The following is a 95,224-nucleotide window of genomic DNA, read 5'->3' on the forward strand; positions in this document are numbered from 1 at the left end:
ACACGAACGCGGCCAGAAAGCCCACGGTCAGCGAGATCCGCGCGCCCCACACCACCAGGTCCAGCACCGACCGGCCGAACGCGTCGGTGCCCAGCGGGTGGCCGGGGCCGGGCGGCTCGAACCGGCCGTTCTCGGCGCCGGTGAGGGTCAGAGCGGCCTCGTCGGTGAACAGCGGGGCCGCCACGGCGGTCAGCGCGATCAGCACCAGCACGGCCAGCCCGGCCATGCCGCCGCGGTTGCCGGCGAAGGCGCGGGCGTAACCCGCCAGCGCCCGGCGGCGGCGGGTCCACACCAGCGCGGCGCGGCTCATGTGCGCACCCGCGGGTCCAGCAGCGGATATACCAGGTCGGCCAGCAGGTTCATCACGATCACCGAGCCCGCGAAGACGACGAACAGTGCCTGCACGATGGGCAGGTCGGGCACCTGCAGCCCGGAGTAGAACAGCGAGCCCAGGCCCGGCCAGGCGAACACGGTCTCGATGAGGATCACCCCCGACACGACGCGGCCCAGGTTCAGGAAGATGAGCGTGACCGTGGGCAGCAGCGCGTTGGGCACGGCGTGGCGGCGCAGCACCAGCACGTCGCGCAGCCCTTTGGCGCGGGCGGTGGTCAGGTAGTCCGATCCCATCTCGTCCAGCAGCGACGAGCGCATGATCATCATGTACTGGGCATAGACCACGGCGACCATGGTGGCCACGGGCAGCACCATGTGGTGGGCCACGTCGAGCACGGTGTTGAACGCGCCCTCGACTCCCGGGGTGGCCATGCCGCTGGTGGGGAACAGCCCCGCACCCGAGGCCAGCAGCACGATGAGCAGCAGGCCCAGCCAGAAGGAGGGCACCGACCACAGGGTCAGCGCGACCCCGGTGTCGACCCGGTCCATCAGCGTGCCGCGGCGCCAGCCCGCGCGGGTGCCCAGCACCAGGCCCAGGGCCGCGGCGATGACGGTGCCGGTGCCCGCCAGCAGCAGGGTCGGGCCGAGCCGGTCCGCGATCAGTTCCACGACCGGCACGCGGTACTCGTAGGACATCCCGAAGTCCAGGGTGAGCATGCCCAGGCAGTAGTCGAGGAACTGCTGCGGCAGCGGCTGGTCCAGGCCGAACTCGCGGCGCATGGCCTCCAGTTGCTCGACGGAGACCTGCCGGCCCTGGGTCAGTGCCGACACCGGGTCGCCGGGCAGCACCCGGAACAGGAAGAAGCTGGTGACCATGACCGCGAACAGCGACACCAGCGCCGTGAGGACGCGCCCACCGAGGTAGCGCACCGCCGGGTGCAGCCCCGGGCGCGCGGGGCCGGCAGCGGTGCTCTCGAGCGTTTCCACGGCTTACTCGCGGTCCTCTGCGGTGGCCGCGCGGCGGCGCAGCAGGTAGACGCCCCCGCCGATCGCCACCAGCACGAGCGCGCCGAGCCCGACCAGTACCCCGGTGGGCACGGCCGCCGAGGTGTCGGGGTCGGCGGCCGGAACCGCCGAGCTGAACGACCAGTGGCCGTCCTGGCCCCAGATGTTGCCGCCGGGGTCGGGCTGGACCTGGATGTCGGAGATCTGGTCGGACCGGTACGCCTCAAGGGTGTCGGAGTAGGTCAGCACGTTGACGACGGCCTCCTCGTAGAGGATCCGCTGCATCTCCCCGACGGTCTCGGCGCGGGCCTGCGGGTCGTCGTAGGTGGCCAACTGCTTCTCGTATAGGCGGTCGTAGTCCTTGTTGCAGAAGTAGGAGTCGCTGCGCATGGTGCCGGGTTCGGTCGGCAGCGCGCCGCAGGTGTGGATGCCGAGCACGTAGTCGGGGTCGGGGTTGACCGTCCACCCCGTGAAGATGAGGTCGTACTCGCCGCTGTGCAGCGCGTCGCTGAGCACGCCGGGGTCGACGGTGCGGTTCTCGACCTCGATGCCGATGTCGGCGAGCCGCTCCACCAGCAGTTTGCCCATGGCGACGTAGTCGGGCCGGTCGTTGTGTACGTGCATGCGCAGCTTCAGCGGGTCGCCGTCGGGTGAGACGCGCACGCCGTCGTCGCCCATTTCGTAGCCGGCGTCGTCGAGCATGTCGTTGGCCGCGCCGGGGTCGAAGCTCAGCCGCTCGTCGCCTTCGGGCTGCCAGTGGTAGGTGTCGTAGCGGGCGGGGATGTAGCCGCCGGCGGGTTCGGCGTAGCCGCCGTAGACCGTCTCGACGATCTCGTTCTTGTCGATCGCCCGCACGATCGCCCGGCGCAGCACCCGGTCCTTGAGCGCGGGGTGGCCGTCGCCGAACTCGTCGCCGTCCTGGGTGCGGGCACCGGGATTGATGGTGAAGCCCTGGAACCGCTTGCCGCTGGCGGTGTTGACGGTGACGTTGTCCGTGTTCTTCAACGCGTCGGCCTGGGCGGGGGTCAGGTTGCTGACCAGGGAGACCTCGCCGGCCCGCAGCGCCTCGACCTGGGCGTCGCGTTCGGGCATGTAGCGGAACACGATCCGGTCGAACCCGGGCGGGCCGCGCCAGTAGTCCTCGTTGGCTTCGAGGGTGATCGACCGGTTGGGCTGGTACCCGGTGATGGTGAAAGGGCCGCTGCCGACGATCGGGAAGTCCTCGTCGTTGTTGAACGCGGCGAAGTCCTCGACTTCCGACCAGATGTGTTTGGGCAGGATGGGGACGTCCAGCGCCCGCATGGTGGCCTGCGGGTGTTCCAGCTCGATGCGCAGCGTGTTCCGGTCGACGGCGGTGGCGCTCTCGAAGTTGGCGACGAAGTTGCCGTTGGCGGTGGCGGCGCCCTCGTCCTCCATCATCGTGGTGAAGGTCCAGGCGGCGTCCTCGGCGGTCACCGGTTCGCCGTCGCTCCAGGTGGCGTTCTCGCGGATGGTGAAGGTCCAGGTGCGGCCGCCGTCGGAGGCCTCGGGGAGTTCGGCCAGCCCGGGGATGGCCTCGTTGGTCTCGGCGTCGTAGTTGGTGAGGTAGTCGTAGGCGAGCCGGTGGATGCTGGTGCTGATGAGCCGCTGGGCCAGGAAGGGGCTGAGCGAGTCGACCGGCTGGGACACCGCCACGGTGAGGGTGTCGCCGCCGTTGCCGGAGCCGGCTGCGGCGGCAGGGGCGGCGGTCAGCGCGGGGGCGGCGGCCAGCACCGCCGCGGTGGTGGCGGCGGCGGTGGTGCGCAGGACCTTCGGGGGCTGCGCGCGTTCGGGGTGCCGCTTGTTCGGCCGCGCCTGCCCGGTGTCCGGGGGGTTCGTCTTCTTCGGCGCACCGGCGGGCGGCCGGGCAGGATCCTGCTGTCGGGCCATACTGGTCAACCCCTCAAGTTGCACGGTGCGGGAGAGGACGGACGATCAGGGACCATGACGCATAGAACAGTTGGTTGTTTACCAGTATGTACAGAATTGCGTCAACGATTTACACCGCGGGTGTCACGCACGGTTCACGATTCTCTGCTTTCCTTGGTCCCGCGGCCGGAGGGCACCCAGGAGGGCACCGGCTGAGCGGTGCCCGCCCGGGCCGGCGGTTCCCGGTGCCTGCCGTGTTCCCGCGTTAGAGTCGCGCCGAAACCCGGGCGGATTCGCTTGGAATACCGGCAACCGCTACGGTTCCGCCCATGATGGGGCACTCGCACGCGTTGAGCGGCATATGCGGTTGGATGGCGGTCGTTCCGTTCCTGGACGGGCGGGACTTTTTCGGCATCGTCCAATTCGACCTCGGCCCCGGAGAGATCGTCGCGGGCTCCCTGGTCTGCGCGGGTGCCGCGCTCATCCCCGACCTCGACGCCAAAAGCTCGACCATCACCAACACCTACGGGATGTTCACCCGCGGGCTGAGCGTGATGTTCAACCAACTGTTCGGCGGGCACCGCAACGGCACCCACTCGCTGCTGTTCGCGCTGCTGATGGGCGTGATGACGCAGGCGCTGGCGCTGTGGTCGGAACTGGCGGTGCAGATCTTCGTGTTCCTGCTGCTGGGCATCGCCTTCAACGGGCTCGGGTTCGGCAGCGACAAGAGCCGCCTGGTGTCGGAGGTGATCAACGCCATGGGCACCGCCGCGGTCACACTCGCCCTGTTCACCTCAGGGGTCAACTACACCTGGATCGGCGTGGCGGTGGTGTTCGGTTGCCTGCTGCACTTCATCGGCGACATGGCCACCGAACTGGGCGTGCCGCTGCTGTGGCCGGTCACCAAGTACCGCGTCGGGCAGAACATCGGCTTCACCACCGACAGCAAGGTCGAGCGCAACGTCGTCGTGCCCGCGATGACGATCGCGATCGTGCTGCTGGCGCTCTACCTGTTCCCGTGGCCGGAAATGCTGCCGCAGGCCTGAGGCGCGGCGCAGCGCGGTGGCGGGCGCGCCGGACACCGCCGCCGCGACAGCCGTATCGGCCCCAACTAAAGTGGCGCAGGTGACTCGCACCACGGAATCCCTAACGCCGGAACTCTACGACTACCTGGTCGCCCACGGCGCCCCCGTCGACCCGGTGCTGGCCGACCTCGCCGAGGAGACCGCCCGGCTCTACCCCGACCTGACGCCGATGCAGATCGGGCCGGAGCAGGGCACGTTCATGACACTGCTCGCGCGGATCAGCGGCGCCCGCGACGCCGTCGAAGTCGGCACGTTCACCGGCTACTCCGCCATCTGCACGGCCCGCGGCCTGCCCGGCGACGGCACGCTGCTGGCCCTGGACATCAGCGAAGAGTGGACCGCACTCGCGCGGCGGTACTGGGAGCGCGCCGGACTCGCGCACAAGATGGACCTGCGCATCGGCCCGGCCCTGGAATCGCTGCGCGCGCTGCCCGGCGGCACCCGCTTCGATCTCGCCTTCATCGACGCCGACAAGGACGGCTACATCGGCTACTGGGAGGAACTGGTGCCGCGGATGCGCCCCGGCGGGGTGCTGCTGGTCGACAACACGCTCTCCCACGGACGCGTCATCGACCCCGCCGAGACCTCCGCGCCGGTGCAGGGCATCCGCGACTTCAACGACCACGCGCTGGCCGACGACCGCGTCGAACTCGTGCTGCTGCCGGTGGGCGACGGGCTCACCATGGCCCGCAAACGCGACTGACCCCGGCGGGTTTTCCGGGCCCGGCCTGCCGCCGGCCCCGGCGGCGCTGCGCCGCTGCGGGCGGCGGCAGGCCGGCGGACCGCCGCGCTGCACGCCCGCAGGTGCCCCCGGATATCCACAGGTGCGCACCGAGCCGCTGCGGGGACGGACCATCCTCCAGTACTCTGCCGGAACATGCGCCTCTTGCACACCTCCGACTGGCATCTGGGACGCTCCTTCCACCGCGAGAACCTGATCGACGCCCAGGCGGTGTTCATCGACCACCTCATCGACACCATCCGCGCCGAACGGATCGATGTCGTCGCGGTCGCCGGCGACCTCTACGACCGCGCCCTTCCCCCGGTCGAGGCCGTGCGGCTGTTCGGCGAAGCCCTGCGCCGCATCCGCGACACCGGCGCGCGGGCCGTCCTTATCAGCGGCAACCACGACTCCATGGCCCGCCTCGGCTACGCCACCGACCTCATCGACGCCTCCGGCATCCACCTGCGCTCGTCGCTTGAAACCGTCGGATCGCCGGTGCTGCTCGACGATTCCCACGGCCCGGTCGCCTTCTACGGCATCCCCTACCTCGAACCCGAGATCGCCCGTCCGCACTGGGGGCTGCAGCGGCGCGGCCACACCGCGGTGCTGGGCCACGCGATGGACCTCGTGCGCGCCGACCTCGCCCAACGCCCCGCCGGCACCCGCTCGGTGGTGCTCTCCCACGCCTTCGTCAGCGGCGGCGAACCCTCCGACAGCGAACGCGACATCTCCGTGGGCGGTGCCGCCAACGTGCCGGCCTCCGTCTTCGCGGGCACCGACTACACCGCGCTGGGCCACCTGCACGGCCGCCAGACCATGGCCGAAACCGTGCGCTACTCCGGCTCGCCGCTGGCCTACTCCTTCTCTGAGGAACACCAGGTCAAAGGCTGCTGGATTCTCGACCTCGGCCCCTCGGGCATCGCGGCGGCGGAATTCGCCCCGGCGCCGGTGCCGCGGCCGGTCGCCCGCATCAGCGGCCGCATCGACGACCTGCTCAGCGGCGAACACTGGGAGCGCTACACCGGCCACTGGCTGCAGGTCACCCTGACCGACCCGCTGCGGCCCGCGTTCCCCATGGACCGGCTGCGCGAACGGTTCCCGCACACCCTCGTCCTCGACTTCGCGCCCGAGGACCGCCCCGCCGCCGACCACCGCACCTGGGCGCAGCGCACCGCCGACCGCTCCGATCCCGACCTCGTCCTCGACTTCGTCGACTGGGCGCGCGGCGCACCCGCCACCGGCGAGGAACGCGACCTGGTCGCCGGCGCGTTCGAGGACATCCGCCTCGGGGAGGCCGCCCGCTGATGCGCCTGCACACCCTTACCGCCCAAGCCTTCGGCCCCTTCGCCGCCAGCCAGACCGTCGACTTCGACCGGTTGGGCGACGGCGGCCTCTTCCTCATCCACGGCCCCACCGGCGCCGGCAAGACCTCGGTGCTCGACGCCGTCTGCTTCGCGCTGTACGGCAGGGTGGCCGGGGCGCGCGAGGCCGCGCGCTCGCCGCGCAGCAACCACGCCGCCCCCGGCGTCGCCCCCGAGGTCACCCTCGAACTCACCGTGCGCGGGCGCCGCCTGCACTTCACCCGCCGGCCCGCCTGGCAGCGGCCCAAGAAACGCGGCAGCGGAACGACCGAGGAAAAGGCCAAGGTCGTCGTCACCGAACTCGTCGAGGGCTCGTGGCGCGGGCTGACCAACCGGCCCGACGAAGCCGGGCAGATCGTCGACGACCTGCTGGGGCTGTCCCTGGCCCAGTTCTGCCAGATCGTGCTGCTGCCGCAGGGCGATTTCGCCCGTTTTTTGCGCGCAGACGCCAAGGAACGGCGCGCCGGCCTGGAGCGCATCTTCGCCACCGGGGTGTTCACCCGCGTCGAGGACTGGTTGGCCGACCGCGCACGCAACCTGGGCCAGGCCGCCGGGCGCGCCGAGTCCGAGGTCGGCCGCACCGCCGACCTCATCGCCGAGGTCGGCCGGTGCCCCCGCCCCGATACCGACCTTGACGAGCTGGCGCCGTGGGCCGCCGAACTCGCATCGGTCGCCGCCGGCACGGCCGACGGCGCGGCGCACGCGGCCGCCGCGGCGATACGCGAACGCGACACGGCGCGCAGCGCGCTCGAGGACGCCCGCGAGCTGGAACGGCGCCTGCAGCGCCGCGCCGATGCGCTGCGCCGCGAGAGCGAACTCGCCGATGAGGCGCCGCGCCGCGCGGCTCTGCAGGCCGAACTCGACTCCGCCGAACGCGCGGCCGGCGTCATCCCGCTGCTGCGCACCGCCGAGCACCGGCGCACCCAATTGGAGAAAGCCGAACTTGCGGCGGCCGAGCGGTTGGGGCTGGTGCGCGAGCTGGTACCCGGGCCCGGCGGCGCAACAGGGCCGGCCGGTGCGGGCACCAGCGGCGCAGGGACCGCGGCCGGTACCGCCGACGCCGGCGGTACCGGCGAGCGCGGTCCGCTGTCGGCCGCCGAACGCGCGCGCCGTGACGAAATCGCCCGCCTGGAGCACCTCCGCGGCGACTCCGATCACCTGCAGACCGTGCGGGCGGACATTGCCCGCATCGACACCGAGACCACCGAAACCGAACATGCCCTCGCAGCGGCCCGCAGCGACACCGCCGACCTGCCCGACCAGCGTGTCCGGGTCGCCGCCGAGCTCGAACAGGCCCGCGCCCGCACCGGCCCCCGCGAGAACGCCGAGGCCGCCGCCGAACTCGCCCGCACCCGGCTGGAACACGCGCAGGCCGTGCGCCGGTACACCGGCGAACTCGAAGCCGCACAAGAGCGCCTGCGCGCCCGGACCGACACCCACCAGGCGGCCCGCGACCGGCTGCTCGACATCCGCCGGTCCCGTATCGACGGCATGGCCGCCGAGCTGGCCGAGCGGTTGGCCGCGGGCGAACCGTGCCCGGTGTGCGGGGCACCCGAACACCCCTCCCCCGCAATCGGCGCCGCCGACCGCCCTTCGGCCGACGACGAAGAGCGGGCCGCCAAGGCCGCCGAGGCCGCCGGCGACGACCGCGGCGCCGCTGAGAACACGGTCGCGTCGCTGCAGGAGCGCCTGGCCGCTGCACGCGAAACCAGCGGCGGGCTGGGCGAATCCGAAGCCGCCGACCTGCTCGCCCAGCGGCGCGCCGAACTCCAACGCCTCGACACCGCGGCGGCCGAGGCCGAGCACCTCGGCGGCCGGTTGGCGCGCATCGACGCGGCGCTGGAGCAGGCGCGCACCGACGAGGCCGAGCTGAACCGGCGCCTCGCCGAACTCGCCGAGCGCCGCGCCGCCCGCACCGCCGAATCCGACCGGCTGGAACACCGGCTCGCCGAGGCCGCCGGCTCCGACCCGGATCTGGCCGCGCGCATCGGCCGGCTGGGCGACGAGGCCGACCTGCTCAAGGCGGCTGTGCAGGCGCTCGACGACCGTTCCGCCGCGGCCGGCGAGCTCCGCAGCGCCGAACACGAGGCGCGCAGCGCGGTGGCCGAGGCCGGGTTCACCGGCGCGCACCACGCGCGCGCCGCCGAACGCGGCGACGACGAGCGCCGCGGGCTGCGCGAACGCATCCGCGCCCACGACGACGAAGCCGCGGCGGTGCGCGCGGTGCTGGACGATCCCGAACTCGCCGCGGTGGGTGCCGGCCCCGCTCCGGACATCGCCGGGCTTGCCGCGGCGGCGGATTCGGCCGCTGGGGCGGCCGAGCATGCGGTGCGGTGGCGCGACCTGTTCGCGGGCCAGGCCCGGCGGCTGGCCGAGCTCCGGGCCGAACTCGACCGCCGGCTCGCCGATTCCCGGCCGGCGCGGCACCGGCACAGTGTCGCCGACGGCCTGGCGCGGCTGGCGGCGGGCACCTCCGCCGACAACCGCGAGAACGTCCGGCTTTCGGCGTATGTGCTGGCCGCGCGCCTGGAACAGGTGGTGGCCGCGGCCAACGACAGGCTGGCGACCATGGCGGGCTCGCGCTACGAACTCCGCCACACCGTCGACAAGGCCGCCGGCGACCGCTCGCGTTCCGGCGGCGGGCTCGGGCTGCGCGTGCTGGATGCGTGGACCGGCCAGGAACGCGACCCCGCCACCCTGTCCGGCGGCGAAACCTTCGTGGTTTCACTGGCCCTGGCCCTGGGCCTGGGCGACATCGCCGCCCAGGAGGCCGGGGGCGGCGACATCAACACCCTCTTCATCGACGAAGGCTTCGGCACCCTGGACGAAGACACCCTTGAGGAGGTTCTGGAGGTCCTCGACTCCCTGCGCAACGGCGGGCGCGCCGTGGGAGTGGTCAGCCACGTGTCCGATCTCCGCACCCGCATCACCACCCGCCTGCAGGTCATCAAGACCCCCACGGGCTCCCGCCTGCAGCAGACGGGGTGATGGCGGCCGGGGTGCCGGTTCGCGCGGGCCGGAACCGGCGACCGGGTGCGCGGGTGTCCGTGTGTCCGTGAACGTTCGGCGAAGTTCAGCGCAGCACCCGGCAATAACTACACGAAAGCCACCCCCGGCGCCCGGCCCGCCCGGCACCTCGCCCCGACAGGCGTTTCAGACGATCTCCAGCGGTTCGGCCCGGTCGGGCGGGGGAAACGCCGCGTCCAGGGCCGCCAGTTCCTCCGCGGTCAGGCGGATGTCCAGCGCCGCCGCGTTCTGGTGGACGTGGTCGGGGTCGGCGGCCTTGGGGATGGCGACGACGTCGCCGTCGCGCACGGTCCAGGCCAGGGCCACCTGCGCGGGCAGGATGCCGCGCTCCTTCGCGATGCCGCCCACGGTCGGATCGTCCAGAATCGTGCTGCGCAGACCGCCGGCCTGGGCCAGCGGCGCGTATGCCATCACGGGAAGCCCCGGTGCGGTGTCGCGGCACCACGGGAGCAGGTCGTACTCGATGCCGCGCGCGCCCAGGTGGTACATGACCTGGTTCGTGACACAGGCGCGGCCCGAGGGCACGTGCCAGAGGCGCTCCATCGCCCGGGTGTCGAAGTTGGACACACCCCAATGGCGGATCTTGCCCTCGTCGCGCAGCTCCCGCAGCACCGCCGCGGTCTCCGACAGCGGCACCGGGCCCTGCCAATGCAGCAGGTACACGTCGATGATGTCGGTGCCCAGCCGGGTGAGGCTCCTCTCACAGGCGGCTTTGGCGCCGCGCCGGCCGGCGTTGCTCGGGTAGACCTTGGAGACGAGGACGACCTCCTCGCGGCGACCGGCGACCGCTGCACCGACCACTTGTTCGGCGCCGCCTTCGCCATACATCTCAGCGGTATCGATGAGGGTCATTCCCGCGTCGATGCCGGCGCGCAGCGCACGCACCTCTGCGGCGCGCCGGTCCTGGCGTTCACCCATGCCCCAGGTGCCCTGCCCGATCGCCGGTACCCGAATCGAAGGGCCCAGCGCGATACCGCCTCGGCCACGTTCCATGTCCCGTACTCCCTGCACTCGGTTCCGCCGGCCGCCCAGGGGCGGTCGCAACGGTCTTTGGGAATCCTTGTCCCGTTCGGCCGCGGCCGCGCGCCAGCGGCGGCTCAGCACCGGCGGATCGCCGCTCCCGCCGCCGCGGCGGGCCGTCCGGGCGCCGTAAGCTGACGCTCAAAATCGATATTTAACGATTGCTTATCGGAAAGGCGCATAACGAGCGACATGTTCCCTTCGACGGCCCCCGCCCCCGGTCCCGGGCTGCTTCCTGGGCACAATCCGCGGGTACTGCGGTACCCGGCCAATTCGCTGCTGCTGGTGGGCGGTGTTCCCGGCGCAGGTAAAAGCACGCTGATCAACCGCTTGTTCGCGCTCGACGGCACCGAGCCGCACACGGTGCAAAGACCCGGCGGTGTCCGGGTGATCGACTCCCAGCAGTCGCGCAACCGCCTGACCCGGCGACTGCGCGCTTTCCCCTACCCCGCTTGGCGCTGGGTGATGCATTGCCTGCATTACCTGCGCATCTTCAGTGCGCTGCGTGCCGGCGACGGCCCGGTGGTGGTCCACGAGAGCGCGACCCGCCAGCCGGTGCGCCGGCTGCTGGGCTGGTACTGCCGCCGCCGCGGCTACGAGGTCCATCTGCTGCTGATCGACGTCGGCCCCGAAGCGGCGCTGCGCGGCCAGATCGAACGGGGACGCCGGATCGCACCCCGCAGCCACCGCCGGCACATGCAGCGCTGGCCGCGGTTGCTGGTCGACTGCGCAGCGGGGGCGGGCGCCGTGGTGCCGGGAGCACGCTCCCTGGTGCTGATGGAACGGGCCGAGGTGGCCGGCCTGGCCGAGATCCGGTTCACAACCGGCTCCGCAGGCCCGGCGGGCGGCGGGGCCGCACCGGCGGCGGTGCCATAATGAGCGGGTGAACTCGCTGGTCAACATCGCAGTGTTCGGGATCGCGGGCGCCGTCATGCTGGCGGCCCTGATCGGGCTCCTCCTCGCCGCCGCCGGGCGTTCCGCAGTGCTGCCCAAGGGCGTGCTCGGCGCCGCCTGCACAGCGGTGCTGCTGGCGGTCCCGGCACTGGCAGCGGTCCGGACCCTGGGCGGCGACCCGGCCGCGGGGGCGGGCCAGGCTTTCCTGGTCGCCTCGGCGGCAACGCTCGTGGTCTATGCCGCAGGCGCCGCCATGCTGCCGCTCGTGGCCAGGCGAGCGGCAGCCGGCCGCGGAGCCGCGGTGCCGAACGGGCTGCTGACACCCGCCGCTGCGGGCGGCGGCCTGCTGGTCTGCGCGGCCCTGGGCGCCGCGGGCACCGGAATCGCGCTACTGCTGGGCGGCTGAGTCCGAGCGCCCGGGTTCCCGGGCGCATGGGTTCCCGGGCGCCCAGGCAAAGCCGCCGCCCGAGCGCGCGCCCCGCTAGACCGCTTCGCCGGCGGCCTCGCGCACCACCGGGATCACCTCGCCCAGCGGATCGCGCGAGGGCCCGTGCGTGGTGATGTAGGAAAACCCGAACTCCTCGCGGTTGGCGATCAGTTCGGCGGCGATTTCGGTGGCGGTGCCGACCAGCATGTAGGGGCTCTGCAGCACCTGCTGCGCGGTGTCCAGCCCGCTCCCCGAATAGGTCGCGGCCAGTTCGGCTGCGCTCTTCTCGGCGTCGTCGGTGAGCACCACCGCCTGCACGAGCAGGTTGAACTCCAGCGCGTCGGCGCGCGAGCCCGCCTGTTGGCGCACGAAGTCGACCCGGCGCCGGGTCTCGTCGGCGTCGGCGACGCGGAAGGTCCCCATTCGGGCGCCCTTGATCTGGGTGAGGCCGGCGAACCCGACGATGTCGGCGTGGCGCGCCGCCAGATCGAGCCCGCGTTCGCCGTGCGCGCCGATCAGCAGCGGCGGACGAGGGACTTGGTGCGGCAGCGGCTGCTGGCCGTCCTCGGCGAAGAGCCGGTCGAGTTCGCCGATGCTCTGTTCCAGCCGGTCGGTGCGCTCGGGATGGGAGCGCCACGGGAGCCCGGCGGACTCGAACTCGGACTTCATGTGCCCGGCGCCCAGCCCGAGTTCCAGCCGCCCGGCGGACAGCCGGTCGACGGTGGCGGCCTCGCGCGCCAGCAGGGCCGGGTTCCAGAATTCGTTGTTGAGTACGAGCGTGCCCAGCCGGAGCCGCGAGGTCACCGCGGCCGCTGCGGCCAGCAGGGCGAAGGGCGAGGCGGCCCCCAGGTGGTCGGGCACCTGGATCGAGTCGTAGCCCGATTCCTCGGCGTCGCGGCACACCTGCGCCCAGCGATCGATCTCCCCTTGGCGGCTGCTGAAGCCGAACCGGAATTTCCTCATGGACCCGAGCCAATCTGAATCGGCCCCGCGGCGCCACCCCGCAGCGCAAGCCGGCGCCGGGTTCCGCTGATGGCGGATCCCTCTGGACGCGGGCCCGCCGGGTCTCTAACGCCGGTCGGCGGCCCGGAACCGCCCCGCGGGCCGCTAACCGCCGCCTGCCGGGGCGGCCCGCTGCTTGCCGCCGCCCCTCAAGCCTCCGGCTCAAGCCTCCGGCGGACGCCCGTTGGAGCGCCGTTCCAGATCGGCCAGGTAGGCGTTGTAGGCGTCCATGTCGGCGTCGTCGGAGCCGTCGCGCCGGCTGTGGCGCTCGCGGCGGCGCTCGGTGCGTTCCTCGTCGCGCGCCCACTGCCGCACCAGGGCGAGCATTACCAGGCCGGTGGGGATCTCGCCGACCGCCCAGGCGATCCCGCCGCCGGTGTACTGGTCGGCGCTTTGGCCCTCGAGCCAGGGCACCTGGAACTGCCCGTAGTACTCCATGGCCAGCGGCGCCGTCTGCATCATGATCGTGATGCCGAAGAACGCGTGCACGCCCATCACCGCCAGCAGCAGCACGATGCGCAGCAGGTAGGGCAGTTTGCGCGGCCCCGGGTCCACACCCACGATGATCCAGTAGTAGAGGAACCCCGTGAGCAGGAAGTGGACGTTCATGAACAGGTGCCCGCTGTGGTCGTTCATCAGCGCCGGGAACAGCGGCGAGAAGTACAGCGCGTAGGGGCTGAGGACGAACAGCGGGGTGGCCACGGCCGGATGGGTGGCAACCTTGGCGAACCCGCTGTTGATGAACGCGGTAAGCCACTCGCGCGGGCCGCGGTCGCCGCGCCTGCGGGCGGGGTGCAGGGCGCGCAGCGCCAGGGTGACCGGGGCGCCCAGCACCAGCAGGATCGGCACGAGCATGGACAGCACCATGTGCTGGATCATGTGCGTGCTGAACAGCACCATCGAATAGGTCGCCACCCCGCTGAGCAGCACGGCCGCCAGCACGAGCAGGCCCGCGGCCCAGGCCAGCGTGCGGCCCCAGGGCCAGCGGTCGCCGCGGCGCAGCAGGCGGACCACGCCCGCGGCGTATCCGCCGCCCAGCACCGCGACCACCAGGATGAAAAACAGGTCGGGCCGCCAGAGCGTCAGCAGGGTATGGGCGCTGATCGGCGGCGGCATGGGGAACCCGAGGATCGCCTCGGCCGGATCGGCCGTGCCCTGCTGCTCCGGGGGCGGCGTGCGGCCCAGTGCCGCCGCGATGCCCATGGTGGCCGACATGACGGCGATCTCGACCCCCGCCAGGCGGGCGAACAGCCGCCGCCCGCCGACCGCTGCGATGCGCGGGATCGTGCGGCGCCGGTGCGCCCAGCCGATGGCGCCCAGTGCGATGAACAGGGCCGCCTTCACCAGGATCAGCAGCCCGTAGGAGGTGGTGTAGAGGTCGGCGACCGTGTAGAGGCGGCTGGCGGCGCTGGCGACACCGCCCACACCGACGCCGATGTAGGCCCACAGCGCCATGCGGCTGAACCGCTCGGCGGCCACGGGGGCGTCGTCGGCTCCGGCGCGCAGCCCGTGGAAGGTCACCGCGGCGAGCCCGCCCACCCACACCGACACCGCCAGCACGTGCAGTGCCAGCCCGGTGATGGCCAGTTCGTGGCTGCCTGCCGAGGCGGAGTGCCCGGTCAGCGCGGGCGGGACCAACCCGGCCACGGCGAGGGTCAGGGGGGCGAACGCGCCGGCGGCGGTGTCGGTGGTGCGGCACAGCAGCGCTGCGGCGCAGGCGAGCAGGATCACTATGAGCAGCCCGATGCCCTGGGCCACTGAGACGGCGTAGCGGGTGAGCTGGTCGCCGACGACCTCTGCGGGAGGCAGCCCCGAGACGTCGGAGAGTTGGAAGACGAGCACTGCCGCGGCGGCGCCCGCCCACACCAGCGCCGGCCAGGTGGCGGCGCGCACGTAGCCGAGCGCCTGCGGCCCCAGGGCGGCGCCCTTGCGCAGCGGCAGCAGGAACAGGGCCAGCACCAGCAGCCCGGTGGTCAGGGCGGCGGCGATGTCGCGCACCGCGGTGGCGCTCGGCAGGCCCCAGCGGGTGACCGGGCCGGCGTCGGGCAGGCCCGGGATGGCGCGGGCGGTGACCGCTCCCCCGGTGACCAGGGAGACGATGAGGGCGATGGAGCACGAGGCGAGGGCGGCGACGGCGATGATCGCGGCGGTGTCGGCGCCGGGAGCGCGGGCGGGTGCGCCGCTGTGCGGTGCGCCCTTGTCGCGCGGCGGGTCGCTGTCGCGGACTCCGGGGGAACTCACGCGGGCCGCTCCGTGGGGTCAGGGGTCGCTACTGGTGGTTGCGGTGGCCGATGACCGCAGCGGCGGCGGCCGCGCCGACCGGGAGCCCGGCCACGCCCCACATCCAGGGCGCTATCCAGCCGGCCGCATCACCGATGAGGAGTACGGCAACGTCCACGCGATCACCACCACGAACCGGTCCAAATCTACTACACGGTGTCGGAGACGATGCCCAGCGGTGAACCCGCAGGACACGAACGCCGTCCGCCTCCGCCGCCGGCCCGCCAAACGCGGCCCGCCGGGGCCGGGCGGTGGCCCGCGGGCCTGCCGCCCGGAAACGGCTGTCTTTCGGCTCCCTATCGCACCACTGTAAATACCCCCCGAAAAGCCGACCATTCCATCGGAAAAACGTCCGGATGACCGGCATCGGACCGCACCGCAGGTGCCCGTTCAGCGCTGAAGCCCCCTGCACGCTGCCGATCGCGGTACGGTCGGGCAATCGATCAGCGCAGCGCCGACCGCACCGCAATGCACCGCTACCCCACCGCACCGCACCGCGGCAAGTGGGCCGCACGCCCGACGAATGCAGGCAGTTATCAGCGACTACCAGCGATTCCCGGCGATTACCGCATTTCGCTCGAATATCGTCAGCGAACCACGAAGGGGATTCCGATGCCCCAGATCGACACCGTCGTCCGCTCGCGGCAGGTCGTCACCCCCGGCGGCGTGGTGCCCGCGTCCGTCGGCCTGCGCGCGGGCCGCATAACCGCCATCGGCGACTACCGGGCCCCCTGTGCCGCCCGGCGGGACGTCGACCTGGGCGAAACCGCGCTGCTGCCCGGCGGCATCGACATCGACGTGGCCGTGCAGGCGCCCGGCCAGGGCCTGCGGGACGGCTACTCCGCCGCCACGGCCGCCGCTGTGCGCGGCGGCGTCACCACCGTCGTCGCCTCGGGTCCGGCCCGCCCTGCGATCACCGGCGAAGCCGGCCTGCGCGCCCACCTGGCCGCAGCCGCCGACACCGCCGCCCACGTCTTCTTCCTCGGCAACATCACCGCTGACAGCACACCGGCCGACCTGGCCGAACTGCGCGCGGCCGGGGCGGTGGGCTTCCACTGCTCGCTGGCCGGCGACTCGCCTGCCGGCGGCGCCGGCGGGCACCGGATCGACGATGTCCGGCTGCGCAAGGCGATGGTGGAACTGGCCGCCATGGACGCCCCGTTGGTCGTGCACGCCGAGGACGCGCGGGAACTGTCGGTGCCGCAGGGCCCGGGGCTGTCTGCGCTGCTGGCCGCTCGCCCGGCGCTGGCCGAGCGCCGCGGCATGGAACGGGTCATCGCGGCGGCGCGCATGGCCGGCGGACGCGTGCTGGTCGCGCCGTTCACCGCGGCCGAGTGCGCCGCCGTCTTGGCCGGGGCGCGCGCCATGGGCGTCGGTGTCAGCGCCCAGACCTGCCCGCACTACCTCTGCCTGCCCGTCGAGCAGGTGCCCGACGACTCCGCCGCGCACGCCTGCCTGCCGCCGCTGCGCAGCGGCGCCAACCGCAACGCGCTGTGGAGCGTGCTGCTGGACCGCAGCGACGACCCCGCCATCACCCAGGTGGGCTCGGGGCACCGGCCGGGCACCGGCGCCGCCGGGATCGCCTGGACCCTGCCCGCGCTGTGGACCGCCGCCCGCCGTCGCGGCTGCGGTCTGGCCGACCTGGCGCGGTGGACCTCCGCGGCGGCGGCGGAGCTGCTGGGTATGGACCGCAAGGGCCGCATCGCCCCGGGCTGCGACGCCGACCTGGTGGCCTTCGATCCCGCTGCCGGGCAGAGCGTTCCGGCCGCCGACCCCGGCCCCTATGCCGGGCGCATGCTCGCGGGGCGCGTGGTGGGCACCTGGGTCTCCGGCGCGGGCGCGTTCGGCGCGGCGGCCGAGCCGGCGCCTGCGGCACGGACCGACCCTGCCGGTCCCGCCGGTCCCGCCAACCCGGCCGCCGCGGGCGGCCGGCTGGACCCCGCCGCCTCGAACTGAGGCGGTGCGGGCCGCTTGCCAACACCGGACCGCCCGCGCAGCCGCCCCGCCGGTTACACCTTGTAAACATGCCATGAAAACGGCAGTCATGGTGGAGATGGCGGGGTGCGGGCGGGCACGTCAAAGTGAAGATGTATCAAAGAAGATGCAAGGAGGGGTCCCGTGCGCGTCGGCGTGCCGAGCGAAGTCAAGAACCACGAGTACCGGGTGGCCATCACCCCTGCCGGTGTCCACGAACTGGTCACGCGCGGCCATTCCGTCGCCGTGCAGAGCGGGGCGGGCCGCGGATCCTCCATCGCGGACGACGAGTTCACCGCGGCGGGGGCCGACATTCTCGGCTCCGCCGACGAAGTATGGGGCGAGAGCGAACTGGTCCTGAAGGTCAAGGAGCCGGTGGCCGAGGAGTACCCCCGCATGCGGCCCGGCCAGACCCTGTTCACCTACCTGCACCTGGCCGCCTCCCGCGAGTGCACCGACGCCCTGCTGGAGCGCGGCGTCACCGGTATCGCCTACGAGACCGTGCAGGCCCCCGACGGTTCGCTGCCGCTGCTGGCGCCGATGTCGGAGGTCGCCGGGCGGCTCGCGCCGCAGGTGGGCGCGTTCACGCTGCAACGGCCCAGCGGCGGGCGCGGCCGGCTGATGGGCGGTGTGCCGGGGGTGAGCCCGGCACGGGTCACGGTGATCGGCGCCGGGGTCTCCGGGCTGAACGCCACCCGCATCGCCGTGGGCATGGGCGCCGACGTCACACTGCTCGACCTGAACGTCGCCAAGCTGCGCTACGCCGACGACATGTACCAGGGCCGGGTGCGCACCGTGGTCTCCAACGCCTTCGAGCTTGAGAGCGCGGTGCTGGAATCGGACCTGGTGATCGGCGCGGTGCTGATCCCCGGGGCCAAGGCACCCAAGCTGATCTCCAACGAGCTGGTGGCGCGGATGCGTCCGGGCGCGGTGCTGGTCGACATCGCCATCGACCAAGGCGGCTGCTTCGCCGACTCCCGCCCGACCACCCATGACGACCCGACCTTCGCCGTGCACGACACCGTGTTCTACTGCGTGGCGAACATGCCCGGGGCGGTGCCCAATACCTCCACCCACGCCCTGACCAAGGACACGCTGCGCTACGCGGTGGCGCTGGCCGGCAAGGGGTGGCGGCGGGCGCTGGCCGACGACCCGGTGCTGGCGCAGGGCCTGAACACCCACGACGGCGCGATTACCAACGAGGGCGTGGCCGAGGCGCACGGGCTCAAGTCGCGGCCGGTCGCCGAGGTGCTGGCCGAGGGCGCGCACCAGTAGCAAGAGCGGACCGGCGGACCGCCAGGGCGTTCCGGCGGTCCGCCCTGGCGGTGCGCCGGCGGTCAGGGCGCGAACACACCGCCTCCCGGGCCCTGCCCCGTGCCGGTCTGGCCGGGCAGGAGCACGCCGCGGACCTCGCCGGTGCAGTCGCGGCCGCTTACGATGAACACGGTCGCGTCGGTGCGGTTGGCGACCTTGTAGGGGCCCGCATCCAGCGTGTGGCACCCCGCGGGATCGACCCGGTCGGTGCCGTTGATCGTGAGGACCCCGGTCGCGGCGTTGGCGGGAGCGGCGGGCAGCACGGCCAGCGCCGCGGCCGCAGCGAGGCCTGCGAGGATTGTCACTGCGGGGGCTGAGCGGCAGCGCATCGGCATTCTCCTCAAGTAGTCATTCGTGTACGCAGCGTTATCGACTCGTCGAGGTTAGTCCCTGCACACCGGCTCGGCCACCGGACTCAGCGGGCTCCGCCGAAAGGTCCGGCCCGAAACCCGCCCCCGATCGCGCGTGCCCCGCACCGGCGGTGCGCACCGGTGGCCGCGCTGGCAGCCTCCGCGGTGAGCGGATACTTTCGGTGAAGGGCGGTGTGTGTACGCACCGGCACCCGCCTGCCCACTGCTCCCCGCGTCCGAGACGGAGACCGCGTGTCACCTACCGAATCGGCGACCCTCGCCCGGGTCGCCGGCATCGATGCCACTCTGGTCCGGTTGCCGCTGGTCCATCCCCGTTCCCGCGGGGCGGCCGAGGCCCGGCCGCAGTTCGCCCGCCACGCACTGGTCCAGGTCCGCGACGAACACGGCAACTGCGGGTGGGGCGAAGTCCCCCTCGCCGACGGCGAGCGGTGGCGCGCCCTGGTCGACCACTACGCGCCGGCCCTGCTGCACCACACGTGGCAGCGGCCCACCGAGGCCGCCGGCGCATGGGCCGGCCTGCCCTGGGTGCCGGCGGTGGCCGCCGGGCTCGACACCGCCTGCTGGGACCTGTGGAGCCGCCAGCGCGGCACCCCGCTGTCCTACGCCCTGGGCGGCGACCGCACCGCTTTCACGGCCGGGGCCACCGTGGGCCGCCAACCCTCGGACGAGTCACTGGTACTGGAGGTCAACCGGCAGGTGGGCAGCGGGTTCCGCCGAGTCCGGCTGGAGGTCGGCCCCGGCTGGGACGTCGACGTGGTCCGCACCGTGCAGGAGAGCTTCCCGTTCCTGGTGCTGCAGGCCGATGCGGGCGGCCGCTATACCGAGGACGAGGCCGACCTGCGGGCGCTGCGCGCACTCGACGACTACGGCCTGGTCGCCATCGAGGAACCCTTCGCACCCGGCCGCCCCGACCCCGATACCGGTGTCGGCAGCGGCCTTGAAGCCCACGCGCGGCTGCAGCGCGAGTTGCGCACGCCGATCGCGCTGAGCACCTCGATCGACTCGCCGGCCACCCTCGACCGCGCCATCCGGGCCGAGGCCGCCCGCGCGCTGAGCCTGCGCACCAGCCTGCTGGGCGGGCTGACCCCGGCGCGCCGCGCTCACGACCGCGCCGCCGACGCCGGCTGGGACATCTGGTGCGGGTGGGACGGCGAATCCGGGGTGGGCCGGGCGGCCATCGCCGCACTCGCCGCACTGCCCGGCGTGAGCCTGCCCAGCGAGATGCCCGGCGCCGGCGGCCAGTTCACCCGCGAAACCGTGCGCCCGGCAGTGCGCGCCCACGAAGGCATCACCCCCATCCCGCTGACCCGCGCGGGGTTGGGCCACGATGTCGACACCCGCGAACTGCGCCGCCTGGCCGTCGACTCGGTGACACTGGGCGCCGGCGGCGGCGCCGCACCCTCCGCCGGCTAAGTCCTGTTTAATAGGCCCTGATCGATCGGGACTGCCCGCATGCCGGTGCCCTGTGCAGCAGCGAGGCCCCCGGGCGGACCGATCACCCCTGAAGAAGCCGACCCGCACGGGACCACTGATGGCGGCCCCGCCATGGCGGCCGGTGCGTCCGGGGACCAGGGCGGACACGGGCCCGCTCGGCGGCCTTGCCCGCGGCCGGGCGACGGGTCATCCGGACAGCAAAGCAGCAGCGACGGCCGCGGGCGGCGGGCGCGCGGGTCGCCGCTCCCACCGCAGGCGGCGGGGGCGGGCGGCGCACCGCACCGGCCCTGCAGAAATGCCCGGATTTTAAAGCCGGGACCGGCATTTCTGCATGATCGTCACTGGGCACCCGACATAACGGGCGCACTGCCACCCGGTAATCCGACATGACGGGCACACGCGCGCCCGCCCGGGCCGATCGCCGCCCTCGGTGCCGCTTTTCCGTGCAGGCCACCCGCCGCCCGGCCGCGGACAAAGCCGCACAGTGGAACCGGGCCGCCCCTTCCAGGCACGAGGAGCCGCCCGCACAGCAACCCGGGCCCACCGCCGACCTCGGTGCCGCTTTTCCGTGCCGGCCACCCGCCGCCCGGCTACAGCGGCGCCCCGATCAGCCGCTTCCAGCGGTCGCCGCCCGGCTCGGCGGCGAGGTGGCCGGCAACCGTGACCGGCGGATACCGGTCGGGGCGGCCGGGCCCCACACATGTCGGCAGCGTGGTGACCAGCGCGTCGAAGTCGCCGCCGTGGGACAGGTACGCCGCGCGGCAGCGGACCGGCCGGGCATCGGCCGCGGCCACACGCAGCGGCGGCGACGGCCAGCGGTCGTTGGTCCAGCGGGCGAGCAGGCCGCCGATGTGCACCACCAGGGTCTGCTGCGCGGCACCGAAACCGTGCCACACACCGCGGCCGTCGGCGAACTCCAACCCGCCGCCCGGCGCCCAGACCAGCCGCAGCAGGCCGGGCTCGGCGCTTGCGCCGCCGGCGGCCGTGCCGCGCGCGGAGCCGTCCAGCGGGCGGCCCGGGGCGGGCGCCGCGGCGCGGGGCGGGGCGTACTCCAGATGCAGCACGTCCATGGAGTGCCCGGTGTAGGGCTCGAAGAAGCCCTCCGGCAGCTCCAGCGCGACGGCGAAGATCCGCGTTAAGCGCCGCACCAACCGCTGGGCGGCGTCGAACCAGGCCATGACCTGCGGTTGGAAACGCGGCAGCCCGACCGGCCAGATGTTGGCGGGATAGCCCTCCTCGGGCAGGCGGCGCTCGGGGAAGTCGCGGGCCTGGGTGCCGATGCGGAAAGACTCGGGGATGCGTGCCGGACCGGGCGGGCGGTAGCCGCGCTCGGTGTCGGGGTCGGGCGGTAGGTAGCGCAGTTTGGCCGCCGCCGGGCGCTCGAAGAACAGGTCGATGGCCTCGCGCAGGCCGTCGTGGATCCGGCCGGGGATCCCGTGTCCGGTGACCTGCAAGAGTCCGGTGCGCGCCGCGGCGGCACCCACCTGCGCGGCGATCACGGCGCGGGCGGCGGGGTCGGTGTCCCAGGCGGAGATGTCGATGGCGGACTCGGCCGCTGTGACCATGCGTCCTTCCCTTTCCTCCCGCGGACCGCCGGGAAAGGAGCGCTGCGGCCGGTCCCTTCCGGCACACCCTAGGCAGACCGTGTTGCCGCCGGGTCAACCCGGGATACACGGCGGTTAATCGGCCGTGGTCGAACGGTAACCCTGCGCTGCCTCAGCGTTGACCTTCCACCAATACAATCTGCATCAGTGCGATTACTTATGGTGATCAGCGCATCGGCGGTATCGGCCGCCACCACTGCGGCCCGACGGCACCGGCCCATCCCCCGCTGCCGCGGTCGGCGCAGCGCCCATCCCCCGTCTCCCGGTACCGGAGGTCCCCGGCCGTGCTCCCCCGCGCCGCAGCAGCGGCCCTTGCCCTGACCACGGCGCTGTGGGCGGCGGCGCCCGGCGCGGCCGCCGCCGATACCGCCGCGGCGCAGCCGCCCGCCGAACCCGTCGCCCCCGGCGTCGCCCTGACACAGACCTCAGCCCCCGGCTCCGACCCCGGTTCCGGTTCCGGTTCCGCAACGCATTTCAGCACCCTCAACGTGGACCTGAGCGGCCCCGCAGCGGTCGGCTACCTGGGCGGCGGCCACCTCACCGACCCCGCCCCCGTCAGCGCCATGCCCGCACCCGCGGGCACGGTCGCCGCCGTCAACGGCGACTTCTTCGACTCGGGTGCCTCCGGCGCGCCGCTGGGCGCGGCCGTCAGCGGCGGCACGCTGCTGAAATCACCGACCCGCGGCCGCGCCAACACGGCGGTGATCGGCGCCTGGGGACGCGGCGGAATCCACCGGGCCGAGTTCTCCGGCACGGCCGGCCTACCCGGCGCGGACATCGGCATCGACCGGCTCAACAGCCACCGGATCCCCGCTGACGGCACGGGCGTGTTCACCGCCGCCTGGGGCGACCACCCGCGGTCGCGCGCCGCCGGTTCGGGGCCGGTCACCGAACTGGTGGTGTCCGAGGGCACCGTGCGCAAGGTCCGCGAGTCCGCCGGCACCGGCACCATCGCGCCCGGCACCCGCGTGCTGCTGGGCCGCGGCGCGGCCGCCGAGCGCTTGGCCGGGCTCGGGGCCGGGGCGCGCGTATCGCTGGACTACGCGCTGGACACCGGCGGGCTCCGCGCGCAGACCGCGATCGGCGGCCGCAACGTGCTGCTGCGCGACGGCGAGACCACCGGCGCCGACGACGGCGCCCGCCACCCGCGCACCGCCATCGGGTTCTCCCGCGACGGCCGGCGGATGTTCCTGGTGGTCGCCGACGGCCGCGCCCGGGGCACCCGCGGGGCGACCCTGCCGGAGGTCGCCGAGCGGTTGCGCCGCGCCGGAGCCGACGACGCGCTGGAGCTCGACGGCGGCGGCTCGGCCACACTGCTCACCCGCGCGCCGGGCACCGACGGGCTCGAACTGCGCAACCGCGCCGGCGAACCGGAACGCGCCGTACCCAACGGGTTGTCGGTGCGTGCGCCCCGCGGCGACGGCACCGCCCGCGGGGTGTGGGTGCAGCCCGCCGTTCCGGCGCGGCCGCCCCGCGGCTCGGCACTGCCCGTGCGGCCCGATCCGCACCGGGTATTCACCGGGCTGGGCAGAGAGCTGACCGCCCGCGCCTACGACTCCGCTTACGGCCCCGCCCCCGAGCCCGGGTTGAGCTGGACGGCCCGCGGCGGCGGTGTCGAGGGCAGCGGCGGCGGCGCCGTTTTCCGGGCGGGTGCGCCCGGCGGTGCCCGGGTGGAGGCCGGCACCGGCGGCGCCCGCGGCGGGGTGGACCTGGAGGTGCTGCCCGGCCCGCAGCGCCTGGCGGCCACCCCGGCGGCGCTCGCCTTCTCCGGTGGTTCGGGGCGCCGGTCCTTCGTCATCGACGGGGTCGCACCCGACGGCACCCGGGCCGCGATCGAGCCGGCGGACGCCGAGATCACCGTCGAGCCGGACCTGGCGGCGATCACCCGGCGCGGCGACGCGAGTGTGCTGGTCGAACCGACCGCAGCGTCTGGAACCGCGACGATCACGGTGGCCGCGGGCGGGCGCAGCGTCGACATCCCGCTGCGGATCGGCTCGCAACCGGTCGAACTGGCGGGCTTTGCCGACGCCGCCGAGTGGGATGCCACGGGCTACCGCGCCGCCGCGGCCGAGGTGTCGCCGGCCGCGGGGCACACCGGCGGCGGGCTGGCTCTGGACTACGACTTCACCGGTGAGCGGCGCAGCAGGGCCGCATACGCGGTCCCGCCCGCGCCGTTGGCGGTGGAGCGGACCGCGTTCGGGTTCGGTCTGCAGGTGCGCGGTGACGGCAACGGCGCCCAGGTGGCGCTGACCGTGGTCGGCGCCGACGGGCGGCGGCACTCGTGCTACGGGCCGCGGGTGGATTGGACGGGGTGGCGCAAGGCCGCCATCTCCGTTCCCGATGGGATCGCCCATCCGGTTTCGGTCGAGCGGATCTATCTGGTCGAGACCCGCTCGGACCACCAGTACCGGGGCCGGGTGGTCATCGACGATCTGCGGGCGACCGCGGCGGCGGCCCCGGATGCAGCGCGGCGCTGAGCGGGCGTGCGACCCACTCCCCCATCCCATACCGAATGGTCGGTTCGCTAGAGTCTGGGCACCCGCCCCACCGGCGGGCTGCCAACGGGTTCAAGGAGAGCGGACGATGCGGACCTTCACCGACCTCGCCGAACTGGTCGCGGCCACGGGAGAGCACCTCGGCTACAGCGGCTGGCTCACCGTCACCCAGGAGTCCATCGACAAGTTCGCCGACGCCACCGGCGACCACCAGTGGATCCACGTCGACCGCGGCAGGGCGGCCGACGGTCCCTTCGGCGGGACGATCGCCCACGGGTTCCTCACCCTGTCGCTGCTGTCGGCCTTCAGCCCCCAGGTGTGGACCCTGGAGGCGGCTCCGTCGATGTCGGTCAACTACGGCCTCAACAAGGTGCGTTTCCTGCAGCCGGTGCGCGCGGGCGCGCGGGTGCGCGACGGCATCGAGCTCGCCGCCGCCCGCGAGAAGGACAACGGGATGCTGCTGACCTTTAGGCACACCGTCGAGATCGAGGACGGCGAACGCGACGCGCTGGTCGCCGAGAGCCTCATCCTGCTGGTGCCGTGACCGCCGCCTGCCGCGTCGGCCGTGGAGCAATGCCCTGATCCGGGCATCGCTCCACGATCGCCGGTGTGCGTTCAGCGGGTCAGGCGGTCGGCCAACCACCGCGGCCACCCGCGGCTGAGCCAGCGCAGCCGCCGCTCCAGGCGCTCGGCGCGGGTGCGCTGGGCGTTGGCCTCCCCTTCGGCCGTGCGCAACCGGCTGCGCCAGTCGTGCGGCACCTGCTCGTCCTCGCCCTCGACGAGGATGCCGCCGCTGCCGATCCAGTGCACGCCGTAGAGCCGCTCGACCGCGCCGTCGAGCCCGGCCCGCCCGTCCTGGTCGGCCCGGCCGTCCCGGCCGCTGCTGCCGCTGCCGCCTGTTGGGGCGTTCTCGGCCGCGCCCAGCCGCCGCGCCCGTGCGAAGGCCGCTGTGCGCTCCAACCGGATCGATCCGGGCCCGTGCGCGGGCACCCCGGCGGCCGTCACCCGCACCAGCCCGGCGCCCTGCTTGTCGGCGGCCTGGGTGAGCCGTTCCAGCGCGCGGTGGCCGGGCCGGCAGCCCGCCGGCAGCCGCAGCCGGAACGGGACCTGCGGGTCGGGTTCGGGCGCGGTCTCGGCGAAGACCACCCGGGAGTCGCCGCGGAAGGTTTCGCGGATCAGGCGCAGGTCGAGGTGCTCCTCTTCCAGCGGGGAGCGGCGCTCTCCGCTCAGCTCCGACCACGGCCCGACCAGCGTCAGCCGGATGTCGGCGGTCCCGCCGCCCAGCAGCGCGGCGGCGGTGGTGTCGGCGTCCTCCAGCGAGGCGCCGGACACGTCGATCTCGGCGTCGACGTAGGGCACCGGCCACTGCCGCGGGCCCTGCTTGCGCCGGTTCTCGAAGTTGGGCACCCGCCCGGCCACGAACGGGTGCCGGTAGCGGGTGCCGGCTTCGCGCTGGGTCTGCATCTGGGTGCGGCCCAGGTGCCAGCTACTGGAGTCGTGGTCGGGCACGAACACGGCCCCGGTCTGGGCCACCCGGTAGGCGAACTCGGAGTCGCCGCCCAGCACCAGCTCGGCCGCCAGCCCGCCGGCCTCGTCGAACACGCTGCGGTGCAGCGATCCGGAGGCGCCGATGAACACCCGGTAGGCCAGGTGGCCGGCCGAGGTCAGGTTCCGGGTCTTGTCGATGGTCTTTTCGATCCAGTGCGGTTCGGCGCCGGCGGGGTCGAACAGCTCGCCGGCGCGGCCCGCGGCAACGGTCGAACGCACCGACTCCGGGTCGAGCTCGCCGGGGGTGAAGGGCACGAACAGCTTGTGCCCCAGCACCGCGATGTAGTCGGCCAGGTGGTGCCAGCGCATCTGCGACTCGACGTGCTCGCGGTAGACCAGCATGTCGGCGTCCAGCCGCAGCACCACCGCGCCGTCGCTCGCCGCCGCGCCGCAGTTGACCGCGTGCGCCGATCCCCACCCGCCCGGGTCGGCGGTGACCATCCGGCTGTTCTCGGGCCGCACCTCGGGCAGGTGCAGCGCAGGCGTGCTGCCGTCGTCGACGACCACCACCTCCATCAGCCGGTCCGGGTAGCTCTGCGCCGCCAGCGCCGCCAGCACCAGGTCGAGCTTGTCCTGGTGGCCGTGGGCGGGGATGACCACGCTCACGTCCAGGTGCGGCTCCCAGCCGCCGAGCGGGGGCACCTCCAGCACCGTGTGGTCGTTGCCCCGGATCCAGGGCCGGGGCACCCCGGCGGGCGCCTGCGTGCCGGCTGTTCCGCTCGGCTCGCCGCCGCTTGCCGCGGCGCCGTCGTCGTCGACGATCGTCACACCGTCTCTCTTTCCGTGTCGGGGGTGCGCGCGCCGGCCGGGCGGCCGGCCGGCTCTTCGCCGGCCAGGCCCGCGGGCCGCCGCCCCGGCCATTGGCGCTGCGAGTCGCGCAGGAAGTAGGCGTCGTCCTCGGTCCAGGTGTGCCCCGACGCGCTGCGGCGGACCAGGTAGTTGTGGGAGTGGGTGCGGTAGACGCGCCCGCCCGCCGCGCCCACGGCCAGCAGCAGCTGGGTATCGACCGCGCGGGACAGGTTGCGGAACCAGCCCGCTTCTTCCAGCACCACCCGGTCCGTCAGCAGGCTGCCGCCCGATACGAACCTGGTGGTCTGCTCGGACTCGCCGGGACGCCACACGGTGCGGTCGATCTCCTCCAGGTACACGAACTCGGGCCCGCAGCCGACCACGTCGGCGGAGGCGTAGGTGCGGGCCAGCAGGAGGTCGGCGAGGTGGTGGGGCCCGTAGAAGTCGTCGTCGTCCCATTTGGCGATGACGGTGCCCCCGGCCCGCGCCGCCGCCCGGTTCAGGACCGTACCGAAAATCTCGGTGCGGTCGGCCGCATACACGCCGATCTCGCGTCCGGTCGCGGCGAAACGGTCGATCGCGGCCTGCACGCCCGGCGCGTCGGCGCCGAATCCGTGCAGGGCCAGCACCACCTCGGTGTCCACGTCGCGCTGGGCGGCGATCTGCTCCAGCGCGGATGCGACCAGGCCGGGCCGGCGGGTGCACAGCAGTACCGACACGCGCGCCTCGGGCCCAGGCGCCAGCCCGGCCTCGGCGCCGAGTGCCCGCCAACGGGCGGCCGTGGAGTGCGTGCGCAGCGCGCACCGGCGCAGCGCCACGCTGTAGCGGTCGCGCCGGAGCCGGTCGGCGAGGTGGTCGGCGGTGACCGAGGTGAGCAGGGCGACCAGGTCGCCGCCGAGCGCGTCGGCCCAGCGGGGTACCTGCTCGGCGAAGACGGGCACCCCGGCGGCGGCCAGGCCTGTGACAGCGCGCATGGCGGGCAGCGGCCCGCTGTAGCCGGCCCAGTCGACCTTGATGCCGCGCAGCGTGCGCAGGTCCGCCACGTCGGCCTCGCTGACCGCGCCGGTCGGCGCCAGGACCGCGAGGGTCCGGCGGCCGTGGGTGATCACGGGCCGGCCGTCGCGGGCACCCAGTTCGGCGACGCGCCGGCCTGCGGCGCTGACGTATCCGGTGGGGTTGACCACGCGCTCATCGACCGGTGGCACGTGCGAGGGGCCGTCCTCGCGGGTACCGCCGCGCCGGATGCGGCCGGGGCCCTGCGGGCCGCTGATGTCGGCCCAGGACAGCGCGTCGGCGGCCAGCCGGTCCAGGGCCGGCACCTCGGTGTCGGTCCACGGAGTGATGGTGCCGGCGGCGGTGTCGGTGCCCACCCGCAGCGCGAGGTCGGCCAGCGGCGTGACGCGGTGGCGGCCGACCGGGCCTTCGGGCGCCACCGCGATCGGGTGCGCCCGGCCCGGCAGCCACACTGCGGCGCCGGTGCCGCTCATGGCGGTGGGTGCCGCAGCGGCCGGGCCGCGGCGGCGGCCGATCGCGCCGAAGGACACCGCGTCCAGCACCGGGCCCCCCTCGACCGGCTCCAGGAAGTACAGCTCGCAGGCCCAGCCGCCCTCGTCGAGCCGGCGTACCCGCGACTCCTGCAGCTCGCTCCACTGGCCCAGCCCGGGGGCGGACGGCAGCGGGGGGCCGTGGTGGCCGGATGCGGCCAGCACGACGACGACCTGGTGGGTACGGGGGATGCGGGTGGCCAGGCTGACGGCGCGGCGCAGGTCGGCCAGTGAGGCGGCGACAACGGCCACCAGTCCCACCGGAGCGGCGGTGGCGGCGTCGCGGGCCGCCGCTGCGGTGCCGTCGCCGGTGCCGGAGCCGGTGGAACCGGGTCCGGCCAGCAGCGGCACCCCGTTGGCCGAGACGCGGTCGAGGTCGACGCGGCGGTCGCCGGGGCGCAGCGCCGGCCGGCCGGTACCGCTGCCGGCACCCGGGCCGATGTGGCCGATGAGGGCGGGCAGGTCGCCCCGCAGGCTCAGCGCCCGATCGAGCACCGGTGCGGCGCCGGCCGTCACAGCGCCGTCCGGGTGAAGACGCGGACGCCTTTCTCGGCCTGCTCGTCGTGCGCGCTGAGGTCGGGGAAGTCGTGCAGCCACCGCTTGCTCATCTTGCGCTCGTCGGGGCGGCCGGCGTCGTCGAGCACGACGACCGCCTGGGGGGCGCAGCGGGGCATCAGCACCGGCAGGGCGGGGTAGCGCGCCTGGCTGGCGGTGGCCTCGGGCGGGCCGTCGATGAAGAGCAGGCCGATGTCCTTCAGGTCCTCCACGGCCGCGGTGTCGTACCAGGGCTGGGTCTGCTCGCCGGCGGTGCCGTCGCCGTCAGGGCTCCAGTCGGCCAGCGGGGCGTAGCGGACCTCGACGATGTCCTCGAGCCCGTGGTCGCGCACGAGTTGGCGCGACAGTTCGGCGTAGCCCTCGCTGTGTTCCAGCGCGACCAGGCGGCCGGCACCGGCCTGGCGCAGCGCGTAGCCCAGCCAGACGCTGGAGGCGCCGCTGCCGCACTCGACCACGAGCTTGGGGCGGTGGTTCTCGATGGTGCGCACCAGCAGCCGCATCACGTCGGGCGAGGCGGCCCAGCCGCGCAGGGACGGCATGAACGGCGCCGCGTCCAGGTGGTCGCGCAGCTCGGTCCAGGCGACCTGCTGCTCGTAGTCGTTGCGGCCCTGCACGGTGATCGCCTTGGACAGCTCGGCCGAGACCGAAGGCAGGGTCTGGGCGCGGACCCGCTTGAGCTCATTGCGGGTGCTGTCCAGCGACTTGATCATCTCCAGGCGGTCGGTTCCGATCGCCTCGGTCACCGAGCGCGCCTGGGCGTCGATGCGGCGGTCGAGGGTGTTCACCCGCCGTGTCAGCCGCACCATGAGCAGCAGGTTGGCCAGTACCGCGCCGCCGACGGCACCCAGCGCGGCGAGTTGTGCGGCACCCTCCCAGCTCAGCACGCCCAGCGCGGCCAGGGTTGCGAGCACGGCCACACCGGCCGCGCCGGCAAGGAAGGCGGCTGCGAGGTATTTCCGGCGAGGACGCATAGACCGCAGGGACCGCATGTAGAAGACCTCCAGTGATGTGGCGCCCGCCGACTCGGGGCGGACGGGGGGATTTCCCGCGCCGGTTGATCGCGGAGCGTGTCAGCGGCCGCTGCAGGGCAGCGATGTGAAGGCCACCGGAACAGTGGATTTCAACCGCAAATCGGGATGGAAAAGACAGTAACCCAACGCAGGCGTCCGCGCATCGGACACGCTTGGCATTGAAACTGCGCAGTGGCAGTGTTCCCTGTGCGTTCATACTCGACTAACCGGCCTTTGGCCAACCGGAAACGCTGCGCAAGCGGGAAACCGGCGAAGGTCACCAGCCGGTGGCCGACTTCACCTGCTCTTCGAGCATAGGCGCAAGGGTCCGGCTGTAGGTGGCGGTCAGGTGCGAATGGTCCCAGAACACCAGCACGTTTCCGATCACGGCCGGACACCGGCCGCCGGGGCACACGTATTCGGTCAGATCGATGAGCGACACATTGCCGGGAATCCCGCTGCGGCGCTGCGCAGGATCGGACCCGGCATGGCTCCAGGATTCCGGCGACACGCACTCGCCGGGCCCGTTGGCCTCTACGCACTGCGCTCCCTCGTAGTTGATGCGGGGCAGGTCGCGGATCCCGATGACGTCGATGCCCATGGCGTCCAGCTGCCGCCAGCGATCCACGAACCCCGGATGCACGGTCTCGCCGGCGTGGGTGGCGCGGGTCGAGGACGTGAGCACGGCGTCGGGGCGCAACCGCTTCAGCTCGGCCATGGCGCCGGCGCGCCACTCGGTGCACTCGGGGAAGGGCTCGCCGTCGTCGGTGGGCGGGTCGGTGCTGAACTGGCAGCCGCTCTTGGTCAGCGACACCACCTGCCACCCGTTGGGCCGGGCGGCCTCGCGCAGCGCGGCGAACCAGTGCGCCGTGCGTGAGGCGCCGACCAGGGCAATGGTGTGCTCGGCGGAGTCCGGACCGTAGGTACAGACCACGGCCTCGGTCTCGGCCATGCCCGCGTGGCAGCCGTCGTCGTAGGCCTGGTTCTGGTCGGCTTTGGCATCGGCCGGCGCGGGCAGCACCGGCGCATCGGGCAACTGCTCGGCCACCTCGGGGTCGGTGAGCACTTGGGCCCCGGGGTAGCGCACCTGGCTGGCGGCCAGCTCCGCGCGTTGCGCACGCTGCTGTTCGAGCCGGTCCGACCACAGCGACGCGCCCGCCGCAACCGGCGCCAGCACGACCACGGCCGCGGCCAGCGACCACACCCGGCCGCGCGGGATGCGCTCCAGCCGCGCCAGGCCGTCCTGGACCAGCACCTTGGTCGCCGCGGCGAGCAGCACCGACACCAGCAGCACCAGGCACCCGCCCAGCAGGCCGGGGGCGGTGCGCCCGGTGGCCTCCAGGTAGCACACCAGTACGGGCCAGTGCCACAGGTACAGCGCGTAGGCCAGGTCGCCCAGCCGTGTCAGCGGCCCCCACGACAGCAGGCGGTCGGCGCCCCAGCGGCGCCCGGACCCGCCGCCAGCGAGCACCAGTGCCGCGGCGAGCGTGGGCAGCAGCGCGATGTAGCCCGGGAACAGGGTTGAGACGTCCACCACGGCGCCGCACAGCACCAGCGCCGCAAGCCCGAGCCAGCCCAGCACGGCGCGCACGGTCCCCGGCAGCCGCGGCACAGGCGGCAGCAGCGCGAGCAGGCCGCCCAGCGCCAGCTCCCACAGCCGGGCACCGGTGTCGAAGTAGGCCCAGGGCTGGTCGGCGGCGGTGATGTACACCGAATAGGCCAGCGAACCGGCGCAGACCACGCCAAGCGGCACCAGAACGGCCCGGCGCACGGGCACGCCCAGCCGCGCGGCGGCAAAGGCCGCAGCCGCGATCAACGGCGGCCACAGCAGGTAGAACTGGCCCTGGATCGACAGCGACCAGAAGTGCTGCAGCGGGCTGGCGGCGCTGTTCTGGGCCATGTAGTCGACCGCGTTCAGCGCCAGGTGCCAGTTCTCGAAGTACAGCGCCGAGGCGAACACCTGGTCGGCGACCGCCTGCCACTGCGAAGCCGGCAGCAGCACCAGCGCGGCCGCCGACACCGACGCAAGCACCACCGCCGCGGCCGGCACCAGGCGGCGCACCAGACGCGCAATGAACGAGGCGAAGCCGACCGACCCGCCGCGTTCGACGGCGCGCACCAGCGACCCGGTGATCAGGAACCCGGTCAGCAGCAGAAAAACGTCCACGCCGCCGGAGACCCGGTTGAACCAGATGTGGTACACGGCCACCAGCACCACCGCCACCGCGCGCAGCCCTTGGATCTCGGGGCGGTAGCGGCTGCCCGGCGCAGGCGAGGCGGCTGCGGTACCACCGGCCGGCGCGCCCGCGCCGGCGGACGGTGACGGGGACGGCGCGGATACGGCCGGGTCAAAGGCCTGGGCTGACGCTGACATGAAGCCGGGGGACCACCTAAGGGAGACGGCCAGGCCAAGGGGGACGGCCCTGGAACACGAATAACGGGCCCGGGCCACTGGGGAATGGGGCCGCGGGAGCACCGTTCGCTGCAGCCTGCACCAGCCCGGTTGCAAAGGGGAGAGTACCGGGACACGGGCGCATGAATACCGCATGGAGATTGGGGCATCCGCTATGTGCAGGCGCCGTTGCGCCCGTCCTTGGTCGGTCGCGGGTGCGCAGATGGCTTGATCAGGGGCGCCAAGGCGGATCAGCGGCCGGGCCGCGCATGGTTCATGTCAAAATAATGACCTCCGGCCGTGCAATGGGTGAATTTTTCGTCACGTGCGCATAATTCTGCGGTTCACCGGACTTGGCACGACAGGCCGGTGGCCAGGATGGAACCGGATCTACTGCGCCGCACTGTCGCACCGTCGCTCTGTCAGATGTAGAAAGAGGCGGAAATGCGTGTTTTCGTGCTGAACACCGGCCGTTGCGGCTCGGTCACCCTCGCGCGGGCCTGCGAGGAACTGACCAATTACACAACCGGCCACGAAAGCCGTGCCCGCCGCATCGGCGACGAACGGCTGGACTACCCCGACCAGCACATCGAGGTCGACAACCGGCTCTCCTGGTTCCTGGGCGGACTCGACGAGCGCTACGGCAGCGAACCGCTCTACGTCCACCTGCGCCGCGACCCCGTGCAGGTCGCCCACAGCTTCGCCAAGCGCTGGGAAAACGGCAACCCGGCCGGGGTCATCACCGCATTCGCCGGCGCGCTCGTCATCCGGCCCTCGCCCTGGCCCGCCGAGCGCCGCCTGGAGGTGTGCCGGTACTACGTGCAGACCGTCACCGCCAACATCGAGGCGTTCCTTGCCGACAAGCCCCGGCAGATGACCGTGTGGCTGGACGAGGCCGAGGAGTGGTTCCCGAAACTGTGGGAGCGCATCGGCGGCCAGGGCGACTTCGACAACGCGCTCCACCAACTCCAGGTGCAGCACAACGCGAGTTGACCCCCGGCCGCGCCCGATCGCCGCACGGCGGCGGGTGCGGCGTGCGCTGCAGGGCGGGCCCCGGGCACCCCTGCGCCAGGTCACCCGGCCCGCGGCCGCACCGGCGCCTGGCAGCGCCCGCCGCGGCGAAGCACTAAGTTGGTGCGGGCCATGCACAACGATGCCCAAGACACCTCGCCCGCCGCGGCGGGCAACGACGCCCCCGGCCCCACCGCGGCCTTGCCCGGAGCGGACGCGGACGACGCCAGCGGGCCCGGCGCAGGCCGGCTGCGGCTCTACGGCTACCTCACCGCCCCCGAACGCCGCACCTACCTGGCGGTCATGCGGCTGTTCACCTCGACACTGATGGCCGATCTGGGCGCCGGCGAGGTCGCCGCCGCCCTGGCCGCCGCCGAACGCCGCGGCGAGATCGACCCCGGCGAGTCGCGGCTGGAGGTGGTCGTGGACCGGTTGGAGCAGCTGGCCCGCTGGGGCAACCTGGTGCCCGGCCGGCGCGAGCCCGCGGCCACCATCGCCGAGTTCACCCGCAGCCGGGTCCGCTACCAGGCGGCCAAGCTCGCCGTCCGGGTGCAGCGCGACGCCGAGGACGTACTCAGCGTCGCCGAAGGCGCCCGCGAGGTCTCCCGCGAACTGCTGCCCGCCATCGAACGGGGGCTCGCCGACATCGAGGCCACCCTCGGCGAGGTCCTCGAAGCCGAGCAGGGCCGCGGCCCCCAGGCGGCATCAGCGCGCGGCCTGCGCGAACGCCTGGCCCAGCAGGTGACCACCCTGTTCCTGCAGCACGACGAGTTCGCGGCCGCGGTCCGCGACTTCTACGCCTACCTCGGCTCGGTCATCGCCCGCTACGACCTCGCGCCCGCGGAGATGGCCGGTTTCAAACACATGCTGCTGGAGTACGTCGAGCTGATCGCCCAGGACGTGCTGCGCCACTCCGAGCCGGTCGTGCTGCGGTTGGGCGCGCTCAACCGGCGGCGCGCGGTCCTACTGGAGCAGCTGGGCACCGGCCCCGGCACCGACCTGACCCCGCGCCCTACCCGGTCGGGCCAGACCGAGCTTATGGAACGCGCGCCCGGCCGACGCGCCGCCGACTGGGAGCAGCTGACCGGATGGTTCATCGGCGGGCCAGGGCGCCCCTCCGAGGTCGACGCGCTGCGCGAGGCGACCAGCCGCGCGATCACCGCCCTGTTCGCCAATGTCAAACGCGTCACCGGGGCCGGCGGGGTCGACCCGGGGCGGCGCCGCGACCTGCTGCGGCTCGCGGGCTGGTTCGACGCGGCCTCCCCCGAAACCGCCCACGACCTTTACGCCGCCGCATTCGGCCTGTTCCCGGCCCGCCACCTGGGCTTGGCGGCCGATGACGACGCCCCTGATCCCGCCCGCACCTGGCCGCAGGGCCGGCGCATCGACGTCGAGGTGAACGTGCGCAGCCGCGGCGAGCGCCTGCCCGGCGGCCAGGCGCCGCGCATCAGCGACGACCCGCTGGGGCGGGCGGCGCTGCTCGAAGAGGAGGAGCGGCGCCGCCACCGGCGCAACGCCGCAGTGGGCGAACTGTCGGCGGCGAGCGGCAACCTCGCCGGGGCGCGGCTGTCCAGCGACGCGCTGGAGATGCTGTGCGAGCTGCTGACCTTGGCCGGAGCCACCCGCGACGGCCCGGCCGAGCAGGGCAGCGCCTCCGACGCCGTCACCGGGCTGACGGTGGTGCTGGAGCCGCGGCCGCAGGGGGCGGTGGCGCGCATCGGCTCCCGGTTGGGCACCATGGAGCTGCACGGCGCGGACGTGCGCCTGAGCGTGGATGAGTCGCTGCTTCCGGGAGACTCCGAGCGGGAGCGCGATCCCGACCACCGGGGGCAGGGCGGCCGGGGGCCGGAACACGAGCAGGGGCGGGAGCAGGCACGATGAGCCGCCGCGATCCGCTCGCGGGAGGCGAGACCGCCGCCCTCGACGGGCTGGACGAGATCGAGGCCGCACAGGTGCGCCGCTGCGCGCGGGTGCTGCTGCGCCACCCGCTGCTGCGCGCGCAAGGGGCCGACGGCGAGACCCTGTCGGCGGTGCGGCGCTACGCCGAACGGTTGCAGACCCTGTTCGCCGGATACCTGGGCTACCGCCTGGTGGTCGAACCGGCCTTCGCGCGCCTGTACAAGACCGGACGCAGCCCCGATGGGGTGCGCGGCGCCCACAAGGCCAACGGCGCACCGTTCACGCCGCGCGCCTACACCTACCTGGCGCTGGTGCTTGCGGCGCTGACCGGCGGCGGAGGGCAGCTGCTGCTGTCCTCGCTGGTCTCGGAGGTGCGCGCGATGGGCGCCGAAGCCGGCGTGGAACTGGGGTCGGGCATCGTCGACCGGCGCGCGCTCGCCGCGGCGCTGCGCCACCTGATCGACCTGGGGGTGCTCACCGAAACCGACGGCAGCGTGTCGCCGTGGGCGGAGGACGCCGAACGCGAAGCGCTGCTGACCGTCGACGCCGAATTGCTCGGCCACCTGGTCGCGGCACCGCTCGCGCGCGTCGGGGCGCCGGAGGAACTGGCGGCCCCGGCAGGAGCCGAAGGGCGCCACCGGGTACGGCGGCGGATCGTGGAGGACCCGGTCGTACCGCACTCCTCGCTCGACCCTGCCGACCGCGACTGGTTGCGCGCCAACCTGGGCGGCGAGGCGCATCTGCTGGAGGAGCTGACCGGCCTGCAACTGCAGGTGCGCGCCGAGGGCGTGCTCGCCGTCGACCCGGAGGGCTACCTCACCGACCGGAACTTCCCCGGAACCGGCACCGTGGCCCGCATCGCGCTGCTGGCGGCGGCCGAACTGCTGGCCGAGGCGGCGCCGGAGGCCGAAAGCGGGAACGGCCGCGGTGGCCGCAGTGGTAGCGGCCGAAGTGGCACGGGCAGTGGCGGCAGCGGCGCCGGCGGCGGTCCATCCGGTGCAGACGGCGCTGAGGGGTGGGTGCGGGTCGGCACCGACCGCCTCGCCGAGACCGTCGCGGCCCTTGCCGAGCGCTACCCCCGCGCCTGGTCGCGTGAGGCCGTGCGCGACACCGCCCGGCTCGCCGGATCGGTGACCCGGACCCTGGCCCAGGTCGGCCTGGCCCGCACCGCGGCGGGCACGGCGGCAGGCACCGCGGTGGAGATCAGCACAGCCGCCGCCCGCTACCGCCCGGTCCCGGACGGCCCCGAGGCGGGCGAGGGAACGGCCGAAGGCACCGCGGATGCCGAGGGTTTCGAAGCCGGTGATTCCGCGGTATCCGCCGCCGGCCAGGAACCCCTTTTCAGCGGCAGCGGCGGCAACGGCACCGGCCAGGAGCCTCTGTTCGGTATCTGAGAACCGGGCGGCGGCAGACGGCGGCGGTCCGCTGTGCGGCCTTGTGGCCTTGTACCCATGGTCGGTCGCGCATCGGCGGCGATACGCGCCGCGACGTCTTCTACCCTGCTCCGCAGGGGTTTTCAGTTCCCGCCCACCTGGAGGCGGGGATCATTTGGGAGGTACACGATCAACGCCAGCGAGCCCGACACCGGGCCCTACGCCGCACCCGGCGCAGCACACGCCCCCGACATGCCGCGCGAGCGCTGGCGGCTGCACCGCGGCGGCGTGGTGAACATCTGGCAGTACCGCGACGAGGAGTTCGACCTCTCCGGCGGCCGGGTCATCTTCAAGGGCACCAACGGGTCGGGGAAGTCGCGCACCCTGGAGCTGCTGCTGCCGCTGTGCCTGGACGGCGACCTGCGCAACATGGGCAGCAAGGGCTTCGACACCGTCAGCATGAGCCGGCTGATGCTCGACGACTACACCGAAGGCACCATGCGGGTGGGCTATGCCTGGGTCGAGCTGCGCGGCGTGCTCGCCGACGGCACTGAAACCTTCGTGACCTGCGGAATCGGTGTGAAGGCGAGCGCGTCCAGCCGCCAGGTCTCGGACTCCTGGCGGTTCATCACCCCCATGCGGGTGAACAAGGACGTCGCGCTGACCGAGCAGGACCGCCCCATCAGCCAGGCGCGGCTGCGCGAGCGCATCGGCGAGGACGCCGTGGTCAACGGGCAGCAGCCCTTCCAGCAGCGCGTCGCCGCCGCCGTCTACGGCATCAGCGGCGGCAGCCGCTACGCCGACCTGCTGCACCTGCAGCGCACCCTGCGCAATCCCGACATCGGGTTGAAGGTGCTGCAAGGCCAGTTGGAGCAGCTCCTGTCCGAAGCGCTGCCGCCGGTGGACCCCGACGTGATCGCCCGCACCGCCACCGGCCTGGACAACCTCGAGGGGGTACGGCGCAACGTCGCGCGGCTGCGCCGGGCCGACACCGCGCTCGGTGAGTTCCTGGAGGGCTACCGCGGCTATGCGCTGGGGGTGCTCGCCGACCGCGCCGCCAAGCTGGAGGCGGCCGAAACCGAGGCGGAGCGGGCCGAGGGGCGGCGCGCCAAGCGGGAGTCCGAGCGTGCGGCGGCCGAGGAGGTGCTCCGCGGCGCCGAGACCGAACGCGACGCGGTCACCGAACGCGCGGAGGCGGTGCAGACCGAGCTTGAGGCGCTGAAGGCCTCACCCGCCTACACCGCGCTGGGCGACCTGGAGGACAAGGAGGCCACCGTCGCCTCGCAGCGGCGGCACGTGGTGGCCGCGCTGGACAACGCCGCGGGGCTGCGTTCGGCCGAGGAGCAGTCGATCGGTGCCGTGGAGCGCTCGGCCGGGCTCCTCGCCCGGATCGGCGGCAGTGCGGCCTCCGGCGCCGCCGAGGCCCGCGAAGCGCTGGAGGGGGTGGGCCTTGCGTCGGCGCTGGGGCGGCTGCCGGAGCTGGCCCCCGCCTTGGAACGCGGGCAGGCCGCCGAACGGGTGCTGCAGTCGCCCGAACCCGGCGCCCGCCCCGAACAGGTGCAGCGGGAGTCGGCGCCCGGGGTGGCCGCCGCCGAACTGGAGGACGCCGCCGCCAACGCCGCCGAGCAGGTCGGCGCGGCGGCCCAAGCGGCCGGCGAACGCGGCCCCGAGCTGGCGGCGCTGCACCGGCGCGCCGAGCACCTGGCAGAAGAGGACCAGCGCGTTCAGCGGTCGGGCGAACGGGCCGCGAGCGCGGCCGAGGAGGCCGCCGGCGCCGCCCACCGGGCACGCGAAAGCGAGGAGCGGCTGCGCGAGCTGGGCCGGGCCTGGGCCGATGCGGTAGGGCGCTGGCGCGCTGAGGCGCTGCCCGCGGACGGCCCGGATGCGGCGGATGCGCCGGCGGAGGGCGCCGAGGCCGGCGGCCCGGCGGCGCTCGCCGATGCCGCCGAACACTCCGAGGCGCCCGACGGCGACGCGGTCGGCACCGACCCCGAGGCCTACCGCGGCACCCACCGCGACGTGCGCGCCGCGCTGCAGCCGCGGGTGCGCGCCGCCCAGCACGCGCTGCTGCAGACCCAGCAGCGCCTGGCCGAAGCCGGGGCCGAGCACTCCCGGCTGGAAACGGAGCTGGCGCGGCTGCGCACCCATGCCGAGGTCGAGCCGCCCGCACCGGCGGCGGCGACCGCGGAGCGCTCCCCCGAGGATGGCGCCCCGTTCCACCGGCTGGTCGACTTCGCCGCCGGCGTGTCCGCCGAGGCGCAGGCGTGCCTGGAGGCGGCGCTGGCGGCCGGCGGTCTGCTGACCGCGTGGGTGCGCGCCGACGGCCGCGTCGACCTGCCGGCCGCGGCGGGCGGCGATGGCGACGACACCTGGGCGGTTCCCGGGATGCCGTGCACCGGCCCGTCGCTGGCCGAGGTGCTGCGCCCGAGCTCCGGCGGCACCGCGGTGCCCGACGGCGCCGTCGAGGCGCTGCTGCGCTCCGTGCCGCTGCTGGACGGCGGCGCCCAGGTGCCCGCCGACGAAGCGGCCGCGGAGCCCGGCGGTGCGGCGTTCGGGCTCGACGGGCGCTGGCGGGCCGGGGTGCTGCACGGGCGGCACCGCAAACCCGCCGCCGAACACATCGGGGCCGGCGCCCGCGAGGAGGCCCGCAAGCGGCGCATCGCCGAGCTGGAACAGGACTGTGCGCGCAACGCCGCGCACCGCGACGGGCTGCGCGAGGAGCTGGCGGCCGCCCAGCGGCGCGAGTCGGCCTGGAACGCGTGCCTGGACTCGTTCCCCGACATCGGCGAGGTGCTGCGCGGCCACATCGAGACCCAGTCGCGCCGCTCGGCGGCCGCCCGCGCCGCCGCGGACGCCGAGGAAGCCAAGTCCGAGCACGACCGCGCCCGGGCGCGGCTCAGCGCCGAGCAGGCCGGCCACCGGCGCGCCTGCGCGCAGCTGGGCGTGGCCGCCGGCGCGGCCGAGCTGCGCGAGCTGTGCGAGCGGGCGCGCCGCGCGGGCGAGGCGTTGGAGAGCGTCGGCGCCCTGCTGCGCCGCGACTACCCCGAGGCGCTGCGTTCGGTGGCCGCCGCGCAGGCCGATCACGCCCGCACCGTCGAGAGCCGGCGCAAGGCCGAGTCCGACGCCGCCGAGGCCCATCGCGCCTACACCGAGGCCCACGCCGTGCTGGCCACGCTGCGTTCCGGGCTGGGCCGCGACGCCGAGGAGGTCGGCGCGCAGGTCAGCGCCCTGCAGGAGGAGCGCGGCGAGCTGCGCAACCGCGCCCCCAAGGCCCAGGGCGAGGTGGAGGCCGCGATCAAGGCGCTCGCCGATGCCGAGGGGCGGTCGGAGGCGGTTGAGGCCCAGGTGCGCGAGGCGCGCGCGAAGGTCGCCGACGCCGAGGACGCGTTGACCGATGCGGCGGGGGTCGGCGGCGTGTGGGAGGCCGCGACAGGCCTGGTCGAGCCGCCCTTCGACCGCGCGGAGCTGCGTTCGGCGCTGGATGAGGCCGTGCGGGCCGGTGCGGCGGCCGCCGACGGCGGTGCGGGCGATCCGGGCGGTTCCGCCGGCGGCTCGTCCGGTGGCGCCGGCGGCCGGCGGGCCAAGGGCGGCTCGGGGCGGTCCGCGCACGATCCGGCGGCCCTGGAGCGCGACCTGATCGCGCGGTTGCAGACACTGCAGGCCGCACTGGCCGGCACCCACGACGTCCAGGCCGACCGCGACCAGGGCATCCTGACGGTCGCGGTCAGCGAGGAGGCGGGCACCGCCCCGGTCGCGGCCACGGCCCGCGCGACCTCGGCCCGCCTGGCCCAAGCCGAGGAGAACCTCACCGAGCGGGAGGAGAGCGTCTTCGAGGAGTACCTGCTCGGCGACATCGCCGAGGAGCTGCACCGCCAGATCGGGGCCGCCGAGGCGCTGACCCGGCGGATGAACACCGTGTTGGAGGCCGCCCACTCCAGCCAGGGTGTGCGGGTGGAGCTGTCCTGGGAGCCCGCGCCGCAGCTGGATCCGGCCGAGCGTGCGGCGTTCGCGCTGGCCAAGAAGTCGGTGGCCCAGCGCACGGCCGAGGAGAACGACCGGTTGCGCCGCGCGCTGATGGACCGCATCCGCGCCACGCGCGCGCAGGGCAGCAGCACCGGCTATGCCGAGCTGCTGGTCGGTGCGCTGGATTACCGCCAGTGGTACGCCTACCGGGTGCGCATCCACGACACCGGCCCCGACGGCAAACCGCGCGACCGCCGGATCCGCCAGCTGTCCTCGGGTGAGACGCGGTTGGTCTCGTATGTGACCCTGTTCGCCGCCAGCGCCGCGTTCTACGACGCGCTGCAGAGCGACGCCGAGGGCCCGCTGCGGATGGTGCTGCTGGACGAGGCCTTCGAACGCCTCGACGACCCCACGATCGCCCGCCTGCTGGAGCTGCTGGTGGACCTGGACATGGACTGGGCGATCACCTGGCCGTCGGGCTACGGGGTTTCGCCGCGGATCGACCGCATGCACATCTACGACATCCTCAAACGCAAGGGCGCCTGGGGCGTGGCCTGCGCCCGCACGACCTGGAACGGCGCAGGTTTCGAGCGGTCGCCGTGAGAACCGTGCGACCGCAACCGGGGCGGCCGCGCCTGCGCGGCACAGCCGGGTGATGCAGTGGGTCGCGCGGCGGATGGCGGTGGGATGCATCCCTGCGGCGTTGCCGGGTAGCACGCCGCTGGGGCGCGTACCAAGCGCCGGGTCTGTGCTGTTTATTCCCGGTCCCGTCTGTCAGAAGGGCTATACGGGCGTGCCCCGGCGGCTGCTGATAGCTTTCTAGCGGCGATCCAGGTCGCCCCCGCAATCGTTGAAATCGCGTCAGAGGAAGGTGCGTAGACATGCCTGCGCCTTACGAGCTTCCGGAGTTGCCCTACGACTACGCAGCGTTGGAGCCGTGGATCTCCGGACAGATCATGGAGCTGCACCACGACAAGCACCACGCCGCATACGTCTCGGGCGCCAACACCGCCCTGGACAAGATGGCCGAGGCCCGGGAGAAGGAGGACCTGAGCACGGTCAACCTCCTGGAGAAGAACCTGGCGTTCAACCTGGCGGGCCACATCAACCACACGGTCTTCTGGCCGAACATGTCGCCTGACGGCGGCGACAAGCCCGAGGGCGAGCTGGGTGCGGCCATCACCGACCAGTTCGGCTCGTTCGACGCGTTCCGCGCGCACTTCGGCGCTGTGGCCACGGGCGTGCAGGGCTCCGGCTGGGCGATCCTGGCCTGGGACATCCTCGGCCAGCGGCTGATCATCGAGCAGCTCTACGACCACCAGGGCAACCTGGCCGCGGGCTCCTACCCGCTGCTGATGCTCGACATGTGGGAGCACGCCTTCTACCTGCAGTACAAGAACGTCAAGGCCGACTACGTCAAGGCGTTCTGGAACGTCGTGAACTGGGCCGACGTGCAGCGCCGCTTCGAGGACGCGCGCAAGGTCCAACTCGGCTGAGGCCTTCGGCCGGACCCGGCGCCGCAACGGGGCCGGATCGGCGAATGAGGGGCGGCACCGGGCGGAACCGCCGGTGCCGCCCCTCATTGCATGCGCCGCCCGGCACAGCGGGCGCACCTCAGGGGCGCAGCGCGGCCACGGCGTCGCGGGGCGTGTCGACCACGGGGTGGCCGGTGGCGGCCAGCCGTTCGCGGCTCATCATTCCGGCGGCGACCAGCACCGCGTGGGCACCGGCCTCGGTGGCGGCGCGGCCGTCGTCGTCGATGTCGCCGATGAGCACCACGGTGGCGGGGTCGACGTCCAGCTCGGCCAGGTGGTGGGCCAGGTGGTGGGCCTTGGAACCGTCGGCGGTGTCGAAGCGCCGCCCGTCGACCCGCACGAAGTGGCCGTCGAGCGCACGCTCGGCGACCAGTTGCACGACGGCCTCGTGGGAGGCCATCGACAGCAGCGACTGCGACCCGCCGTAGGAGTTCCAGTCGAGCAGGATGTCGGGGACACCGTCGGCAAGGCCGCAGGAGGGCAGCTCACCGCGGTAGCTGTCGTCGTAGACCTGGTTCAGCCGCACCCACTCGTGGTCCTGGAGGGTGCGCCCGAACAGGTCCTCGTAGCAGCCCTGCAGGGGGCGCCGGAAGAACGAACGCCAGAAGCCGAGGTCGACGGGCTCGTGCCCGAACTCGGCGCAGACCCGGTTGAGGGCCGCCATGTTGGCGTGGTTGTCGTCGAGAAGCGTGCCGTTCCAGTCCCAGACGATGTGCTTGACGCCGCTGAGGTGAGCGAACCCGTTTTCTGCCACGCAGAGCACTCTAAGGGACGGCCGGAAGCCGTCGGCCGCCCCGGGTCGGGTCCGGTGGATGGCGCGGTCAGGCGCCGACGTAGGCCGCGAGGTGCTGCCCGGTCAGCGTGGAGCGGTCGGCGACCAGGTCGGCCGGGGTGCCCTCGAAGACGATCCGGCCGCCGTCGTGTCCGGCACCGGGTCCCAGGTCGACGATCCAATCGGCGCGCGCCATGACCGCCTGGTGGTGGGCGATGACGATGACCGACTTGCCGGAGTCGACGAGCCGGTCCAGCAGGCCGAGGAGCTGCTCGACGTCGGCCGGGTGCAGGCCGGTGGTCGGCTCGTCCAGGACGTAGACGCCGCCTTTCTCGGCCATGTGCGTGGCCAGCTTGAGCCGCTGCCGCTCGCCGCCGGACAGTGTGGTCAGCGGCTGGCCGAGGGTCAGGTAGCCGAGCCCGACGTCGGCGAGCCGGTCGAGGATGGCGTGGGCGGCCGGGGTGCGGGCCTCGCCGGCACCGAAGAACTCCTCGGCTTCGGCCACGGACATCGCGAGTACCTCGCTGATGTCGCGGCCGCCGAGGCGGTGTTCCAGCACCGAGGCCTCGAACCGCTTGCCCTCGCACTCCTCGCAGGTGGTGGCCATGCCGGCCATCATCCCCAGGTCGGTGTAGACGACGCCGGCGCCGTTGCAGTTGGGGCAGGCGCCCTCGGAGTTGGCGCTGAACAGCGCCGGTTTCACGCCGTTGGCCTTCGCGAACGCCTTGCGGATCGGGTCGAGCACCCCGGTGTAGGTCGCGGGGTTGCTGCGCCGCGAACCCCGGATCGCGCTCTGGTCGACCGAGACGACGCCGGCACCGGCCGGCACCGACCCGTGGATCAGGGAGCTCTTGCCCGAGCCGGCGACACCGGTGACCACGCAGAGCACGCCGAGCGGGATGTCCGTGTCGACGTTTTGGAGGTTGTGCGCGTTGGCGCCGCGGATCTGCAGGGTTCCGGTGGGTGTGCGCACGGTTTCCTTGAGGGCGGCGCGGTCGTCGAGGTGGCGGCCGGTGAGCGTGCCGCCTGTCCGCAGCTGCCCGACCGGGCCTTCGAAGCACACGGTGCCGCCCCCGGTGCCGGCGCCGGGGCCGAGGTCGACGACGTGGTCGGCGATGACGATGGTCTCGGGCTTGTGCTCGACGACCAGCACCGTGTTGCCCTTGTCGCGCAGCCGCAGCAGCAGGTCGTTCATCCGCTGGATGTCGTGGGGGTGCAGGCCGATGGTGGGCTCGTCAAAGACATAGGTGACATCGGTGAGCGCGGAGCCGAGGTGGCGGATCAGCTTCGTGCGCTGCGCCTCGCCGCCCGACAGCGTGCCCGAGGGCCGGTCGAGCGACAGGTAGCCCAGCCCGATCTCGGTGAACGAGTCGAGCGTGTGCTGCAGTGCCGCGAGCAGCGGCGCCACCGAGGGCTCGTCGAGGCCGCGGATCCACTCCGACAGGTCGCTGATCTGCATCGCGCACGCGTCGGCGATGTTGATGCCCGCGATCCGCGACGACCGGGCCGCCTCGCTGAGCCGGGTGCCGCCGCAGTCGGGGCAGTCGGTGAAGGTGATGGCGCGGTCCACGAATGCCCGGATGTGCGGCTGCATCGCTTCGCGTTCCTTGGCGAGGAACGTTTTGCGGAGCTTGGGGATGAGCCCTTCGAAGGTAAGGTTGACGCCTTCGACCTTCACCTTGGTCGGTTCGCGGTAGAGGAAGTCGTGCAGCTCGGACTCGGTGTAGTCGCGGATCGGCTTGTCCGGGTCGAGCAGGCCCGACTCGGCGTAGACCCGGACGGTCCAGAAGCTGTCGGATTTGTAGCCGGGGATGGTGATGGCGCCCTCGGACAGGGATTTGGAGTCGTCGTAGAGCTCGGCCAGGTCGAAGTCGGAGACCGCGCCCCGGCCTTCGCAGCGCGGACACATGCCGCCGGTGCGGGTGAAGGTCTGTTTCACGGTCTTGCCGGCGCCGCGTTCGACGGTGATCGCCCCGCTGGCCCGCACCGAGGCCACGTTGAAGGAGAACGCGTTGGGTGAGCCGATGTGCGGCTGCCCGAGCCGGCTGAACAGGATGCGCAGCATGGCGTTGGTGTCGGTCACGGTGCCGACGGTGGAGCGGGGGTCGGCACCCAACCGCTCCTGGTCGACGATGATCGCCGTCGTCAGCCCTTCGAGCAGGTCGACCTCCGGCCGCGCCAGTGCGGGCATGAAGCCCTGCAGGAAGGCGCTGTAGGTCTCGTTGATCATCCGCTGCGATTCCGCGGCGATCGTGCCGAACACCAGGGAGCTCTTGCCCGAGCCGGAGACGCCGGTGAACACGGTCAGCCGGCGCTTGGGGATCTCGACGGCGAGGTCTTTGAGGTTGTTCACGCGCGCGCCGTGCACGCGGATCAGGTCGTGCCGGTCGGCGATGTGCTGTTCGGGCGGCTGTGTTGCCGTGCTCGCTGACATGGTCGTCGTTCCTCCATCGGTAGCGCCGGGCCGCCGCGGCGGCCCGGTTCGAGGTTGCGCGGCGCGGGGCCGCCGCGCACCCGCGGCGCACCCCCGGTCCGCGGTGCGGTGGTCTTCAGGTGCCCCGCGCCGGGCCCGGAGGCGGCGCGGGGGATGGGGAACCGGCGGTCAGCTCAGTTCCTGGACGCGGATCAGGTTGCCGGCGGGGTCGCGCACGGCGCAGTCGCGGATGCCGTAAGGCTGATCGGCGGGTTCCTGGACGACCTCGGTGTCGCCGGCCTGCAGCCGCTCGAACGCGGCGTCGAGGTCGGCGGTCGCCAGCAGGATGCCGGCGTAGGTGCCCTTGGCCATCATTTCGCTGATGGTGCGGCGTTCGTCGTCGGTGAGACCGGGGTCGACCGCCGGCGGTGTGAGGACGATGGATGTGCTGGGTTGGTCGGGCGGGCCGACCGTGATCCAGCGCATCCCCCCGTAGCCGACGTCCTTGCGGACCTCGAAGCCGAGGGTGTCGCGGTAGAAGGCCAGGGCGGCCTCCGGGTCGGTCTGCGGCAGGAAGCTCGCGTTGATGGTGATGTCCATGGCCATAACGTTAGACGCGGCCGGTGCCGGGCGCTTCTCGATTCCTGACCGGTCGCGTGACCTGTTTGGCCAGGCAGGACGGCATGCCGGCGGTCGCGTGCGCCGCCTGGTGCCGGTAGACGCTGGGCGGTACCCCGACCAGTTCGGTGAAGCGGCTGCTGAAGGTGCCCAGCGACGAGCAGCCGACCGCGAAGCAGACCTCGGTGACACTGAGGCCGCCGCGGCGCAGCAGCGCCATCGCCCGCTCGATACGCCGGGTCATCAGGTAGGAGTACGGCGACTCGCCGTAGGCGCGCCGGAACTCGCGGCTGAGGTGCCCGGCCGACATGTTCACGCCGCGGGCGAGCGCCTCGACGTCCAGCGGCTGGGCGTGCTCGCGGTCGATGCGGTCGCGGACGCGGCGCAGCAGCGCGAGGTCGCGCAGGTGCTGCGCTGAGGCGGATCTGCTGGCCACACCCGTGATGATGCCACGTCGCGGCGGCGTTGCCCAGACCGAGCCGCCGTATCCGGCGGGTCCTGCCCATGACCGCTGAGAGTGCGGAATCGCGGACGCAGGCGGGCGCGCGGTGGCATCCTTTTCTCTGGCCGGGTCGGACCCGCCGTCCTCTTCCCGCTGGGGGCGGCAGCGAGCGAGGAGCACAGCGGTGAACGAGGAACGGGATGGGCGAACCCGGAACATCGGTGCGCAGATCGATTCCTTCGACCGTGCGATGCGCTGGAAAATGATCCGGCAGGTGGCCAAGATGGCCGCGACGGGAGGGGCCGTCACCGGTTTCCTGGGCGGTGCGGCGGCGATCGCTCTCGGCGGCGGGGCCCAGTGGGTGGCGCTGCTGGGCGGCGGGGGTTTCCTGCTCGGTATCTCGATCGGCGCGATCGACCTGCTGTTCCACATCTATCTCAGCGACGACATGTGGTAGGTGCCGGTGGGGCCGGGCGCGGCACCGCGCCTGTGCCCGGTCGGCCGCACCGCCGCGGCCGGCGGGCGGTGCGGCCGGCCGGTCAGTTCGGTTGCGGGGTGCGCGCAGAGCGGCGCGGCCGGGGCTCAGGGGACGCGCGGAACCTCGCCCGACGCGCGGCCGCCGCTGCGGCGGCGCTTCTTGCGGCGCCAGGCCCAGACTCCCACGGCGGCCAGCAGCGGGACCGCGACCACGATCAGGATGGGGACGATGACGGCCGCAAGGGAGGTCAGCACGCTGGCCAGGTCCTCGAACACGCTGACCACCGGGCCGCCGGCGCCGAAGGTGACGGCGTTGAGGACCGGCCGCGCTCCGGCTTTGAGGAGGTGGAAGCAGAGCGCGACCACCACCCCGGCGGCCACCTGCCACCAGGAGGTGCCCTCGGCGCCCCCTCCCCCGCTGGCGGCCTCTTCGCCCCAGGCGAGAATGTCGGAGGTGGTGACGGCCGACGCGCCGGCGCCGAAGGTGAGCCCGCCCGAAGTGGGGCGGACGAAGGTCTGCACGGCGTCGTTGACACTGTCGATCGCCGGGATCTTGTCGGCGGCGATCTCCAGGACCAGCAGCAGGCCGAGGATCACCAGCACGACCGGATGTTCCAGCCACTGCCATCCGGGGCCCAGCGGCAGCAGGTCGGAGTAGCGGGCCAGCAGCCCGACGGTCAGCATGGGGATATAAGCGTTGAGCCCGGCGGCCGAAGCGAGTCCGGTCCCGGTCAGAATCTCCAGCATCGAGGGGCAGCCCGATCCATCTCATCGGCTCTGGAGCACCGGCCCGCCGCCTGCGCGCGGGCGGTGGCGGTGCGTTGTCTGCACGGTGAGACGCAGCGGGACGGCTGCGGGTTCGGTATCGGCGGCGGTGATTCGGCGCGGGCCCGGCGACCCGGCCGCCGGGCGGTGGTGGGTGCCGCGGGGCGCCGACCGCCGTCCGCGCAGGCCGCGGCTGCGCGTGGCGCACCGGTGCCGCGCGCCGCGGCCGCCCCTGCCCCGGTGCCGTCTGCGGCCTTTCACGGCGGCGCTGCGAGGGCGGCGGTTCGTCAAGGGCGGTTCGGCACTGTACGGGCGGCGCGCATGCTGCGGGGGCCGGGCCGGTCTTTAGACCCCCGCGCGCCTACTGGCGGTAATCCTCGACCTCGGCTGCGGGCCGCACGTGGACGTCGCCGGGGTCGTCGCCAAACTCCTCGCGGGCGCGGCGCTGGCGCAGCACGTCCCAGCACTGGTCGAGTTCCTGCTCCAACCGGCGCATCCGCTGGCGTTCCTCGGGTGTCAGCCGGTGCTCGCTCTGCTCGCGCAGGTCGCGCTCTTCGGTCACCAGTTCGCTGATGCGGCCGAGGATGCTGCTCTCCGGGCTTCTGGGCTCGCTCATACCCCAATGGTCGGTCGGCCGCCGCAGGGTTGGCAAGCACGTGACCGGCAAGCCGCCGCCCGCCGGCTGCGCCGATGGCCTCGCGCGACCGGGGCCGTCCGGTTGCGGGCGGTTGCCGACGCGGCGGGACCGGACGGGACCCGGCCGGTCCGCGCCCGCACCGGCCGGCCCGGCTCAGCGGCGATACTGGGCGCAGGCGTGCTACCGGTACCGTGCCGGGGCGTCGCGGGATCCGCCCCGGGGAATGCCGCACGCGCACAGGGCGCTCCAATACCCGAAGGGGGTATATTGATGTCTGCAGAGCGGGAAAACCAGGAGAGCACCCAGATGGCCACCTACGGCTACCACGACAACAAGAAGAGCCATCTCAACCGGCTCAGCCGGATCGAGGGGCAGGTGCGCGGACTGCAGAAGATGGTCGAGAACGACTCCTACTGCATCGACGTGCTGACCCAGACCGCTGCGGTCAACAAGGCGCTGCGCTCCTTCGCGCTGTCGATGCTCGACGAGCACCTCAAGCACTGCGTCGGCCACGCCGTCGCCAACGGCGGCGACGAAGCCGACGAGAAGGTGCGCGAGGCCTCCGAAGCCATCGCCCGGCTGGTGCGTTCCTGACCGACCCGCTGCGCGGAACAGGTACCAAGTCCGTTCGGAAAGGGGCCTTCCATGGCCGCTAGTAGCACCGCCACCACCATCACCGTCAAGGGCATGACCTGCGAACACTGCGTCTCCGCGGTCCGCGGGGAGATCTCGGCGCTGCCCGGCGTCACCGGTGTCGACGTCGACCTGGACAGCGGCCGGGTCGACATCCGCAGCGAGAGCGAGCTCACCGGCGAGCAGCTCGACACCGCGGTCGACGAGGCCGGCTACGAGATCGTCCGCTGACTCCCCCTCACGCCCGGCCACCCGCCGCCCGCGCCGGCCCGCCCGCGGGCGCGGCGGCTCAGGTGTGCGGGTCCGCCCCGGTGCCGCAGGGCGGCGCCGCCGGTTCGGCATCCGGCGGCCCGCCCCGCATCCGGTGGCTCAGCCGCCGCTTTCGCCCTTGACCGCGGCGGTGTCCAGCAGCCGCGCGCTCTCGCGGCGGGCGTCCTCGGGCGCGAGGTAGTGGGCGGCTTCCAGATCCACGAAGGTCGAGGGCTTGCCGCGGTGGAAACCCAGCCGCGACACGTCGCCCCCGGTCAGTGCGCGGATCATCCAGTTGGCCGCCACTCGCGTACGTGCCGTGTTGGACGGCAGCGACCACAGGTGGTAGCCGCGGGTGACCGCGAACGCCGGTATCCCGGAGAGGTCGTAGCCCATCGGCCGCGCAACGGCATCGCGCCCGCTGAGGTCGACCACCAGCCCCAGGTCCTTGTGCAGGAAGGTGCGCAGGGGCCGGTTGGTCAGTGAGGCGATCGCGTTGTCGGCGGCCACCACTCCCTGGCGCTCGGCGTACTGGGCGGTGGGCGGGCACATCGCACCCGTTTCCTCCTTGCTGAGGTCGGGCACTGCGGCGGCGTCGCCCACCGCGAACACGTCGGGCCGGTCGGCCACTGCGAGGTCGGCGCCCACCACCAGCTTGCCGCGGTCGGTCTCGGCACCCAGCGAGTTCACCAGCGGACTCGGCGAGGTCCCGGCCGTCCAGATGAGGGTGCGGCACGGCAGCACCCGGCCGTCGGTCAGCGCGACCTTGTGCTCGGTCACCTCCTTGACCGTGACCTCCAGCTTGACCTCAACCCCCATGGACCGCAGCAGGTCCAGCGCCTCTTCGCCCAGCTTGGTGCCCAGTTCGGGCAGCAGCCGCGGCGCGATGTCGACCAGGTGCCAGCTGATGGCCGAGCGCAGCGACGGGTAGATCCGGGCGGCCTCCTCGGTGAGCCGGCGCAGCGAGGCCGCGGTCTCCACCCCGGTGTAGCCGCCGCCGACGACCACGAAGCGGCAGCGTTCCTCGCGCTCGACCGGGTCGGTGGTTGCGTTGGCCAGCTCCAGTTGGGCCAGCACGTGGTCGCGCAGCACGGTGGCCTCGGCCAGGTTCTTGTTGCCGAAAGCGTGCTCGGTCAGGCCGGGGATGTCGAAGACGCGGGTGAAGCTGCCCGGTGCGAGGATGAGCCGGTCGTAGCGCTCGACGGCGAGCTCGTCGGAGATTTTGCGGATGAGGACGGCTTTGGCGTCGGTGTCGACACCGATGGCCGAGCCCGGGACCATGCGGGTCCGGTGCAGCGACCGGTGCACCGACACCGCCACCGACTGGGGGGTGAGCAGCCCGGAAGCCACCTGCGGCAGCAGCGGGCTGTAGAGCATGTAGTCGTTGGGTGCGACCAGGACGATGTCGGCGGCGGTCTTGGGGATGCGCCGTTCGAGCCGCTTGAGTGCGTGCAGCCCGGCGAACCCTGCGCCGATCACCACAATGCGAGGCCGTGCCATCGTCGATCCACTCCCCCTTTGGCCGCCTATGGCCGCCCTGCCGTACGGGTCCACCCGGCCCTGCCGTGCCGCTTGCTCCGGCGGGGCGCAAGAGTCGGTCTGGTGCACGCGCTGCCCGAGCGCTTTCCGGTCAAACGTAGGCGCGGGTGCGCGCGGCGCCGGGCCGCGACACACCGGGAGCGTGGCCGGATCCGGGTGGGAGCGGGGTGGAGCGGGCTTTCGGCTGCAGGCCCGTCGGCCGCCGTGCTGCGGTACTGCGGTACTGCGGTACTGCGACGGCGGTGGTGGCGGTGGCGCCGGGGCCGCGCGGGTGTCAGGGCCCGGCCAGCAGGGCGGCCCGGCCCATGGACAGCAGCAGTTCGGCCATTGCCGCGCAATCCAGCTCCTGGGCGCTGTGCGGCGTGGAGTTGAGCAGGCCGAAGGCCGCGTGCACGGCAGCGCGCAGGGTGGGCGGATCGGCTTCGGGGCGCAGGTGGGCGAGCACGCTCACCCACTGCTCGACGTAACCGCGCTGCAGCCGCCGGATACTGCGGTGGTGGGGATCGGGGACATTGCCCAGCTCGCGGTCGTGCACCGTGATCAGCGCCGGCTCGGTGAGCGCGAAGCCGATGTGGCCGCGCAGCAGCGCCTCCAGCGCCGCGCGGGGCTCGCGGGCGTGCTCCGCCGCGCACTCGCGGCCGTCGGCGGCCAACCGCTCGCTGACATCCAGCAGCATGGCGGCCAGCAGCGCCTCCTTGCCGGGGAAGTGCCGGTAGAGCGCGGGGCCGCTGGTGCCCACCGCGCGGCCGAGGTCGTCGATGCTGACCCCGTGGAAGCCGCGCGCCGCAAAGAGGTCCGCCGCCGCCCGCAGGATCTCGGCGCGCCGGGCGCCTCCGGTCCGGCCGACCATCGGCGCCTCCCTCCCGTCGGCCTGCGCGGCGGCCGAGAACGCTGCCGCGCGGCACTGGACACCGTTGGTTAACGCTCACTAACATCACCTATGTTAGCGCTCATTAACCGCGGAGGCGATCAGATGCCAACGGCACCGGTGCTCAGCTCGGCCATCGATACCGGGGGCGGCGCGTTCGCGGACAACGCGGCTGCCAACCGGGCTCTGGCCGCGCAGCTGCGCGACCGCATCGCCACCACCGCGCTCGGCGGCCCGGAAAAGACCCGGACCCGGCACACCGAACGCGGCAAGCTGCTCCCGCGCGATCGCGTCAACCACCTGCTCGATCCCGGCTCGCCGTTCCTGGAGCTGTCGTCCCTGGCCGGCTGGGGCCTTTACGGCGCCGACGGCCACGACGCCCCCGCCGCCGGAATCATCACCGGAATCGGGCGGGTGTGCGGGCGCGAGACCGTGGTGGTCGCCAACGACGCAACGGTCAAGGGCGGGAGCTACTACCCGGTGACCGTCAAAAAGCACCTGCGCGCCCAAGAGGTCGCGCTGCACAACCGGCTGCCGTGCGTGTACCTGGCCGATTCCGGGGGCGCGTTCCTGCCGATGCAGGACGACGTGTTCCCCGACCGCGAGCACTTCGGCCGCATCTTCTACAACCAGGCGACAATGTCCCAACTGGGCATTCCGCAGATCGCGGCGGTGCTGGGATCCTGCACGGCCGGCGGCGCCTACGTTCCGGCGATGAGCGACGAGGCCGTGATCGTGCGCGATCAGGGCACCATCTTCCTGGGCGGGCCGCCGCTGGTGAAGGCCGCGACCGGAGAGGTCGTCACGGCTGAGGAACTCGGCGGCGGCGAGGTGCACGCCCGCGTCTCCGGGGTCGCCGACCACCTTGCCGACGACGACGCGCACGCGCTGTCGGTCGTCCGCCAGATCGCCGATACGCTCGGCCCGCGCGCCGCACCGGCCTGGGAGCGGGCCGAACCCCGGCCTCCCGCTCTGGATCCCGGCGAGATCCACGGCGTGGTGCCCACCGACACCCGTACGCCCTACGACGTGCGCGAGATCATCGGCCGCGTCGTGGACGCCAGCGAGTTCACCGAGTTCAAGGCCGAGTACGGCACCACCCTGGTCTGCGGGTTCGCGCGCATCCACGGCCACCCGGTCGGGATCGTCGCCAACAACGGGATCCTGTTCGGGGAGTCGGCGCTCAAGGGTGCGCACTTCATCGAACTGTGCGACCGGCGCAGCACGCCGCTGGTGTTCCTGCAGAACATTTCCGGATTCATGGTCGGGCGCGACTACGAGGCAGGCGGGATCGCCAAGCACGGCGCGAAAATGGTCACGGCGGTGGCTTGCGCTCGGGTTCCCAAATTCACCGTGGTGATCGGCGGGTCGTTCGGCGCCGGCAACTACAGCATGTGCGGTCGGGCCTATTCCCCGCGGTTCCTGTGGATGTGGCCGAACGCGCGGATATCGGTGATGGGCGGCGAACAGGCCGCCTCGGTACTGGCCACGGTGCGGCGCGACCAGGTGGAGGGGCGCGGCGGGGAATGGCCGGCGCAAGAGGAAGAGGAGTTCAAAGCACCTATCCGCGAGCAGTACGAACGCCAGGGCGACCCCTACTATTCGACGGCGCGGTTGTGGGACGACGGCGTCATCGACCCGGCCGACACGCGTACCGTGCTGGCGCTGGGGCTGGAGGCCGCCCGTTACTCGCCGCTGGAGCCCGTGGGCTACGGCGTTTTCCGCATGTGAGGTGGGCAGCGGTGTCCGGAATTGAACGGCGCACGACCGGAACTGCCGGCGGTGCAGAGGGCGGGGGCGCGGCCGTTGGCGGCGGCGCTGTTGCCGGCACGGCGGGCGGCGGCGCGGCGGGCGGCGGCACTGTCCTGGTGGCCAACCGCGGCGAGATCGCGGTGCGCATCATCGGGACCCTGCGGCGCATGGGGCTGCGCTCGGTGGCCGTCTACAGCACGGCCGACCCCGGCGCCCGGCACGTGCGCGAAGCAGACGCCGCAATGTGTGTCGGCGGCGCGCCGCTCGCCGACAGCTACCTCAATGCGGCGGCGATCGTGCAGGCGGCCGTCGCCGCGGGCGCGGCGATGGTGCATCCCGGCTACGGGTTCCTTTCCGAGAACGCCGACTTCGCGCGGCGCTGCGCCGATGCAGGGCTGGTGTTCATCGGGCCGCCGCCCGAGGCCATCGAGGCGATGGGCGACAAGATCCGCGCCAAGGCGCGCGTCGCGGCGGCCGGGGTACCGCTGCTGCCGGGCTTCGCCGAAGAACCCGGCCGGGCCATGGACGACGGCGACCTTGCGCGCGCCGCGGCGCGCACCGGATACCCGCTGCTGGTCAAACCATCGGCGGGTGGCGGCGGCAAGGGGATGCGCGTGGTGCGCGAACCGGCGGAACTGCCGGCGGCGGCCGCGGCTGCGCGCCGCGAAGCCGAGGCGGCCTTCGGCGACCGGACACTGCTCGTGGAACGGCTGGTGAGCCGGCCGCGCCATATCGAGGTGCAGGTGCTCGCCGATGCGCACGGCAACGTGGTGCACCTGGGGGAACGCGAGTGCAGCCTGCAGCGCCGCCACCAGAAGATCGTTGAGGAGTCGCCGTCGCCGCTGCTGAGCGAGGAGCGGCGCGCCGCGATGGGCGAGGCGGCGGTGGCGGCGGCCAAGGCGTGCGGCTATGTCGGGGCGGGCACCGTGGAGTTCATCGTCGAGCCACCGCAGGCCGCCGCGGAGGCGGAGAGCGCGGCGCGGCCCGACGGGACCGCGGAAGCGGAGGAGGCAGCGCGGCCGGAAAGCAACAGGGCCGCGGAGGCCGAGGTGTCGGCGCACCCGGAAGGCAACGGGGCGGCGCGGCCGGCAGGGGAAGAGCCGGGAGGCGCGCCCAACGGGGCGGCCGGGCAGCCCGGGGCGGAGGCTCTGGGGGAACCCCTTATTTCAAGTCAAGCCGATCACAGCAACCCCCCGCCACCCCAACCCGCCACCCTGTGGACGGCCGCCGCGCTCGACTACTCCTTCCTGGAGATGAACACCCGCCTGCAGGTGGAGCACCCCGTCACCGAGCAGGTGGCCACTGTCGGCGGGCGGCGCGGCGTCGATCTCGTCGAACTGCAGATCCGCGTCGCCCGCGGCGAGCCGCTGCCGTTCGCCCAAGCCGACATAACCCTGACCGGCCACGCAGTCGAGTCCCGCGTCTACGCCGAGGACCCCGCCCACGGTTTCCTGCCCACCGGCGGCCGCGTGCTGCTCCTCAACGAACCCGCGGGCGAGGGTGTCCGGGTCGACTCCGGCCTGGACGAGGGCGCCGACATCACCTCCGCCTACGACCCGATGCTGGCCAAGGTCATCACCTGGGCATCCGACCGGCCCGCCGCCCTCGACCGGATGGATTGGGCACTCGCCGGTTACACGCTCCTGGGCTGCAGCACCAACGTCGCGTTCCTGCGCAGCCTGCTGCGGACGCCCGAGGTCCGCGCCGGCGCCCTCAGCACCGACCTCACCGAGCGGCTCGCCCCCGAGCTCGCCGCTGAACTCTCCGGCGGACAACAGCCGGACGCCGCGCCGGAGCCGCCCGCCGCCCCCGAAGCGCCCACCGGCACCGGCGAGCCCACCGATCCCGGTGAGCCCGGCACCGCCGCCCCGCCCGACGAGCTGCTGGCGGCTGCCGCCGACCACCAGCTCGGCATCGAACCCGACCCCGGCACCGCCGACCGCTTCGACATCCCCGACGGTTGGCGCATCGGCGGCCCCGCCTGGACCGTGTGGCGGCTGCGCTCGGCGCGCCACCGCTCGGCCGTCGTCCGCGTCCGCCGCCGCCCCGCACCCGCCGCGGCAGCAACCGCAGCCGCGGCCCATCCGGGCGCCGACGCCCCCCTCGTCCCCGACGGCCGCGGCGGCACCCGCACCTTCGGCTACGAGATCAGCATCGACGGCGGCCCCGCGGTACCCGTTGACGCAGCCCGCGCCCCCGACGGCCGCACCCTGACGGTCGCGCTGCGCTCGCGCACCCTTCGCTTCTCCCGCGCAGCCGACACCCAAGGGCTGTGGCTCGGCAGCGGCGGCACCGCCTGGCACTTCCAGGACGATCCCGTACTCGCGCCGACACGCGGCGCCGAGACGGTCGGCGACGGCGCCGTTCGCAGCCCCATGCCCGGCACCGTGCTGTCCGTCGCCGTCACCGAAGGCGGTCCCGTCGCTGCCGGCGCACCCGTCGCCGTCGTCGAGGCGATGAAGATGGCGCACACCGTCACCGCGCCCGTCGGCGGCACCGTCGCCGAGCTGCCCGCTCGCCCCGGCCGCCCCGTGGCGATGGATGAACTGCTGGCACGCATCACTCCGCCACCTGCGGAAACACCGCCGGCCGACCGCGACCCCGATTCGGCGACCACCACTGCCCAGGAGCACGCGCCATGATCCACGGACTGTCCGACGAGCACGAACAGCTTCGCCACACCGTCGAGGAGTTCACCCGCGCAGAGGTGGCCCCGGTCATCGGCGACTACTACGAGCGCTGCGCGTTCCCCTACGACATCGTCGCCAAGATGGGCCGCATGGGCCTGTTCGGCCTGCCGTTCCCCGAAGAGCATGGCGGCATGGGCGGCGACTACTTCGCGCTGTGCCTGGCGCTGGAGGAGCTGGCCCGCGCCGACTCGTCGGTGGCGATCACCCTGGAGGCGGGTGTTTCGCTCGGGGCGATGCCGATCTACCGGTTCGGCACCGCCGAGCAGCAGCGCACCTGGCTGCCGCGGCTGTGTTCGGGCGAGGCACTGGGGGCTTTCGGACTGACCGAGCCCGGCGGCGGCTCCGATGCCGGCGCCACCCGCACCACCGCCCGGTTGGAGAACGGCGAGTGGGTGGTCAACGGCACCAAGGCCTTCATCACCAATTCCGGCACCGATATCACCGCGCTGGTCACCGTCACCGCGGTCACCGGGCACCGCCCCGACGGCCGCCCGGAGATCTCGGCGATCCTGGTTCCGGCCGGCACCCCGGGCATGTCGGTGGGTCAGCACTACTCCAAGGTGGGATGGAGCGCCTCGGACACCAACGAGCTCGTCTTCGACGACTGCCGCGTTCCCGAGGCCAACCTGGTCGGCGAGCGCGGCCGGGGCTATGCGCAGTTTCTGCGGATCCTCGACGAGGGCCGCATCGCCATCGCGGCGCTGTCGGTGGGGCTGGCCCAGGGGTGTGTGGACGAGAGCCTGCGCTACGCCGGCGAACGCGAGACGTTCGGCAACCCGATCGGGCATTACCAGGCCATCCAGTTCACGATCGCCGATATGGAAGCCCGGGCGCACACCGCCCGGCTCGCCTACTACGACGCCGCCTCCCGCATGCTGGCCGGCGAACCCTTCAAAAAGCAGGCGGCGATCGCAAAGCTGGTGGCCTCCAACGCGGCCATGGACAACGCACGCGACGCCACCCAGATCTTCGGCGGCTACGGGTTCATGAACGATTCCGCGGTGGGCCGGTTCTACCGCGACGCCAAGATTTTGGAGGTCGGCGAGGGCACCTCGGAGATCCAGCGCATGCTCATCGCCCGCGAGCTGGGGCTGCCCGCTTAACGGTCCGCGCCGACTGCGGGGCCGGCAACCGGCCCGGCGGGGGCGCCCCCGCCGGCCCCATCCCGGTCGGCCCGCCGACACACCCCGACTATTGGCTGATATCAGAAATTACTGAACACTCAAACCAGACGAAGGGTTCGATATTATGGCCGCATAGAGCGGACTCCGAGGAGGCACTGATTTGTCGACAGATTGCGAACGCCGGCAGGCGGCCGAACAGCTTGCCCTGACCCTGACCCAGCACGGCATGCAGCGGATGGCCGCCCGGGTCATGGCCGCCGTGATCTTCACCGAGCAGGCCACGCTGACCCAGGGGGAGCTCGCCGAGGAGCTTGAGGTCAGCACCGGCTCGGTCTCGGGTGCCATCACGATGCTGACATCGGTGGGCCTGGTCGAACGCGTACCCGCGGTCGGCAGCCGCCGCGACCACTACCGCCTGCGCGACGACGCCTGGGCCCGGCTCTTCAGCAAGCAGAACGAGGTGGTGGAGTCGATGATGCAGCTGGCCAGGGACGGCGTCGAACTCACCGCCGAGGGCGGCTACGCCCGGTCCCGCCTGGTCGACATGCGCGATTTCTACGAGTTCATGCTCGGCGAGTTCCCGGCCCTGATCGAACGCTGGCGGCAGCAACGGGCGTCGAGCCGGTAACCGGCAGCCGGTAGCCGGTAGTGGGGCTCCGGTAGCGGCGCCCGGCCGCTGCTGCGCCCGGCCGCAGCAGGCAACGGACCGTCCGGCACGGCGGTGGCGTGGCGGTCCTCACTCCCGCACCGTTGGTGGCAGTGTTGCTCCTGCGCACCGGCTTGCACAGCCGTCCCGGATTCCGGGCGCGACCGAATTTGCCGGAGTCTGCGCCCTATATCTCCCGCTCGGATCGGGTACACCTGGGGTTCATGGAGACGTCGCGCATCGTCTACGACCACACGGGCATCGGTGCTCCGGTGGTACTGCTGCACGGCTTGGGCCATCACCGGCGGGCCTGGCGGCCGGTGATCGCCGACCTCGCACCGCACTTCCAGGTGCTCGCACCCGACCTACCCGGTTTCGGCGAGTCACCGGCTCCCGGCACCGCCGAAACCTACGACGTACCGTTCCTGGTCGATGCCGTGCTGCGGCTCTGCGCAGACCTGGGACTGCACCGCCCCCACGTCGTGGGCAACTCACTGGGCGGTGCGGTCGCCTTGGAGATGGCCGCCCGCGGCGCGACGGCGTCGGTTACAGCGCTGTCCCCCATCGGCTTCGCCGGTGCCCGGCACAGTGCGGGCGCACGCGCCCTGGCCGCCGGGGCGCGCTGGGCCGCGCGGGTGCCCGCCCCTGTGACCCGGGCCGTTGCGGCGACCCCGCCGGCGCGTGCGCTGGCACGGCGGATGCTGCGGGCCGACCCCGCGTCCACCGCCGCCGCCGACATCACCTTCGATGCGGCTGCGCTCTCGCCGGGGTCGCCGTTCGTCCGGATGGTCCCGCACGTGGCCGACTACAGCTTCGCGGGATCGATCCGGTGCCCGGTCACCATCGCCTGGGGCGACCGCGACCGCCTGCTGCCGCCCGCCGGCGCGCGGCGTGCGCTGCGCCGCATACCGCACGCCCGGCGCGTGGCCCTGCCCGGCTGCGGGCACATTCCCATGGCCGACGATCCGGGCTCGGTGGCCGCCGCGATCCTGCAGACCTGCCGCGGCGCCCAGCGGGAACTGGGCGCCGCGCAGTAGGCCGGCGGCCAGGGCCACCGGATACCGCTGCCCGAGAGCCTTACTGCGTCAGCCCGAGGCCTAACGGCGTTCGCGCACCGCGGCGGTGATCTCGGCGAAGGCGTCGTCCAGCGCCACCCCGTTGTTCTGGGTGCCGTCGCGGTAGCGGAACGACACCGCGCCCTTTTGCACGTCGTCGTCGCCGGCCAGCAGCATGAACGGGATCTTCTGCTTCTGGGCGTTGCGGATCTTCTTCTGCATGCGGTCGTCGCCGGCGTCGACCTCGACCCGGATACCGGCGGCGCGCAGGCGCGCCGCGAACTCCTGGAGGTAGCCGGAGTGCTCATCGGCGATGGGGATACCCACCGCCTGCACCGGTGCCAGCCAGGCGGGGAATGCACCGGCATAGTGCTCCAGCAGTACCCCGAAGAACCGCTCGATCGAACCGAACAGCGCGCGGTGGATCATGATCGGGCGCTGCCGGGAGCCGTCGGCGGCGGTGTACTCCAACTCGAAGCGTTTGGGCTGCTGGATGTCGACCTGCAGGGTGGACATCTGCCAGGTGCGGCCGATGGCGTCCTTGGCCTGCACGGAGACCTTGGGCCCGTAGTAGGCCGCGCCGCCGGGATCCATCACCAGGTCCAGGCCCTGTTTCTGCGCGGCCTGGCGCAGGAGTTCGGTGGCTTCCTCCCACTCGAAGGCCTCGCCGATGAACTTTTCGGACTCGCCGCGGGTGGAAAGCTCCAGGTAGAAGTCGCTCAGCCCGTAGTCGCGCAGCAGGTTCAGCACGAAGGTGAGCAGGGTGTCGAGTTCGCCGGGCGCCTGTTCGCGGGCGCAGTAGATGTGCGAGTCGTCCTGGGTGAAACCGCGGGCGCGGGTAAGGCCGTGCACCACTCCGGACTTCTCGTAGCGGTAGACGGTGCCGAACTCGAACAGCCGCAGCGGGAGTTCGCGGTAGGAGCGCCCGCGCGAACGGTAGATCAGGTTGTGCATGGGGCAGTTCATGGCCTTGAGGTAATAGTCCTGCCCCTCGAACTCCATTGGGGGGAACATCCCCTCGCTGTAGTTCGGCAGGTGCCCCGAGGTCACGAACAGGTTGGCCTTGGAGATGTGCGGAGTGTTGACGAACTCGTAGCCGGCCTCTTCGTGGCGGCGGCGGGAGTACTCCTCCATCTCCTTGCGCACCACGCCGCCCTTGGGGTGGAACACCGGCAGGCCCGAGCCGAGCTCTTCGGGGAACGAGAACAGGTCGAGTTCCGCGCCGAGCCTGCGGTGGTCGCGTTTTTCGGCTTCCTCCAGGAACGCGAGGTAGGCCTTGAGCGCGTCGCGGGTCTCCCAGGCGGTGCCGTAGATGCGCTGCAGCTGCGGGTTGGTCTCGTTGCCGCGCCAGTAGGCGGCGGCCGACCGCATCAGCTTGAAGGCGGGGACGGCCTTGGTGGAGGGCAGGTGCGGTCCCCGGCACAGGTCCTTCCAGCACAGGTCGCCGGTTTTGGGGTGGATGTTGTCGTACATGGTCAGGCCGCCGGCGCCGACCTCGACCCCGGCTCCCTCGGTGGAATCGCCGACGTCGCCCTTGAGTCCGATCAGCTCCAGCTTGAAGGGCTCGGTGGAGAGCTCGTCGCGGGCCTGCTGGTCGGTGACCGGGCGGCGGTCGAAGCGCTGCCCCTGCTTGACGATCTCCTGCATGCGTTTCTCGATGCGCTTGAGGTCGTCGGGGGTGAACGGCTCGGCGACGTCGAAGTCGTAGTAGAAGCCGTTGTCGATGGGCGGGCCGATGCCGAGCTTGGCCTCGGGGAACAGCTCCTGGACCGCCTGGGCCATGACGTGGGCGGTGGAGTGGCGCAGGATGGCGCGGCCGTCCTCGGAACCGATGGCGACGGGGTCGACGGAGTCGCCATCGGCGAGCTCGTGTGCGAGGTCGCGCAGTTCGCCGTTGACACGGGCGGCGACCACGGTGCGCCCGTCGGCCTCCAGCGCCTGGCCGGCCGTGGTCTGGGCCGCCACCGCACGCTCGGTTCCGGCGAGGGTGATATGCAGCTCAGGCACGACGGACACAGTGGCTCCTCACACATTGACCGGTGAATGCACGCGGGGTCGGGAATGGGGCGCAGCCGATCGGCCGTGCCGCCTCCTTCGATGCTATCGGCTCTGCCGGACCCGCTCACCCGGGTTCGCGACGGCCCCGCGGCGCCGGCACCGATCGGCGGGCCGGCACGGACGTTCCGGAGTCGACCGAGCCGGACCGGAGCGGACCGTGCTCCGGCCACAGGCGACCATGTTCGGATCGAGTCGGATCGTTTAAGATCTTTTGGGTACCGCAAGGTGCTCGGATGGGCATATACCCACTAGAGCGCCAAAGCCCGGAGCGAGCGGCCGGAACCGAACAGGCACGGGGGTCCGCGTGCGAGTTGTAGTGGTAGGAGCCGGAATCGCCGGCCTGGCGCTGGCGGTGGCGCTCACCCGCGACGGTGCCCGCGTCGCCCTCTTGGAGCAGGCCGCCGACCCCGTGCCCGCCGGCGCGGGCCTGCAGCTCACCGCCAACGCCCTGGGCCCGCTGCGGCGCCTGGGGGTGGGGGACGCGCTGGAACGCACGGGCATCCGCCCCTGTTCGCGCGAAGTGCTGCGGTGGAGCGACGACCGCCTGCTGGAGAGCTCGCCCCTAGCCGGCCCCGCCGCGCGCCGCGGCGCTCCCGAGCTCACCCTGCTGCGGTCCGACCTGCACCGGGCGCTGCGCGCGGCCCTGCCCTCCGCAACGGTGCAGACCGGGCGCTATGTCACCGACCTGCTGGAGAGCAGCGACGGCGTGGCCGTGCGCTGCGCCGACGGACGCGAGGTGCACGGCGACGTGGCCATCGGCGCCGACGGCGCCAACTCGCTGATACGCAGCCTGCTCAACACCGAGCATTACAGTCCCGTCCGACGGCTGGTCTACCGCGGGTTGGCTCCGGCCGCCCGCGTCCCCGAACTGTGCGGTCGGCCGCGGGTGCGCGTGTGGGCCGGCGGCGACCGCTACCTGTCCTGCTTCCCGGTTGCAGGCGGCGACCGGATCAGTTTCACCGCGTCGGTGCCCGCCGGCGCGGACGAACAGGTCTCCTGGACCGCCCAGGACCGCATCGGCGACCTCACCGCGGCCTTCGGCGGCTGGAGTCCTACTGCGTTGGGGCTTGTCACCGCGGCGGAGTGGGTCGGGATGTGGAGCGTCCACAACCACGCCCCGGTCCCCGTGTGGCACAGCGGCCGGATAGCGCTGGCGGGCTCCGCGGCGCATCCGGCCCTCCCCCTGTTCGCGCAGTCGACCGATCAAGCCGTCGAGGACGCCGTCGTGCTGTCGGCGTGCCTGCGCGAGGCCACCTCGCTGACCGCGGGGGCGGCGCTGGAGCGTTACGCGCGGGTGCGCCGGCGCCGCACCGATCGGCTGCACGCCGCTTCCCGCGAGGTCCTGGACGCGCTGCACTCCGGCGGCGACGGCTCCCCCGACACGTGGATACGGGCGGCGGCCGCAGCCGAGGCCGCCAACGCCGACGGGGGTTTCGGCGGCGATCCCGCCGAACAGGGACCGTGTCCGGTCGGTGCCGGCCTCGGCGCGGGCTGAGTTCCGCACTGCACCGCACAGCGCGCCGCCGGGCGCACCCAATCGCCTCACTGCAGACTTGGAATTGGTACGGCCAGGGCCGTTAACCCGGCTTGATACGCCCGATATTGTTAGCGCATGTCTCCGAGCCCTAAGAGCGGCACTGGCCACCCGGACCCGGCGGCATCCCCCACGAGCCGCATTCGCCGCCCTTCGCGGCGGTGGCGGCGGTTCCGCGTTCGGTTGCGCATCTGGCGGATGCGCATGCACTCCCATCCCGTGCTGAGTTGGACTTGGCGGACCGCGGTCGCCGCGGCGGGCCTGATCATTCTGCTCTTCGGCGTGATCATGTGTATTACGCCGGGCCCCGGCGCCGCGGGCATCATCCTCGGTCTGGCCATCCTGGCCACGGAGTTCGCCTGGGCCCGCGGAGTGCTGCGCTATGCCCGCGCCTGGGCCCACCGGGCCAAGGAGCAGGCGCTGGACCGGGCGAGGCGGCGCCGCCTGGGGCGCAAGAGGACCCGCTCGGTGTGGTGATCCGCCGGCGCGGCAGGCGGTGGCGGATGTGGAAGACGCGGCGGCGCCCCGGGATTCGAACAGTCGTTAATCGGGCGTAGTGGGTCGGCCGCTGGATTATGGCGTCGGCCACGCCGGGCGCGCTGCGGCCCGGGGCTCTCCAGCGGCGCGCGCAGGCATGGATCCGGGAGTGCGCTGGGACTGCGTATCGGGCGGCGAACACGGGCCGGCTGCGGCAGGACGCACAGCGGCCATGGGCGCGCCACAACAAAAAAAGACCGACCCCGTGTACACGGAGCCGGTCTCTATATGGTGTGGGCGATACTGGACTCGAACCAGTGACCTCGTCGGTGTGAACGACGCGCTCTAGCCAACTGAGCTAATCGCCCTGTGGAGCTCCCCGCTGTGCGGGGCGAACACTGAAGACTCTAGCGCATCCGACGGGGTGCATGGTGCAGTCCTACCCAGGAGGCCGATAAGACTGTGACCGACGTCTCATCAAGCGGAGCCAAGGCGGCGTTCAATCAGGAGCAAAGTCGCAGAAGCCCGACAGACACGGGCATATGGCCGAGCATGCTGCTCGGGCACCGCCCGACTCCGCCCAATCGCGTGACGTCCAGCACAGATCATCGGGAAATTCCTGGTTTCTGCAGCTCATTACAGTGACGGAGGATCTGGTGACGGCACATGGACCGTCAACCGAACTCCAAGTCACCCAACCGGAGGAAAAGTCTGCCGGTTGAGCGTCATAGACCCGGTCCGGCCGCGTTGGAGCGGTCGAGACGGCAACGTAACCCGCGCTCAACGCGGGGCCGGACGAGAAAAAGGTTTGGCGAACATGAACAGTAGCGGCACCACTGCCACCGCCGAGCTGGGCCTGCGGCTCGTGGTCCCCGACCGCACCGCGGTCCCCCTGGTCGCTCGGCTCGACTACACCTCCGACGACCCGTACGCGATCAAGGTCGCCTTCCACACCGGCGAGGACGAACCCGTCGAGTGGATCTTCGCGCGCGAACTGCTCACCGTGGGCATCGTGCGCCCGGCGGGCGACGGCGACGTGCGGGTGTGGCCCGAGCAGGGCGACAGCGAGAGCACCGTCAACATCGCACTGTCCTCGCCGTTCGGGCAGGCGCAGTTCGACGCCCAGGTGTCTCCGCTGGCGGAGTTCCTGCACCGCACCTACGAGATCGTGCCGGCCGGCCAAGAGGGCGACTACGTCGACCTCGACGCCGAGATCGAGCGCCACTTGCAGTCCTAGGCGGAACCGCGCAGGGCCGGCGCGCCCGCAATACGCCCGCGCAGGGCCGGCACCGGCCCGCTTGCGCTGCGGCCGATGGCACGGCCGCCCGCAGCTAACGGCAACGTGATACCCGCGACCGCAAACCGGCAAACGGGGCCTTCTCCGGCGACCCGCACCGGCAGCCCGATTCCGGACGGCGGAGGCGGCGCGGAAGGTGTGCAACGCACCGCGTATCCGGCGCCCGGCACCGGGTGCTCACGGATCGATGTCAGAGGCCGCACGCTCGAAGAACACATTCACAGTCTTGCTCGTGACCGGCCCGGGCGCCGCAGGCAACTCCCGGCCGTCGATGGCCCTGATGGGCTGCACATCGCGGCCTGAGGACGTCAGAAACGCCTCCGAGATCCGATCGAGATCCGGCATCGCGATATCGGTCTCGGTGCCCCCGGCCCACTCCAGGACCAGTTCGCGGGTGATACCCGCCAGAGGGCCCGCCGACAGGGGCGGGGTGAGCAACGCTCCGTCCAAGACCACGAAGACGTTGGTCCCGGTGCCCTCGCACAGGTTGCCCGCCGTGTTGGCGAAGACCGCCTCGCCTGCCCCGCGCCGGCGCGCGTGGGCCAACGCGAGCACGTTCTCCGCGTAGGAGGTCGTCTTCAACCCGGTCAGCGCACCGTTCTCGTTGCGAGTCCAGGGCACCACCGCCACATCGGCGGACTCAGCAGGAGGGCTGAGCGGGCCGACCGCCACCAAGCAGGTCGGCTCGCCGGGAGTGCGCTCCGATCCCAGCGGTCCGGCACCGGCGGTCACCGTGATACGCACCCGCGCCAGTTCGATGCCGGGATTGGCGTCCAGCGCCTGGCGCACACCGTCGGCTATGAGGTCGAGGTCGGGTTCGGGCAACCCGAGCCCGGCGGCGGAACGGGCCAGCCGGTTCAAATGCCGATTCAGCGCGAACGGCTGGCCGGCCACCCCCTTGACCGTCTCGAAGACGCCGTCCCCCACGGTGATGCCGTGGTCCAGGGCCGGTACCAGGGCGTCGCTCTCGTCGACGACCCGACCGCGGCCGAATCCCGCTCCGGCGATCCATACCCGCATGCTCGACTCCTCCTTCGCGCCTGTCGCCGCGGCTGATGGCGGCGGCACGCACCGGCGGTCCGGCGGAGCATACCGCCGGCCCGGCCGCGCATCCGCGCGCAGCACCGGTCCGCGTGGGGTAGATCCTGCCACTTCCACCGCCCGGGCGCGGGCTTGCCGCGTCGGCCGCGCCGGAGCCGGAAGCCCTGAAAGCCCGGCTGCGCAAGGCCTGTGACCAACTTTGGCCGTAGACCTATACGTGCCGGGCACCGCGGGTAACGTAGCGAATCACACCCGCCCCCGTCCTTTCGCACCAAGTTGCCATCCGTCCGACACGCCGCAGCAAACCACCTTTGTGGGTTACGAATGGCTATCATCTGGGCAACGCTTACGAGGACCCTCAGCCCCGGGGGTTCCGCGGACGCCTGCTCGCCCCTGCTCCGGGGGTCGATGCGGTCCGACCGAGACGACGACGGATCAAGAGAACTATGACCTCACAGAGCACCGCCGCAGGCGAGTTGAGCTGGCTGCTCGACGACCTCCTCACTCGCGCGCAGGGCACCCGGCACGCCATCGTGCTGTCCACCGACGGTCTGCTGATGGCCTCCTCCAGCCAACTGGACCGCTCCACCGCCGAACACCTCTCGGCGATCGCCTCCGGGCTGCACAGCCTGGCCGCAGGGGCCAGCAAGCAGTTCAGCGCGGGCGGCATCCGGCAGAGCATCATCGAGATGGACGACGCCTTCCTGTTCGTCGCCGCCGCCGGAGAGGGCGCCTGCATGGCGTTGCTCTCCGACACCGAGTGCGACGTCGGCCTGGTCGCTTACGAGATGAACAAGGTCATCCAGCGCGTCGGCCAATACCTCTCCGCCCCTCCCCGCCCCGACATGCCCACCTCCCCCGCCCACGTCGAACGCTGAAGCGCGCCCGCGCCAACCCCTCCCCCGGCCGGCGCCGCGCAGCCGCACCGCCTGCGCATTCGATTTCGTGCTCGCGCCGGATATCCGATAGAGTTCAACAACAGCGAAGGAGGCGCCCCGCCCCGAACGGGACACCTACCTCCGCGCGGACGTGGCTCAGTGGTAGAGCATCACCTTGCCAAGGTGAGGGTCGCGGGTTCGAATCCCGTCGTCCGCTCGGCGTGCACTGCACGCGCAGTAGCCGCGGGGCCTCCCCGCGGAAAAGGCGGACGTGGCTCAGTGGTAGAGCATCACCTTGCCAAGGTGAGGGTCGCGGGTTCGAATCCCGTCGTCCGCTCGGAGTAGCCGTTAGGGGACACTCAAGCGCCTCGGTCACGGCTCGCGGCGGAGTGGCCGAGTGGCTTAGGCAAGGGACTGCAAATCCCTGTACACGGGTTCGATTCCCGTCTCCGCCTCACCACTCGCACCCCCGGGTGCGGGCATCGGGCGGTTAGCTCAGCTGGTTAGAGCGCTACCTTGACACGGTAGAGGTCACTGGTTCGAATCCAGTATCGCCCACAAGAAACATCGCAGGTCAGAGGCCGTTCATCGGTCCTTTTCAGTTATCGCGGGCTCCGGTCGTGGAGCGAATCTGGAGACGATCTTGCTCCGGGACGGTCACGAAGCCCTCTTCGCACCCGGTGCACGGTAGTACTCACCGAGCCGTGGGACCTTCTCCACGGCCCACTCCCGCTCGGTTTCCTTCAGGGTGTGCAGGCTCCGTTGCCAGCGCTCCTCCAGCCGGCCCCGCCGGCGTTGGAGACGACGGCCACGTCGGGGCCGTCCGGGATGAGCCGGTGGGCAACCAGCGCGGCCACGCTGATCAGGTCACCGAGGATGTCGGTGGCGATGACGCCGGCCTGGCGGAACAACGCCTCCTGGGTGACCGCCGAGGTGCCCGCGGCCCCGGTGTGGGAGGCGGCGGCGCGCCGGGTGGGAGCGGCTGCGCGGCATCCCGGATGAGGTTGCCGGCCCGCGAACGCCCGAGCGGGGCCGTAGTGTCCGTGGGCTCGGGACTTCCGTCCCCGCTTTCACAGACCTGTGTCATCTGCGCACCGACCCGATTCCTGCGCTTTGCCTGGTGGGAGCTGATGGTCGGCGCATCGCGGAGTTCGCGGACGCCCCACCGCGGAGGTGCCCGCACCCGGCTGAACGGGTACAGGCACTCGGGACATGCAACACTGATGCGGTCACCGGTGCGGCGAATCCCAGGCCGCGCGGTGTCCTGGCGGCGGTGCCGCAGCCGAGCGAGGTGACCTGCCATGGCCGAGAACGACGGCCCCATCCGCGTGTTCCTGGTCGACGACCACGACGTCGTGCGGCGCGGCGTCGGCGCGCTGCTCAGCGACGAGGCCGACATCGAGGTGGTGGGCGAGGCCGCGAGCGCCGCCGAAGCGACCGCGCGCATTCCCGCGGCCCAGCCCGACGTGGCGCTGCTCGACGTGCGCCTGCCCGACGGCAGCGGTGTCGAGGTCTGCCGCGAGGTGCGCTCCGGCCTGCCCGATCTGTCCTGCCTCATGCTCACCTCCTACGCCGACGACGACGCGCTCTACGACTCGGTGATGGCCGGGGCCTCGGGGTATGTCCTCAAGCAGATCCACGGATCGGACCTGGTCGGCGCGATCCGCACCGTCGCCGCAGGAGAGTCCCTGCTCGATCCCCGCAGTACGGCCCGGATGATGCGCCGTATCCGCGAAGACGCCGATCGCAAGGACCCGCTGGCCGCGCTGTCGGACCAGGAGCGGCGCATCTTCGAACTGATCGGCGAGGGGCTGACCAACCGCCAGATCGGCGAGCACATCTTTCTGGCCGAAAAGACCGTGAAGAACTACGTCTCCAGCGTGTTGTCGAAGCTGGAGATGCAGCGCCGCACGCAGGCGGCCGCCTACGCCGCCCAACTGAAGTCGCGGGAGCCGCGCCGCCGCGGCTCCGAATGACGATCCGCGTCCGGTGACCCGAAGGTCCGCCTCCTTCCGGGTACAAGGTCCCGCGCGCCGTTGCCCTTGGCCGCTGCTTTCAACGGCGCCGCCTGCCTAGCGTCGGCACTGAGGACTCAGGCGAGGGCGGGAGGCTGTGATGAGCGGGAGAGCGGACGCGCCGGTTCTGGCGGCGGTCGACGGGACCGGGGGAAGTCTGCGCGCCCTGGACTGGGCGGTGGACGAGGCGTTGCTGCGCCACCGGCGGTTGCGCGCCGTCTACGCCTTCGACTGGCCGAATTACCACACGGTGCCTGCGGGCATACCGGACCTCTCGCTCGATGAGTTCGCCCGCCGCGTCGTCGAGCACGCCCGGGACCGAGCCCGCGAGCGGGCGCCGCACCTGCCGGTGGAGGTGGACTTCGCGGTGGGCGACGCCGCACCGATCCTGCTGCTGGAGGCGGCCGAGGCCGAACTGGCCGTCATCGGTTCACGCGGCCGCAGCCGCATCAACGCGGTACTGCTGGGCTCGACCGGGATGGAGTTGGCCGCCACCGCGCGCTGCCCCGTCGTGGTGGTTCCCGACCGCGACCCCAAACCCGCGGCGAAAAGGATCGTCGTCGGCGTGGACGGGTCGGCTTCGGCGGCCGCAGCGGCGGCCTGGGCCTTCGCCGCAGCCGCCGAACGCGGCGCGGTCCTACGCGCAGTCGCCGCCCACGGTTCGTTTTCCAGCGGGCGGCTGGGCTCATTCGAGGCTCCGGTCCACTACGGTTTCGACTCCGCCGAGGCCGCGGCCGCCACAGAGGAGGCCCGCCGCCGACTCTCGGAGTCGCTGGTCGGCCAGCGCGAGCACTTTCCGCAGGTCGCAGTGGAGGAGGCCGTGACGGCCGGGCATCCGGCCCGCGTACTGGCCGACGCGGCCGAGGACGCCGACCTGCTTGTGGTGGGCACCCGCGGGCGCGGCGGATTCGCGGGAATGCTGCTGGGCTCGGTGAGCCAGGCGGTGCTGAGCCACAGCCCGGTCCCGGTGGCGGTGCTGCGCGCGGAGGAGCGCTGAGCCGCACCTGCGCCCTGCGGGACGGGGCCGCGCCCGAGCGAGGGAGGACCCATCCGTCGTTTCGCCTCTCGACCCCGGTCCGAGTCATCCGAGCCATCGCGGTCGGCCCTAGGTCTCCCCGCCCCGGTACGAAGGTCCGCCCGCTGCGGGTCCGCGGCCACTGTCAGGCGGATGGCACACGGCGGAGTCTGGAATCAGGCAACGGAACGAAAGGACGCAGGTCATGACGACTTCGCACACACCCGCGGTACTGGTCACGGGCGGCGCCCGGGGCATCGGAGCCGCGACCGTGCGCGCCTTCCACGATGACGGCGCCGCCGTCATCGGCGACGTGCTGGACGAAGAGATCGGCGAAGACCACCCACCGTCGCAGGCGGCGGCCCTCGAAGTCCGCGTCCAGCGCTTGGAGACCGCCCTCGCCGAACTCTCCGCCGCCGTGGAGCGACTCGCGTCCCGCGCGGGCGCCGTCGCGGCCCCGGCGAGTGAGGCGGACGCCGAAGCGACGGACCACCCGCCGCGGCCACGACCGAAGGAGCAAGAACAGTGCTGGTACACGAGATGATGTCGGCGCCCGAAGTGCTGCTGACCCCCGACACCTCGACGCGCGAGGCGGCACGGCTGCTGGCCGAGAAACGCTGCGACAGCGCCCCCGTCGTCAGGTCGGACGGCGCGCTGGCGGGCGTCCTCACCGAAGGCGACCTGCTCGCCGACCACTTCGACACCGACGAGGACGCCTTCGCCCGGGGACTGAGCGAAGCGCCCGCGCCCGCCGTCCACAACGTCGGCGCGGCGATGACCCGTGCCGTGGTAACCGCCTCCGAGGACGGGGACGCCTGCGAACTGAGTCGGCGCATGTTCGAGACCCGGATCCGGTGCGTTCCGGTGCTGCGCTCAGGGACTGTGGTCGGCCTCGTGCGCGGCCGCGACGTCATGCGCCTGGTGCTGCGCCCCGACGCTGACATCCGCGCCGACGTCCACACCGCTATCGGCCGGCGCGTGCCCGAGGCCCGGGGCCTGGAGGTGACAGTCCACGACGGGACCGTCGAGATCACCGGCCCCGCGGCGCCGCCCGCACGCCGCACCATCGCGGAGCTGGCACAGGAGATCCCCGGAATCCGCACCATCGAGTTCTCCGGGCCGTCCGCCTCCGCGCAGCACGACCGCGCCGACCAGCAGACGAGAGCAGCCGACGCGGTCTAGGACTGCGACCCCCTATCGCCGGGGCACGCCGAAACACTCGCACAAGACGGGCACAGACAAGGAGGAAGCGATGCGAACAACGGTCGCCGACGTCATGAGGGACGAGGTCGCCTCGGTCACCGAGGACACCGGCTACAAGGAGATCGTGCACGGTCTGCTGGAGCAGCGGGTCAGCGCCCTGCCGGTCCTCGACGGAACGGGCCGCGTCACGGGTGTGGTCTCCGAGGAGGACCTCCTGCACAAAGAGGAGTTCAAGGACACCGACCGCGACGGCAACTACTGGCCGCCCCTACGCGCACGCCTGCGTGCCAAGCTCACCGGCGCTGGCATGCTGGTCGAACGCTCCGACGAGAAGGCCATTGCCACCACCGCTGCCCAGCTCATGACCAGCCCGGCGATCACCACCACCCCCCACACCTCGGTCGTGGAGGCCGCCCGGCTGATGGAGCGCCGCGGCGTCAAACGGCTGCCTGTCGTCGACGTCAACGACAGGCCGGTGGGCATGGTCGGCCGACGCGACTTACTGCGGGTTTTCCTTCAGAACGACGACGCCATCGCCGCCGCCGTCCAAGAGGAGATCGGCTTCCTCGCCGGCACGGTCAAAGGCACCGACATCACCGCCGCGGTCGAGGACGGAGCCGTCACCCTGACCGGCACGGTTAACCACCGAAGCACGACGCACGCACTCACCCGGTTGATCAACCGGATCGAGGGCGTGATCTCCCTTGACAGCAAGGTCACGTGGGAGACCGACGACCTTATGCCACCCTACGTAGGCCTATGAGAACTGCGTCCGGGCCTCCGTCGCCGGGACCGGTGTTCCGGCGACGGAGCGGGCGTCCCGCGCGGACCGTCCATACGTCCGCGCGGACCGGGCTATCGGCAGTGACGTTGGTCCCGACCGCCGACCTCCGGTTCCTGGCCCGGGCGGCAGCGCCCGGTGAACTGGGCCCGATGCCTTCGCGGGCGCGTCCGCATGGCCGACGAGGCAAGAGCAGCGGCGACCGCACCGAACAAGGACAGAACCCATGCCACCGACCGCCCAAACATTCATGCCCTATGCCGCCGTGCACGAGACCCACGCGGGCGTGGTCTTCCTCGTCGGAAACCGCGCCTACAAGATGAAGAAGCCCGAGGACTTCGGGTTCCTCGACTACAGCACCCGCGAACGGCGCCATGCCGCCTGCCATCGCGAGGTCCGACTCAACAGCCGGCTCGCGGCCGACGTATACGACGGTGTGTTCGACGTCACCGACGCCCGGGGGCGCCCTGTCGACCACCTGGTGGCCATGCACCGCATGCCCGATGCGCGACGACTGTCCACCCTGGTGCGCGATGGCTCCGATGTCGGTGCCCAACTGCGGCGCATCGCCCGCGTCCTCGCCGCCTTCCACGCCGGCGCCGACCGCGGCGACGAGATCTCCGTTCAGGGAGCCGCTTCCGCTCTGCGCGGACGCTGGAGCGACGGCTTCGCCCAGGTACGCGCGCTCCTGCAGGACGTGCTGGAGGGACGGACCGAGGAGATCGAGCGCCTGGCTCTGCGCTTCGTCGACGGACGGCACGCCCTGTTCGCATCCCGCATCGACCAGGGCCGCGTCGTCGACGGCCACGGCGACCTGCTCGCCGACGACGTCTTCTGCCTCGACGACGGACCGCGCATCCTGGACTGCCTGGAGTTCGACGACGCCCTCCGCTTCGTCGACGGCCTCGACGACGCCGCCTTCCTGGCGATGGACCTCGAACGGCTCGGAGCCGCCGAGGCCGCAGACTCCTTCCTGGACCGCTACGCCGACTTCGCCGGCGACCCCGCACCGACCGCCCTGCACCACCACTACATCGCCTACCGCGCGTTCGTGCGCGCCAAGGTGGCCTGCCTGCGCGCCCAGCAAGGTGGGCAAGGCGCCGCCGAGGAGGCCCGCCTCCTTGCGGACCTCTGCCTGCGGCACCTGCGTGGGAACGCGGTCCGGTTGGTCGTTGTCGGCGGCACCCCGGCCACCGGCAAGTCCACGCTCGCCGGGCAGATGGCCGACCGCCTGGGCATGGTGCGCCTGAGCAGCGACCGGATCCGCAAGGAACGCGCCGGGCTCGACCCGATGCAGTCGGCGGCCGCCGCCCACGGTGAAGGCCTCTACAGCGCTGAGACCACCGACACCGTCTACCGCGACCTGCTCGACCGGGCCCGCCGCCTGCTGGCCATGGGCGAGTCGGTGGTGCTGGACGCTTCCTTCGCCGACACACGGCACCGGAACGGCGCCCGGGACCTCGCGGAGGAGGCACGGGCGGACCTGACGGAGGTGCGCTGCACCGCACCCGCCGACGAGATCGATCGGCGCCTGAACCGGCGTGCGCACGAGTCCTCGGTCTCGGATGCCGACTCCCGGATCGCCCGGCCAATGGAGGCGTCCTTCACCGACTGGCCCGAGGCGGTCGTCGCCGACACCTCCAAGCAGGACCCCGCCGCCCCGGAAGACCTAATCCCCGGAGCGCCGGGAACGGGCCGCTCGCCGGCGACGCGTGGCAAGGGTGCGACCGAGCGCTGAGGGAACCGACATCTCCTAGGAGGCAACATGCTGGTCACTGACGTGATGACCGCGCCGCGCGCGGTGCTCTCCCCCGACGCCCCGGTGAGCCGGGCCGCCCGGCTGTTCGTTGAGCGCGATGCGACGGCCGCCCCGGTGCTCGACGACGACGGCGTCCTACTCGGCATCGTCACCGAGATCGACCTGCTGCGCGAGGGGTACGAACCCGATCCCCGCGCCTCCGCGTCGCCGGTGGCCGAACCCGGCTCGCCGCTGCCGGAGCGTGTCGCCGACGTGATGACATGCGACGTGGTCACGACGGCGGAGAACGCCGACGTGGCCGGACTGGTCGAATCGATGGTGCGCGACCGACTGCGGTGGGTGCCGATGGTGCGCGCCGGCCGCGTTGTGGGCATGGTCGGCCGCGGCGACCTGCTGCGTTTCCACTGGCGCCCCGACACCGGCGTCGCCGCCGACCTGCGCGCCGCGCTGGAAGCCGGTGCCCCCTACATGGAGCCATGGAGCGCAGAGGTGCACGAGGGAGTGGCGCATCTGGCCCGTACGGGAGCGACGTCGAAGCAGCGCCGTACGGCCGCGAATATCGCGCGGACGGTTCCGGGAGTCAGCCGTGTCGTCTTCGACCAGCCCTGAGGCGGGGCTGATGCGCTCCGGGCGCGGGCCGATGCCCCTGTATCACAGGCGGAGGAGCCGGCAGCCGTTTCGGACGGGACCTCCGGCACCCTTCTGACCAGCGTTGGACCCTGCCGACCCCGGCGGCGGTGGGGTGTGCTGGAGGTGACAGACCACACCGAATACGGCAACCGCCCATACCGGGCGCGAACCCGCGTCGGGCCGACCGCTCACTCCCGCAGGTGCGCGGTCCGCAACCGCGCACTACCACAGACGGAGTTGATGAACGATGGACTCACCCGACCTTTCCACCACCGGCCGCGAGGCCCTGCAGGGCGCGCTGCGAGCCGGGGAGCGTGCCCCGTCGGTGTGCAACAGCCGTCCCTGGATCCTCAGCGACGAGCGGGACCGCGTCTCCCTCATCGCCGACCCCGACAACCGGTTGGACGTCGCCGACCCGCAATCCCGGGAACTGGTCCTCAGCTGCGGCGCGGCGCTCTACAACATCCGAGCCGCCCTGCGCGCCGAGGGCATGGTGCCCGAGGTCGCGATCCTGCCCGACCCGGACCGCCCCGGCCGACTCGCCGAGGTCGCGGCGGGCCGTGCCGCCGAACCCGACGACGATACGCGCGCGCACGCCGCGGCCATCGCGCGGCGCCATACCCACCGCGGCCTCTTCGCCACCGATGTTGACGACGTCGCACTGGTGCGCGACCTGATCGCCGCCGCTGCTGCCGAGGGCGCCGCCCTGCTTCCGCTGACCGCTGAACCGCTCATCCGCTCCCTGGCGGGGCTGGTATCGGCCGCCGAGCACCTGCACCGCCACGAACGCACCCGATCCGACGAACTCGCCCGCTGGGTACGGCCCTCCGGCAGCCCATCGCCCGAGGGGGTGCACGCCGAAGACTTCCCCGCCGACCCCGATGGCACCCTCTTCTCCGGCCGTGACTACGGGCAGAAGCGCATCCGGGGCTTGCTCGACGCGCCGGGAGCGGTCACAGGCACCGTCGCGCTGCTGACCACGGCCGAGGACACCCGCAACGCCTGGCTGGCCGCGGGTCAGGCTCTGGAGCGGGTCCTGCTGGCGGCCACGGCAGAGGGGGTGTCGGCCGCATTCCACACCCAGCCGCTGGAGGAGCCCATCCTGCGGTCCTTCATCGCAGGACGGTTCTGCGAGGGTGCACACCCGCAGATGATCCTGCGGCTCGGGCGACCGACAACGCAGGGCGCCCGACCCGCCGATTCCCCGACGCCGCGATGATTCCGCGGCCCCGCCTCCCCGGCAACCGCGGGAGTACTTCACCTTCGACGCGATGAAGTCCGCGCCGTGCAGGCGACGCATTGTCACCAAATGATCTCCGTTTTTCCTAATCAGGGACGGAAGGCCGTTTCCCAGGGTGGACACCCCCGCCCTAGAATCGCACCAGGGGTACGGCCGCGATCCTGTCTCGCGGCGCGCACCGGCCTCTCGGAGGTGAAGCGTGTCCGACGAGGATCCCGAAACGGAACACATGCGGATGCTCATTCCGCAGATGCAGCTCGACCAACTGCTCTCCGAACTACAGAACCGCCTTAGCGCCGTCATGCTGACCCGCGACCGGGTGCACTCGCTACTCAACGCGGTCGTCATGATCGGCACCGGCCTGGATCTGGAGACGCTGCTCCGCCGCATCGTCGAGGCCGCCATGGACCTGGTCGAGGCCCGTTACGGCGCGCTAGGGGTCATCGGCAACGACGGGGAACTGGAGCGGTTCATCCCCGTCGGCCTCAGCGAGGAGCAGATTGCCGCCATCGAGCACTGGCCCCAGGGGCGGGGCATTCTCGGGCTGCTGATCAAGGAACCGCAACCGCTGCGCCTGCGCGACCTGGCCGACCACCCCGAGTCCCGCGGGTTTCCCGCGGGCCATCCGCCGATGCGCGGGTTCCTGGGTGTTCCAGTCCGCGTGCGCGACGCGGTCTTCGGCAACCTCTACCTCACCGAGAAGACCGGGGGCGCCGACTTCGACGAGGACGACGAGGCCATCGTGGTGGCGCTGGCGACGGCCGCGGGCGTGGCCATCGAGAACGCCCGGCTCTACGAAGAGACGCGGCGCCGCGAGACGTGGCTGGCCGCCTCCGATGAGATCACCACGCGTCTACTGACCGGTGCCGACCCCGACGAGGTGCTGCACCTGATCGCACGTAGAGCACGCAGCATGTCCGACGCCGACCTGGTGGCCATCGCGGCGCCCGGGCAAGCAAACGAGCAGCTGAGCGTCCGCGTGGCCGATGGGCCCGACGCGTCCTCCATCCACGGGCGGACCGCGGTGATCGAGGGCACTCTGACGGGGCGGGCCTTCCGCAGCGAGGAGCCCGTTAGCACCGACATCAGCCGTCCGCAGAGCGAGCCCGCGCCCCTCCTGGAAGGGCTGGGTCTGGGGCCGGCGCTGCTGGTGCCGCTGGGCACGGGCGAAAACGCACGCGGCGTGCTCGTACTGGGCCGCAGCGCAGGCGCGGCACCGTTCCCACCGACGGCTGTGCGCCTGCTGCATACCTTCGTCGGCCACGCGGCGGTTGCCCTGGAACTGGCCGAGGCGCGCAGCGACGCCGAGCGGCTGGGCATCCTGGAGGACCGCGACCGCATCGCCAAAGACCTGCACGATGTCATCATCCAGCGGATGTTCGCCATCGCCATGTCGCTGATGGGCTGCGTGCGCCGAATCGAGGCCCCCGAGCCCGCCCAGCGCGTACAGCAGGCCGTCAACGACCTGGACGACACCATCCGCCAAACCCGCTCGACCATCTTCGCGCTGCAGCACGCAAGCGACGACCGCCCCTGGCTGCGCAACCAGATCCTGGACGTGGTCAACGCCGCAACCGAACCGCTGGGGTTCTCGGCCAACCTGCGCCTGGAAGGTCCCATCGACAGCCGCGTGCCCGACGACGTCGGCGAGCACGTGCTCGCGGTTCTGGGCGAGGCACTGTCCAACATCGCCCGCCACGCCGACGCCTCCCGAACGCAGATCCGCGTGCTGGTCGACGACGCTGTGATGGTGGAGGTCGAGGACGACGGCACGGGCCTGCCCGAAGGGGGCAGACGCAGCGGATTGACCAATCTCGCCGACCGCGCCGCCCGATGCGGCGGCACATTCGAAGCCACCCGCCGCCCCGGCGGCGGCACCCGGTTGTGCTGGCGTGCCCCGGTCGACGAGGAGGACCTCCCCTGAGGGCGGCCGCTGCCGACACGCGCGATTCAGTGGTGAGCGCCCCCCTCAAGCTGCGGGCGGACCACTGCCACCGGCGCCGGGGCATGGTGCAGCACCGCCTGACTCACGGAGCCGAGCAGCAACCCGGCGAATCCGCCGTGCCCGCGCGAGCCGACCACAATGAGGTCGGCGCCGGCGCCCTCGGTGAGCAGTGCGTGTGCGGGGTGGTCCTCGACCACGGCGATACGGACCGGCACGTCGGCGGTGTCGGCGCTGCGCGCCTCCTCCACCATTGTGCGGACGTGCTTGTCGGCGCGGGAGGCGGCGTGCTCGCGGTCGGCGACGTAGGCCGAGGCCGTAAAAGCCGTGGCGTCCATGGGCGTGGGAATCGTCCAGGCGTGCACGGCGACCAGCCGAGCCCCGATGCGGAAGGCGTGGTCGAAGGCGAAGCGCAGCGCCGCGTCCGCGCCCGTGGAGCCGTCCAGCCCCACGACCACGGTCCTGCCGCCCTCGTACCCGCTGGCCGCCTTGCCGTCCTCCGCATCCGCGGGCTCGGGTACCACCGCGACGGGGCAGGGGGCATGGGCGCTGGTCCGGATACTCACCGACCCCAGCAGCACCGAAGCGAAGCTGCCCAGGCCGCGAGAGCCGACGACCACCATGGGGGCCGTGCGCGCGCCCGCGAGCAAAGCCGGGACCGGTTCCAACGAAGAGATGCGGGTCCCTACGTCCAGGCCGGGCCGGGTTTCCGCGACGCGGCCGGCGGCCTCGTGCAGCAGGCGCTCGGCCCAAGCGGTGACTTCCGCTGAGGGCGCCACTCGGATGGTCTGGCCGAACGGTGCGGCAAGCACCGACATGCTGAGCGCGTGTATCAGGAGCAGACCCATGCCGCGGTCGGCGGCTGCCCTGGCCGCCCAGTCCAGCGCCGCTCGACTGGACGGCGAGCCGTCGACGCCGACGACGATGCGGTTCGCGTAGCGCTGCTCCTCGTCCGAGTCGACGCTGCCGGCGGCGTGCGTGTGTTCCGTGCTGTTCATCGTGTGGTCCTCTCAAGCGCCGTGGCGCTGCGGCCCTGCTTCTCGGCGGTGCTGCCCCGGCCGCGGGCGGCGGCCACCACCGAGAACCAGTCTCGAGCGCGGCACCCCCACTGCGTTAGCGCCATGATTCCCGCAACCGTGGGGCCTACGTCCCGAACTCCCCGGCACATCGGGGGACCTACGGCCCCCTCCGAGGGGAGCGACGCCCCATGGCATGTCCTCCGCCACCGGCGCGACGATGCAGTTGAGGGCACATTGAGCCGTAAGAACGGTGAAGGCAGAGGTAGGCGATGAATGAAAAGCACAAGACGGACGGCGGCGACATGTCACGCCGGATCACCCAACGCCGGTCGGAATTGGGGTTGACGCGAGACGAGGTGGCCGAGCACGCCGGCATGGACCCCGGCTACGTGCGATACCTGGAGGAGCACCCGGCACGCTTGAGCCGGGACTCGCTGTACCGACTGTCGCAAGCGCTGCGCACGTCCCCTGCCCACCTGCTGGGCGCCGACACCGACACCCCGCCCGGCGCCTCCTCCACCGCCGCGCCCGAACCGCAGATCCGCGCGCTCTCCGCCGGCGAGTGCCGGGAGCTGATCGAACCGGGCGGCATCGGCCGCGTGGCGTTCACCGAGGCCGCCGGCGCCGCTCCGACCGTTCTGCCGGTCAACTACGGCCTCAGCGACGACGCGGTGGTCTTCCGTACCGCCGCAGACGGGATCATCGCCCGGCACGCCTCCGGGCCGATGAGCTTCCAGGTCGACCGGCTCGACGACACCATGAGCGAAGGCTGGAGCGTGCTCGTAGCGGGGCATGCCCGCCTCGTAAAGGACGCGGCCGAACTGGGCGCCCTGCGCGAGCACCACTCCCTGCGCCCGTGGGCGGGCGGCGACCGCGAAGCCTGGGTCCGCATCGAGGCCGAGCAGATCACCGGCCGCCGCGTCGGCGGACGCGCTGCGCACAAGCCGGGCGGTCCGGTGTCCGTCACGGCGCCGCCCCGGCCCCGCGGGGCGGGCGAGGGGCCCATGCCTCGGCGCTGAGGGGACCTCGGTCCCGACGCGACGGTGCCCTCGCCCCTGCCGGCCCCAGGGGGATCCGGCGTTCTATGGACCCACCATCGCAGGCCCCCGAAAGGACATGGACATGGCCTCATACAACATCCACCGGACACCCGCAGGGGCCGATGCCGACCGCGACATCGCCGGCTCCCGGGCGGTCCGCGCGGTCTTCGCCACCGCCCGGCTCGCGATCGGCTGGACCTTCCTGTGGGCCTTCCTCGACAAGCTACTCGGGCTGGGGTTCGCCACTCCCATCGAAGAGTCCTGGGCCGAGGGTGGAAGCCCGACCCAAGGGTTCCTGGCCGAAGCCACCGCGGGACCGCTCGCCGGGATCTACCGGTCCTTCGCCGGCGCCGCCTGGGCCGACTGGCTCTTCATGCTCGGCCTGCTGGGCATCGGCCTGGCCTTCCTGCTGGGCATCGGTATGCGCATCGGCGCGGCCGCAGGCGCGCTGATGCTGGTGCTGATGTGGAGCGCCGTCCTGCCCCCGGAGAACAACCCGTTCATAGACGACCACCTCATCATGGCGCTGACTATGGTCGGCCTCGCCCTGATCAATGCCGGCGACACCGCCGGGCTCGGCCGCCGGTGGGCTGACCTGGCCGCCGTCCGCCGCCATCCGGCCTTGCGCTGAGCCGAAGCGAACCGGGGACGCGCCGTCAGGCGGCCTCGCCGTCGGTGGCCAGGTGGCTGCGATCGCCCCGAGACGAGGTCTCGATCACCTCGATGCGGATTTCCGCGTTGGTCATACTGATCGCTTCGTGACGGTCGTGCCGTCGGTCGGCGGCCGGTGGGACCGAGGTCCCTTGCTCGCAAGTACCTAGGCCGCGTGTCTGCGGGCGGGCCGCCCCTGTCCGCAGGACCCGGTACCGGCGGATCGTGGAGACGTGAAGCGATAAGCCACGGAAGCCCGAAGGGCATCGTGGCGGAAACGGGGGGACGAGATGGACAGTACAGTCGGCGACGTCATGACGACCGGCGTCGCCACGATCGATCAGGCCGCAGGTTACCGGGATGCCGTCCATACACTGATGGAGACGCGGGTCAGCGCCTTGCCGGTGCTCGACGCGGACCGCCGCGTGGTGGGCGTCCTCAGCGAGGAGGACCTCCTGCACAAGGAGGAGTTCGCGAACGACGACACGTCGCGCGCCTACCGGCCGCCGGCCCGAGCCCGTGTGCGTGCGCGGCTCGCGGGAGGCGGCCTGCTGACCGAACCCGCCGACGAAAAGGCGGCGGGCACGACCGCCGCCGAGCTGATGACCCGCCCGGCGGTCACGGTGGCGCCGACCGCGTCGGTGGTCGAAGCCGCGCGGCTCATGGAGAAGCACGGTGTCAAGCGGCTACCAGTCGTCGACGGCGACGGTCGGCTCCTGGGCATCGCCGCCCGCCGGGACCTGCTTCGGGTATTCCTGCGCACGGACGGCGACATCACCGAAGCAGCCGAGCACGAGATCGGCGTCGCGACGAGCGCGGTCAACGGAACCGCGGCAGCCGCTTCGGTCCAGGACGGCGTGGTCACGCTCACTGGTTCTGTCCTGCACCGCAGCACCGCCGAGTGCTTGGCCCGGATGACCGCGGGCCTGGAGGGCGTGGTGTCGGTCGACAACCGCATCACTTGGCAGATCGACGACGTCCTGCCGCCCTACATCATGTGGCGCACCCTCTGATGGGTTCGACGGCCCGGCCACGTATGGCCGGAACGCGGCGAAGCGGGCGGCCTCGGCCACGACAGAGGACTCGACGGGCCGCGAGGCCGTGCAGACACGGGCTTCGGACGCCCTGCAAGGCGTCCGATGTCCCTGGTCGGACGCCCGAAGTTTCGGTGGAATTGGAGGGAGGACGTGCGGCGGCCATTGGATCGGCGGTCGGCACGGCGACAGCGCCGCCCGCCAGGCGGCCCGGGGAGAGGAGGCGACGTGGAGCACACGAGTGACGCGGTGATCGCGCCGGGGGAGATCACAGCGGCGGCCTTCGACATGGACGGCGTCGTCACCGACACCGCCTCCGTCCACGCGGCCGCCTGGAAGCGCACCTTCGACGACTTCCTGCGCACCCACCCGAGCGCCGAGGACGGACGATACATCCCCTTCGCGTTGCGCGACGATTACCTGGCCTACGTCGACGGCCGCTCCCGGCTGGACGGCGTGCGCACCTTCCTCGCCTCGCGCGGCATCACCCTGCCCGAAGACGGACCCGACGCCGACCCCCAGGCCCTGACCGTCGCCGCGCTCGGCGACCGCAAGGAGCGCTACTTCCTTGACTACGTCCGCACCTACGGAGTTACCGCCTACCCGTCCACGATCGCGCTGCTCGAATCCCTGCGCCAGGCGGGTACGCGGACAGCGGTCGTCTCGGCGAGCCGCAACTGCGCTGTGATCGTCAAAGCGGCCGGCGCCGGCCATCTCTTCGACGTTCGCGTCGACGGGCGCGACGCCGAACGGTTGGGCCTGTCCGGCAAACCCGACCCCGCCTTGTTCCTGGAGGCCGCCCGACGGTTGGGTACGCCTCCCGCCCGCACCGCCGTCGTCGAGGACTCCCTGGCCGGGGTGGAAGCCGGGGCGCGGGGCGGCTTCGGCCTGGTGGTCGGAGTCGACCGGGCCGGGCAGGCCGCGCAGCTCTACACCCGCGGCGCCCACGTCGTGGTCTCCGACCTTGCCGAGTTGTCGGTGGCCGAGGAGCGCGCATGAGCGCCTGGACACTGACCTACGACGGCTTCGATCCTGGCCAGGAGGGCCTGCGCGAGGCGCTGTGCACGCTCGGCAACGGCTACTTCGCCACCCGCGGCGCCGCCCCGGAGGCCCGCGCCGACGGCGTGCACTACCCCGGCACCTACATCGCCGGCTGCTACAACCGCACCACCTCCCGGATCGCGGGCCAAGAGGTGGAGAACGAGGACATGGTCAACGCGCCCGACTGGCTGCCGCTGACCTTCCGCATCGACGGCGGCCCATGGCTGGGCGAGGACGGTGCCGAGGCGGAGGGGCAGCGCCTCGAACTGGACATGTGCGGGGGTGTGCTCACGCGCACTTTCGACTACCGCGACAGCGCCGGCCGCACCACCCGCGTCCGCCAGCGCCGCCTCGTCTCCATGGCAGAGCCGCACCTGGCGGCGTTGGAGACCGAGCTCACCCCGCTGGACTGGGGCGGCACACTGGAAGTGCGGTCTGCGCTGGACGCAACCGTGACCAACGCCGGAGTACAGCGCTACCGGGAGCTGAACGGCCGCCACCTCGTGCCGCGGGGCACCGGAGGCGCCACGCCGGCGGAGATGTGGCTTCGCTCGCAGACCAGCGCCTCGGGGATCGGCATCGCGTTCGCGGCACGCACACGCGTCACCGGCGGCCCGGCCCCGTACACGGCGGCTACCGACTCCCGGCCCGACCGCATCAGCTGCAACCTGGAGATCGAGGCCGTCCGCGAACGCCCGGTGACCGTGGAGAAAACCGTCGCGCTGCACACCTCCCGCGACCACGCCATCAGCGACGCCCTCACCGCCGCGCGCGCCTCACTCGCCCGGGCCGACGGATTCGCCGACCTGCTGGAGGCCCATACGCTGGCCTGGCGCCACCTGTGGCGGGATTTCGCGATCGATGTCGGCGACACCGACGACCGCCGGATCCTGCGCCTGCACCTGTTCCACCTGCTGCAGACCCTCTCGCCGCACACCGCCGACCTGGACGTCGGCGTGCCGGCCCGGGGCCTGCACGGCGAGGCCTACCGGGGCCACGTCTTCTGGGACGAGCTGTTCGTATTCCCACTGCTGAACCTGCACCTGCCCGAAACCGCGCAGGCGCTGCTGCGCTACCGGTGGCGCCGACTCCCCGAGGCGCGCGCCGCCGCTTCGGCTCAAGGCCTACGCGGGGCCCTGTTCCCCTGGCAGAGCGGCAGCGACGGCCGGGAGGAGACACAGCGGCTGCATCTCAACCCGCGCTCGGGACGCTGGCTCAGCGACCGGTCGCACCTGCAGCGCCACGTCGGCATCGCGATCGCCTACAACGTCTGGCAGCACTACCGGGTCACCGGCGATGCCGCCTTCCTGGAGGACTTCGGCGCGGAGCTGCTGCTGGAGATCGCCCGCGCGCTCGCCGACCTGGCCGCCTACGATCACCGCCTGGGCCGTTATGTCCTCCGCGGGGTGATGGGGCCCGACGAATACCACGACGGCTACCCGGATCGCCAGGAACCGGGACTGGACGACAACGCCTACACCAACGTCATGACCGTGTGGGTGCTGCAGCGGGCGCTGGAGGTTCTGGAGGAGCTGCCCGCGACGGCCCGGCTTCAGCTGAGGGAGCGGATCGGGCTGGCGTCGACCGAAACGCGGCGTTTCGGCCGCATCGCCACCCGAATGCGGGTGCCGTTCCACGACGGCGTCATCACCCAGTTCGCCGGTTACCAGGAGCTGGCCGAGCTCGACTGGGCCGCCTACCGGGCCCGCTACGGCGACATCCGCCGCCTCGACCGCATCCTTGAGGCCGAGGGCGACAGCTGCAATCGCTACCGCGCCTCCAAGCAGGCCGACGTGCTCATGCTGTTCTTCCTTCTCTCGGCCGACGAACTGCGGGGCATCCTGCGCGGGCTGGGCTACGGCGACCGCGCCGACGATCCCGAGCTCATCCCCCGCACCGTCGACTACTACCTGGCCCGCACCTCCCACGGCTCCACCCTCAGCGCGGTCGTACACTCCTGGGTGCTTTCCCGCACCGACCGCGCGGCGTCCTGGCACTTCCTGCATGAGGCGCTGCGCTCCGACATCGACGACTCCCAAGGCGGTACCACCGCCGAAGGCATTCACCTCGGGGCGATGGCCGGCACCGTCGACGTGCTCATCCGCTGCTACACCGGCCTGTCCACCCAGGACGGGGTCCTACATCTGAGCCCCGCCCTGCCGCCCGAACTGCCGCAAGTCTCCTTCCAGCTGCGCTACGCCGGGCACCACGGCGTCCGCCTCGCCATCAGCGCCACCGAGGTGCAGGTGACCGTACCCCCTTCAGGGCTGCCGCCGCTTGCCATCGAGTGCCGTGGCCGCTCTGCCGCCGTCGCCCCGGGCACAACACGCGTCCTACCCACCCGGTAAGGACTCCTTGCCCGGGACCGCCGGCCATCCGGCCGCCAGCCCGTCGGTGCGGAGGATCCCATCGACGACCGCAGTCGACCCCGCCAACTCCGCGACAAGTTCTGCTGTACCTCCCCTTGCCGCTGGCCCGCTCTCCGAATCCGGTCCCCGGCTACCGCTCCCCCACTGCTCCCCCGCGCGCGCTCCTCCGGCGCCACCAACGTTCCCGCCGCGGGGCGTCCTCCTCGGCAAGGGAATGGTAGCCCTCCTCTTCCTGCGCGAAGTGCAGCTCAAGGAGCGCGTGCAGCTCCACCAACTCCCTTTCCAGCTCCCGCCGCGCCGTCGCCTGCCGAGCCGGCGCAGTCACCGCTTTCGCGCGCAGCCGTGCGGTCAGCTCACGGATCCGGCGCAGCCGGGCCGAGATGTCGGCATGCGCCCGGCTCATCGTTCCGGTCGGATCCCGGCCACCGAGGACTTTGGCCACCTCAGGGTAGAGCAGCCGCTCGTCGTCGCGCTCGTGCTCGGCCAGGTCGCGAACGAACGCGTCGATCTCGTCGAGTGCGGCGGCGACGGGCGGGACCCCCTCTGATCCGGCGACCGCACCGGCCAGGTGCGGCAGCCGGCGCACACGCGGCCGCAACCGGCGGTGCTCCTCGTCGAGGCGGCGGACGAGTTCGGCGCTGTCACCGGTCAAGCGCGGCACTGTTCCTCCATCCGCGGGCCCGCCCAAGGAGCGCAGCGCGTTGGCGATCACGGCGACGTCGATGCCCTCCTGCAATAGGGCCCCGGCCGCGGGCGGCAACCATCCGGCGGCGGCGACCAGCATGGCCACCAGCGACATCCCCATACCGGCCAGGGCGCTCTGCCGGGCGATGCTGCGTGACCTGCGGGCGATCGTCATGGCTTCGGCCAGACGCTCCAGCCGGTCCACCGTGATGACGACGTCGGCGGCCTGGGACGACGCAGCGGCGCCGCGCGCGCCCAGCGCGACCCCGACGCCGGCGCCGGCCAAGGCCGGCGCGTCGTTGACACCGTCGCCCACCATGACGGTGGCCGCCCGTTCGCTCTCACGGCGCACAAAGGCGACCTTGTCCTCGGGCGTCTGCTCGGCGCGGACCTCGTCGGCCCCGACGAGGTCGCCGATCGGCCCGGCGACGTCGGCGCGGTCTCCGGTCAGCATCACGGCCCGGTCGACTCCGGCCCGGTGCAGCAGCCGGAGGGTCCGCGGGGCGTCGCGGCGCAGCGGGTCGTCCAGCAGCAGCGCCCCGGCGATGTCTCCGTCGACCGCCACGAATACGCTCGTCACCCCGGCCGTGGCGGCGTCGCCGCGGACGTCGTGGACCCAGCTCGGCGGCGGCCGGCCGGCCATCACCCACGGGAGCTTGCCGACCGCGACTTCGCGGCCGTGCACTCGCCCCCGCACGCCTTGGCCCGGGACCTCCGACACGCCGTCGGGCAACTCCAGCGCTACGCCCGCATCCGTCGCGGAGGCGACGATGGCCGACGCCAGCACATGTGCCGATGCCTGGTCGAGCGACGCCGCGAGGCGGAGCACCTCCTCCTCGGTCGACGGGGCCTCCGGCCCGATCTCCACCCCGCTGAGCCGAGGCCGACCGGCTGTCACCGTTCCCGTCTTGTCGAAGAGCAGGACCCGGGCACGGGCGAGGCGTTCGAGTGCACCCCCGCCTTTGACGATCACCCCGCGGCGCGCCGCCCGGGAGAGCCCGCCGGTGAAAGCGATGGGGGCGGCGAGGATCAGCGGGCAGGGGGTCGCCACCACCAGTACCGCAACCGCCCGGGTCGGATCCGCCGATAGCAGCCATGCGGCGCCGGCCAGGATCAGGGTGACGGGCAGCAGGAGCACAGCGTAGCGGTCGGCCATGCGAACGAAGGGAGCGCTGCGCGCGCGTGCCTCGCGCGCCAGGCGGACGATGCCGGCGTAGGTACTCGTCTCCGCGTCGGCGTCGGCCCGGAGGGTGAAAGGGTCCCCGGCGTTGACAGTGCCGCTGGCGGCACTGTCCCCAGCGGGACGCTCGACCGGCAGCGGCTCGCCGGTCACGGCGGATTCGTCAAGGAGGGCGACCGCGCCGCTCGCGCCCTCCGTCCCCCGCTGCGGTTCCTCCCCTGCGGCGCCGGGCAAGTCCCGGTGCGCGTCCAGCCCCTGGACCCGGCCGTCGACCGGCACCACCTCGCCCGAGCGGACCAGCAGCAGATCGCCCGGGCGCACCTCGGCCACGTCGACTGTGGCGAGCCCTCCACTCTCCCGCCGGTGGGCGGTTCGGGGCGCGCGCGACAGCAGCGCACCCAGGTCGCGCCGCGCCCGGCCCTCAGCGTGGCGCTCCAGCATCCGGCCACCGGTGAGCATCACCGCGATGACCGCGCCGGCCAGGTACTCCTGCACGGCGACGGTACCGACGAGCGCCAGTGCGGCGATGACGTCGGTGGCTCCGCTCCGTGCCCGTATCCCCTCGACCAGCCACCACACGGCCGGCACCAGCGCGGTCGCGGTGGCGGCCAACCACAGGGCGCGCGCAATCGGCGGGGCGAAGGGCCACACAGCGCCGCCGGCAACAAGGCCCAGCAGGCACAAGCTGAATAGGACGAGGGTCGGCATCGCTGCCGACCGGTCCTCCGGTTCGCTGGGATCCGAGACCTCCGTCGCGGGGCCCGGGCCAGCGGCCCCCGGGTCCGGGCGTGGAGAGTCCGGCATCATCGGCACCCCCTCTGTCGTGGGCGACGCTCTGCTCCCTCGGCCGCTTGGTCCCGCTCTCCCGTCCACCGGCCTTCATACGCCGTGCACGCGCCTGATGTTCATGTCCTTACCCGTACGGGCTAGGACCTCGCGGGCGCGGTCGCGCATTCCCGGACCGAGCCGCGGGAGCCGCCGCGCGGCCGTTCGCGATCACGTCGTGCCCCAGTCTTCGCCTATGGTGATCACCCCATGGCCATGACGGCGCCGACCGCGCAGGCACGGTTCGCCTTGGCCGATACACGTAGACGAGCTTGACCGCTCCGACGTTCGCTTCCTTGACCGATCTCCCTCACTGGTGCTCTCGGCCGAAGTCTGCGGCGACCTCGCCTCCGGTCGGCCGAGCGCCGTCGTCGCTCCAGTGCTTCACTACCCGGTTCCAGGCCTCGACCTGGATCGGTGTACGAGTCGCGGTTCCTCAGACGCTGGACACCCGGCCCTGCACGCCGCGGAATGCGCGGGTGGTGTACAGCGCCACGGCCAGCGCCGCGCAGGCCAGCAGGATGAACCCGATGGTGTAGGCACCGGTCAATTCCAGCACGGCCCCCATCACCATGGGCGGGAAGTAGCCGCCGAGCCCGCCGGCGGCTCCCACCATGCCCGTGACCGTGCCGACGCGCGCGGGCTCCACGAGCCGGGCGACGAGCGCGAAGACACCGCCGGTACCTAGTCCCAGAGCCAGTGCCATCAGCACGAAGACGGTCCCGGCGGGAATCTCCACGGGAGGCTGGAAGGCCAGGGCGACGGCCATGACGGCGGTGCCGACGAAAGAGATCTGGCAAACCCGAACGGGACCGATCCGGTCCGACAGCACCCCGCCCAGGGGGCGGGCGAGGACGGCCGTGAGCGAGAATCCCGCCGTTCGCAGCCCGGCTTCGGTCTGGGCGAAATCGTAAGCGGTGTTCAGCAGGGTCGGCAGATATGTGGAGAACGCCACGAATCCGCCGAAGGCGATCGCGTACAGCAGCATGTTCTGCCAGGTGGCCTTGATGCCGAGCGCCTCTTTCATCCGCGGTAGCACCGGAGCAGCGCTGGGCCGCCACTGTGGCGGGTTGCTGCTGAAGAGGAGCATGACGATCCCCATCGCGGCCAGGGCCGCGGCCATGCAGACGTGGGTCGCCGCGATTCCGAGCATCTCGGCGAGGTAGGGAGTGAAAAACGCCGACAGTGCGGTGCCGCCCATGCCGGCGCCGAAGACGCCGGTGGCGAAGCCGCGCCGCTCGGGTCGGTGCCACGCCCCCACGAAGGGGATGCCCACGGCGAACGAGGTCCCCGCCACCCCCAGGATGAAGCCTAGTCCCAGCAGCGCCGTGAACGAATCCCCGAGGAATCCGAGCAGCAGGACGGGCAGGATGGTGATGAAGCAGATCGCGGCCATCATCAGCCGCCCGCCGTAGCGGTCGGTGAGGGCGCCCACGGGTATGCGCCCCAGCGAGCCGACCAGTACGGGGAAGGCGATCAGCACCGATGTCTGGGTCGGTGTCAGATCCAGCCGCTGGCTATAGGCCGGTGCCAGCGGTCCGACCAGGTTCCAGGCCCAGAACAGCAGGGTGAACGCGGCTGTGGCCAGCGCGAGGTTCGCCCCGGCCGAGCCTCCTGGGGAAGCGGACCGCCCCGCTTCGGTACTCATCGTCGTCTACCTCCGGGTCGTTCGTCGCCGGGCGCGGCCAGAAGAGGGGCCGGGCTCGCCGGGAGCCCGCGGCCACCGGCCGGTGAGCGTGGCCGCGCAAGGTGTTCATCGGCGGTACCGTGCGCCCACGCGGTCCCAGCCGCGGCGCGGAGCCTGGCCGCCGAGTCGCTGATCGCGGCTGCGGTAGACGATGTAGGGGCGCCACAGGTAGCCGATGGGCACGCTGAACACGTGCACGAGCCGGGTGAAGGGCCACAGCGCGAACAGCAGCATCGCCGTCAGCCCGTGGGCCTGGAATGTGAACGGGGCTTGGGCCATCAGCTCGGGGTGCAGGTCGAAGAGGAAGATCCCGCGAAACCACACCGAGACCCCGTCGCGATAGTCGTAGTGGTCAATGATGTTGCCGACCACGGTGTTGGCCAGCCCCAGCAGGATCACCACCGCCAGGACTAGGTACATCAACTTGTCCATGCGCGTGGTGGCGCTGAAGACCGGGCCGACGGTGCGGCGCCGGTAGATGAGGATGGCCATGCCCACGACGGTGCAGAAGCCGGCCACCGCCCCGATGCCCACGGCCATAACGTGGTACAGCGTTTCGGAGACGCCGACCGCCGCGGTCCAGCTCTTGGGGATGCCCAATCCCATGACGTGGCCGAGGAACACCGCCAGGATGCCGAAGTGGAACAGCGGACTGCCCCAGCGCAGCAGGCGGCTCTCATACAGCTGGGAGGAGAGGGTGGTCCAGCCGAACTTGTCGTAGCGGTAGCGCCAGTAGTGGCCGACGATGAAGACCGCCAGGCAGGCGTAGGGGACGACGACCCACAGGACGAGGTCGAGCGTGGTGGTCATGAGCGCGCTTCCATGTCGTGCGGCGGTCCGAACGGTTCGAGGCCGACCTCCTCGCCCGGCGGCCCTTCGGCGGCCAGGCGGGCCACGGCGTCGCGCAGGCGCTCGGTCAGCGGCGGCAGGGTGGCGCTCACGGCCGACAGCGCGCCCGCATACGGCGATCCGTCGTCGATGAGGGCCAGGTGCAGCAGCTCCAGTCCCGCCCGGTGCTGGACGAGCAGGCGCCCGCCCGCATCGGGGTCGACGGTGGCGGCGAACTCCAGCACGACGCACAGGTGGTCGGGAAGTTCCTCAGCGTCGAGGTCGAAGCCCGAGGCGCGGTAGGCGTGGGTGAATCCGAGCAGGGCGGTACCGCGCTTGCGGGTGTCGCCGTAGGCGTAATAGGTCAGGTACAGGCAGGAGCGGCGGCGCAGGTCGAACGTTTCCACGTACTCCTCGGCCAGGCTCGGCCGCGGTGTCCGCTCCAGGTGCTCCAGCGTCCCGCCGAGGTGCCCGCGCACGGGTGCGGGCAGCTCCGCCGCCGCGGTACGCAGCTTCGGGAGATCGGCGACGAGCCCCTCATCGGGGTAGTCTAGTACCAGAGCGGCGATCCGATGGGTCAGCGCACGCTGGCGCTGGGAGATCGGCTGGCGGCGCAGGGCACGCAGGATGCGGCTCATGGCTTGGGGGCCGTCTCGCCGCCGGGGTCGGTGCCGTCCATGCGCTCCAGGGCGCCGCGCGCATTGCCGGGCTCGGGCGGGAACAGTCCTTCGGGGCGCCCCTTGCCGTCCCAGTTGAGCAGGTTGACGCGTTTCTCCTTGTCCTCGGGGTCGGCGAGGGTGTTGGTGGTCTGGCGCTGCTTGAGCGCCTGGAAGTTCTCCACGGCGATCGGTGTCGTTCCTCCGGAGCCCTCGCCGAAGGGGCCCCAGCCCCCCATTCCAGGACCGCCCTCGTAGTCGAGGCTGCATTCGGTGGCGAGCTCCTCCAGGCTGTGCGCCTCCTCGGCGTGGACGGGCGGGATGACGTAGCGTTCCTCGTACTTGGCCAGCGCGAGCAGCCGGTACATGTCGTAGATCTGCTCGCCCTCCATGCCGACGGCGGCGGGGATGGACTCGTCGGGCTCGCGGCCGAGGTTGATGTCGCGCATGTAGGAGCGCATCGCGGCCAGGCGCTTGAGCACGGCGGTGACCGGGGCCGTGTCTCCCGCGGTGAACAGCTCGGCGAGGTACTCCACCGGGATGCGCAGGTGCTCGATGGCCGCGAAGAGGTTGTCGCTGTTCTCGCCGTCCTCTCCGGTGTCGGAGACGACGTCGACGACCGGCGACAGCGGCGGGATGTACCAGACCATGGGCATGGTGCGGTACTCCGGATGCAGCGGCAGCGCCACCTCGTAGCGGTTGATCAGCGACCAGATGGGCGAGCGCTGGGCGGCCTCGACCCAGTCGTGGGGAATGCCGGCGTGCTCGGCCTCGCGGATCACCTCGGGGTCGTTCGGATCCAGCAGGACGCTGCGCTGGGCGTCGAGCAGCTCGTGTTCGTCCTCGACGGAGGCCGCCTCGAGGACCGCGTCGGCGTCGTAGAGCACCAGGCCGATGTAGCGCAGTCGCCCCACGCAGGTCTCGGCGCACACGGTGGGCAGCCCCACCTCGATCCGGGGGAAGCAGAAGGTGCACTTCTCGGCTTTTCCGGTGCGGTGGTTGAAGTAGATCTTCTTGTAGGGGCAGCCGGTGACGCATTTGCGCCAGCCGCGGCAGGTGTCCTGGTCGACCAGGACGATGCCGTCCTCACTGCGCTTGTAGATGGCCCCCGAGGGGCAGGACGCGGCGCACGAAGGGTTGAGGCAGTGCTCGCAGATCCGGGGGAGGTAGAACATGAAGGTCTGCTCGAATTCGAGCTTGACCTTGTCCGAGACCTTCTGCAGCACCGGATCCGCCGGTGCGAGCTCGGTACTGCCCGCCAGATCGTCGTCCCAGTTGGCGCTCCAGGAGATGCTCATCTCCTTGCCTGTGATCAGCGACTTCGGCCGGGCGACCGGGGTGTGCTCCTGCAAGGGGGCGTTGGTCAGGGTCTCGTAGTCGTAGGTCCAGGGCTCGTAGTAGTCCTGGATGGAGGGCATCTTGGGGCTGGAGAAGATGGTCATGAGGTTCTTCAGCCGGCTCCCCGACTTGAGCTTGAGCCGGCCCCGCTTGTCCAGCTTCCAGCCGCCCTGCCAGCGTTCCTGGTCCTCATAGGTGCGGGGGTAGCCCTGCCCGGGGCGGGTCTCGACGTTGTTGAACCAGACGTACTCCATGCCGCTGCGGTTGGTCCACGTCTGCTTGCACGTGACCGAGCACGTGTGGCAGCCGATGCACTTGTCGAGGTTCATCACCATCGCCATTTGGGCCATGACGCGCATCAGTACTGCACCTCCTGGGAGCGCCGGCGGATCACGGTCACCTCGTCGCGCTGGTTGCCGGTGGGGCCGAGGTAGTTGAAGGCGAAGGAGAGCTGGGCGTAGCCGCCGATGAGGTGGCTCGGCTTGATGAGCAGGCGCGTGGCGGAGTTGTGGATCCCGCCGCGCTTGCCCGAGGTCTCCGATCTGGGGACGTCGATCAGTCGGTCCTGGGCGTGGTACATGTACACGGTCCCCTCGGGCATCCGGTGCGAGACGATCGCGCGGGCCACCACCACGCCGTTGCGGTTGACCGCCTCGATCCACTCGTTGTCGGACACCCCGACCTTGGCGGCGTCGGCCACGCTCATCCAGATCGTCGGCCCGCCGCGGGACAGGCTCAGCATCAGCAAGTTGTCCTGGTACTCGGAGTGGATCGACCACTTGTTGTGCGGGGTCAGATACCGCACGGTGACGCCGAGCTCGCCGGTGTGGCCGAGTGGGGGCTCGTCGAACAGGGCGGTCATGTCCAGCGGCGGCCGGTAAACGGGCAGGCACTCTCCCATTTCAGCCATCCAGTCGTGGTCGAGGAACAGGTGTTGGCGTCCGGTCAGGGTGTGCCAGGGCTTATCGCGCTCGACGTTGACGGTGAACGGGGAGTAGCGGCGTCCTCCGCTCTCGCTGCCGGACCACTCGGGTGAGGTGATGACGGGGACCGGTGCGGCCTGGACGTCGGCGAAGGTGATCTGCTTGCCTTCGTGCTCGGCGGCGAGGTCGGCCATCGGGGTTCCGGTGCGCTCTTCCAGGGCGCGGAACCCTTGGGTGGCCAGGTGCCCGTTGGTGGTTCCCGACAGCGCCAGGATCGCTTCGCACATGTGGACGTCGCGAGACAGGGCCGGGCGCCCGTCGGCCGGACCGCCGCGCACGGTCCCGTTCTTGCGGGCGAGGTAGTCCACCTCCCGGGTGACGTCGAAGGTCACGCCCTTGGTGGTCGCTCCCGCCCGCTCCAGCAGCGGGCCGAGCGCCCCCATTTTGGCGGCGACAGCGGGGTAGTCCCGCTCGACCTCCACGAGCTTGGGCATGGTCGATCCGGGGACCGGCTCGCATTCGCCGGTCTTCCAGTCGCGCACCCGCCCGTGCGGGGTGGCCAGCTCGTCGGGCGTGTCGTGGGCTAGCGGCGCCGCGACGACGTCCGTGCGCACCCCTAGATGGTCCGCCGCCAGCCGGCTGAAGGCGCGCCCGAGGGCGGCGAAGGCGGCGAAGTCGGTGCGCGTCTGCCACGGCGGCGCGATGGCCGGGTTGAACGGGTGCACGAAGGGGTGCATGTCGGTGGTGTTGAGATCGTGCTTCTCGTACCAGGTAGCCGCCGGCAGCACGATGTCGGAGAAGACGGTGGTGCTGGTCATCCGGAAGTCCAGTGACAGCAGCAGGTCGAGCTTGCCGACCGGGGCCTCGTCGCGCCAGACGACGTCGGCCGAGCGCGCCTCGGGCGCAGTCTCCTCGGCCCGCACGGAGGCGTCCGTGCCCAGCAGGTGCTTGAGGAAGTACTCGTTGCCCTTGGCCGAGCAGCCGAACAGGTTGGCGCGCCACACGGTCAGCACCCGCGGGAAGTTCTTCGGGGCGTCGGGGTCCTCGCAGGCGAACCGCAGCCGGCCCGCCTTGAGCTCCTGCGGGACGTACTTCGAAACCGGGAGGCCGGCTTTCTCGGCGTCGTCGGCGAGCTGCAGCGGGTTGCGGTCGAAGGTCGGGTAGGAGGGCATCCACCCCAGGCGTGCGGACTGGGCGATCACGTCGGCGGTGGACTTGCCCGAGAGCGCGCCCCGGCTGTCGGCCGCGGCGAGGGTGTCGGCGCCGAAGGCGTCGTAGCGGAACTGATCGGTGTGCAGGTACCAGTACGCGGTCTGCACCATCTGGCGCGGTGGGCGCGACCAGTCCAGTGCCGCGGCGAGTTGGGTGTAGCCGGTGACGGGGCGCACCTTCTCCTGGCCGACGTAGTGCGCCCAGCCGCCGCCGTTGACACCCTGGCAGCCGGTCAGCGTCGTCAGGGTGAGGAAGGCCCGGTAGATCGTGTCGGAGTGGAACCAGTGGTTGGTTCCCGCACCCATGATGATCATCGAGCGGCCGCGGGACTCCTCGGCGTTGGCGGCGAACTCGCGGCCGATGCGCTCGGCCTTGTCGGCCGCGACTCCGGTCAGGGCCTCCTGCCAGGCCGGGGTGCAGGGCTGGCTGGGGTCGTCGTAGCCGCTGGGCCAGGTGCCCGGTAGCCCGTCGCGGCCGACGCCGTACTGGGCCAGCAGCAGGTCGTAGACCGTGGTGACGAGGTGCCCGCCGACCTCGCGCACGGGCACGCCGCGGTGTGTCGTCTCTGCGCCGCCGCTGGGGCCGTCGAAACGGGGCAGGGTCAGGGGCGCCGTCTCACCGCCCTCGCGGTAGAGGCTGAGCAGCGGCGTGGTGTCGCCGAGAGCGAGGTTCCACTTGCCGGCGCCCTCGTCGCCGTAGCGGAAGCCCAGCGAGCCGTTGGGCACGACGGGATCGCCGGTACGCTGGTCGATCAGCACGGTCTTGAACGCAGCGTGCTCGCTGCTCTGCGTGTTCTCGCCAGCGCCCTCACCGGTTCCGCCGGCGCCGTCGAGGTCGGCGGCGGTGAGGAACTTGCCCGGCCGGTAGGAGTCGCCCTCGCGATCGAGGCGCACCAGGAACGGCAGGTCGGTGTAGCGCTTGACGTAGTCGTCGAAGTAGGGCGTGTTTCGGTCGACGAAGAACTCCTTGAGCACCACGTGGCCCATTGCCATGGCCAGGGCCCCGTCGGTGCCGGGCTGGGCTGGCAGCCACTCGTCGGCGAACTTGGTGCTATCGGCGAAATCCGGGGAGACGACCACCACCTTCTGTCCCCGGTAGCGCGCCTCGGCCATCCAGTGCGCATCCGGGGTGCGGGTGACCGGAACGTTGGATCCCCACATGATCAGGTATCCCGCGTCCCACCAGTCGCCAGATTCGGGCACGTCGGTCTGGTCGCCGAAGACCTGCGGCGAGGCGACGGGCAGGTCGGCGTACCAGTCGTAGAACGAGAGCATCGCCCCGCCGATGAGCGAGTAGAAGCGGGAGCCGGCCGCCTGGGAGACCATCGACATCGCCGGGATGGGCGAGAAGCCGGCGAGCCGGTCGGGGCCGAACTCCTTGACGGTGTGCACGTGGGCGGCGGCGGCCATCTCCACCGCCTCCTCCCAGGTGGCGCGCACCAGTCCGCCTTTGCCGCGGGCGGCCTTGTAGCGGTGGGACCGCTCGGGATCGGAGACGATGTCGGCCCAGGCCAGGACCGGGTCGCCGGTGCGCTGTTTGGCCTCGCGGTACATCTGGAGCAGCAGCCCGCGCACGTAGGGGTAGCGCACCCGGGTCGGCGAGTAGGTGTACCAGGAGAACGCCGCTCCCCGGGGGCAGCCGCGCGGCTCGTACTCGGGCCGGTCCGGGCCCACGGAGGGGTAGTCGGTCTGCTGGCCCTCCCAGGTGATGATCCCGTCTTTGACGTAGACCTTCCAGGAGCAGGAGCCGGTGCAGTTGACCCCGTGTGTGGAGCGCACCACCTTGTCGTGGCTCCACCGGTCCCGGTAGAAGGTGTCGGCGTCGCGGCCGCCGGCGCGGTGGGCCGTGCGCAGGTCCGCCGAGATTTCGCGGGGGCGCAGGAACCGCCGGGTCCGCAGGAGGGCTTCGGTGACCGGGCCGTCCAACCCCGGGTCGGTCCCGCTCTCGGTGCCGCGCCCGGCTTCGCCGTCCGACTGCTTCGTCACGTAGAACCCCTTCTGCGTCGCCTGAACCGCTGCCCGCCGCACGGCGGGAGTCGTCCCCGGCGCGGCCATCCGGCCGACCTCTGCAACGTCACCAGCTCGCGGCACCGGATCCCAGGGTCGATCGTCCGTGTCGGCAAGACGAAGGTCCCGGAGCCGCGCCGGGAGCTGTGCAGGTGGGGTTGCGACGACGCGGCGACGCCGTTTCGGGGCAGGCGTCGACGGACCGACGGGGGCAGAGCGGGCGGCGACCGGGCACACAGCGGACCGACCACCTCGAAGGCCGGGGGGGGTGCTTCTATGGGATTGTCAAGCCGCCCGGGCCACCGGCGGTTGGTAGAACGTCCCG

Annotated in this window: 72 protein-coding genes, 5 tRNA genes and 1 pseudogene (1 of these 78 running past the window's edge); 46 read left to right on the top strand and 32 right to left on the bottom strand. The window is 72.3% G+C overall.

The window, feature by feature from the left end; all coding sequences use genetic code 11:
- The 3 genes in view from ACYVD5_RS09750 to ACYVD5_RS09760 are tightly spaced (at most 3 nt apart) and all read right to left on the bottom strand, a layout consistent with a single transcriptional unit that may run on beyond the window.
- Positions 1-310, bottom strand: the start of a protein-coding gene (locus ACYVD5_RS09750; RefSeq protein WP_461000624.1) for an ABC transporter permease. It extends 581 nt beyond the left edge of the window; the window shows 310 of its 891 coding nt (coding positions 1-310); it begins with the start codon at positions 308-310; the stop codon falls past the left edge of the window.
- On the bottom strand, positions 307-1,320 hold the full coding sequence (locus ACYVD5_RS09755) for an ABC transporter permease (protein ID WP_461000625.1): 1,014 nt from the start codon (positions 1,318-1,320) through the stop codon (positions 307-309). Before ACYVD5_RS09755 ends, ACYVD5_RS09750 begins: the two co-directional genes overlap by 4 nt.
- A 3-nt stretch (positions 1,321-1,323) precedes the next feature.
- Positions 1,324-3,246, bottom strand: coding sequence for an ABC transporter substrate-binding protein (locus ACYVD5_RS09760; protein WP_461000626.1), 1,923 nt, complete (start codon positions 3,244-3,246; stop codon positions 1,324-1,326).
- 308 nt (positions 3,247-3,554) lie between these two features.
- On the opposite strand from ACYVD5_RS09760, the gene ACYVD5_RS09765 reads away from it, so the two are divergent.
- The 4 genes from ACYVD5_RS09765 (at position 3,555) to ACYVD5_RS09780 (ending at position 9,383) form a co-directional block, all read left to right on the top strand.
- Entirely contained in the window at positions 3,555-4,271 is a 717-nt protein-coding gene (locus ACYVD5_RS09765) for a metal-dependent hydrolase (RefSeq protein ID WP_461000627.1), read from the top strand.
- 79 nt (positions 4,272-4,350) lie between these two features.
- Positions 4,351-5,013, top strand: coding sequence for an O-methyltransferase (locus tag ACYVD5_RS09770; RefSeq protein WP_461000628.1), 663 nt, complete (start codon positions 4,351-4,353; stop codon positions 5,011-5,013).
- A gap of 174 nt (positions 5,014-5,187) precedes the next feature.
- Positions 5,188-6,339: an exonuclease SbcCD subunit D gene (locus ACYVD5_RS09775; protein ID WP_461000629.1), complete on the top strand. Its 1,152-nt coding sequence runs from the start codon at positions 5,188-5,190 to the stop codon at positions 6,337-6,339.
- A complete protein-coding gene (locus ACYVD5_RS09780; RefSeq protein WP_461000630.1) occupies positions 6,339-9,383 on the top strand; it encodes an AAA family ATPase in 3,045 nt (1,014 codons plus the stop codon). The genes ACYVD5_RS09775 and ACYVD5_RS09780 overlap by 1 nt, the downstream gene beginning before the upstream one ends.
- A 165-nt stretch (positions 9,384-9,548) precedes the next feature.
- On the opposite strand, the gene ACYVD5_RS09785 is transcribed toward ACYVD5_RS09780, so the two are convergent.
- Entirely contained in the window at positions 9,549-10,415 is an 867-nt protein-coding gene (locus tag ACYVD5_RS09785) for an aldo/keto reductase (protein WP_461000631.1), read from the bottom strand.
- Between the two features lie 219 nt (positions 10,416-10,634).
- Between ACYVD5_RS09785 and ACYVD5_RS09790 the strand changes: the two genes are divergently transcribed.
- Complete coding sequence (locus ACYVD5_RS09790) at positions 10,635-11,318, top strand: AAA family ATPase (protein ID WP_461000632.1); 684 nt, start codon at positions 10,635-10,637, stop codon at positions 11,316-11,318.
- 7 nt (positions 11,319-11,325) lie between these two features.
- Positions 11,326-11,742 (top strand): hypothetical protein, encoded by a 417-nt coding sequence (locus ACYVD5_RS09795; RefSeq protein WP_461000633.1) that lies wholly within the window; start codon positions 11,326-11,328, stop codon positions 11,740-11,742.
- A gap of 75 nt (positions 11,743-11,817) precedes the next feature.
- Here ACYVD5_RS09795 and ACYVD5_RS09800 read toward each other — a convergent pair whose 3' ends face one another.
- From ACYVD5_RS09800 to ACYVD5_RS09810, 3 genes are all read right to left on the bottom strand, one after another.
- Positions 11,818-12,726, bottom strand: a complete 909-nt coding sequence (locus ACYVD5_RS09800) for a TIGR03621 family F420-dependent LLM class oxidoreductase (RefSeq protein WP_461000634.1) — start codon at positions 12,724-12,726, stop codon at positions 11,818-11,820.
- A 201-nt stretch (positions 12,727-12,927) separates the two neighbouring features.
- The gene (locus tag ACYVD5_RS09805) at positions 12,928-15,006 is read right to left on the bottom strand and encodes a cytochrome c oxidase assembly protein (RefSeq protein WP_461000635.1); all 2,079 of its coding nucleotides are present in this window, start codon (positions 15,004-15,006) and stop codon (positions 12,928-12,930) included.
- A gap of 28 nt (positions 15,007-15,034) precedes the next feature.
- A complete protein-coding gene (locus ACYVD5_RS09810; RefSeq protein ID WP_461000636.1) occupies positions 15,035-15,163 on the bottom strand; it encodes a hypothetical protein in 129 nt (42 codons plus the stop codon).
- A gap of 494 nt (positions 15,164-15,657) precedes the next feature.
- Here ACYVD5_RS09810 and ACYVD5_RS09815 point away from each other — a divergent pair, with 494 nt between their 5' ends.
- Positions 15,658-17,001, top strand: coding sequence for an amidohydrolase family protein (locus ACYVD5_RS09815; RefSeq protein ID WP_461000637.1), 1,344 nt, complete (start codon positions 15,658-15,660; stop codon positions 16,999-17,001).
- Positions 17,002-17,163: 162 nt separating this feature from the next.
- On the top strand, positions 17,164-18,294 hold the full coding sequence (gene ald / locus ACYVD5_RS09820; protein WP_461000638.1) for an alanine dehydrogenase: 1,131 nt from the start codon (positions 17,164-17,166) through the stop codon (positions 18,292-18,294).
- Between the two features lie 62 nt (positions 18,295-18,356).
- Here the strand turns inward: ald and ACYVD5_RS09825 are convergent, their stop codons facing one another.
- On the bottom strand, positions 18,357-18,638 hold the full coding sequence (locus tag ACYVD5_RS09825) for a hypothetical protein (protein ID WP_461000639.1): 282 nt from the start codon (positions 18,636-18,638) through the stop codon (positions 18,357-18,359).
- 297 nt (positions 18,639-18,935) lie between these two features.
- Between ACYVD5_RS09825 and ACYVD5_RS09830 the strand changes: the two genes are divergently transcribed.
- A complete protein-coding gene (locus tag ACYVD5_RS09830; protein WP_461000640.1) occupies positions 18,936-20,117 on the top strand; it encodes an enolase C-terminal domain-like protein in 1,182 nt (393 codons plus the stop codon).
- A 611-nt stretch (positions 20,118-20,728) separates the two neighbouring features.
- Here the strand turns inward: ACYVD5_RS09830 and ACYVD5_RS09835 are convergent.
- Positions 20,729-21,703, bottom strand: coding sequence for a 2-oxoglutarate and iron-dependent oxygenase domain-containing protein (locus ACYVD5_RS09835; protein WP_461000641.1), 975 nt, complete (start codon positions 21,701-21,703; stop codon positions 20,729-20,731).
- A 323-nt stretch (positions 21,704-22,026) separates the two neighbouring features.
- On the opposite strand from ACYVD5_RS09835, the gene ACYVD5_RS09840 reads away from it, so the two are divergent.
- Positions 22,027-24,219 carry a phosphodiester glycosidase family protein gene (locus tag ACYVD5_RS09840; RefSeq protein WP_461000642.1) on the top strand — a complete coding sequence of 731 codons (2,193 nt, stop codon included), beginning with the start codon at positions 22,027-22,029 and terminating at the stop codon, positions 24,217-24,219.
- Positions 24,220-24,325: 106 nt separating this feature from the next.
- Entirely contained in the window at positions 24,326-24,781 is a 456-nt protein-coding gene (locus ACYVD5_RS09845; protein ID WP_461000643.1) for a MaoC family dehydratase, read from the top strand.
- 71 nt (positions 24,782-24,852) lie between these two features.
- Here ACYVD5_RS09845 and ACYVD5_RS09850 read toward each other — a convergent pair whose 3' ends face one another.
- The 4 genes from ACYVD5_RS09850 to ACYVD5_RS09865 all read right to left on the bottom strand — a co-directional run bounded on the left by ACYVD5_RS09850 (position 24,853) and on the right by ACYVD5_RS09865 (position 32,057).
- Positions 24,853-26,553 (bottom strand): glycosyltransferase family 2 protein, encoded by a 1,701-nt coding sequence (locus ACYVD5_RS09850; RefSeq protein WP_461000644.1) that lies wholly within the window; start codon positions 26,551-26,553, stop codon positions 24,853-24,855.
- Positions 26,550-28,634, bottom strand: coding sequence for a glycosyl transferase family 2 (locus ACYVD5_RS09855; protein ID WP_461000645.1), 2,085 nt, complete (start codon positions 28,632-28,634; stop codon positions 26,550-26,552). The genes ACYVD5_RS09850 and ACYVD5_RS09855 overlap by 4 nt, the downstream gene beginning before the upstream one ends.
- Positions 28,631-29,644 (bottom strand): class I SAM-dependent methyltransferase, encoded by a 1,014-nt coding sequence (locus ACYVD5_RS09860; RefSeq protein WP_461000646.1) that lies wholly within the window; start codon positions 29,642-29,644, stop codon positions 28,631-28,633. The genes ACYVD5_RS09855 and ACYVD5_RS09860 overlap by 4 nt, the downstream gene beginning before the upstream one ends.
- Before the next feature lie 316 nt (positions 29,645-29,960).
- Positions 29,961-32,057 (bottom strand): acyltransferase family protein, encoded by a 2,097-nt coding sequence (locus ACYVD5_RS09865; RefSeq protein ID WP_461000647.1) that lies wholly within the window; start codon positions 32,055-32,057, stop codon positions 29,961-29,963.
- A 462-nt stretch (positions 32,058-32,519) separates the two neighbouring features.
- Here ACYVD5_RS09865 and ACYVD5_RS09870 point away from each other — a divergent pair, with 462 nt between their 5' ends.
- The 5 genes from ACYVD5_RS09870 (at position 32,520) to ACYVD5_RS09890 (ending at position 41,817) form a co-directional block, all read left to right on the top strand.
- Positions 32,520-33,068 carry a hypothetical protein gene (locus ACYVD5_RS09870; RefSeq protein ID WP_461000648.1) on the top strand — a complete coding sequence of 183 codons (549 nt, stop codon included), beginning with the start codon at positions 32,520-32,522 and terminating at the stop codon, positions 33,066-33,068.
- A gap of 150 nt (positions 33,069-33,218) precedes the next feature.
- Positions 33,219-34,967, top strand: a complete 1,749-nt coding sequence (locus tag ACYVD5_RS09875; RefSeq protein ID WP_461000649.1) for a DUF2397 domain-containing protein — start codon at positions 33,219-33,221, stop codon at positions 34,965-34,967.
- A complete protein-coding gene (locus ACYVD5_RS09880) occupies positions 34,964-36,379 on the top strand; it encodes a TIGR02678 family protein (RefSeq protein WP_461000650.1) in 1,416 nt (471 codons plus the stop codon). The genes ACYVD5_RS09875 and ACYVD5_RS09880 overlap by 4 nt, the downstream gene beginning before the upstream one ends.
- A 231-nt stretch (positions 36,380-36,610) precedes the next feature.
- Positions 36,611-40,924: a TIGR02680 family protein gene (locus ACYVD5_RS09885; RefSeq protein WP_461000651.1), complete on the top strand. Its 4,314-nt coding sequence runs from the start codon at positions 36,611-36,613 to the stop codon at positions 40,922-40,924.
- 278 nt (positions 40,925-41,202) lie between these two features.
- Positions 41,203-41,817: a superoxide dismutase gene (locus ACYVD5_RS09890; RefSeq protein WP_461000652.1), complete on the top strand. Its 615-nt coding sequence runs from the start codon at positions 41,203-41,205 to the stop codon at positions 41,815-41,817.
- Between the two features lie 118 nt (positions 41,818-41,935).
- On the opposite strand, the gene ACYVD5_RS09895 is transcribed toward ACYVD5_RS09890, so the two are convergent.
- The 4 genes from ACYVD5_RS09895 to ACYVD5_RS09910 form a co-directional block, all read right to left on the bottom strand.
- A complete protein-coding gene (locus ACYVD5_RS09895) occupies positions 41,936-42,610 on the bottom strand; it encodes an HAD family hydrolase (protein ID WP_461000653.1) in 675 nt (224 codons plus the stop codon).
- Between the two features lie 67 nt (positions 42,611-42,677).
- The gene (locus tag ACYVD5_RS09900) at positions 42,678-45,062 is read right to left on the bottom strand and encodes an ATP-binding cassette domain-containing protein (RefSeq protein WP_461000654.1); all 2,385 of its coding nucleotides are present in this window, start codon (positions 45,060-45,062) and stop codon (positions 42,678-42,680) included.
- A 168-nt stretch (positions 45,063-45,230) separates the two neighbouring features.
- Positions 45,231-45,641, bottom strand: coding sequence for a VOC family protein (locus ACYVD5_RS09905; RefSeq protein ID WP_461000655.1), 411 nt, complete (start codon positions 45,639-45,641; stop codon positions 45,231-45,233).
- A gap of 10 nt (positions 45,642-45,651) precedes the next feature.
- Complete coding sequence (locus tag ACYVD5_RS09910) at positions 45,652-46,095, bottom strand: helix-turn-helix transcriptional regulator (protein WP_461000656.1); 444 nt, start codon at positions 46,093-46,095, stop codon at positions 45,652-45,654.
- Positions 46,096-46,285: 190 nt separating this feature from the next.
- Between ACYVD5_RS09910 and ACYVD5_RS09915 the strand changes: the two genes are divergently transcribed.
- Complete coding sequence (locus tag ACYVD5_RS09915) at positions 46,286-46,558, top strand: hypothetical protein (RefSeq protein WP_461000657.1); 273 nt, start codon at positions 46,286-46,288, stop codon at positions 46,556-46,558.
- 125 nt (positions 46,559-46,683) lie between these two features.
- On the opposite strand, the gene ACYVD5_RS09920 is transcribed toward ACYVD5_RS09915, so the two are convergent.
- Complete coding sequence (locus tag ACYVD5_RS09920) at positions 46,684-47,325, bottom strand: DUF4126 domain-containing protein (RefSeq protein WP_461000658.1); 642 nt, start codon at positions 47,323-47,325, stop codon at positions 46,684-46,686.
- 379 nt (positions 47,326-47,704) lie between these two features.
- Positions 47,705-47,959, bottom strand: a complete 255-nt coding sequence (locus tag ACYVD5_RS09925) for a DUF2630 family protein (RefSeq protein WP_461000659.1) — start codon at positions 47,957-47,959, stop codon at positions 47,705-47,707.
- 327 nt (positions 47,960-48,286) lie between these two features.
- Here ACYVD5_RS09925 and ACYVD5_RS09930 point away from each other — a divergent pair, with 327 nt between their 5' ends.
- Both ACYVD5_RS09930 and ACYVD5_RS09935 read left to right on the top strand, forming a co-directional pair.
- Positions 48,287-48,574 (top strand): metal-sensitive transcriptional regulator, encoded by a 288-nt coding sequence (locus tag ACYVD5_RS09930; protein WP_461000701.1) that lies wholly within the window; start codon positions 48,287-48,289, stop codon positions 48,572-48,574.
- A gap of 51 nt (positions 48,575-48,625) precedes the next feature.
- A complete protein-coding gene (locus ACYVD5_RS09935; RefSeq protein WP_461000660.1) occupies positions 48,626-48,844 on the top strand; it encodes a cation transporter in 219 nt (72 codons plus the stop codon).
- Positions 48,845-48,982: 138 nt separating this feature from the next.
- Here the strand turns inward: ACYVD5_RS09935 and ACYVD5_RS09940 are convergent, their stop codons facing one another.
- Positions 48,983-50,362 (bottom strand): NAD(P)/FAD-dependent oxidoreductase, encoded by a 1,380-nt coding sequence (locus ACYVD5_RS09940; protein WP_461000661.1) that lies wholly within the window; start codon positions 50,360-50,362, stop codon positions 48,983-48,985.
- Positions 50,363-50,675: 313 nt separating this feature from the next.
- Positions 50,676-51,251, bottom strand: a complete 576-nt coding sequence (locus tag ACYVD5_RS09945) for an SACE_7040 family transcriptional regulator (RefSeq protein ID WP_461000662.1) — start codon at positions 51,249-51,251, stop codon at positions 50,676-50,678.
- A 138-nt stretch (positions 51,252-51,389) separates the two neighbouring features.
- Between ACYVD5_RS09945 and ACYVD5_RS09950 the strand changes: the two genes are divergently transcribed.
- The 5 genes from ACYVD5_RS09950 to ACYVD5_RS09970 all read left to right on the top strand — a co-directional run bounded on the left by ACYVD5_RS09950 (position 51,390) and on the right by ACYVD5_RS09970 (position 58,518).
- Positions 51,390-53,000: a carboxyl transferase domain-containing protein gene (locus tag ACYVD5_RS09950; protein WP_461000702.1), complete on the top strand. Its 1,611-nt coding sequence runs from the start codon at positions 51,390-51,392 to the stop codon at positions 52,998-53,000.
- A gap of 134 nt (positions 53,001-53,134) precedes the next feature.
- Positions 53,135-55,663, top strand: coding sequence for an acetyl/propionyl/methylcrotonyl-CoA carboxylase subunit alpha (locus tag ACYVD5_RS09955; protein ID WP_461000703.1), 2,529 nt, complete (start codon positions 53,135-53,137; stop codon positions 55,661-55,663).
- Positions 55,660-56,814: an acyl-CoA dehydrogenase family protein gene (locus tag ACYVD5_RS09960; RefSeq protein ID WP_461000663.1), complete on the top strand. Its 1,155-nt coding sequence runs from the start codon at positions 55,660-55,662 to the stop codon at positions 56,812-56,814. The genes ACYVD5_RS09955 and ACYVD5_RS09960 overlap by 4 nt, the downstream gene beginning before the upstream one ends.
- 181 nt (positions 56,815-56,995) lie before the next feature.
- The gene (locus ACYVD5_RS09965) at positions 56,996-57,463 is read left to right on the top strand and encodes a GbsR/MarR family transcriptional regulator (protein WP_461000664.1); all 468 of its coding nucleotides are present in this window, start codon (positions 56,996-56,998) and stop codon (positions 57,461-57,463) included.
- 242 nt (positions 57,464-57,705) lie between these two features.
- Positions 57,706-58,518: an alpha/beta fold hydrolase gene (locus ACYVD5_RS09970; RefSeq protein WP_461000665.1), complete on the top strand. Its 813-nt coding sequence runs from the start codon at positions 57,706-57,708 to the stop codon at positions 58,516-58,518.
- Positions 58,519-58,578: 60 nt separating this feature from the next.
- Here ACYVD5_RS09970 and thrS read toward each other — a convergent pair whose 3' ends face one another.
- Positions 58,579-60,552, bottom strand: a complete 1,974-nt coding sequence (gene thrS / locus ACYVD5_RS09975; protein ID WP_461000666.1) for a threonine--tRNA ligase — start codon at positions 60,550-60,552, stop codon at positions 58,579-58,581.
- 346 nt (positions 60,553-60,898) lie between these two features.
- On the opposite strand from thrS, the gene ACYVD5_RS09980 reads away from it, so the two are divergent.
- Positions 60,899-62,089: an FAD-dependent monooxygenase gene (locus ACYVD5_RS09980; protein WP_461000667.1), complete on the top strand. Its 1,191-nt coding sequence runs from the start codon at positions 60,899-60,901 to the stop codon at positions 62,087-62,089.
- A 258-nt stretch (positions 62,090-62,347) separates the two neighbouring features.
- Complete coding sequence (locus ACYVD5_RS09985) at positions 62,348-62,605, top strand: PGPGW domain-containing protein (protein WP_461000668.1); 258 nt, start codon at positions 62,348-62,350, stop codon at positions 62,603-62,605.
- Between the two features lie 294 nt (positions 62,606-62,899).
- Here ACYVD5_RS09985 and ACYVD5_RS09990 read toward each other — a convergent pair.
- Positions 62,900-62,973 (bottom strand) — tRNA-Val (locus ACYVD5_RS09990).
- A 449-nt stretch (positions 62,974-63,422) separates the two neighbouring features.
- Here ACYVD5_RS09990 and ACYVD5_RS09995 point away from each other — a divergent pair.
- Positions 63,423-63,842 (top strand): SsgA family sporulation/cell division regulator, encoded by a 420-nt coding sequence (locus ACYVD5_RS09995; protein ID WP_461000669.1) that lies wholly within the window; start codon positions 63,423-63,425, stop codon positions 63,840-63,842.
- Between the two features lie 237 nt (positions 63,843-64,079).
- On the opposite strand, the gene ACYVD5_RS10000 is transcribed toward ACYVD5_RS09995, so the two are convergent.
- On the bottom strand, positions 64,080-64,922 hold the full coding sequence (locus tag ACYVD5_RS10000; protein WP_461000670.1) for an aminotransferase class IV: 843 nt from the start codon (positions 64,920-64,922) through the stop codon (positions 64,080-64,082).
- 467 nt (positions 64,923-65,389) lie between these two features.
- Here ACYVD5_RS10000 and ACYVD5_RS10005 point away from each other — a divergent pair, with 467 nt between their 5' ends.
- The 5 genes from ACYVD5_RS10005 to ACYVD5_RS10025 all read left to right on the top strand — a co-directional run bounded on the left by ACYVD5_RS10005 (position 65,390) and on the right by ACYVD5_RS10025 (position 66,379).
- On the top strand, positions 65,390-65,821 hold the full coding sequence (locus tag ACYVD5_RS10005; RefSeq protein ID WP_461000671.1) for a roadblock/LC7 domain-containing protein: 432 nt from the start codon (positions 65,390-65,392) through the stop codon (positions 65,819-65,821).
- A 145-nt stretch (positions 65,822-65,966) separates the two neighbouring features.
- Positions 65,967-66,038 (top strand) — tRNA-Gly (locus ACYVD5_RS10010).
- Between the two features lie 48 nt (positions 66,039-66,086).
- Positions 66,087-66,158, top strand: a tRNA-Gly gene (locus ACYVD5_RS10015).
- 46 nt (positions 66,159-66,204) lie between these two features.
- A tRNA-Cys gene (locus tag ACYVD5_RS10020) sits at positions 66,205-66,276 on the top strand.
- Between the two features lie 29 nt (positions 66,277-66,305).
- Positions 66,306-66,379 (top strand) — tRNA-Val (locus ACYVD5_RS10025).
- Between the two features lie 185 nt (positions 66,380-66,564).
- Here the strand turns inward: ACYVD5_RS10025 and ACYVD5_RS10030 are convergent.
- Positions 66,565-66,783, bottom strand: a pseudogene (locus tag ACYVD5_RS10030) (hypothetical protein); the annotation flags it as partial.
- Between the two features lie 339 nt (positions 66,784-67,122).
- Here ACYVD5_RS10030 and ACYVD5_RS10035 point away from each other — a divergent pair.
- From ACYVD5_RS10035 to ACYVD5_RS10075, 9 genes are all read left to right on the top strand, one after another.
- Positions 67,123-67,797 (top strand): response regulator, encoded by a 675-nt coding sequence (locus ACYVD5_RS10035; RefSeq protein WP_461000672.1) that lies wholly within the window; start codon positions 67,123-67,125, stop codon positions 67,795-67,797.
- Between the two features lie 139 nt (positions 67,798-67,936).
- Positions 67,937-68,833 carry a universal stress protein gene (locus tag ACYVD5_RS10040; protein ID WP_461000673.1) on the top strand — a complete coding sequence of 299 codons (897 nt, stop codon included), beginning with the start codon at positions 67,937-67,939 and terminating at the stop codon, positions 68,831-68,833.
- Between the two features lie 223 nt (positions 68,834-69,056).
- Complete coding sequence (locus tag ACYVD5_RS10045; RefSeq protein WP_461000674.1) at positions 69,057-69,395, top strand: hypothetical protein; 339 nt, start codon at positions 69,057-69,059, stop codon at positions 69,393-69,395.
- Complete coding sequence (locus ACYVD5_RS10050) at positions 69,377-70,033, top strand: CBS domain-containing protein (protein WP_461000675.1); 657 nt, start codon at positions 69,377-69,379, stop codon at positions 70,031-70,033. The genes ACYVD5_RS10045 and ACYVD5_RS10050 overlap by 19 nt, the downstream gene beginning before the upstream one ends.
- Before the next feature lie 70 nt (positions 70,034-70,103).
- Positions 70,104-70,817: a CBS domain-containing protein gene (locus ACYVD5_RS10055; protein WP_461000676.1), complete on the top strand. Its 714-nt coding sequence runs from the start codon at positions 70,104-70,106 to the stop codon at positions 70,815-70,817.
- Positions 70,818-71,061: 244 nt separating this feature from the next.
- Positions 71,062-72,573: a bifunctional aminoglycoside phosphotransferase/ATP-binding protein gene (locus tag ACYVD5_RS10060; RefSeq protein ID WP_461000677.1), complete on the top strand. Its 1,512-nt coding sequence runs from the start codon at positions 71,062-71,064 to the stop codon at positions 72,571-72,573.
- A gap of 27 nt (positions 72,574-72,600) precedes the next feature.
- The gene (locus tag ACYVD5_RS10065; RefSeq protein ID WP_461000678.1) at positions 72,601-73,203 is read left to right on the top strand and encodes a CBS domain-containing protein; all 603 of its coding nucleotides are present in this window, start codon (positions 72,601-72,603) and stop codon (positions 73,201-73,203) included.
- 268 nt (positions 73,204-73,471) lie between these two features.
- On the top strand, positions 73,472-74,443 hold the full coding sequence (locus ACYVD5_RS10070) for an Acg family FMN-binding oxidoreductase (protein ID WP_461000679.1): 972 nt from the start codon (positions 73,472-73,474) through the stop codon (positions 74,441-74,443).
- 250 nt (positions 74,444-74,693) lie between these two features.
- A complete protein-coding gene (locus ACYVD5_RS10075) occupies positions 74,694-76,388 on the top strand; it encodes a sensor histidine kinase (protein WP_461000704.1) in 1,695 nt (564 codons plus the stop codon).
- 26 nt (positions 76,389-76,414) lie between these two features.
- Here the strand turns inward: ACYVD5_RS10075 and ACYVD5_RS10080 are convergent, their stop codons facing one another.
- Positions 76,415-77,404, bottom strand: coding sequence for a universal stress protein (locus ACYVD5_RS10080; RefSeq protein WP_461000680.1), 990 nt, complete (start codon positions 77,402-77,404; stop codon positions 76,415-76,417).
- A gap of 290 nt (positions 77,405-77,694) precedes the next feature.
- Here ACYVD5_RS10080 and ACYVD5_RS10085 point away from each other — a divergent pair, with 290 nt between their 5' ends.
- From ACYVD5_RS10085 to ACYVD5_RS10105, 5 genes are all read left to right on the top strand, one after another.
- Complete coding sequence (locus tag ACYVD5_RS10085; RefSeq protein WP_461000681.1) at positions 77,695-78,444, top strand: helix-turn-helix domain-containing protein; 750 nt, start codon at positions 77,695-77,697, stop codon at positions 78,442-78,444.
- 103 nt (positions 78,445-78,547) lie between these two features.
- The gene (locus tag ACYVD5_RS10090) at positions 78,548-79,096 is read left to right on the top strand and encodes a hypothetical protein (RefSeq protein ID WP_461000682.1); all 549 of its coding nucleotides are present in this window, start codon (positions 78,548-78,550) and stop codon (positions 79,094-79,096) included.
- Between the two features lie 310 nt (positions 79,097-79,406).
- Positions 79,407-80,129 (top strand): CBS domain-containing protein, encoded by a 723-nt coding sequence (locus tag ACYVD5_RS10095; protein WP_461000683.1) that lies wholly within the window; start codon positions 79,407-79,409, stop codon positions 80,127-80,129.
- A 309-nt stretch (positions 80,130-80,438) separates the two neighbouring features.
- A complete protein-coding gene (locus ACYVD5_RS10100; protein WP_461000705.1) occupies positions 80,439-81,149 on the top strand; it encodes an HAD family hydrolase in 711 nt (236 codons plus the stop codon).
- Complete coding sequence (locus ACYVD5_RS10105; RefSeq protein ID WP_461000684.1) at positions 81,146-83,539, top strand: glycoside hydrolase family 65 protein; 2,394 nt, start codon at positions 81,146-81,148, stop codon at positions 83,537-83,539. The genes ACYVD5_RS10100 and ACYVD5_RS10105 overlap by 4 nt, the downstream gene beginning before the upstream one ends.
- Before the next feature lie 151 nt (positions 83,540-83,690).
- Here ACYVD5_RS10105 and ACYVD5_RS10110 read toward each other — a convergent pair whose 3' ends face one another.
- The 6 genes from ACYVD5_RS10110 to ACYVD5_RS10135 form a co-directional block, all read right to left on the bottom strand.
- Positions 83,691-86,132 (bottom strand): heavy metal translocating P-type ATPase, encoded by a 2,442-nt coding sequence (locus ACYVD5_RS10110; RefSeq protein WP_461000685.1) that lies wholly within the window; start codon positions 86,130-86,132, stop codon positions 83,691-83,693.
- A gap of 553 nt (positions 86,133-86,685) precedes the next feature.
- Entirely contained in the window at positions 86,686-87,897 is a 1,212-nt protein-coding gene (locus ACYVD5_RS10115; RefSeq protein ID WP_461000686.1) for a nitrate/nitrite transporter, read from the bottom strand.
- A gap of 105 nt (positions 87,898-88,002) precedes the next feature.
- Complete coding sequence (narI, locus tag ACYVD5_RS10120) at positions 88,003-88,746, bottom strand: respiratory nitrate reductase subunit gamma (protein WP_461000687.1); 744 nt, start codon at positions 88,744-88,746, stop codon at positions 88,003-88,005.
- Entirely contained in the window at positions 88,743-89,402 is a 660-nt protein-coding gene (gene narJ / locus ACYVD5_RS10125) for a nitrate reductase molybdenum cofactor assembly chaperone (protein WP_461000688.1), read from the bottom strand. Before narJ ends, narI begins: the two co-directional genes overlap by 4 nt.
- On the bottom strand, positions 89,399-91,117 hold the full coding sequence (narH, locus tag ACYVD5_RS10130) for a nitrate reductase subunit beta (protein ID WP_461000689.1): 1,719 nt from the start codon (positions 91,115-91,117) through the stop codon (positions 89,399-89,401). Before narH ends, narJ begins: the two co-directional genes overlap by 4 nt.
- Positions 91,117-94,818, bottom strand: coding sequence for a nitrate reductase subunit alpha (locus tag ACYVD5_RS10135; RefSeq protein WP_461000706.1), 3,702 nt, complete (start codon positions 94,816-94,818; stop codon positions 91,117-91,119). The genes narH and ACYVD5_RS10135 overlap by 1 nt, the downstream gene beginning before the upstream one ends.
- Between the last annotated feature and the right edge of the window lie 406 nt (positions 94,819-95,224).

Source organism: Streptomonospora sediminis (assembly GCF_054778995.1).

Bases quoted from the DNA above. Each gene is read 5' to 3' on its own strand.
- ACYVD5_RS10095 (WP_461000683.1), top strand. From the start codon at position 79,407: ATGGACAGTACAGTCGGCGACGTCATGACGACCGGCGTCGCCACGATC.
- ACYVD5_RS10110 (WP_461000685.1), bottom strand. From the start codon at position 86,132: ATGCCGACCCTCGTCCTATTCAGCTTGTGCCTGCTGGGCCTTGTTGCC.
- ACYVD5_RS10105 (WP_461000684.1), top strand. From the start codon at position 81,146: ATGAGCGCCTGGACACTGACCTACGACGGCTTCGATCCTGGCCAGGAG.
- ACYVD5_RS09785 (WP_461000631.1), bottom strand. From the start codon at position 10,415: ATGGAACGTGGCCGAGGCGGTATCGCGCTGGGCCCTTCGATTCGGGTA.
- ACYVD5_RS09845 (WP_461000643.1), top strand. From the start codon at position 24,326: ATGCGGACCTTCACCGACCTCGCCGAACTGGTCGCGGCCACGGGAGAG.
- ACYVD5_RS10035 (WP_461000672.1), top strand. From the start codon at position 67,123: ATGGCCGAGAACGACGGCCCCATCCGCGTGTTCCTGGTCGACGACCAC.
- ACYVD5_RS09880 (WP_461000650.1), top strand. From the start codon at position 34,964: ATGAGCCGCCGCGATCCGCTCGCGGGAGGCGAGACCGCCGCCCTCGAC.
- ACYVD5_RS09935 (WP_461000660.1), top strand. From the start codon at position 48,626: ATGGCCGCTAGTAGCACCGCCACCACCATCACCGTCAAGGGCATGACC.
- ACYVD5_RS09780 (WP_461000630.1), top strand. From the start codon at position 6,339: ATGCGCCTGCACACCCTTACCGCCCAAGCCTTCGGCCCCTTCGCCGCC.
- ACYVD5_RS10090 (WP_461000682.1), top strand. From the start codon at position 78,548: ATGGCCTCATACAACATCCACCGGACACCCGCAGGGGCCGATGCCGAC.
- ACYVD5_RS09760 (WP_461000626.1), bottom strand. From the start codon at position 3,246: ATGGCCCGACAGCAGGATCCTGCCCGGCCGCCCGCCGGTGCGCCGAAG.
- ACYVD5_RS10070 (WP_461000679.1), top strand. From the start codon at position 73,472: ATGGACTCACCCGACCTTTCCACCACCGGCCGCGAGGCCCTGCAGGGC.
- ACYVD5_RS09860 (WP_461000646.1), bottom strand. From the start codon at position 29,644: ATGCGTCCTCGCCGGAAATACCTCGCAGCCGCCTTCCTTGCCGGCGCG.
- ACYVD5_RS09765 (WP_461000627.1), top strand. From the start codon at position 3,555: ATGATGGGGCACTCGCACGCGTTGAGCGGCATATGCGGTTGGATGGCG.
- ACYVD5_RS10040 (WP_461000673.1), top strand. From the start codon at position 67,937: ATGAGCGGGAGAGCGGACGCGCCGGTTCTGGCGGCGGTCGACGGGACC.
- ACYVD5_RS10060 (WP_461000677.1), top strand. From the start codon at position 71,062: ATGCCACCGACCGCCCAAACATTCATGCCCTATGCCGCCGTGCACGAG.
- ACYVD5_RS09925 (WP_461000659.1), bottom strand. From the start codon at position 47,959: ATGAGCGAGCCCAGAAGCCCGGAGAGCAGCATCCTCGGCCGCATCAGC.
- ACYVD5_RS09835 (WP_461000641.1), bottom strand. From the start codon at position 21,703: ATGGTCACAGCGGCCGAGTCCGCCATCGACATCTCCGCCTGGGACACC.
- narI (WP_461000687.1), bottom strand. From the start codon at position 88,746: ATGACCACCACGCTCGACCTCGTCCTGTGGGTCGTCGTCCCCTACGCC.
- ACYVD5_RS10085 (WP_461000681.1), top strand. From the start codon at position 77,695: ATGAATGAAAAGCACAAGACGGACGGCGGCGACATGTCACGCCGGATC.
- ACYVD5_RS10055 (WP_461000676.1), top strand. From the start codon at position 70,104: ATGCGAACAACGGTCGCCGACGTCATGAGGGACGAGGTCGCCTCGGTC.
- ACYVD5_RS09960 (WP_461000663.1), top strand. From the start codon at position 55,660: ATGATCCACGGACTGTCCGACGAGCACGAACAGCTTCGCCACACCGTC.
- ACYVD5_RS09905 (WP_461000655.1), bottom strand. From the start codon at position 45,641: ATGGACATCACCATCAACGCGAGCTTCCTGCCGCAGACCGACCCGGAG.
- ACYVD5_RS09920 (WP_461000658.1), bottom strand. From the start codon at position 47,325: ATGCTGGAGATTCTGACCGGGACCGGACTCGCTTCGGCCGCCGGGCTC.
- ACYVD5_RS09790 (WP_461000632.1), top strand. From the start codon at position 10,635: ATGTTCCCTTCGACGGCCCCCGCCCCCGGTCCCGGGCTGCTTCCTGGG.
- ACYVD5_RS09865 (WP_461000647.1), bottom strand. From the start codon at position 32,057: ATGTCAGCGTCAGCCCAGGCCTTTGACCCGGCCGTATCCGCGCCGTCC.
- narJ (WP_461000688.1), bottom strand. From the start codon at position 89,402: ATGAGCCGCATCCTGCGTGCCCTGCGCCGCCAGCCGATCTCCCAGCGC.
- ACYVD5_RS09995 (WP_461000669.1), top strand. From the start codon at position 63,423: ATGAACAGTAGCGGCACCACTGCCACCGCCGAGCTGGGCCTGCGGCTC.
- ACYVD5_RS09885 (WP_461000651.1), top strand. From the start codon at position 36,611: ATGCCGCGCGAGCGCTGGCGGCTGCACCGCGGCGGCGTGGTGAACATC.
- ACYVD5_RS09930 (WP_461000701.1), top strand. From the start codon at position 48,287: ATGGCCACCTACGGCTACCACGACAACAAGAAGAGCCATCTCAACCGG.
- ACYVD5_RS09945 (WP_461000662.1), bottom strand. From the start codon at position 51,251: ATGGTCGGCCGGACCGGAGGCGCCCGGCGCGCCGAGATCCTGCGGGCG.
- ACYVD5_RS10065 (WP_461000678.1), top strand. From the start codon at position 72,601: ATGCTGGTCACTGACGTGATGACCGCGCCGCGCGCGGTGCTCTCCCCC.
- ACYVD5_RS09775 (WP_461000629.1), top strand. From the start codon at position 5,188: ATGCGCCTCTTGCACACCTCCGACTGGCATCTGGGACGCTCCTTCCAC.
- ACYVD5_RS10000 (WP_461000670.1), bottom strand. From the start codon at position 64,922: ATGCGGGTATGGATCGCCGGAGCGGGATTCGGCCGCGGTCGGGTCGTC.
- narH (WP_461000689.1), bottom strand. From the start codon at position 91,117: ATGCGCGTCATGGCCCAAATGGCGATGGTGATGAACCTCGACAAGTGC.
- ACYVD5_RS10005 (WP_461000671.1), top strand. From the start codon at position 65,390: ATGACCTCACAGAGCACCGCCGCAGGCGAGTTGAGCTGGCTGCTCGAC.
- ACYVD5_RS09890 (WP_461000652.1), top strand. From the start codon at position 41,203: ATGCCTGCGCCTTACGAGCTTCCGGAGTTGCCCTACGACTACGCAGCG.
- ACYVD5_RS09815 (WP_461000637.1), top strand. From the start codon at position 15,658: ATGCCCCAGATCGACACCGTCGTCCGCTCGCGGCAGGTCGTCACCCCC.
- ACYVD5_RS09970 (WP_461000665.1), top strand. From the start codon at position 57,706: ATGGAGACGTCGCGCATCGTCTACGACCACACGGGCATCGGTGCTCCG.
- ACYVD5_RS09870 (WP_461000648.1), top strand. From the start codon at position 32,520: ATGCGTGTTTTCGTGCTGAACACCGGCCGTTGCGGCTCGGTCACCCTC.
- ACYVD5_RS10100 (WP_461000705.1), top strand. From the start codon at position 80,439: ATGGACGGCGTCGTCACCGACACCGCCTCCGTCCACGCGGCCGCCTGG.
- ACYVD5_RS09875 (WP_461000649.1), top strand. From the start codon at position 33,219: ATGCACAACGATGCCCAAGACACCTCGCCCGCCGCGGCGGGCAACGAC.
- ACYVD5_RS10080 (WP_461000680.1), bottom strand. From the start codon at position 77,404: ATGAACAGCACGGAACACACGCACGCCGCCGGCAGCGTCGACTCGGAC.
- ACYVD5_RS09800 (WP_461000634.1), bottom strand. From the start codon at position 12,726: ATGAGGAAATTCCGGTTCGGCTTCAGCAGCCGCCAAGGGGAGATCGAT.
- ACYVD5_RS10075 (WP_461000704.1), top strand. From the start codon at position 74,694: ATGCGGATGCTCATTCCGCAGATGCAGCTCGACCAACTGCTCTCCGAA.
- ACYVD5_RS09940 (WP_461000661.1), bottom strand. From the start codon at position 50,362: ATGGCACGGCCTCGCATTGTGGTGATCGGCGCAGGGTTCGCCGGGCTG.
- ACYVD5_RS10045 (WP_461000674.1), top strand. From the start codon at position 69,057: ATGACGACTTCGCACACACCCGCGGTACTGGTCACGGGCGGCGCCCGG.
- ACYVD5_RS09900 (WP_461000654.1), bottom strand. From the start codon at position 45,062: ATGTCAGCGAGCACGGCAACACAGCCGCCCGAACAGCACATCGCCGAC.
- ACYVD5_RS10115 (WP_461000686.1), bottom strand. From the start codon at position 87,897: ATGAGTACCGAAGCGGGGCGGTCCGCTTCCCCAGGAGGCTCGGCCGGG.